The 115,343-nt window shown below is 36.2% G+C and carries 106 protein-coding genes, 10 pseudogenes and 1 other annotated feature (2 of these 117 running past the window's edge); of the genes and pseudogenes, 29 read left to right on the top strand and 87 right to left on the bottom strand.

Annotated features, from left to right (window positions below; all coding sequences use genetic code 11):
- From argS to D9780_RS20535, 7 genes are all read right to left on the bottom strand, one after another.
- A protein-coding gene (argS, locus tag D9780_RS20565) for an arginine--tRNA ligase (protein ID WP_116277352.1) crosses the window boundary here: on the bottom strand, positions 1 to 941 show its 5' portion. The gene continues 724 nt to the left of window position 1, outside the view; 941 of the gene's 1,665 nt are visible here — the first part of the coding sequence; the start codon lies at positions 939 to 941; its stop codon lies off the left edge, out of view.
- Positions 938 to 1,384 (bottom strand): YwiB family protein, encoded by a 447-nt coding sequence (locus D9780_RS20560; RefSeq protein ID WP_116277353.1) that lies wholly within the window; start codon positions 1,382 to 1,384, stop codon positions 938 to 940. Before D9780_RS20560 ends, argS begins: the two co-directional genes overlap by 4 nt.
- A gap of 222 nt (positions 1,385 to 1,606) precedes the next feature.
- Entirely contained in the window at positions 1,607 to 2,218 is a 612-nt protein-coding gene (locus D9780_RS20555; RefSeq protein WP_121641352.1) for a YesL family protein, read from the bottom strand.
- A 29-nt stretch (positions 2,219 to 2,247) separates the two neighbouring features.
- Positions 2,248 to 3,141 (bottom strand): carbohydrate ABC transporter permease, encoded by an 894-nt coding sequence (locus D9780_RS20550; RefSeq protein ID WP_101932874.1) that lies wholly within the window; start codon positions 3,139 to 3,141, stop codon positions 2,248 to 2,250.
- A gap of 12 nt (positions 3,142 to 3,153) precedes the next feature.
- Positions 3,154 to 4,101 carry an ABC transporter permease gene (locus D9780_RS20545; protein WP_121641351.1) on the bottom strand — a complete coding sequence of 316 codons (948 nt, stop codon included), beginning with the start codon at positions 4,099 to 4,101 and terminating at the stop codon, positions 3,154 to 3,156.
- 441 nt (positions 4,102 to 4,542) lie between these two features.
- Positions 4,543 to 6,165, bottom strand: coding sequence for an extracellular solute-binding protein (locus D9780_RS20540; protein ID WP_240458745.1), 1,623 nt, complete (start codon positions 6,163 to 6,165; stop codon positions 4,543 to 4,545).
- 53 nt (positions 6,166 to 6,218) lie between these two features.
- Positions 6,219 to 7,817 (bottom strand): extracellular solute-binding protein, encoded by a 1,599-nt coding sequence (locus tag D9780_RS20535; protein WP_162985957.1) that lies wholly within the window; start codon positions 7,815 to 7,817, stop codon positions 6,219 to 6,221.
- Positions 7,818 to 8,622: 805 nt separating this feature from the next.
- Between D9780_RS20535 and D9780_RS20530 the strand changes: the two genes are divergently transcribed.
- Together D9780_RS20530 and D9780_RS20525 are read left to right on the top strand one after the other, a co-directional pair.
- On the top strand, positions 8,623 to 9,555 hold the full coding sequence (locus D9780_RS20530) for an L-lactate dehydrogenase (RefSeq protein ID WP_073009136.1): 933 nt from the start codon (positions 8,623 to 8,625) through the stop codon (positions 9,553 to 9,555).
- Positions 9,556 to 9,664: 109 nt separating this feature from the next.
- Positions 9,665 to 11,719, top strand: coding sequence for a transglycosylase domain-containing protein (locus D9780_RS20525; protein ID WP_121641348.1), 2,055 nt, complete (start codon positions 9,665 to 9,667; stop codon positions 11,717 to 11,719).
- A 502-nt stretch (positions 11,720 to 12,221) separates the two neighbouring features.
- Here the strand turns inward: D9780_RS20525 and D9780_RS20520 are convergent.
- The 3 genes from D9780_RS20520 to D9780_RS20510 form a co-directional block, all read right to left on the bottom strand.
- Positions 12,222 to 12,734 carry a YwhD family protein gene (locus D9780_RS20520; RefSeq protein ID WP_116277359.1) on the bottom strand — a complete coding sequence of 171 codons (513 nt, stop codon included), beginning with the start codon at positions 12,732 to 12,734 and terminating at the stop codon, positions 12,222 to 12,224.
- 88 nt (positions 12,735 to 12,822) lie between these two features.
- Positions 12,823 to 13,317, bottom strand: coding sequence for a YwgA family protein (locus tag D9780_RS20515; protein ID WP_073009127.1), 495 nt, complete (start codon positions 13,315 to 13,317; stop codon positions 12,823 to 12,825).
- The gene (locus tag D9780_RS20510) at positions 13,307 to 14,626 is read right to left on the bottom strand and encodes an HD domain-containing protein (protein ID WP_121641347.1); all 1,320 of its coding nucleotides are present in this window, start codon (positions 14,624 to 14,626) and stop codon (positions 13,307 to 13,309) included. Before D9780_RS20510 ends, D9780_RS20515 begins: the two co-directional genes overlap by 11 nt.
- Positions 14,627 to 14,908: 282 nt before the next feature.
- On the opposite strand from D9780_RS20510, the gene D9780_RS20505 reads away from it, so the two are divergent.
- Positions 14,909 to 15,754, top strand: coding sequence for a lipoate--protein ligase family protein (locus tag D9780_RS20505; RefSeq protein WP_121641346.1), 846 nt, complete (start codon positions 14,909 to 14,911; stop codon positions 15,752 to 15,754).
- A 383-nt stretch (positions 15,755 to 16,137) separates the two neighbouring features.
- On the opposite strand, the gene pta is transcribed toward D9780_RS20505, so the two are convergent.
- Positions 16,138 to 17,088 carry a phosphate acetyltransferase gene (gene pta, locus D9780_RS20500; RefSeq protein WP_121641563.1) on the bottom strand — a complete coding sequence of 317 codons (951 nt, stop codon included), beginning with the start codon at positions 17,086 to 17,088 and terminating at the stop codon, positions 16,138 to 16,140.
- A gap of 375 nt (positions 17,089 to 17,463) precedes the next feature.
- On the opposite strand from pta, the gene hemQ reads away from it, so the two are divergent.
- The 4 genes from hemQ to D9780_RS20480 all read left to right on the top strand — a co-directional run bounded on the left by hemQ (position 17,464) and on the right by D9780_RS20480 (position 19,852).
- Complete coding sequence (gene hemQ, locus D9780_RS20495; protein ID WP_116277362.1) at positions 17,464 to 18,210, top strand: hydrogen peroxide-dependent heme synthase; 747 nt, start codon at positions 17,464 to 17,466, stop codon at positions 18,208 to 18,210.
- A 200-nt stretch (positions 18,211 to 18,410) separates the two neighbouring features.
- Complete coding sequence (locus tag D9780_RS20490) at positions 18,411 to 18,836, top strand: cell wall hydrolase (protein WP_073009112.1); 426 nt, start codon at positions 18,411 to 18,413, stop codon at positions 18,834 to 18,836.
- A 107-nt stretch (positions 18,837 to 18,943) separates the two neighbouring features.
- Positions 18,944 to 19,408, top strand: a complete 465-nt coding sequence (gene gerQ, locus D9780_RS20485; protein WP_073009109.1) for a spore coat protein GerQ — start codon at positions 18,944 to 18,946, stop codon at positions 19,406 to 19,408.
- Between the two features lie 186 nt (positions 19,409 to 19,594).
- Positions 19,595 to 19,852 carry a hypothetical protein gene (locus D9780_RS20480; RefSeq protein WP_073009106.1) on the top strand — a complete coding sequence of 86 codons (258 nt, stop codon included), beginning with the start codon at positions 19,595 to 19,597 and terminating at the stop codon, positions 19,850 to 19,852.
- Positions 19,853 to 19,867: 15 nt separating this feature from the next.
- Here the strand turns inward: D9780_RS20480 and D9780_RS20475 are convergent, their stop codons facing one another.
- From D9780_RS20475 to D9780_RS20445, 8 genes are all read right to left on the bottom strand, one after another.
- A complete protein-coding gene (locus tag D9780_RS20475; RefSeq protein ID WP_073009103.1) occupies positions 19,868 to 20,236 on the bottom strand; it encodes a DUF423 domain-containing protein in 369 nt (122 codons plus the stop codon).
- A gap of 44 nt (positions 20,237 to 20,280) precedes the next feature.
- Positions 20,281 to 20,589 (bottom strand): YwdI family protein, encoded by a 309-nt coding sequence (locus D9780_RS20470; RefSeq protein ID WP_121641345.1) that lies wholly within the window; start codon positions 20,587 to 20,589, stop codon positions 20,281 to 20,283.
- A gap of 378 nt (positions 20,590 to 20,967) precedes the next feature.
- Positions 20,968 to 21,105, bottom strand: a complete 138-nt coding sequence (locus tag D9780_RS21275; RefSeq protein ID WP_162985956.1) for a hypothetical protein — start codon at positions 21,103 to 21,105, stop codon at positions 20,968 to 20,970.
- Positions 21,106 to 21,253: 148 nt separating this feature from the next.
- Positions 21,254 to 21,829 (bottom strand): cytochrome c oxidase subunit 3, encoded by a 576-nt coding sequence (locus D9780_RS20465; protein ID WP_121641344.1) that lies wholly within the window; start codon positions 21,827 to 21,829, stop codon positions 21,254 to 21,256.
- Positions 21,822 to 23,603: a cytochrome c oxidase subunit I gene (locus tag D9780_RS20460; RefSeq protein WP_240458843.1), complete on the bottom strand. Its 1,782-nt coding sequence runs from the start codon at positions 23,601 to 23,603 to the stop codon at positions 21,822 to 21,824. Before D9780_RS20460 ends, D9780_RS20465 begins: the two co-directional genes overlap by 8 nt.
- A 165-nt stretch (positions 23,604 to 23,768) precedes the next feature.
- Positions 23,769 to 24,452 carry a cytochrome c oxidase subunit II gene (coxB, locus tag D9780_RS20455; RefSeq protein ID WP_116277366.1) on the bottom strand — a complete coding sequence of 228 codons (684 nt, stop codon included), beginning with the start codon at positions 24,450 to 24,452 and terminating at the stop codon, positions 23,769 to 23,771.
- A gap of 580 nt (positions 24,453 to 25,032) precedes the next feature.
- The gene (locus tag D9780_RS20450; RefSeq protein WP_116277367.1) at positions 25,033 to 25,332 is read right to left on the bottom strand and encodes a phasin family protein; all 300 of its coding nucleotides are present in this window, start codon (positions 25,330 to 25,332) and stop codon (positions 25,033 to 25,035) included.
- 14 nt (positions 25,333 to 25,346) lie between these two features.
- On the bottom strand, positions 25,347 to 26,993 hold the full coding sequence (locus tag D9780_RS20445; RefSeq protein WP_073009084.1) for an ABC1 kinase family protein: 1,647 nt from the start codon (positions 26,991 to 26,993) through the stop codon (positions 25,347 to 25,349).
- A gap of 262 nt (positions 26,994 to 27,255) precedes the next feature.
- Between D9780_RS20445 and D9780_RS20440 the strand changes: the two genes are divergently transcribed.
- Positions 27,256 to 28,605, top strand: a complete 1,350-nt coding sequence (locus tag D9780_RS20440; protein ID WP_121641342.1) for a YjiH family protein — start codon at positions 27,256 to 27,258, stop codon at positions 28,603 to 28,605.
- A gap of 500 nt (positions 28,606 to 29,105) precedes the next feature.
- Here the strand turns inward: D9780_RS20440 and D9780_RS20435 are convergent, their stop codons facing one another.
- From D9780_RS20435 to bglX, 3 genes are all read right to left on the bottom strand, one after another.
- Positions 29,106 to 30,107 (bottom strand): acyltransferase family protein, encoded by a 1,002-nt coding sequence (locus tag D9780_RS20435; RefSeq protein WP_073009079.1) that lies wholly within the window; start codon positions 30,105 to 30,107, stop codon positions 29,106 to 29,108.
- A gap of 756 nt (positions 30,108 to 30,863) precedes the next feature.
- Complete coding sequence (locus tag D9780_RS20430; protein WP_371413679.1) at positions 30,864 to 34,199, bottom strand: GH36-type glycosyl hydrolase domain-containing protein; 3,336 nt, start codon at positions 34,197 to 34,199, stop codon at positions 30,864 to 30,866.
- Between the two features lie 3 nt (positions 34,200 to 34,202).
- Entirely contained in the window at positions 34,203 to 36,383 is a 2,181-nt protein-coding gene (bglX, locus tag D9780_RS20425; RefSeq protein ID WP_121641341.1) for a beta-glucosidase BglX, read from the bottom strand.
- 353 nt (positions 36,384 to 36,736) lie between these two features.
- On the opposite strand from bglX, the gene D9780_RS20420 reads away from it, so the two are divergent.
- The 6 genes and pseudogenes from D9780_RS20420 to D9780_RS20395 all read left to right on the top strand — a co-directional run bounded on the left by D9780_RS20420 (position 36,737) and on the right by D9780_RS20395 (position 42,586).
- Entirely contained in the window at positions 36,737 to 37,975 is a 1,239-nt protein-coding gene (locus tag D9780_RS20420; RefSeq protein ID WP_121641340.1) for a sugar ABC transporter substrate-binding protein, read from the top strand.
- A 193-nt stretch (positions 37,976 to 38,168) separates the two neighbouring features.
- Positions 38,169 to 39,059 (top strand): carbohydrate ABC transporter permease, encoded by an 891-nt coding sequence (locus tag D9780_RS20415; RefSeq protein ID WP_240458744.1) that lies wholly within the window; start codon positions 38,169 to 38,171, stop codon positions 39,057 to 39,059.
- An 80-nt stretch (positions 39,060 to 39,139) separates the two neighbouring features.
- Complete coding sequence (locus D9780_RS20410) at positions 39,140 to 39,916, top strand: carbohydrate ABC transporter permease (RefSeq protein WP_121641560.1); 777 nt, start codon at positions 39,140 to 39,142, stop codon at positions 39,914 to 39,916.
- A gap of 216 nt (positions 39,917 to 40,132) precedes the next feature.
- Positions 40,133 to 41,164 carry a LacI family DNA-binding transcriptional regulator gene (locus D9780_RS20405; RefSeq protein ID WP_073009044.1) on the top strand — a complete coding sequence of 344 codons (1,032 nt, stop codon included), beginning with the start codon at positions 40,133 to 40,135 and terminating at the stop codon, positions 41,162 to 41,164.
- A gap of 533 nt (positions 41,165 to 41,697) precedes the next feature.
- Positions 41,698 to 42,129 carry a PaaI family thioesterase gene (locus tag D9780_RS20400; protein ID WP_240458743.1) on the top strand — a complete coding sequence of 144 codons (432 nt, stop codon included), beginning with the start codon at positions 41,698 to 41,700 and terminating at the stop codon, positions 42,127 to 42,129.
- A gap of 30 nt (positions 42,130 to 42,159) precedes the next feature.
- A pseudogene (locus D9780_RS20395) lies at positions 42,160 to 42,586 on the top strand (GNAT family N-acetyltransferase).
- A 223-nt stretch (positions 42,587 to 42,809) separates the two neighbouring features.
- Here D9780_RS20395 and D9780_RS20390 read toward each other — a convergent pair.
- The 3 genes from D9780_RS20390 to D9780_RS20380 all read right to left on the bottom strand — a co-directional run bounded on the left by D9780_RS20390 (position 42,810) and on the right by D9780_RS20380 (position 45,302).
- Positions 42,810 to 43,466, bottom strand: a complete 657-nt coding sequence (locus tag D9780_RS20390; RefSeq protein WP_121641339.1) for a TetR/AcrR family transcriptional regulator — start codon at positions 43,464 to 43,466, stop codon at positions 42,810 to 42,812.
- 62 nt (positions 43,467 to 43,528) lie between these two features.
- Positions 43,529 to 44,581: an ABC transporter permease gene (locus D9780_RS20385; protein WP_121641338.1), complete on the bottom strand. Its 1,053-nt coding sequence runs from the start codon at positions 44,579 to 44,581 to the stop codon at positions 43,529 to 43,531.
- A 1-nt stretch (position 44,582) separates the two neighbouring features.
- Complete coding sequence (locus tag D9780_RS20380) at positions 44,583 to 45,302, bottom strand: ABC transporter ATP-binding protein (RefSeq protein WP_073009031.1); 720 nt, start codon at positions 45,300 to 45,302, stop codon at positions 44,583 to 44,585.
- Positions 45,303 to 45,747: 445 nt separating this feature from the next.
- On the opposite strand from D9780_RS20380, the gene D9780_RS20375 reads away from it, so the two are divergent.
- A complete protein-coding gene (locus D9780_RS20375; RefSeq protein ID WP_073009028.1) occupies positions 45,748 to 46,521 on the top strand; it encodes an acetoin reductase in 774 nt (257 codons plus the stop codon).
- 117 nt (positions 46,522 to 46,638) lie between these two features.
- Here D9780_RS20375 and D9780_RS20370 read toward each other — a convergent pair whose 3' ends face one another.
- The 3 genes from D9780_RS20370 to D9780_RS20360 form a co-directional block, all read right to left on the bottom strand.
- Positions 46,639 to 47,637, bottom strand: a complete 999-nt coding sequence (locus tag D9780_RS20370) for a zinc-dependent alcohol dehydrogenase family protein (protein ID WP_121641337.1) — start codon at positions 47,635 to 47,637, stop codon at positions 46,639 to 46,641.
- A gap of 86 nt (positions 47,638 to 47,723) precedes the next feature.
- Complete coding sequence (gene rlmD / locus D9780_RS20365) at positions 47,724 to 49,112, bottom strand: 23S rRNA (uracil(1939)-C(5))-methyltransferase RlmD (RefSeq protein WP_121641336.1); 1,389 nt, start codon at positions 49,110 to 49,112, stop codon at positions 47,724 to 47,726.
- Positions 49,113 to 49,594: 482 nt separating this feature from the next.
- Positions 49,595 to 50,227, bottom strand: a complete 633-nt coding sequence (locus tag D9780_RS20360; RefSeq protein WP_121641335.1) for a LysE family transporter — start codon at positions 50,225 to 50,227, stop codon at positions 49,595 to 49,597.
- Positions 50,228 to 50,507: 280 nt separating this feature from the next.
- Between D9780_RS20360 and D9780_RS20355 the strand changes: the two are divergent.
- The 5 genes and pseudogenes from D9780_RS20355 to D9780_RS20335 form a co-directional block, all read left to right on the top strand.
- Positions 50,508 to 50,663: pseudogene (locus D9780_RS20355) on the top strand (GNAT family N-acetyltransferase); the annotation flags it as partial.
- Between the two features lie 54 nt (positions 50,664 to 50,717).
- The gene (locus tag D9780_RS20350) at positions 50,718 to 51,281 is read left to right on the top strand and encodes a helix-turn-helix domain-containing protein (RefSeq protein ID WP_077701823.1); all 564 of its coding nucleotides are present in this window, start codon (positions 50,718 to 50,720) and stop codon (positions 51,279 to 51,281) included.
- Positions 51,242 to 51,892, top strand: a pseudogene (locus tag D9780_RS20345) (IS3 family transposase); the annotation flags it as partial. The gene D9780_RS20350 and the pseudogene D9780_RS20345, both read left to right, overlap by 40 nt.
- A gap of 28 nt (positions 51,893 to 51,920) precedes the next feature.
- Positions 51,921 to 52,106, top strand: a complete 186-nt coding sequence (locus D9780_RS20340) for an IS3 family transposase (protein WP_240458742.1) — start codon at positions 51,921 to 51,923, stop codon at positions 52,104 to 52,106.
- 65 nt (positions 52,107 to 52,171) lie between these two features.
- A complete protein-coding gene (locus D9780_RS20335) occupies positions 52,172 to 52,453 on the top strand; it encodes a GNAT family N-acetyltransferase (RefSeq protein WP_371413678.1) in 282 nt (93 codons plus the stop codon).
- Between the two features lie 250 nt (positions 52,454 to 52,703).
- On the opposite strand, the gene D9780_RS20330 is transcribed toward D9780_RS20335, so the two are convergent.
- From D9780_RS20330 to D9780_RS20300, 7 genes and pseudogenes are all read right to left on the bottom strand, one after another.
- Positions 52,704 to 52,919: a hypothetical protein gene (locus tag D9780_RS20330; protein ID WP_121641332.1), complete on the bottom strand. Its 216-nt coding sequence runs from the start codon at positions 52,917 to 52,919 to the stop codon at positions 52,704 to 52,706.
- Positions 52,920 to 52,939: 20 nt separating this feature from the next.
- A complete protein-coding gene (locus D9780_RS20325; protein WP_162985954.1) occupies positions 52,940 to 53,383 on the bottom strand; it encodes an HD domain-containing protein in 444 nt (147 codons plus the stop codon).
- Positions 53,384 to 53,441: 58 nt separating this feature from the next.
- On the bottom strand, positions 53,442 to 53,855 hold the full coding sequence (locus D9780_RS20320) for a GNAT family N-acetyltransferase (RefSeq protein WP_121641330.1): 414 nt from the start codon (positions 53,853 to 53,855) through the stop codon (positions 53,442 to 53,444).
- Positions 53,856 to 54,109: 254 nt separating this feature from the next.
- Positions 54,110 to 54,619: pseudogene (locus D9780_RS20315) on the bottom strand (GNAT family N-acetyltransferase).
- A gap of 49 nt (positions 54,620 to 54,668) precedes the next feature.
- Positions 54,669 to 55,646, bottom strand: coding sequence for a phosphotransferase enzyme family protein (locus D9780_RS20310; protein WP_121641329.1), 978 nt, complete (start codon positions 55,644 to 55,646; stop codon positions 54,669 to 54,671).
- Between the two features lie 593 nt (positions 55,647 to 56,239).
- Positions 56,240 to 56,785 (bottom strand): SUKH-4 family immunity protein, encoded by a 546-nt coding sequence (locus D9780_RS20305; protein WP_121641328.1) that lies wholly within the window; start codon positions 56,783 to 56,785, stop codon positions 56,240 to 56,242.
- A gap of 4 nt (positions 56,786 to 56,789) precedes the next feature.
- Positions 56,790 to 57,038, bottom strand: coding sequence for a hypothetical protein (locus D9780_RS20300; protein WP_240458842.1), 249 nt, complete (start codon positions 57,036 to 57,038; stop codon positions 56,790 to 56,792).
- A gap of 202 nt (positions 57,039 to 57,240) precedes the next feature.
- Here D9780_RS20300 and D9780_RS20295 point away from each other — a divergent pair, with 202 nt between their 5' ends.
- Complete coding sequence (locus D9780_RS20295) at positions 57,241 to 58,716, top strand: CapA family protein (RefSeq protein WP_121641327.1); 1,476 nt, start codon at positions 57,241 to 57,243, stop codon at positions 58,714 to 58,716.
- A gap of 320 nt (positions 58,717 to 59,036) precedes the next feature.
- Here D9780_RS20295 and bioD read toward each other — a convergent pair whose 3' ends face one another.
- The 7 genes from bioD to D9780_RS20255 all read right to left on the bottom strand — a co-directional run bounded on the left by bioD (position 59,037) and on the right by D9780_RS20255 (position 67,031).
- Positions 59,037 to 59,744: a dethiobiotin synthase gene (gene bioD, locus D9780_RS20285; protein ID WP_121641325.1), complete on the bottom strand. Its 708-nt coding sequence runs from the start codon at positions 59,742 to 59,744 to the stop codon at positions 59,037 to 59,039.
- Positions 59,741 to 60,913, bottom strand: coding sequence for an 8-amino-7-oxononanoate synthase (gene bioF, locus D9780_RS20280; RefSeq protein ID WP_371413755.1), 1,173 nt, complete (start codon positions 60,911 to 60,913; stop codon positions 59,741 to 59,743). The genes bioD and bioF overlap by 4 nt, the downstream gene beginning before the upstream one ends.
- Positions 60,903 to 62,249 (bottom strand): adenosylmethionine--8-amino-7-oxononanoate transaminase, encoded by a 1,347-nt coding sequence (bioA, locus tag D9780_RS20275; protein ID WP_121641324.1) that lies wholly within the window; start codon positions 62,247 to 62,249, stop codon positions 60,903 to 60,905. The genes bioF and bioA overlap by 11 nt, the downstream gene beginning before the upstream one ends.
- Positions 62,250 to 62,252: 3 nt before the next feature.
- Entirely contained in the window at positions 62,253 to 63,038 is a 786-nt protein-coding gene (bioW, locus tag D9780_RS20270) for a 6-carboxyhexanoate--CoA ligase (protein WP_121641323.1), read from the bottom strand.
- 281 nt (positions 63,039 to 63,319) lie between these two features.
- Positions 63,320 to 64,189, bottom strand: a complete 870-nt coding sequence (locus tag D9780_RS20265; RefSeq protein WP_121641322.1) for a hypothetical protein — start codon at positions 64,187 to 64,189, stop codon at positions 63,320 to 63,322.
- A gap of 13 nt (positions 64,190 to 64,202) precedes the next feature.
- Positions 64,203 to 65,558 carry a carboxypeptidase-like regulatory domain-containing protein gene (locus D9780_RS20260; RefSeq protein WP_121641321.1) on the bottom strand — a complete coding sequence of 452 codons (1,356 nt, stop codon included), beginning with the start codon at positions 65,556 to 65,558 and terminating at the stop codon, positions 64,203 to 64,205.
- Positions 65,559 to 66,122: 564 nt separating this feature from the next.
- A complete protein-coding gene (locus D9780_RS20255; protein WP_121641320.1) occupies positions 66,123 to 67,031 on the bottom strand; it encodes a DNA-3-methyladenine glycosylase family protein in 909 nt (302 codons plus the stop codon).
- 139 nt (positions 67,032 to 67,170) lie between these two features.
- On the opposite strand from D9780_RS20255, the gene D9780_RS20250 reads away from it, so the two are divergent.
- Positions 67,171 to 67,737: a bifunctional transcriptional activator/DNA repair enzyme AdaA gene (locus D9780_RS20250; protein WP_121641319.1), complete on the top strand. Its 567-nt coding sequence runs from the start codon at positions 67,171 to 67,173 to the stop codon at positions 67,735 to 67,737.
- A 64-nt stretch (positions 67,738 to 67,801) separates the two neighbouring features.
- Entirely contained in the window at positions 67,802 to 68,308 is a 507-nt protein-coding gene (locus D9780_RS20245) for a methylated-DNA--[protein]-cysteine S-methyltransferase (RefSeq protein WP_073013319.1), read from the top strand.
- 168 nt (positions 68,309 to 68,476) lie between these two features.
- On the opposite strand, the pseudogene D9780_RS20240 reads toward D9780_RS20245, so the two are convergent.
- From D9780_RS20240 to D9780_RS20220, 8 genes and pseudogenes are all read right to left on the bottom strand, one after another.
- A pseudogene (locus tag D9780_RS20240) lies at positions 68,477 to 68,893 on the bottom strand (class I SAM-dependent methyltransferase); the annotation flags it as partial.
- Positions 68,894 to 69,332: 439 nt separating this feature from the next.
- Positions 69,333 to 69,602, bottom strand: coding sequence for a class I SAM-dependent methyltransferase (locus tag D9780_RS20235; RefSeq protein WP_240458740.1), 270 nt, complete (start codon positions 69,600 to 69,602; stop codon positions 69,333 to 69,335).
- 168 nt (positions 69,603 to 69,770) lie between these two features.
- Positions 69,771 to 70,613, bottom strand: a complete 843-nt coding sequence (locus D9780_RS20230; protein ID WP_121641318.1) for a PP2C family serine/threonine-protein phosphatase — start codon at positions 70,611 to 70,613, stop codon at positions 69,771 to 69,773.
- A gap of 313 nt (positions 70,614 to 70,926) precedes the next feature.
- The gene (locus D9780_RS20225; RefSeq protein ID WP_240458739.1) at positions 70,927 to 71,493 is read right to left on the bottom strand and encodes a histidine phosphatase family protein; all 567 of its coding nucleotides are present in this window, start codon (positions 71,491 to 71,493) and stop codon (positions 70,927 to 70,929) included.
- A 119-nt stretch (positions 71,494 to 71,612) separates the two neighbouring features.
- Positions 71,613 to 71,768, bottom strand: a complete 156-nt coding sequence (locus D9780_RS21270; RefSeq protein ID WP_162985953.1) for a hypothetical protein — start codon at positions 71,766 to 71,768, stop codon at positions 71,613 to 71,615.
- Between the two features lie 86 nt (positions 71,769 to 71,854).
- Positions 71,855 to 72,029: pseudogene (locus tag D9780_RS21490) on the bottom strand (amino acid permease); the annotation flags it as partial.
- Between the two features lie 256 nt (positions 72,030 to 72,285).
- Complete coding sequence (locus D9780_RS21755; protein WP_296361995.1) at positions 72,286 to 72,369, bottom strand: putative holin-like toxin; 84 nt, start codon at positions 72,367 to 72,369, stop codon at positions 72,286 to 72,288.
- Between the two features lie 444 nt (positions 72,370 to 72,813).
- Positions 72,814 to 73,683 carry a LysR family transcriptional regulator gene (locus D9780_RS20220; RefSeq protein WP_121641317.1) on the bottom strand — a complete coding sequence of 290 codons (870 nt, stop codon included), beginning with the start codon at positions 73,681 to 73,683 and terminating at the stop codon, positions 72,814 to 72,816.
- 132 nt (positions 73,684 to 73,815) lie between these two features.
- Here D9780_RS20220 and D9780_RS20215 point away from each other — a divergent pair, with 132 nt between their 5' ends.
- Entirely contained in the window at positions 73,816 to 74,259 is a 444-nt protein-coding gene (locus D9780_RS20215) for a hypothetical protein (protein WP_121641316.1), read from the top strand.
- Positions 74,260 to 74,570: 311 nt separating this feature from the next.
- Here the strand turns inward: D9780_RS20215 and D9780_RS20210 are convergent, their stop codons facing one another.
- The 11 genes and pseudogenes from D9780_RS20210 to D9780_RS20165 form a co-directional block, all read right to left on the bottom strand.
- Positions 74,571 to 75,152, bottom strand: coding sequence for a DUF4256 domain-containing protein (locus D9780_RS20210; protein WP_121641315.1), 582 nt, complete (start codon positions 75,150 to 75,152; stop codon positions 74,571 to 74,573).
- Between the two features lie 23 nt (positions 75,153 to 75,175).
- Positions 75,176 to 76,216 (bottom strand): DUF1835 domain-containing protein, encoded by a 1,041-nt coding sequence (locus D9780_RS20205; RefSeq protein ID WP_121641314.1) that lies wholly within the window; start codon positions 76,214 to 76,216, stop codon positions 75,176 to 75,178.
- Between the two features lie 206 nt (positions 76,217 to 76,422).
- The gene (locus tag D9780_RS20200) at positions 76,423 to 77,211 is read right to left on the bottom strand and encodes a DUF817 domain-containing protein (protein WP_205601141.1); all 789 of its coding nucleotides are present in this window, start codon (positions 77,209 to 77,211) and stop codon (positions 76,423 to 76,425) included.
- A 136-nt stretch (positions 77,212 to 77,347) separates the two neighbouring features.
- Positions 77,348 to 77,572, bottom strand: coding sequence for a helix-turn-helix domain-containing protein (locus tag D9780_RS20195; RefSeq protein ID WP_116278956.1), 225 nt, complete (start codon positions 77,570 to 77,572; stop codon positions 77,348 to 77,350).
- Between the two features lie 65 nt (positions 77,573 to 77,637).
- Positions 77,638 to 77,751, bottom strand: a pseudogene (locus D9780_RS20190) (DUF2975 domain-containing protein); the annotation flags it as partial.
- 311 nt (positions 77,752 to 78,062) lie between these two features.
- A pseudogene (locus D9780_RS21750) lies at positions 78,063 to 78,125 on the bottom strand (hypothetical protein); the annotation flags it as partial.
- 37 nt (positions 78,126 to 78,162) lie between these two features.
- The gene (locus D9780_RS20185; RefSeq protein ID WP_121641312.1) at positions 78,163 to 78,651 is read right to left on the bottom strand and encodes a DinB family protein; all 489 of its coding nucleotides are present in this window, start codon (positions 78,649 to 78,651) and stop codon (positions 78,163 to 78,165) included.
- Between the two features lie 459 nt (positions 78,652 to 79,110).
- Positions 79,111 to 79,284, bottom strand: coding sequence for a hypothetical protein (locus tag D9780_RS20180; protein WP_205601105.1), 174 nt, complete (start codon positions 79,282 to 79,284; stop codon positions 79,111 to 79,113).
- A 299-nt stretch (positions 79,285 to 79,583) separates the two neighbouring features.
- Positions 79,584 to 79,937 carry a DUF6176 family protein gene (locus tag D9780_RS20175; RefSeq protein ID WP_121641311.1) on the bottom strand — a complete coding sequence of 118 codons (354 nt, stop codon included), beginning with the start codon at positions 79,935 to 79,937 and terminating at the stop codon, positions 79,584 to 79,586.
- Positions 79,938 to 79,949: 12 nt separating this feature from the next.
- The gene (locus D9780_RS20170) at positions 79,950 to 80,717 is read right to left on the bottom strand and encodes a DUF2087 domain-containing protein (protein WP_121641310.1); all 768 of its coding nucleotides are present in this window, start codon (positions 80,715 to 80,717) and stop codon (positions 79,950 to 79,952) included.
- A 135-nt stretch (positions 80,718 to 80,852) separates the two neighbouring features.
- Complete coding sequence (locus D9780_RS20165) at positions 80,853 to 81,065, bottom strand: hypothetical protein (RefSeq protein WP_121641309.1); 213 nt, start codon at positions 81,063 to 81,065, stop codon at positions 80,853 to 80,855.
- Between the two features lie 44 nt (positions 81,066 to 81,109).
- Here D9780_RS20165 and D9780_RS20160 point away from each other — a divergent pair, with 44 nt between their 5' ends.
- Both D9780_RS20160 and D9780_RS20155 read left to right on the top strand, forming a co-directional pair.
- Positions 81,110 to 81,709, top strand: coding sequence for a TetR/AcrR family transcriptional regulator (locus D9780_RS20160; RefSeq protein WP_121641308.1), 600 nt, complete (start codon positions 81,110 to 81,112; stop codon positions 81,707 to 81,709).
- A complete protein-coding gene (locus D9780_RS20155) occupies positions 81,702 to 82,571 on the top strand; it encodes a serine hydrolase domain-containing protein (RefSeq protein ID WP_240458738.1) in 870 nt (289 codons plus the stop codon). The genes D9780_RS20160 and D9780_RS20155 overlap by 8 nt, the downstream gene beginning before the upstream one ends.
- Before the next feature lie 1,129 nt (positions 82,572 to 83,700).
- Here D9780_RS20155 and D9780_RS20150 read toward each other — a convergent pair.
- Complete coding sequence (locus D9780_RS20150; RefSeq protein ID WP_121641307.1) at positions 83,701 to 84,000, bottom strand: hypothetical protein; 300 nt, start codon at positions 83,998 to 84,000, stop codon at positions 83,701 to 83,703.
- A 13-nt stretch (positions 84,001 to 84,013) separates the two neighbouring features.
- The gene (locus D9780_RS20145) at positions 84,014 to 85,426 is read right to left on the bottom strand and encodes an alpha/beta fold hydrolase (protein WP_121641306.1); all 1,413 of its coding nucleotides are present in this window, start codon (positions 85,424 to 85,426) and stop codon (positions 84,014 to 84,016) included.
- A 93-nt stretch (positions 85,427 to 85,519) separates the two neighbouring features.
- Here D9780_RS20145 and D9780_RS20140 point away from each other — a divergent pair, with 93 nt between their 5' ends.
- Entirely contained in the window at positions 85,520 to 85,816 is a 297-nt protein-coding gene (locus D9780_RS20140) for a DUF1433 domain-containing protein (RefSeq protein ID WP_162985952.1), read from the top strand.
- 736 nt (positions 85,817 to 86,552) lie between these two features.
- Here the strand turns inward: D9780_RS20140 and D9780_RS20130 are convergent.
- A protein-coding gene (locus tag D9780_RS20130) for an IS3 family transposase (RefSeq protein WP_256359883.1) occupies positions 86,553 to 87,655 on the bottom strand; the annotation gives its coding sequence in 2 pieces (ribosomal slippage) (positions 86,553 to 87,397 and positions 87,397 to 87,655; 1,104 coding nt in all).
- Between the two features lie 448 nt (positions 87,656 to 88,103).
- On the opposite strand from D9780_RS20130, the pseudogene D9780_RS20125 reads away from it, so the two are divergent.
- Positions 88,104 to 89,251 (top strand): annotated as a pseudogene (locus D9780_RS20125) (IS3 family transposase).
- Between the two features lie 204 nt (positions 89,252 to 89,455).
- Here D9780_RS20125 and D9780_RS20120 read toward each other — a convergent pair.
- The 7 genes from D9780_RS20120 to D9780_RS20090 form a co-directional block, all read right to left on the bottom strand.
- Positions 89,456 to 92,101, bottom strand: a complete 2,646-nt coding sequence (locus D9780_RS20120) for a LamG-like jellyroll fold domain-containing protein (RefSeq protein WP_162985951.1) — start codon at positions 92,099 to 92,101, stop codon at positions 89,456 to 89,458.
- Positions 92,102 to 93,136: 1,035 nt separating this feature from the next.
- Positions 93,137 to 93,952 carry a phosphonoacetaldehyde hydrolase gene (gene phnX, locus D9780_RS20115; RefSeq protein ID WP_121641303.1) on the bottom strand — a complete coding sequence of 272 codons (816 nt, stop codon included), beginning with the start codon at positions 93,950 to 93,952 and terminating at the stop codon, positions 93,137 to 93,139.
- 76 nt (positions 93,953 to 94,028) lie between these two features.
- Complete coding sequence (locus D9780_RS20110; RefSeq protein ID WP_121641302.1) at positions 94,029 to 94,874, bottom strand: ABC transporter permease subunit; 846 nt, start codon at positions 94,872 to 94,874, stop codon at positions 94,029 to 94,031.
- Entirely contained in the window at positions 94,874 to 95,659 is a 786-nt protein-coding gene (locus tag D9780_RS20105) for a PhnE/PtxC family ABC transporter permease (protein ID WP_121641301.1), read from the bottom strand. Before D9780_RS20105 ends, D9780_RS20110 begins: the two co-directional genes overlap by 1 nt.
- A gap of 12 nt (positions 95,660 to 95,671) precedes the next feature.
- Complete coding sequence (phnC, locus tag D9780_RS20100) at positions 95,672 to 96,436, bottom strand: phosphonate ABC transporter ATP-binding protein (RefSeq protein WP_121641300.1); 765 nt, start codon at positions 96,434 to 96,436, stop codon at positions 95,672 to 95,674.
- A gap of 298 nt (positions 96,437 to 96,734) precedes the next feature.
- A complete protein-coding gene (locus D9780_RS20095) occupies positions 96,735 to 97,772 on the bottom strand; it encodes a PhnD/SsuA/transferrin family substrate-binding protein (protein ID WP_121641299.1) in 1,038 nt (345 codons plus the stop codon).
- 19 nt (positions 97,773 to 97,791) lie between these two features.
- Positions 97,792 to 98,925, bottom strand: a complete 1,134-nt coding sequence (locus tag D9780_RS20090) for a phosphonoacetaldehyde reductase (protein ID WP_121641298.1) — start codon at positions 98,923 to 98,925, stop codon at positions 97,792 to 97,794.
- A 493-nt stretch (positions 98,926 to 99,418) separates the two neighbouring features.
- Between D9780_RS20090 and D9780_RS20085 the strand changes: the two genes are divergently transcribed.
- The gene (locus tag D9780_RS20085) at positions 99,419 to 100,204 is read left to right on the top strand and encodes a DeoR/GlpR family DNA-binding transcription regulator (RefSeq protein WP_121641297.1); all 786 of its coding nucleotides are present in this window, start codon (positions 99,419 to 99,421) and stop codon (positions 100,202 to 100,204) included.
- 95 nt (positions 100,205 to 100,299) lie between these two features.
- Here the strand turns inward: D9780_RS20085 and D9780_RS20080 are convergent, their stop codons facing one another.
- From D9780_RS20080 to D9780_RS20005, 16 genes and pseudogenes are all read right to left on the bottom strand, one after another.
- Positions 100,300 to 100,785 carry a DUF7878 domain-containing protein gene (locus D9780_RS20080; protein ID WP_121641296.1) on the bottom strand — a complete coding sequence of 162 codons (486 nt, stop codon included), beginning with the start codon at positions 100,783 to 100,785 and terminating at the stop codon, positions 100,300 to 100,302.
- 133 nt (positions 100,786 to 100,918) lie between these two features.
- A complete protein-coding gene (locus D9780_RS20075; protein WP_121641295.1) occupies positions 100,919 to 101,236 on the bottom strand; it encodes an RNHCP domain-containing protein in 318 nt (105 codons plus the stop codon).
- 81 nt (positions 101,237 to 101,317) lie between these two features.
- Positions 101,318 to 101,492, bottom strand: a sequence feature (16S ribosomal RNA rRNA prediction is too short).
- 246 nt (positions 101,493 to 101,738) lie between these two features.
- On the bottom strand, positions 101,739 to 102,320 hold the full coding sequence (locus D9780_RS20070; protein ID WP_121641294.1) for a hypothetical protein: 582 nt from the start codon (positions 102,318 to 102,320) through the stop codon (positions 101,739 to 101,741).
- Positions 102,321 to 102,397: 77 nt separating this feature from the next.
- Positions 102,398 to 103,228: a GNAT family N-acetyltransferase gene (locus tag D9780_RS20065; protein WP_121641293.1), complete on the bottom strand. Its 831-nt coding sequence runs from the start codon at positions 103,226 to 103,228 to the stop codon at positions 102,398 to 102,400.
- 49 nt (positions 103,229 to 103,277) lie between these two features.
- Positions 103,278 to 105,293 carry a S9 family peptidase gene (locus D9780_RS20060; RefSeq protein ID WP_121641292.1) on the bottom strand — a complete coding sequence of 672 codons (2,016 nt, stop codon included), beginning with the start codon at positions 105,291 to 105,293 and terminating at the stop codon, positions 103,278 to 103,280.
- A gap of 235 nt (positions 105,294 to 105,528) precedes the next feature.
- Positions 105,529 to 105,897 (bottom strand): hypothetical protein, encoded by a 369-nt coding sequence (locus D9780_RS20055; protein ID WP_121641291.1) that lies wholly within the window; start codon positions 105,895 to 105,897, stop codon positions 105,529 to 105,531.
- A gap of 114 nt (positions 105,898 to 106,011) precedes the next feature.
- Positions 106,012 to 106,257 (bottom strand): annotated as a pseudogene (locus tag D9780_RS20050) (GNAT family N-acetyltransferase); the annotation flags it as partial.
- Positions 106,258 to 106,282: 25 nt separating this feature from the next.
- The gene (locus tag D9780_RS20045) at positions 106,283 to 107,428 is read right to left on the bottom strand and encodes an ABC transporter permease (RefSeq protein WP_162985950.1); all 1,146 of its coding nucleotides are present in this window, start codon (positions 107,426 to 107,428) and stop codon (positions 106,283 to 106,285) included.
- Positions 107,429 to 107,436: 8 nt separating this feature from the next.
- A complete protein-coding gene (locus tag D9780_RS20040; RefSeq protein ID WP_121641288.1) occupies positions 107,437 to 108,309 on the bottom strand; it encodes an ABC transporter ATP-binding protein in 873 nt (290 codons plus the stop codon).
- 20 nt (positions 108,310 to 108,329) lie between these two features.
- Complete coding sequence (locus D9780_RS20035; protein WP_121641287.1) at positions 108,330 to 109,016, bottom strand: zf-HC2 domain-containing protein; 687 nt, start codon at positions 109,014 to 109,016, stop codon at positions 108,330 to 108,332.
- Entirely contained in the window at positions 109,006 to 109,503 is a 498-nt protein-coding gene (locus tag D9780_RS20030; protein WP_121641286.1) for an RNA polymerase sigma factor, read from the bottom strand. The genes D9780_RS20035 and D9780_RS20030 overlap by 11 nt, the downstream gene beginning before the upstream one ends.
- Before the next feature lie 211 nt (positions 109,504 to 109,714).
- Complete coding sequence (locus D9780_RS20025) at positions 109,715 to 109,987, bottom strand: ATP-binding cassette domain-containing protein (RefSeq protein ID WP_121641285.1); 273 nt, start codon at positions 109,985 to 109,987, stop codon at positions 109,715 to 109,717.
- 495 nt (positions 109,988 to 110,482) lie between these two features.
- Positions 110,483 to 112,285 (bottom strand): glutamine--fructose-6-phosphate transaminase (isomerizing), encoded by a 1,803-nt coding sequence (gene glmS, locus D9780_RS20020; protein WP_121641284.1) that lies wholly within the window; start codon positions 112,283 to 112,285, stop codon positions 110,483 to 110,485.
- Between the two features lie 607 nt (positions 112,286 to 112,892).
- Complete coding sequence (locus tag D9780_RS20015; RefSeq protein ID WP_162985949.1) at positions 112,893 to 113,438, bottom strand: DUF2812 domain-containing protein; 546 nt, start codon at positions 113,436 to 113,438, stop codon at positions 112,893 to 112,895.
- A 448-nt stretch (positions 113,439 to 113,886) separates the two neighbouring features.
- The gene (locus D9780_RS20010; protein WP_121641282.1) at positions 113,887 to 115,020 is read right to left on the bottom strand and encodes a DUF2812 domain-containing protein; all 1,134 of its coding nucleotides are present in this window, start codon (positions 115,018 to 115,020) and stop codon (positions 113,887 to 113,889) included.
- On the bottom strand, positions 115,017 to 115,343 hold the 3' portion of the coding sequence (locus D9780_RS20005) for a PadR family transcriptional regulator (protein WP_240458737.1). The gene runs 3 nt beyond the window's last position; only the last 327 of its 330 coding nucleotides appear in the window; its start codon lies beyond the right edge, outside the window; its stop codon occupies positions 115,017 to 115,019. Before D9780_RS20005 ends, D9780_RS20010 begins: the two co-directional genes overlap by 4 nt.

The following is a 115,343-nucleotide window of genomic DNA, read 5'->3' as shown; positions in this document are numbered from 1 at the left end:
TAAGTATAAGTACCATCTTGTTTAATTAAAACGCGATCTTTATCATCGCCAAATTCCGTACTACGGAACCATGTAGCACCATCTTTTTCGTATGTGTAGGTGGCTATTTTTTCTAGTGTCTCTCCAATTTTATTTTCCTTATAAAGGGAGCGCTCAGAAAACCACGAGTCAAAATGAACTTTGAATGCTTGTAAATCTTCTTTAATTTTACCCAGTTCATAACTTAACCCATATTCTTTAAAGAAAGCTAAACGTTCTTCCCTATCTTTTTGTACCCACTGTTCTCCATATTCTTCCCTTAGTTGTTTACCAATTTCCGTAATATCTTCACCAAAATAGCCATCTTCAGGCATGGGTACGTCTTGACCTAATGCCTGCAAATAGCGCGCTTCTATAGACAAGGCTAAATTATCGATTTGATTCCCAGCATCATTAATATAGTATTCTCGTTCAACCCGATAACCAGCAGCATCGAATACGTTACATAAGACATCTCCGAAAGCCGCGCCTCTTGCATGACCTAAATGCAAATCACCCGTTGGATTCACAGAGACAAACTCCACTTGTACACGCTCATTATTACCAGCTCTTGATCTTCCATAGGCTTCTCCCTCTTGTAAAATATTTGGAACAATCGAGCCTAGAAAATCCTCTTTCATAAAAAAGTTAATAAAGCCTGGCCCTGCAATTTCTACCTTTTCAACAGATGCCTTCACTCTATCAAACACGTTTACTAATTCTTCCGCAATTTGACGTGGCGCTTTTTTTGCAACACGTGCTAGTTGCATAGCAATATTTGTCGCAAAATCCCCATGCCTTTTATCTTTTGGTTTTTCAAGCACCATTTCCGGTATTTCTTCTTCACTTGCAAGACCAGCTCGCAAGACGGCATCCCTAATTTGTTGTTTCAATGTCTCTTCTGTTTGCTCTAATACATTCATGCCATGTCCTCCTCTTTTATAACTAAGTCGAGCGTTTGCTGTCTCGCATCTTGTCCATTTAGTTTGAGATCATAAACAATTTGCAGGTTGCCATTCTTTGTTGACGATAACGGTTCATAGACAATAGCTGTCGTATAAGTTTCCATATGTATATTACCATAAGGATGCTTTAGTACATTCTCTGTCGTTTGATTCATATGAAATTGCTGATTCATGGTAACATTACCCGAACGTTTCAAGTTTACCTTTTCACGTTGAATTGTAATCATATTTTTTACAACAGACGCATCCTCTACCACTTCTTCAAACGTCAGTACGTCTATATTTTCTTTTTGATAAAGCGTACCAGCCTGTTTGCTTTCGTGGAATTCTTTTTGTCCATTGTCATTAATCGTCGTATAAAGTTCAATCCATACAGCTGTTTGTTGTTTATTATTCGACATACCTAACTCCTCCATTCATACCGTTCCAGATGGAGATTTACTTCATAAATGATGATAAAATAGTGTATTCTTGTGTATTCTATTATAACAAAGATTATTTATCAAGCGGTGAAAGAAGGAATAAAAGACATGACAATCTTATGAAATAACAACTATACAAGAAGTTTGAATTTCTATATGACGATTAATTAGCTAGTTGTATAACGTCTCTTACAAAGAATGTCATGCTTGCTCATACTTTGAAAACGTTTGCTGCGCTCCCCATGTTACAATATAAGCAAACACACTCCCACCAAAGAAAAATAGTAAAGCTGGAATGGTTAGGTAAATAAAATAAAACAAACCGCTAGTAACCCCCATTAAGAATACAGTTAAGAGCGGATGGCCTATGCCAATAACAAAAGCCCACTTTATGTACTCCAACGATCTCAACTTAAAATGTGCAAAAATCGGAAAAATATAAAGGAGTATAATCATATACAATAAAAACAAACCAACAACGCCAAAACTAGCAAAAAGATAGGCAATATGCTCTTGTGAACGAAGGATTTGAAACTCGATCGTCATCAAATAGCCAATTCCTAAAATAACGTATCCTAATACATTTATTTTGCTAAACTCTTTTCGATATGACCTCCAAAAGGTTGAAAATATTGGTATATCTGTTTCTTTATTTATCCACTTTCTAACAACCGAAAACATAGCAGCAGTAGCAGGTAAAATTCCGAATACAAGTAATCCAGCAACTGAAAATATGATCCATAAAAAATTTAAATAGGCGAACCTAGTAACCCACACCGAGAAATGATAATAGCTAGCTATAAACCCACTCATTGTAGTCCCCCTCATTTGTTCAAATAAATTTATTCTTTAATTGATCCAATTAAAACTCCTTGCACAAAATATCTTTGAATAAAAGGATACACAAGTAATAAAGGGAGCGAGGAAACGATGATGACGGCATACTTAATTAAACCTGCTGTTTTCACCTGATCTACGAGAGATTCTGCCCCTCCACCTGCTGTAGGATCGTTTAACTGCATCTGATTTACAACTAAAATTTCCCTTAAAATTAATTGCAATGGAAATTTATCTCTATCAGATAAATAAATTAAGGCGTTAAAATATTGATTCCATAAACCTACTGCATGGAATAAAGCCATAACTGCAATAATAGGAAGAGAAAGAGGTAAAACCACCCTTATAAAAATATAAAAATCAGAAGCACCGTCAATTTTTGAAGCTTCAACTAACTGGTCAGGAATGCTTTGTTGAAAAAAAGTACGTGCTACTAAAATCGACCAAGCACCTACAACGTTCGGAATAACAATTGCCCACATGGTATCTAACATACCTAAAGACTTAACTATAAGATAAGTCGGAATGAGTCCACCATTAAATAGCATTGTAAACAGAAAAAACCATAATATAGCTTTTTTTGCCATCAGTTCTTTCCTTGATAAAGCATAGGCACATGGCAAAAGAACAAACAAATGAATGGCTGTACCTACTAACGTATATAAAATCGTGTTCCCATATCCTCTCCAAATTGACGCTTCAGCAAAAACCCGTTGATAACCTTCAAACGTAATATCTACAGGCCACAACCACATCTCACCAGAGCTTACTGCAGTAGGATCACTAATAGAAGCACTTAAAACAAAAACTAGTGGATAGACGATTAATACCAATATAATAAGTAAAAATAGTGTATTTAATAGATCGAATGACTTGTCTGATAGGCTAACTCTTTTCATTCCTATACCTCCTCACCATAAGCTAGAGTCTGTTGTTTTTCTCGCTAAATAATTAAATATCACGAGTAATGTAATATTTATAGCTGAATCAAATAACCCAATAGCTGCCGCAAAACTATATTGCCCCTCTAATAACCCCGTTTGATAAACAAACGTTTGAATGACATCGGAAGTGGACATATTCAGATTGTTTTGCATTAATAAAACCTTTTCAAAACCTACCGTCATGAAAGATCCAATATTTAATATAAATAAAACAACAATGGTCGGCAGAATGCTGGGGATGTTAATATGAGTGATTCGTTGCAAGCGTGTTGCACCGTCTACCTTTGCAGCTTCATGTAATTCGGGACTAACAGCAGAAAGTGCAGCTAAATAGATAATCGAACTCCATCCCAACGTTTGCCAAACTCCTGACCAAGTAAAGACATGTCGAAACCAATCCGGACTCGTTAAAAACGGGATGGACTCGCCGCCTAAAGCAACAATGATTCTATTCACCAACCCAGTAGTTGGATCTAAGAAGATAACAATCATTCCTACGACGACAACAACAGAGATAAAATGAGGTGCATAGGTTAAGGTTTGTGACCATTTTTTAAAAGCGCCTGCTCTTAGCTCATTTAATGAAAGTGCCAATATAATAGGTAAAGGAAATAAAATTAATTGATAAGCACTTAATAGCAATGTGTTTTTCAGCAGTCTCCAAAAATAATAGGAATCAAAGAATCGAGTAAAATGATCAAATCCTGTCCATGGGCTCCCCCAAATTCCTTCTGTAGCAATAAAGTTTTTAAATGCAATTTGCACACCATACATTGGCACATAGTGTAAAATAATAAAATAAGCAAGTGCTGGGAGCAAAAACACATACAATTGCCAGTTTCTCAACAATTTTTTCTTTATGGTATAAGTTCTAGATTGATTAGGAAGAGAAGCTTCTGATTTGGTTGCTCTCATTTATAAACCTCCTCACAAATTATTTAGCCGTTACTATTCCGCCATTTTTTCTAACAGGTTTCCCGAAATTGTATCTGCACGTGAACCCATCGCTTTTCACTACAGACGGAAGCTGCTTGAGCTCCTCCCTTGCTAAAACGCTTGGTGTGTTGGCGGGATACGGATGCTTTTTTTACAGGAGTCGCACCTTTCGTTCCAAGCGAAAGATTGCTTTACTACGTCAGATGTAATTACGGTGCAGCAGTGCTCTAATAAGTATGTAAAAGCTTCCTCTACATTTCGTGTCATAAACTCGTTTCACACTTCACACCGATGAAAAGGAAGCTATTATATCCCCTTACTTTTTAAAGGTTATTCAAAAAATTTATACGAGACAAGGATGACGTTGACTCACTATAATACATCACGCCAAAATGTTTAAATATTTAAATAATTTAAGGGTTAATTTTCTTTATAACGTTCATAAGCCTGCTTCTGTATTTCCATATACTTATCTAGGTTCATATTTTCTACTGTTTCCACATAACTTTCCCATTCTGAAAAATCTTTTTCACCCGTAATAAATGCGGCTTGCATTTCATTAACATATTTTTCTAAGTCTGTTCGCAGAATGGATAATTCCTCGTTCTCTTCAGCAGTATAAGTGAAGCTTGGCCATATTTCTTCTATTAGATGGGGCTCTAAATTTTTAGCAGCTTCTTTATCTGATGGTGCATTTTCAGATCCTGTAAAATAATCATCCGTCACCATAACTGGATGATTACCACCAGGATTGATAATATATTGCGCTAAAGCTTGTGTTAACGTTAACCCATCAGGATGATTGGTGATTTCTTCTACTAATTGCGGACCATCATCCGTTTCTTCATAAGTGACGCCTTCCATTCCCATAAAAAACATTTTTGCTCCTTCATCACTCCAAAAATAATCAAGCCACTTCAGTGTTGCTTCTGGATTTTCATTCTCACTTGTAATAATAAAATTACCTAAAGAACGTAATGGAGAAGTTATTCCTGTATACATTTTATCCCCGTTTGGACCTTCAAGTGCATTTCCTGGTATGAACTGACTGCCAACATCATTACCATATAATTCAATAGGATTAAAGAACTGTACAGCACCATATAAATTATCTGCAGCATTTCCTAAATGCTGATCTACTTCAAGTGTATAAATATTTTGCTCAATCAACCCCTCTTCAAATAACCGATTTAAATAGACGAGCATTTCTTTATAAGACGCAGATACAGGGAAAAAACGAATATTTCCCGTTGCTGGATCCTCATCAACAAGCGTATGCAATTGACCTTTGTTTTGAACACCAAATGCGCCAGAAATCCAATGTATAATACGTGACATTTCTGCTACGCTACTAAGTGGAATTTCATCATTTTTTCCATTTCCATTCAGATCTGTTTCTTTTACAGCCTTTAAATACGCATAAAATTCTTCTGTTGTTTCTGGGTTTTCCATCTCTAATTGCTCTAACCAATCTCCATTAATCCAACCTTTTGCACCGATTAACAATGATAAGAAATCTGGAGAATATACCGTTGGGACAGAATAAATATTACCATCTGGGAATGTAAGACCTTTTCTAATGTCAGGATTTTCATCAAGCACCTTTGAAATATTTGGAGCATACTCTTCCATTAAATCATTTAGCGGAATAAAAGTTCCTTGTGCTCCGTATGTTTGAATATCTGAAATAGAAACATTTGCAGCATAGAATGCATCTGGCAAATCTCCACTCGCTAAGGCAAGATTCCTCTTCTCATCAAGCCCATCAGCAGGTACTTGATTCCACGTAATATTCACATTCGTCATTGCTTCATATTCATTTAACAATAAAACGTCATTCCAATCATCTGCAGTAGTAGCAGCCTTCCCAGCAAAAATATCTAATTCAATTGGCTCTTTGACAATTGGCAGTTCTTCTTCTGTTACATTTTCTACCGCTTCTTTGCTACCACCAATTTCTTCCTCTTTATCCTTACTGCAAGCGGATAAAGAAAAAGTAAACAATAACGCGCCAACAATAACCACTAAAACTCTTTTAACCATTATTCATTCCCCCCTTAACTCACATATTTTATTGCAAGATAACGTTCACTCCTTTAGTTTCCAAGATACCTATCTAATGCCTTTTGCTGTATCTCCATATATTCATTGAGACCCATCTCTTTCATCGTTTGGACATAATTATCCCATTCAGCAAAACTTGTCTCTCCGGTTACAAATTGAGCCTCCATTTCGCCTACGTACTTACTTAAATCTGTTGTTAATGCATCTAGTCGGCTCTGTTCATCATCTTCATAGAAAAACATGGGCCAAGGTTCATCTATTAAATAAGGCTCATTTTGTTCCGCATTTTCAATATCTTCTGGTCTAAACTCTGGTGCAGTAGAATATCGAGGATCATCTAGTACAGGGTGCCCACCACCTGGATTGATAATATAATTTGCCAGCGCTTCTTGAATAGTCAAACCATTAGGGTTATTTGTAATTTCTTCTAAAAGCTTTGGACCTTCTGCCGTCTCTTTATAAGTCTCTCCTTCGAGCCCCATAAAAAACATTTTCTTCCCTTCCTCACTCCAGAAGTAATCCAACCAACGTAATGTTGCCTCTGGATTCTCATTCACATTTGTTATGGAGAAATGTCCTAAACTATTTACAGGAGATAAAACTGCAGTAAACATTTTGTCTCCATTCGGGCCTTCAAGCGCATTGCCTGGAATATATCTACTACCAACTTCTTCTCCAAAATAATCAATAGGATTAAAGAAGTTCATAGCTGCATATCTCCCTTCCATTCCGTTTGCAAGAAATTGGTCTACTTCTATGGAGTAGATATTTTGTTCAATGAGGCCTTCTGTATATAATTTGTTCATGTATTCAAGCATTTGTTTATATTCATCAGCAATTCGGTAAAATCGCATTTCGCCCGTTTCAGGATCTTCGTCAATTAAGCGATGCATAATTCCTTTATTAGATACGCCAAATGCGCCAGATATTAAATGATAAAGGCGATCCATCGACACACTACTAAACGGAATAACGTCTTTTCCTTTCACAGATAACTCCTTGGCAGCTTTTAAATACGCATAAAATTCTTCCGTCGTTTCCGGATTATCCATGCCCACTTCTTCCAAAATGTCTTTGTTGATCCACGGTTTATCATCCATAAGTGAAGTAGGAGAGTTTGGATCTCTTAGTCTAGGAATAGCGTACATATTCCCATCAGGAAAAGTAATCCCTTGCTTTATCTCCGGATATGCATCTAAATAGTTCTTAATATTTGGAGCATATTCATCAATGAGATCATTTAAAGGAATGAGCACACCCTGCTTTCCATATTTATACAGATCCGCATTGGGGAGATATGTACCGTAAAATAAATCTGGCAAATCTCCACTCGCTAATGTTAAGTTTCTTTTTTCAGCTAAGCCGTCAATGGCTACTTGTTCCCACTGCATATCTATATTGGTCATTTTTTCATATTCATTTAGCATGGGAACATCATTCCAATCTTCTGCAGTAGTTGCAGCTTGACCTGAAAAGACGTCAATAGTAATCTTTTCATCTACTATTGGCATTCCTTCTTCATTTAAATTGGCTATTGCTTCTTCCCTTTTCTTCCCATCTGCTTCCTTATTATTTTCACTACAAGCAGATAAAAACATGACGATAACTATGACAATAAATTTCCATTTCACTACCCTTCCCCCTCGCATATTATATTTAGGTATCGTTTTTGCCTAGCTGAATGAATACATTTACGAATGATACAATTTGTTATAACTTCATTACTTTTCACTACAGCCGACGCTTTCCTCAGGGTTGCTTAAGCCTCTTCTCTCTCAAAAACCGTTCGCTATCCGTTCTCAAGACTCCTATTATTTCCGCTGGAGTCGCAGCCTTACGTTCAAGGTAAATCAGTTAGTACATGCCTTCATAAAAACATGAATCTCCTGCGTCACGTCTTTGTCCTGTTTTTACTAATCCTTACAAGTTCCCCCATCTATTGCTTTTAACGATATACGACCACCTCCTCCAATTCAATTCCGCGGAAGCTAACCTGCATAGAAACGACTTAATCCATCACTTTCACATAGCACAAGACAAGCAACTATTAAAAAATAATGACTTTTCACACCTTTTATTACTCTAATTCACGCATATGATAACGGTTTCTTTTTCGTTTTTAAAAAAATATAAATCATTTTAATTTTTAGTATTTTATAATATACAACATATATTACCATACCAAGACAAAAAATAGAACTAAATTTTATATTTTTTCATTTTTTTTGAACTTTAATTTCATGCTTTACTACCCCCCTTTTACTTAAGACTGTTCGTTGTCGCCAACCTCTTGGCGCGTTATGAATTTATTTTAAAAAAGCGTTTTCGAATGGTTTCTTTTTGAACAAACGAGGAAATATATAATGAGAGGCAATTTTTATGTTACATAACTGCCTATAACTAAACTAGGAACACAACCTACATAGGAGGATAATCATGGAAATTACGCCAGGAAATAAAATTGTTCTAGTAGGAACTGGAGCTGTAGGAACTAGTTATGCTTATGCGTTAATGAATCAAGGCTTAAGCAATGAACTTGTTCTAGTGGATATAAATGAGGATAAAGCAAAAGGTGAAGTTATGGACTTAAGTCATGGCATCGTATATGCCCCTAGTGCTATGAATATTACCCAAGGAACTTATGCCGATTGTAAAGATGCAGCCATTGTAGTAATTTGTGCTGGTGTAGCGCAAAAAGAAGGAGAAACGAGATTAGACCTTGTTAATAAAAATGTGGCGATCTTCAAATCTATGGTTAAATCCATTATGGATGCAGGATTTAATGGTATTTTTATTGTAGCAACAAACCCTGTTGATATTCTTTCCTATGCAACATGGAAATTTTCGCAGTTGCCAAAAGAACGAGTAATTGGCTCTGGTACGGTATTGGATTCCGCTAGATTCCGTTTCCTTTTAGGACAAAAATTTGCTACCGCACCAGCTAGCGTGCATGGATATATTATTGGAGAGCATGGTGACTCGCAACTTCCAGTATGGAGCACCGCTAACATTTCTGGCACATCCATCGCTGAAAAAATATCGGCCGAAGAAAAAGCGCAAATTGCTGAGCAAGTACGTAATGCTGCTTATGAGATTATTTCCTTGAAAGGAGCAACCTACTATGCTATTGGCATGGGGTTAGCCAGAATAACAAAAGCGATCTTAAATAACGAGCATATTATCCTGCCGGTAGGAACGCTATTAACTGGCGAGCACGGACATAAAGATGTTTATGTTGGTGTCCCATCCATTATTCACCGTACTGGTGTAAAAGGAGTAGCAGATTTCCCTTTGGATGAAACAGAGCAAAGAAAATTTGCTAGCTCGATTGCCATTTTAAAAGATATTCAAAACCAAGCTTTATTATAAGCTCTAGCATTTAGGACTTTGCATGGAAGATTCATGTTCAGATGTTTATTTCTCCATTTGTTTTCCCATAATGATAATAACGGAATTTATTTGAAGAGGGAAAACATATATGAGAAGCAAACAAAAACACAGCGCAGTTCGCAAACGATTCTTTAAAATAACCGGCATTTTGGTAGGAATATGTTTATCCTTTGTGATCTTCGTTTACATCGCCAGCTACCTTTTAGGCCCCCCACCAATATCAATGAACCAACAAACAACGTTATACACCAAGTCTGGGGAGCCTTTTGCTAAAGTCGGTGAGCATCAAACAGAAGATTGGATCTCGCTAGAATATATTGCTGATGAAGCAATTCAAGCTACACTGGCTGTTGAAGATCGCAATTTCTACAACCACCATGGGTTTGATGTAAAACGAATTTTAGGAGCCATTGTTGAAAATATAAAAACATTGTCGCTTAAAGAAGGTGCAAGTACTTTAACACAGCAATATGCAAGAAATCTGTATTTAAGCCATGAAAAAACATGGGGCAGAAAAATTAAAGAAGCATTTTATACAATAAGATTGGAAATGTTCTACTCCAAATCGGAATTACTAGAAGGCTACTTAAACACCATCTATTATGGGCATGGCGCTTACGGAATTGAAGCTGCAAGTAAACAGTTCTTCCAAAAATCTGCTAGTGAGCTTTCGCTAGCAGAATCTGCCATGCTTGCGGGTATACCAAAGGGTCCAACATATTATTCCCCTTTGAATGACCCAACAAAGGCAGAGCAACGCCAGCAACATATATTGAAGATCATGGAAAATGAAGCGATGATTTCAAGTCGCGCCTATGAAGAAGCCAAAAACGAAGCGTTACAGTACCATAATGAAGCTAAACGGAATAACCAAGAGCAAATAGGTCCCTATTTCCAGCATGCCGCTATCAAAGAAGCAGCAGCCGTTTTGGAGTTAGACGCTGAGGAAGTTCGTGGTGGTGGGTATCAAATTTACACCACGATGCAAGAAAAAGCGCAAACAGATTTAGAAGAACAGTTTCAACAAACAATGTCGAAGCAAAGTGACATACAAGGTAGTGGATTAGTAATGAATCCAAAAACGGGAGGCATCCTTGCGATAGTAGGTGGACGCAGTTATGTGGACAGTCCGTTTAATCGCGCTACGCAAGCAAAGCGAATGCCAGGCTCTACCTTTAAACCTTTTCTATACTATGCAGCGTTAGAGCGGGGCTACAATGCTTCTACCATGTTAATGAGTCAACCTACTACATTTAAGTTAGAAAACGGAAATGTCTATAAACCGAGTAATTTCAATGGCTATTACGCAAATGAGCCTATTTCACTAGCACAAGCATTGGCGCTGTCCGATAATATTTATGCTGTGAAAACAAATATGTTTATAGGTCCTGAAACGTTAGTAAATACAGCCAAACAGTTTGGTTTCACAAGTGATTTATCAGCTGTACCTTCCTTAGCGCTCGGTTCAGAAGTAGTGTCCATGCAAGAGATGGTTCGTGGATATAGCATGTTAGCAAATGGAGGAAAGAAAGTGGACGGGCATACTGTTACTAAAATTGTTAACCGCTATGGAGATACAGTCTACACTAAATCTAATGATTCTAACGAACAAGTGCTTGATCCGAAAAAGACGTTTATTCTTTCCCAATTAATGACAGGTATGTTTGATCGAGAACTGAATGGATATATGCAAGTAACAGGGTCTACCATTATCGACCAACTTGATCGAAAATACGCGGGAAAATCAGGTTCTACAGATTCTGACAGCTGGATGATTGGTTTTAGCCCTTCCGTAGTTGCAGGAATTTGGGTCGGCTACGATGACAATCGTACGATTGAAGCTGTTGATGAAATGGCATATGCAAAGGATATATGGGCTAATTTCATGACTTCTGTACATCAAAATAAGCCCATTAAAAGCTTGCCCATCCCATCAGGAATTGTTGGCATTCCTGTGGACCCTGCCACTGGTAAACGGGCAACGCCTTATTGTTCTGCTAGTAAAGTCATGTTTTTCGAAAAAGGTAGTGAGCCAACAACCTACTGCAATGCACACTTACCAGAGGATGATAAAACTGATAAAGCACCTATAGAAAAACAAGAAAAATCATTTATTGAAAGGCTATTTGACTTGTTTGAGTGAAAAACGCAATAGCAAAAATTCAAGGTGATCAGAGATGGCTATAATTGATTTAGAAAAACTTGGCTTGTCGCCAAGTTGAATGACGAAAGCTAGTATAAACCCTTACATTTTTTAATTCCTACCGTAAAAAAGAGGTCAAACCCAGTATAAATGGATTCGACCTCTTTTTTGTCCTAGTAATACATGAATAGCCCATGTAGACTATATTTTACAAACTTCCATCCTAAAGTACAAGTCAAAATCGCAATGTTCATAACAAAGTCACAAATTGTTCACATTTATAATATCGGATATGACGTGTTGTAAACCATCGATTTTAGAAAAACTTGGCTTGTCACTAAGTCTTATTGAAAAAGCCTTTGTTTTTCTTATACTATGAACTTAAAAATGTTAAACTTTGTATAGCGCAAGAAAATGCACTAACCGGACAAATCTAAATAGAAAACAGCACTACATCCCCATATTCGTCCTACCTAACAATCTAGGAGATCCCCCTATTACTTTATACAGACAAAGCTGTTTTTAATTCCTCTGTTGAGTTTTCCCACATCTCTTGGTCAAAGTCTTCGAGAAAATCTTTTAACAGTTGCTTCGATTTCTCATCCATATGATCAACAACGATTTTACCTTTCAGAGATTGCTCCATATGTTTTACATGCTCAGGCATCGATTTGTAAGCACGCTTATTAGGTCGATCCACAACCAATTCGCTTCCTGCCACACCCGCAAAATATGTCCCTTTTTCATTCCGTCCAACATTTACCCAAACAATCCAGTACAATTTGCCATTTGGAACTTCGCTTTTATCTGATAAATATTTCACACGCCGCTCAATATCACTTCTAGCGTGCATTGCCGCCATATCAACATAAGCTTTATTTTCATTCGGATCTACAATGACAGAAGACATATTTTCCAAGCTGATGGAACCATAACCATATCCACCATGGCCATCTGTCGAGTCGTCTTTAATAATTGTAAATTTATTTTTGTTTGAAGACTGATCGAAACTCATTCGAAAGACCCTCCTTCTTTTTCATTATTATTTTGATTGTATCATAGTGAGATTCTAACGTCTAAAGCATGATTTCCCACAAATAATTTTAATGGCGAATTGCATGAATAAAGGAAATGGCTTCTTGAATTTCCTCGTCTGTATATTTTTGTTTTGGCTTCACCGTATGCACTTTTGCAATCGACTCTTCTAAAGACAAGTCATCAAAATATAATATCGTTGCGACTAATTCCAAAAATCGGGAGCTTTTCTCCTTCATGGCATACACTTGCTGTGAAAAATCAGGCATATCTTTCTTGAACTGTTCTAAAAAAGCTTGTCCATCTTCTGTAATTGTATAATGGTATTGATGGTAATTGCTTCTATCTTCTTTTTCTTCTTTAATAAAACCTAAATTACATAGCTCTTCCACCCGTAACGTTAACTCCTCAGAATATGGCCCATAAAAATGAAACGCAAATTTCTCCTCAAAGGGCATGTGACATTTTTGCAAAATAAAAATCATTTTTTGCAGCTTTTTCCTTCCCGTTACTTCGTTTGCTACTGCAAAAAACTGCATTAGTTTCGCATGATTAGTTAACATGTTTTTCCTCTCCCTGACCAATTAATATTTCTTTCATCCGCTTTTTCTTCCTTGGATCGGATACGTTTTCTAGTAAATCATGTGGATAATACAACTTATGATCGGTTCGTTTCTTCCCGGAAATAGCTTCAACGATATCAGACTGCCGTGATAATTCACGCAGTTCACCATTTGGCATTAATAAATGAATCGGTAAACGCTCCTCCTCTTCCCCAGGCCGGTAAAAATCATATGGTAAATCAGAGGAAGAATCAACGACCAAATAATAATCCGGATTAATATGTACATCCGTAAACAGTTTGTGTAGTTCCATCCATTCATTCATCTGTGAATTAGGATTAAATTCGACATACTTAAACAGCCTGCGATTCATAAACCGCTCGCAGAGATCACGAAGAATCGTATCTTCTTCTTCCTGCCAAAGTTGAAAATAATACGTAACAATTCCCTCATCTAATTTTAAATAATCCTCTAGCTTTACATTTCCTGCAAAAAAAGATTTAAAGTGCGTTGGCTTCAATGTAAACGTATATGTAGAATCGTGATATAACACTTTGGCTCGTTGCAATATTTTACAAAGAATGACTTCTGCACTTCTCGTAACTGGATGGAAATATACTTGCCAGTACATTTGATAGCGACTCATAATATAATCTTCCACAGCATGCATTCCTGTTTCCTTAATCACCACTTGATCTTCCATTGGACGCATAACACGAAGAATTCGCTCCATATCAAAATGACCATAACTTACACCCGTAAAATACGCATCCCGTTGCAAATAATCCATTCGATCAGCATCAATTTGGCTTGAAATTAAGCTGACCACTAATTGGTCTTGATATGTTTTAGCTATCACGTCAGCAACTTTTTGAGCAAACCCCTTTTCTGCTCGTTCTAAAATGGCATTCACTTTGGTGTTACCTAAAATAATTTGCTGTGTATAATGTTCATGATCCAGCTTAAATACCTTCTCAAAAGAATGGGAGAACGGCCCGTGCCCTAGATCATGTAATAACGCTGCACATAAACAAAGAAGACGCTCCTCTTTATTCCAATGTGGACGTCCTTCAAAATTTGTTAGTATTCTTCGTACGATTTCATATACCCCAAGCGAGTGATTAAATCGGCTATGCTCCGCTCCGTGAAATGTTAAATATGTAGTGCCTAACTGTTTAATTCTTCGCAGTCTCTGAAACTCAGGTGTCGCAATCAAATCCCAAATTACCCGATCTCTCACATGGACATATCGGTGCACGGGATCTTTGAACACCTTTTCTTCATGAAGTTGTTCGTTTTTATATGGCATGCTTTTTCATCCGTTTCTTTTCGACGATTTCTTTTTATTATATAATAGAAAGGCTGAAGAAAAAAGAGGAAAGATAAAGTAGAGAACTTAGAGAAACATCGCTGTTTATTAGAAATCGTGCGTTGTCGCTTGTCTTGAGCACAATCTGTCGGTTTCATATCCGATGAGAAAACGAAAGCTTTCGAATATCAGGCGAACAAACGCCGTCCAATAAACAAATAACTTTTTTTCATGACGAACTGTCAGTAAAATTAACAATGATAAATAGAAAGTGAGTTGCTTATGAAAAACTGGAAAAATATGATGGCACATACAACCTTTCGATATATGGACCATTCAACAACGAACCTGTTTGATCAGGAACGATTCACTGCCCTTCACTCCTTTGCCATCGATGATGCACTTGCCCTGTCCGTGAGCGAGAAATTATCTCCACCGACAATGAGGCTATGGGTGCATGAACAAACGATTGTACTTGGAATTCCTGATGCAAAACTTCCTTATATCCATGAAGGAGTAGAACAATTAAAACAAGCTGGTTACCACGTTGTCGTACGTAATTCAGGTGGACTAGCCGTAGCTTTAGACAGTGGTGTACTCAATATTTCGCTCATTTTTCCTGATGTTAAAAATATATCTATTCAAGAAGGATATGAAGCGATGGTCAGCTTTGTTCAATACATGCTAAGTGATTTGACAGACCGTATTGAAGCATACGAAATTATCCATTCTTATTGTCCGGGAGATTATGATTTAAGTATTAACGGAAAAAAATTTGCGGGAATTTCACAACGTCGGGTAAAAGATGGCGCAGCTGTGCAAATATATTTAGATGTCGAAGGAGATAGTTTTAAAAGAGCGAGTGTCATTAGAGATTTTTATACAGTTAGTAAACGCGGAGAATCGACGAAGTTTAGCTACCCCACTGTAGACCCCCATGTGATGCGCTCTTTATCAGAGTTATTACAAACGCCACTAACTGTAAATGACATGAAGCAACGAGCAATGAATGCATTATTAAAAGTTAGTGAACATGTTGTTGAGACTGATTTCACATCAACAGAGTATGCACATTATCGCAAAAGATTAGTACAGATGAAGAAACGTAATACAGTAATTACAGGATGAATAGCATCTAAGGCAAAACAATAAGCAAACCAAAAAGTCTTTCCAAGCTTGTAGGCGCAATAAATGTCCACTCACCACTCACATTCTAAACTAAAAGAAAACGGTCTTTAGTAATATAAGGTTGTACAAGTACTCTAGTCCCCCTATTGCTTTTGTGAGGGTGTCAGTTAAAGGAGCTGGTTGCGTCTGATTCTGCTTTTAAAAAATATATAATACTTTGCTCGTGGATATAGAAATTACCGTGTCTGGCTCCACCGCCTTATAATAAGCAATCATGGATAAAAATTCGCTTTACCATAGAAATAAACTACCCCATATAGCGAAACTCGTGAAACAGTTCACTATATGGGGCATGAATGACATATATTTCGTAATATCAGCTTCTATAATGCTTGAGCTGCTGTAATTACCGCCAAGTTATAAACATCCTCTGCGTTACACCCACGAGAAAGGTCGTTAACAGGTTTGTTCAAACCTTGTAATACTGGGCCTACCGCTTCAAATTCGCCTAAACGTTGCGCAATTTTATATCCGATATTACCTGCTTCTAAGCTAGGGAAAACAAACACATTTGCATCTCCTTGCAATACTGCGCCAGGCGCTTTTTTCGCAGCAACACTCGGAACAAATGCAGCATCAAATTGGAATTCGCCGTCAATTACTAATGATGGATTCTTTTCTTTGGCAATTTGTAATGCATCCACTACACGTTCTGTTTCATCTGATTTTGCTGAACCTTTTGTTGAAAAGCTTAACATAGCAACACGTGGGTCAATACCAAATAGTTGCGCCGTATTTGCACTCTCCACTGCAATTTCTGCCAAATCTTGGCTGTCAGGTGCGATATTAATAGCACAATCGGCAAACACATATTTTTCATTACCACGAACCATAACGAATGCGCCCGATGTCTTTTTCACACCTTCTTTCGTTTTTATAATTTGTAGAGCAGGTCTAACTGTATCAGCGGTTGAATGAACAGCGCCACTAACAAGACCATCCGCTTGATTCATATAAACAAGCATGGTGCCAAAATAGTTTTCATCTAAAAGTATTTTTTCAGCGTCTTCTTTCGTTGCTTTTCCTTTACGACGTTCCACAAAAGTTGCAACCATTAAATCAAATTCGGCAAAATCTTTTGGATCAATTATTTTACATTGTGATACATCTACTCCTGCTTTTTGCGCCTGTTGCTTGATCTCTACTTTGTCACCAAGCAAAATCGGCATTAACACCTTTGTTGCAGCTAGCTGGCTAGCAGCTGTCAATATACGTTCATCCGTCCCCTCTGGGAAGACAATAGATTTAGATTGACTAGAAACTTTTTCTTGCATTTGTTTAAATAATTCACTCACTTTTGATAAACCTCCTATATGGTTATACTTAAATAGTAGATGATTTTTACGATAAATGAAAGCATTTCTCTTCTATGCCCCTTATGTTTTTTGACATTCTCATGACAATTAAACATATCCCTCCTTATTAGAAGTCTATTTCATGCTTAGCATACCCTATTTATGCTATAGTAAAGGCAGATTTGCCATGTCTATTTCATATTAGAAAAGCTTGGCTTGTCGCCAAGTCTTTGGCGAAAAATATTCTTATGAAAAAACCGCCTGCAAGTCTCATCATAGATGGTGGTTATCTAATTTAAATGCATGGCGGTTTCTTGTACTTTAACTTATCGTATCAATAAAGGGGAGATTACAATGGTAGAAGCAGTAGAAACAATGGATGGATGGTATAGTTTGCACGATTTTCGCACTATCGATTGGACTTCATGGAAGCTTGCAAGTGAAGAAGAGAGGCAAGAAGCAATTCATAGTTTACAGCAAATGCTTACTAAATGGGAAGAGGTAGAAGCAGCTAAAAACGGGAGCCATGCCCTTTACAATATTGTTGGTCAAAAAGCGGATTTGATGTTCATGTTTCTGCGCCCAACTACGAACGAGTTAGCAGCTATTGAAAATGAATTGAATAAATCAAAGATGGGAGAATTTTTAATCCCTGCTCATTCTTATTTTTCCATCGTAGAGTTATCTAAATACCGCCCTTATAAAGAGGAGCATCCAGAGTTAATTCCAGAAATAGCTCAGCGGTTAAAACCAATCCTTCCAAAATGGGAGCATGTTTGCTTTTATCCTATGGATCGCCGCCGTCACGGAGATGAAAACTGGTATACATTAGAAAAAGATGTACGCGGTAAATTATTATATGAACACAGTATGACAGGTCGTAAATATGCCGGCAAAGTATCACAAATCATCACTGGTTCCATTGGACTTGATGATTGGGAATGGGGCGTAACCTTATTCGCTCACGATCCATTACAATTCAAAAAAATTGTTTATGAAATGCGATTTGATGAAGTTAGCTCGCGATATGGAGAGTTTGGCGAATTCTTTGTAGGTAACTATTTAGCGAAAGAACAGCTTTCTGCCTTCTTTAAAATATAAAACAACTTGATGCCTTTACACGTTGGCTTCGTCCCATGTGTAAAGGCTTTTTTTACTTTAAAATCTCGTATAAGTAAAACTCGCGTTTTCGCCTTTAGAGTTTGACGACAGGGGAAGTTTTTCTAAAACAAATCATAACTATGTTCCTTGTAGCATACATATGATAATGCACCGAGATTGGACAGAAATGGGGATTGCTCATGTCACTAGTGGCTCATACCGATAAAGATATTGAATTATTAGCAAGATTAATGCGAGCAGAGGCAGAAGGTGATGGTGAGTTAGGAATGTTAATGGTAGGAAACACGGGCATCAACAGAGTCATCGCCGATTGCTTGGACTTTACAAATATACGTACCATTCGAAACATGGTATACCAAAGCCCCGGAGGTTTTGAAGCTACACAAAGAGGATATTTTTACCAAAGAGCAAGAGAATCAGAAAAACGTCTAGCACGTAGAGTTATCCAAGGAGAACGACAGCATCCAGCTTCTAATTCCCTATGGTTTTTTCGACCAGAAGGGAGTTGCCCAGCACAATGGTTTGGACAGTGGAACGTTGGACGGTACAAATCGCATTGTTTTTTCGCCCCAACCGCTTCAGAATGTCCGACTGTTTATCGTTAATCTGCTAGTAAAGGAGGAGGAATGAAAAATAGCAACTGCTATTATTTGAGAAGATATTTCTTCATGCTTTAAACTTCAACTCTATTCCGTTTTAAGGAGGATTTTTCATGAGTGAAAACCAAACAAACCCACAAATGAATACGTATCCGTACTATCCGTATTATTACCCAGCAACGTCACAAGCCTATTATCCAATGTATCCAATGCGGCAACCTTCTCATCAGTCCTATGCACCGTCTCAACAGCCCTATCCAACAACAAGTGGTTTTAACCAAAACCAAGGCATGCTACCAGAACAACAATCCTATATTGAAAATATTTTGCGATTAAACCGTGGTAAAGAGGCAACGGTATATATGACATTTGAGAATAACGATCAATGGAATGCCAAAGTATTCCGTGGCATTATTGAAGCAGCCGGTCGTGATCATATTGTTATAAGTGACCCACAATCTGGGAAACGCTACTTATTATTAATGGTATATTTAGATTACGTTACATTTGATGAAGAACTGAATTATGCTTATCCATTTGGCGAAACTTCGGGCAATGTTTCCTATCCACCCCGGTAGCACTACTGGAACATTGAAATTAAATAAGGGATGGCACATAATTAATTCCTCTATGCCATCCCTTAACGTATATACAACATCAGAATAAGTAATAAAAGTCATAACGACAAAAACGCGGTAATTATTCTAGTTTACTATGCTGTGAAATTTTATACTTTCTATAGCACAAAAAGAGAGGCGAGCACCATGAAACAACCTTACGAAAAATTCATGATAGTAGAGCTGTTAGCTTTAGGTGCTGCCAGTCTTTTTACTTTTATTGCTTTAATCAAAGGCTACACGATTATGATTATATTAGGTTTGCTCTTGGTTGTAGGAAGTCTTATTGCTGACAGCCTCGTGCAATGGCATTTATACCGCTCCATCCCGTCCCACGCAATAAAACAAGCCGTACGTGCATTACTTGTGTTTATCTTCACGTTGCTTTTCCTACTACGTCTGTAAACAGAGAAGGCCATTTTATACATACTTAGCAATACATGTACCTAGTAGAATCCAACCAATTAAAAATGCTACGCCACCTATAGGAGTAATCATCGCAAAAGTTTTAATACCCGTTGTAGAGTAAATATACAGACTACCTGAAAATAATAAAATGCCAATAAAAAACAGCCAACCAGCCCATGTCACTCCGACACTATGTACTTTCATCATGAATATGCCTGTTACAAATAATGCCATCGTATGGAACATCTGATAATTTACCGCTTTTTCCCATGTAGCTATCGCATTTTTAGATATTTTCCCTTCTAACCCATGGGCGCCAAATGCTCCTAAGGCAACAGCTAAAAACCCATTAATAGCGCCTAAAACTAAAAATAATTTCATGTTCTCCCTCTTTTCTTATGAAGTTAGACAGCATGTACTATGACTTAAAAATCAAACAATGAATCCCCATTTGCTTCTCCGTGATCTATCTTTGATTGTGGATTTACACCTTTTGGTTGGTTCATTTTTTCTGCCCCCTTTTCTCCAAGCATCATTTTTATTTCTGCTGCAGAAAATTGCGTTGTATCTTGTGCTTGTGTCATCGATTTTTCTTGCTCATCTAGCAACAATTCGCATAATAAACGAATATGACGAACATGTTGTCGTAAAACATGCTCGTTATCCACGTTATTTTTTGCAACATATATTTCCTCTAACATTTTATTGATAATAGTCGTATTGGTTACAGCCATACCAAGTTCTCCTAACTTTTATTTTGTACCTTCATTATAAATTGAGTTCATACTAAAAACAATTAGGCTGTCTGCACATTTATCAAGTTCTTCTTGACATAGTTATATAACGCCTCTACCTTTCAGCACATATGGATAAGCTTTTTCCCAATCATTATGGCAGAAAAAACCGTCGTTTTGCTGATGTTAGAATAACTTGGCTTGTCGCTAAATCTAATGGCGAATCTTATAATCTTTCTTATACCATAAACCTATAGACTAACGTTTTCTCTTGTTTTCTTCCAATAAAAACAAAAAGTCCTGATCATGGCAGGACCTCGCTTCTTTTTCTAATCTATTTTTACCCTATCAACTCGGAAATCTCTACACCTTCTATCATCATGCATTTAACGTCTTTTTTGGTTTTTCCTCCAAATAACGATTATACATCCACTGCAAAAACAATAATTCATTTTCAAGCAGTCTCCTGCCTAATCTGCTCTCCGTAGTTTTACACAATTGCAAAAAGGTTTCCATGCGTATCGAGAATCCTCCTATCGAGTTGATATTTCTTCCATTGTAACGTGCTTTTCATAGAAGCGCAATAACTTTTTAGTTAATAGGCAGAATTTACAGATAAATGCCTGATTTGACAAATTAGATTCTCGTTTTACCGACACGATTCTTAAGTAATATATGGCAAATAGACAAGAAGGATAATAAACACCCATATACCGTCTACAAAATGCCAATAATATGAGAAAATTGTTTGTTTTTCTTCATACAATGATGCAGATACTTTAGTACGTCTAAATTGGATGAATAATACAATCATCCACCCAATACCAAAAGCGACGTGAGCAGCATGTAAGCCTACAAGTACGTAAAAAGATGATAAGAAAACACTTGTACTTAAGCCGTAACCTTCTTGAACAAAGCTATAAAATTCATAGACTTCTACCCCTAAGAAAACGATAGCAAGTACCAATGTTAATCCTAGACCTAATAACGTTTTCTTTTTCTTTCTTTCGCGCACACCTCTTTCTGCAACCATTAATGTGCCACTGCTTGATAAAAGGAAAAAGGAAGAAAGCATGACCATTTTTGCTTGAAATACTTCTGAAGGATATGGCCCATTAGCTGCAGGCGTAAAGATCATATATGTCGCAAATAATACTGCAAACATAATTGCTTCCACGCCTAAATAGATAAAGAATCCCACTTTTTTATCCTGAAATAATGCTGCTTCTTGTTTATGCATGTTCATCCCCCTTTCCGTAGAAATCTTCTCGTTCATCGGTAAACGAACGTAACACAAGCATTGCAAATAACGCAACGCCACCGGTGATAGCCAACCAATACCAACGAAACGTTAATCCTGTACTAACAATCAATAAGCTCATTGCTATACAAAATGGTTGGATAGAATCGCGTTCTAGTGGCTTTATACGTACATCTGTCGTAGTAGGTAACACATGCCCAGCTAGTTTTGCGTACCAGTAAGCGTCTATACTTTGAATTACCGGCATCGGCTCGAAAGTATGCACAGGAGCTGGTGAGGGAACAGTCCACTCTAGCGTTCTCCCATTCCAAGGATCATGGGAAACTTTTACTTTCATTTTATGTGTTTTATATACATTCCAAATCACAAACAACATACTAATCCCCATTAGAAATGCCCCGACCGTACTTAACGCATTCAACAAGAAAATGCCGTCAGCTTCACTATAGGTATAGACACGTCGAGGCATGCCTTCTAATCCCGTAATATGCATAGGGAAAAATGTAACATGATAACCGATTAAAAACGTCCAAAAATGCCATTTACCTAATTTTTCGTCAAGCATATAACCAGTTATTTTAGGATACCAATAATACAAACCAGCAAACACACCAAGTATGGTAGAAGCAATAATAACGTAATGAAAATGCGCAACAACGAAATGTGTATCGTGAAACTGAAAATCAGCTGCAGACAAGGAGAGCATAACTCCTGTAACACCACCAATAACGAACGAAGGAATAAATCCTAACGCAAATAGCATCGGTGTTGTAAAGTGAATAACCCCTCCGCGCATTGTAAATAACCAATTAAAAACTTTAATGCCCGTTGGAACCGCAATTGCCATCGTAGTAATAGCAAAAAATGTGTTCACTACTGGGCCAAGCCCTACGGTAAACATATGATGTACCCAAACCATAAAGCCTAGAAACCCAATTAGCCCTATGGAAGCAACCATTGTTCCATAGCCAAAAACACGTTTTTTAGAAAAAGTAGAAATAATATCAGAAAAAATCCCGAACGCTGGCAATGCTAATATATACACTTCTGGATGTCCAAATATCCAAAATAAATGTTGCCAAAACACAGGGTCACCTTCATCCCCCGAGAAAAATCCAGTACCAAACAGCCGATCAAACATGAGTAAGTATAAAGCTATTGCCAACACCGTAAATGCGATTAAAATAAGGAAAGATGTAATTAATGATGCCCATGCAAACAATGGCATCCGTGTATACAGCATACCTGGAGCACGATGACGCACGATTGTTACAATTAAATTTAACGCTGTGAAAATCGTTCCTAAACCAGATACTTGTAAACCAAACACATAAAACTCTGTGCCTGCTCCAGGAGTGAAGGCAGCTCTTGATAATGGCGCATAGCCTGTCCACCCAACTTCTGGTGTCATATCAATAAAGAAAGCAAGGTTAAAAAAGACAGAACCAGCAAAAAACAACCAAAAACCTAAAGCATTTAAAAATGGAAAAGCTAAGTCTCTAGCACCTATTTGTAAAGGTACTGCTATGTTCATTAAACCAAGCAATAGAGGCATAGCTACGAAAAAAATCATTAATGTCCCGTGTGTTGTGAACAATTCATTATATTTCTCACCTTGAAATACCCAAAAATCGTTATTAGGAATAGCAAGTTGTGTACGAATAAGTAATGCATCAATTCCAGCTCGAAAGAAATACAAAATCCCAAAAAGTAAATACAGAATCCCTATTTTTCGATGATTGGTCGTTTTCATATAATCCCAAATAACATATAACTTACGCTTTTTAACAACGAAATATGTAGCAACCAAACCAATAACGATGACAGATACCCAAGCTGCTACAATATCTGTTGGTATGGAATATTCACTTCCAAACATAGATAATTTCATGATGATATCACCTTTCATTTTCTCCAATTATTTTTGAAGATATTGCTCATACGCTTGTTTAGATACTACTTTAACTTCAAATGTCATATCCGTGTGTCCAAGCCCGCAATATTCTGCGCATTTACCTTGATAGGTACCTTTTTTCGGGTTGTTAATTTCATACGTTAATTCTTTTCCTGGTATTACATCTACTTTTCCACCTAGCTGAGGGACCCAAAAGGAATGAATAACATCCGCCGATTTTAAATTTAAAACAATTGATTCCCCTTCAGGAATTACTAATTTATCCATTTCTTCTGTTCCATTAGCATGCGTAAATGTCCAATTAAACTGTTTCCCTACGACATCAATCACAACTCCTGATTGGTCACTTTCTTCCGTCCATTGGGGCGACTGATCATATGTAATTGCTAAAGTAGGCACTGCTAAAACAATTAACAAAAGAACTGGAATCGTAATCCAGGTAATTTCCAATTTAATATTGCCTTTCACATCTTGCGGTAAATCATGCTTCCTTGTTTCTGTATAGCGATACTTTATGACAAAATAAGTAAATAAAATAAACACGGTTACCACAACAAACATCATGATCCAAAAGCTAAACTCTATTAAAAAGGCTTGTTCACTTGCAGTATCACTTTTTGGATCAAGAACAGTGATGTTACAACCCGTTAAAAACAATAATAGCGGTAACAGAAATATTTTTTTCATTGCCCCCACCTTCTTACCTTTGTTAAGATACTATGTGATAACTGCTTTATCACAAATCTTCGCTAAACACATAGTTTTGCTCAAAATTATATGCTGCCCTACCTTTTTAGAAATGACGATAGCGAATAATTGCTCACCAAATATTTTCCAGCTATCTACCTTATATAATTTGTTTCCCTAATTAGGAAAAACGTTAAACATTTTAGTACAAATAAACCTTAAATATTTCCATAACAAGACACCTTAATTCCTCCATGAATGCTTTACTAGCAAGAACAAAGGCTCGGGGCACCCGCTTAGCAACGTAGCGACTGGAACGAACCAACGGAAGTTTTAGAAATCATGCTCTTGCAATTAGTATGGCGGCGCCATCCGGCAAACCCGTCGTTAGTCAGCCTTCCTATTTAGAACGAACCGTTGATGACTAGCTTAGGGCAATGGAGTGAAGTCGCAGTTGCTGGACGCTGGAGCCAGACGCGACTAAATAACTTAGTTAGTTTATCAACAGCTGCAAAATTTTGTAATTTCCTTAGACAACAAAAAAAGAGAGCAAACCACAATTGGTTTACTCCCTCTCGGATTATTGATTTTCTATTTTGTTTTCAAGCACTGCTACACGATTACGAAGTTCTTCTACTTCTTCTTTTGTCGCTATGCCAATGTCATTCGCAAGCTTTTGAGTTTGCTCATTTTGCCGTGCTTGCCATTCACCTTTTTTAGCTTCTCCTTTATCCACAAACTGCTTTAACAATGTTTTCGCTTGTTCCTGTGTAAGTTCATTTTTTTCTACTAATTGTTTCATTCTCGATTCAAATTTTTCCTTACTAGTCACTGCTGCACCTAACCCAAGTAAAAACCCTTTTTTTAATAAGTCATTCATGAAGTCCACCTCCTTTATTTTGACGATTGAATCATCTTATAATGCTTCCTTAATATGGTTAGCAATAAAATAGTTAAAACAGCTGTACTACATAGTGTAATGATTGCAGTGAGCTGATATTGCAAATAAAAAGCACCTATCGAACCGCCCAAACTAAGCAGCAAAAACATAACAATTAATACTTCTATCCAAATAAAGTACTGATGCTTTAAACGACGCTGATGTTTTCGTTTATCCCACTGCCTATTCTTTGTTCCGCTTTCCAACCATTCCAAAACGGCTTGCGGATAAGAAAGAATTGGTTTGATCGTGTCTTTGGCATACTGCTTATATAATGTTTCGGCAACTTTTTTGCCACCAAGCCATTCTTTCACTGCAGGCTCTGCCCATTTCTGAAAGTTAATTTCCGGGTAGATGGCTATTAATATTCCAATAATAATGGAGATAGCTCTACCTAAGTAGGCATATTCTGCAGATAACTGAATAGGTTGATCGTGAATAACAAGACGAATATCTTTTTTAATTTGCTCCATAATATGAGCATCTTGTATATCTATTGTACCACTTTGATACATTTCTATCGTCTCTTGAATTGCTCGTTTTAATTTATTGTGATCAGCATTTGGTAAAATAAAACCCATTTCATCTAGCGTTTCAATAACGCGATCGTAATTATCCATTACAATGCTTTGGATGAGCTGTTTAAAATGTTGGCTGTCCTGTTGTCTTACTTCCCCTACCATACCAAAATCAATAATGACAATCCTTCCGTCTGGCTGCACTAATATGTTTCCTGCGTGCGGATCGGCATGGAATTTACCTGTCGTCAAAAATTGTTCCAAATAAAAATCAAATAAAACGCTTGCTACATGTTTTGTATCAATTTGGTGCCGCTGCATATATTCAATATCTGTAACTTTCGCCCCTTCAACCCATTCCATAACAAGGACTCGCTTGGTGCATAATTCATCTACATAAAATGGAATATGTAACGACGTGTTTCCCTTAAACTTTTCTTTAAAATAGTGCGCATTTGCTAATTCAAGGTTAAAATGCAGTTCTCGATTCATAACGGTTACAAGCTCTCGGTATAACGATGGCAAGTCTGTTTTTTTTCCAAAAGAGGTTAGCGTAGATATGAGCCAAAATACGATTCGCAGTGCTTTAAAATCCTTATGAAACACCTCTTTAATCCGATAGCGCTGCACCTTAATGGCAACCTCTGTATCACTACCTTTTAACTTCGCTCGATATACTTCTCCAATGGATGCTGACGCAATAGATGGTGTTTGAATCTCTTCTATATGCGTTTCAATTGCTGCTCCCCACTCTTCTTCCATAATCTCTTTAGCATAAGAGTAAGGCATCGCAGGTACTCGATCGACAAGCCCACTCAGCTCCTTAATAAAAGCATCAGGCATAAAATCCGTTCTGGTACTTAGAAACTGTCCGACTTTAATTAATACACCACCAAGCAAGATCGCCTTCTCCCGGTATTCTTGTGCCAATTTTGTAATAAGAAGATTCCACTTATCAAACGTTTCGTCATCCCATATGCGGTGTTTAAAATGAAACATATAAATTTTTGCAATAAATTTTAACGTCATCAACACCATTACTGTACAACGATATCCCAAATTATACTTTAACCGTTTATGCATTTAAACACCTCATTCCTATGTACCCTTTTTCATCCTTTGAAAAACCTGACTTCTGCCCAATTTCCAAAACGTAAGTTAACACTTAAAAATTTCCTATAGTATAAATAAAAACGATATGTACATGTTTCATTATATCTAAACTAATAATAAAACGTACATTTTTGCAAATAAAACAGAAATATTCATTTGTTTTGCATTTTATCATTGGATAATCATACATTTTATCTTATAATAATAAGAAACAAGAACCGTGGAGGATTTTATGAAAAACAATAGCTATTCTATATTTGATCATATTAAATTTATTATACCATCCCTTATTGGTGTTTTTTTATTTATGTCACCTATAAAAACAGAAGATGGATTAACTATTCCAATTGCTATCCTAGCTGGGAAAGTTCAGTCCTTATTAGCCGATCAGTTATCTGGCATTATGATGGTTATTATCGTGTTTACAGCAATTATGACTATCATCGTTCGCCTGTTAGGCAAAGAAAAGCTTGATAGAACACCATTTTTCCAGCAACTCTTTTACGTAAATATGTTCTGGACAATGACAAGGGTAGTAGCTGCTATTTTTGCTGTTATGGTATTTTTCCAATTAGGACCTGAATTTATCCATAGTGCGAATACAGGGCAAATGTTATTAGGTGATTTATTACATGTATTATTTGCTGTCTTTTTATTTGCTGGCTTGTTTTTACCGTTACTGATGAATTTTGGTTTACTTGAGTTGTTTGGAACACTTATGACAAAGATCATGCGCCCGTTATTCCGACTACCTGGTCGTGCGTCCATTGATTCCCTCGCTTCTTGGGTAGGCGATGGTACAATCGGTGTATTAATTACAAGTAAACAGTATGAAAACGGCTATTACACCAAACGAGAGGCTGCTGTTATCGGAACAACATTTTCCGTTGTCTCCATTACTTTTTCTTTAGTTATCATTGCTGAAGTAGGACTTGAGCATATGTTTTTACCGTTTTACGGTACCGTTTTAGCTGCGGGAGTTGTAGCTGCATTAATTATGCCACGCATTCCTCCGCTTTCTAGAAAACCGGATACGTATATAAATAAAGATGCAGAAGGAATATCTGAAGAAATTCCAGCAGGAGACCATCTTTTTTCATTTAGCTATAAAAAAGCGTTAGAACGCGCCAAGCAAGAAAAAAGTGTGTTTAAAGTCTTCAAAGAAGGCGGGCAAAATATTTTAGACATGTGGATGGGAGTCGCCCCAGTTGTGATGGCATTTGGATTAATTGCTCTCATTATCGCGGAAACAACACCTATTTTTCAATGGCTAGGTATGCCGTTTGTACCTTTCATGGAACTGATGCAAATTCCGCATGCTAAAGAAGCGTCAGAAACAGTCTTAATTGGCTTTGCAGATATGTTTTTACCATCCATTTTAGCTTCTACTATCGAAGCAGAGATCACCCGGTTCATCATTGCCGCCCTTTCTGTCACCCAGTTAATTTATATGTCAGAGGTAGGCGGATTATTAATTGGATCTAAAGTACCCGTATCCTTTAAAGATTTAGTCATTATCTTTTTACTGCGTACAATCATTACCTTGCCTGTCATCACTATCATAGCTCATCTTATATTTTAAAAAATCTTTCATGAAGGACAAAGGCGCAAGCGCCCGGTTAGCAACGTAGCGAGTGGAACGAATCAACTGAGATAAAGGAATCACGGTGAGGAACGAACCGATGATGACTTATCGTAAGGCGATTTCGTGAAGTCGCCTAGTTGCTGGGCTCTGGAGCCGGACGGGGCTAAATAACTTAGTTAGATTATCCACAGCTACAAAATTTTGTAATTTCTTAGAAAAGGAGCAAAGGCTAGGGGCGCCCGGTTAGCAACGTTTTTTATAATTTCCTAAACTTAACAAAACAGCCAAGCTATCGGATAGTTTGGCTGTTTCTTATTACTATAAACTTTTAAACGCTTGTACTTCCCTAATCGTATCATAAAAAATTTACTGCTTTGACTTTTCGTAGCAAACCCTGTTCTTACAGTAGCTTATATAGATGACACTTTTTGAGTTAAATTCGCTTTCCATCTATTCGCTTAAGGAATGGACTTTGACGTTCAGCAAAATTGGCTACTTTATTTCTCTTGTACCGTTTTATGATACATTTTTTTCATTATCGAAGCCTTCCCTTCAACAAGCGGTTGCCATAATCCAAGTATTGGTCGACTAGATAATAAGAGTACAAGCAGCATAGATAAAGCAGCAAGTCCTAGAAAATCAAATACTCCATCTACCTTAAACAACTCCGCCTGACGAAAGTATTGGATAAAAAAGCCGTGTAGTAAATATACATAAAGTGTGCGTGTTCCGAGAATGGTCCATGTAAAATGCTGGACTGGCACCCATGATAGCACGCTTATAACCATGAAAGCTGCAGATACATAAACTAAGAGTCTTGCCAGCCCACCGTATTCTACAAGCCCCAAATCACCATATGATTTAGAAGCAAGTAACCAACCAGAATTAAAGTCTGGTAAGTAGTAGATAGCTACCGCAATGCCAACCATGACCACGAGCGAAACAGCTTGCACCGCTTTTTGCTTAACGAGCATCACTTGCTTTTCCGTTAATAAATAGCCGACTAAGAAAAACGGAAAGAAAACAAAAGTTCGAGATAGACTGAACATATGCCCAATTTCACTAAAATAACCGACGACTAGGCCGAGAAAGATCGCAATCGAAACACTTAAAAATGGCGGTAACTTTTTAAACCAATATAATAACATATGCCAGCAAAATAGGCTGAATAAAAACCACAACGCCCAATGTGGACTAAATAAGTCCGTTTGCCAGCCTGATTTATCGATGACATAATAGTAACCCGTATATAGTAGTTGAAAAATGAGATATGGCAACAATAATTTTTTCATCAATTGCACGATATAACTGAATGATCCTGAACCTTTTGCAAAATAGCCTGCCAATAATATAAATGCAGGCATGTGAAATGTATACACCCACATATAAAGTGTATGAACGTATGGAGAATCACCTGTAAAAGGCTGTATCATATGTCCAAAAACAACTAAAAAAATCAAGATAACTTTTGCATTATCAAAAAAAGCGTTCCTTTCCATGGATCTCCATCCTTTTCGGTAAATTTATTTTATATTTCGTAAGTAGAAAATGTAAGGTGACGATAGCTTTCATATATGTCCATGCTTTAAAATGTCGCTATTTTATTTCCTATCTTTTTACATTCTATTTAGATCCTGCTTGTATAGGATGCACTATTTACTTTACCCGTTTTGAAAGCCGTTTTCATATAAAAACACTTGATTTCATACACTTGTTAGCCTTTTGTAAACGGTTTGAAAAATATTCATTTAAATGTAATAGAAACGTTAAAAGAAGTAACCCTATAGATTACTTCTTTCTACTATTTTTATGTATGACTTTCTATTAAATAGCTGACTTCACTAACTACGAGAGAAGACGGTTTCTTATATTTCCTAAATAAAAGCCAAACTATGGTATCGCTTTCGTGGCGAAATCCTCCGTTTTAATTAAACTATAAACCACTAAGCTTTTACTTCCTATAGCGAAACAAAGGCTCGGGCGCCCGGTTAGCAATGTGGCGACTGGAACGAAACAACGAAAGTTTTAGGACTCATGCCACTAAAGCAGGGGGATGCCGACGCACGAAGACATACCCGTTTTTAGTCGGCCCTCTTCTTAGGATACGAACAAAAGATGACTTAGCGTAGAGCGATCTCGTAAAGTCGCCTCGTTGCTGGGCTGAACGTGGTTTATTCGGTTATGTTGTTATACTCAAGCCACTACATTTATACTTTCTTATCTGGCAAAAAAAAGGCAAGGCATGCGCCTCGTCTTTACAAATAAACTTCAATATGATTTTCTCCAGCTTGTAAATATTTTTCCAACTGTGCCGTTTTTAGCACCATACCACCTTCGCGATAAGGATTATCTGTTAATTGCGTAAAATGAACGTTTTTACCATTTACAACGACCTGCTTTTTCCCTTCTTTAAGATGATAATGATATGTTATTGGCTTGCCATCATATTGAAATGCAAATTCTAATTGATCCAACTCATCGGGTATTACCGGATCAATCACAAGATCTCCTTGCTGATAGCGGATGCCTAAAGCATTAGAAATTAATTGATTCATATATATTCCTGGGCCGCTCGAATAAATGCGCCAACCCGCTTTCACTGGAACATCACCAGTACGTAGCTGATCAAAGTTTTCCTGTGCTTCATAGCGTGTAGCAAATTTGCCATCCGAGCTGCTAAAATACGCATTACTTTGGCGTATCTCTGCATGAGGGACTTCGTTTTGAATTAAAATTGGATTAATGACGGACAAGCCTTTCCACACTTCATTTTCATATCCAAGCTTAGCCATTGCTTCAACAAACCGAATATGCGCATGTACATATTGTAAGCCTATTTCTCGACCAAAATTAGCCGATTGCTCAGCTCGTTTAAAATGTGTACTAACGCCACCTTTATAGTGAGCAGGGCGATTCATTAACCGAACGCCATCTGGGAAATATAACTTGTCTTTTATTAACCGATAATGCTTTTCCGCCTGCTCTTTGGTAAACAGCTCGCTAATAATACTGCGCTGCATTGGTAATAATCGATACTGAATACCAGTTTTTTCATCAGATGGGTGAAGCATATATTCGATCTGATCCGGATTCTCCATATACACAAATCCTGGAACAACTGTTGCTGACAAAATATATTGATTAAAATCAGCTTTCACCCCCGCAGCAAGCTCTTGCATCTGTAATGCTTCCTGTTCATCATAGCTAACTAACACTTGAGCCAACTTCTGTAACACCTGATACGTTAATGCAACGGTCCAGCTGGAAGACATATATTTCTTCAAATTCTCATTCGCAGGTTGCAACGTATCATCCCAGTCTCCATCATCATATAGAGATAAATACGTGTCTTGAGCAAAATGATTTTTCATATAATTAATTTCTTTTTGTACATGTTCCATAATCGTAGCTTTCCTTGCTGTCAACTTGAAAGTAGTACGATCTGTATAAGGAACAACTTCCTCTAAAATGCCATAATCTCCAGTAGCCTCCAAATAATCGGCAACTACTTTTAACGGCCACACAATAATATCACCATGGCTGTCTTCCTGCTGAATATGTTGATACTTATCAAACATAAACCATTGTGGCCAGTTGCCTTGATCTTCGTACTGATGAGAGAAAACGATTTTAATGATGTCACGTACCACTTGATAATTTTGTGTTGCCATAAAATATTCCGTTGGTCCTTGACACACATCACGAGTACCCCAAGCAGCTCCGCCAAATTGTTCCAACCCATGCGGCGATGAAAAATGTACGAGCATATTGTGCGTATACCACCAAGCTAACGCATTAATTTTCTCCAAATCCCTCGTAGATGAACCGGAAGAGGTAAGTTTAAATCCTTTGTTCACTTGACGGTAATACGCACGATAACGCTCGATTTCTCCTGGAATATCTACCAACTGAACAAGCTGTTCTTGTTTGTATAACGAACCTTTTATGTTTAATGTCCATTCTGCTGTAGGACTCATAGACAAGACTAAAAGGGATGCAGATAGTGGGGAAATATTTGTTGCTAGTTGTCGCTCATCCCCCACCGTCAACTCTGTACCTGTAACGTGCATAAAATAATTTAAATCAGGATAAATAGTCGCGCTATCCGATTTAGAATCAGCCGTACAAACAACGGTATTTCCTTTATGTTTGATATGAAAAGGAACTTCATATTCATTATTATTCATAGTTAATTGATTGGTAACTATAAATCTATACACTTTCCCTTTTTCTGACCTCACATGTAGCTGAAGCACTGCATCATCTACCTTAGTAAGATTGGTAATGACAATTACATCATCCAAAAATTTATAATACCATCTAGCATAGTTAAAACCGATCTCAAATAGAGAAGGCATGGTTAATAAGTGATACGTTTCATCAATTTGAATATAAATTCTCTGCCCTGAAGTTTTCAGAATATTTAACGGGTTTCGTGCATTTGTCAGCATTTTGTTCATAGAAGAATTACCAATAACAAGCTGTGAATTAAAAATGCCATACATATATGACGTCGTTGCCATCGTATCGTCTCTCACCCGGTCATTATGTCCACTCATAATAATATGTCCATGTGGTCGTTCGATCAGCTCTTCTTTTTGCTTGAGAACTATATGCTCATACGTATCCGTAAAAAAGGAAAGCAGTGTAGATCCATTATATTCCTCCAACTGCCGATTTGGAAAATAAGTGTTTAATTCTGCTATTGTCATTTCTAACGCGGTAAGTGGCGCACCTATACTAGGCATCATACGTACCCTCTTTACGGGGGCATGATCCCTTTTACTTTCGCTTAATTCTTTCCACGCTTTTTGAATCTCTTGCTTAAATTCCAACTCCCGAACAGCAGTGGAATGATTTTCTTTAAACAAACCGTAAAATACGAACCGCTGCTTTCCATTTAAAGCAAGCTTCTCTGATTGTAATGCAGTATAGGCGAATTCATATTGATAGTTTTCATTTGCCAAGCTAGGTTTCGTTAAAACCTCGGCTTGATTTGTCGTTTTATAAGATAAACCAAAAAATTGAAAACCATCTGTAGAGTAGCCAATAACTTTACCTAAAGCACCTTGTTGAATATATGGGAATCCACTTGCTTGCGGTTGATTTTGCCTAGAGCAAACGGCATACCCGTTTTCATTATCTTGGAAAATAGCATGATCCATATATTGCGACATATAAGCTTCATTAGACCGCACCGCTCCTTTATCAGCCAAACCTAAGTCTTGCCCATAAATAAGATCGACCTCGACATCTTCCCCATCTAACAAAACATCCCAAAACCAAACTCCTGCTCCTGTTAGATAGAAAGTAACTTCATAGTTTACTTCTTCAAAGGTACCTTGCCACTTCACTTGATCCTCTGCAACGAAAATCTCGCTGTTCGATTGAACACCCAATAACGGCGCTACTACGATGTCTCCATGGCGATAAATTCGTAAATAAATATTATTTAACGCTCCATCGATCGGGTTCGACAACAGCTGATTAATCATTGTATCCTTATGAGCAATTTCATAAATGTCACCGCTTTGGAGAAATGTAAACGTAATATTTTGCGCTTTTATCTGAAAATTCCCTCTTGTTGTCAAACCTCATTCTCCTTTCGTCTTATGCAAATTGAACGATATCGTCATGACATCTTGGCTATTTGCTCCAACATACAAATCAAATCTTCCTTCATCACTATGATAGGAAAGATCGGCATGGTGATAACGAAGCTGTTCTTCTGTTAACGTAAACATAACAACTCTTTCTTCACCAGGCTGTAAAGAAATCTTTTGAAATCCTTTTAATTCTTTAAGCGGACGCACCACTTCGCCGACTAAATCACGAATATAGAGTTGAACCACTTCTTGCCCTGCTACATCACCTGCATTTGTTACCTTGACTTTAACCGTTATTGGTTTATCTGGTGTCATCAAATCGGAAGAAAGCTCTAGATCACTATATTTAAAGTAGGTATAGCTTAACCCATAGCCAAATGGAAACAAAGCCTCATTCGGACAATCCAAATATTGTGATACATATCGTTCTTGAGCATTGATAGCACCTTGAGGGCGCCCTGTATTATAGCTGTTATAGTATACAGGAATTTGTCCTACATTATACGGGAACGACATCGTAAGCTTTCCAGACGGATTGACATTGCCAAAGAGAATATCTGCAATTGCTGTACCGCCCTCTGTTCCTGGATACCATGCTTCAAGCACTGCGTCTACTTGGTCAACTACCCCATGTAAATCGAGCGGTCTGCCATTAAATAACACAGCGACAGTTGGTTTACCCAACTTAACTATCGCTGCTACTAAATCTAGTTGCGCTTGTGGCAATTGTATATTTGTTCTTGATCCGGCCTCACCGCTCATTTCAGAGCTTTCTCCTAAAGCTAGAACAACCACATCCGATTGCTTAGCAAGTTCTATTGCTTTAGAAAGATCCTGTTCACAATGTTTATTCACTCCACAACCGTTCGCTACATATAACTGAGAAGCAGGTAGCTGATTGCGCATCCCTACATCTAATGGTATTGCTTCATTCTTATCACCTAACCATGACCAAGGGCCAAGAATATCGTTGCTATTAGCAAACGGGCCAAGAAGTGCCATTTTTTGCGTTGTAGCAAGCGGCAACACATCTTGCTCATTTTTTAACAGCACACAAGATTTAGCGGCAATGTCACGTGCTGCCTGTCGATGCGCAGAGCACATAACAACTTCTGCTTCTCTTTTTTCATCTGCACCTCGATATGGATCATCGAACAATCCTAATTCGTCTTTTAACTGTAAAATTCGTATCACAGCTTCATTTAGAAGTTCCACATCCATTGCATTTGTTTCTATGAGCTGTTGCAGGTGATTAGCATAACATCCAGTCATCATCTCTATATCTACACCTGCTGTAATGGCCTTCATAGCTGCCTCTTTTTCATCTGAAGCCACACCATGCGGAATTAATTCTTTCACGGCGCCCCAATCAGATATAACGACACCGTCAAAATTCCATTCCTCACGTAAAAGATCACGCATTAATAATTTATTTGCACTTGCTGGAATTCCATCAACCGTATTAAAGGCTGTCATCACTAATTTGCTACCTGCCTCAAGGGCTGCTTTAAAAGCTGGGAGATACGATTCGCGTAATTCTCTTTCTGACATGTTTACCGTATTATAATCCCTGCCTCCTTCAGCTGCACCATAACCAGCAAAATGCTTCACACAGGAAGCAACGCTTTCGTGGTCATGTTTTAAATCAGAACCTTGAAACCCACGAACTTGCGCTTTAGCAAACGCACTATTTAAATAAGAATCTTCACCTGTAGACTCCATGACTCTTCCCCAGCGTGGGTCACGGACTAAATCAACCATTGGTGCAAAGGTTACATGCACACCGCTCACAGCAGCTTCTTTAGCAGCAATTGTTGCGCTTTTTTCAGCAAGTTCTAAATCCCAAGAAGAACCGATGGCTAATGGAACTGGAAAAATGGTCTTATAACCATGAATAATATCGGACATAATAAGCAAGGGAATGCGTAATCTGCTGTCCTGTAAATATTGCTCTTGGATCGACCTCGTTTCCTTGGCGCCCGATGCACCTAAAACGGACCCTATATGTTGCAGCATGTGATCAGGTATATGCATTTCTTTCATTGGCCCAGTTATTTGCCCCTCATCAGAAGCCCCTTTAAAAAACGGGGTGGCTAATTGGATAACTTGTCCGATTTTTTCATCTAAAGTCATTTTGCTTACTAAATCTTTTATTTGATTTACTTTCATTGTTACCCCTCCTCATTAGAAAAACTTGGCTTTTTGGCAAGTCTTATGGCGAATGGCATAGTTTTTCTTATACTATAAACCTTTAACTTTTATACTTTCCTAAAGTGTAAACAAAAAACCGCTTTAATCGAAACGTTTCAATGATGTTTATATTTTGGATTATAATTGTTTTATTACCTATAGTCAAACAACATTAAGGTAAAATAAAGAACAAAACATTGATTTGTTAACATTTATTGAATATAAAACAAAAAAAGTAAGCAAATATGAAAAAAACAGTTGAAAGCGACTTCAAATTTTATTATAATCAGTTTATCGAAACGTTTCAATAAAACTAAAGGAGTGTTTCTATTATGAGAAAATGGTTGGTATTAACTTTTATCGTAGCTTTACTAGCATTAAGCGCTTGCGGAAATGAGGAAGCTGCTAAAAAAGATAGTGGAAATAAAGACGATGAAATTACCGTGTGGGCAATGGGTGAGGAAGGGAAGCTGTTAAAGCAACTAACAGATAAATTTGAAAAAGACAACAAAGGATTGAAAGTAGATGTACAAGCTATCCCTTGGGATAGTGCCCACGATAAACTATTAACTGCAGTAGCTTCTGGAAATGGCCCAGATATCCTGCAATTAGGTACTACTTGGGTGCCAGAATTCGCTGAGGCAGGAGCGTTATTAGATTTAACGGAATATATGGAAGAGCATCCAGAATTCGCAGCCGAAAATTATTTTGATGGTGCCGCAGAAATCATGCAGTATGATGACCAAATCGTTGGTATTCCATGGTATGTAGACACTCGCGTACTATATTACCGCACCGATATATTAGAAGAAGCAGGTTATGATAAAGCTCCGGAAACTTGGGAAGAATTACAAGACGCAGCAAAGAAACTAGCAGACCGTGGTGAAGGTCAATATGGAATAGATATTGACCAAAATGATCAAATTATGCCATTTATCTTCGCTTGGCAAAATGGTTATGAGGCAAATTTGGAAGAAAGCAAATTAAATTTTGACACACCAGAATTTTTAGGTGCTATGGAGTATTATACAAGCTTCTTTAAAGAAGGGGCCAGCCAAGTAGAGCAAGGCGAGGATATTATCCAAGCATTTGCAAATGGGAAAAAACCAATGTTCTTCAGTGGCCCTTGGATGGTAAATATTATTAACGAACAAGCTCCAGATATAGAAGGAAAATGGGCACCAGCTGTTATGCCAGGTAACGAAACAAATGCTTCTAGTATGGGTGGAGCAACATTATCAATCTTCCATAATTCAGAAAATGTAGAAAATGCCTTGAAATTCCTTTCCTATATGAATGAAACAGAAACACAACTTGAATGGTTAGATATATCTAATACACTACCATCTAAGCTAGAAAGCTGGGAAGATCCAATATTACAAGATGATCCAATGTATAGCGTGTTTGGTGAGCAATTGAAAGAAGCAAAAGCAGGACTTCAAACAGAACAGTTTGAACGCATCGCCCAAGAATTACTTAGTGCGTTAGAACGCGTCAATGCCGGCGGGGCGGATTTAGAGAAAGAAATAGAGCAATTTAACAAAACGGCGCAAGATCTATTAGAAGAATAATTTCTTCCAATATAAGGTGCTGTAAGACCCACTCAAAAATTGATAGATGAAAGTTGAAAAAGTATAACTGGGGAATGAAATAATCCCCACTACTTAAAGATTCACTTTATGATAAAGAAGCATATAAGGCGATACCCAGCGACCTTATATGCTTCCACCAAAATACGTTTCATGACGATAGGTGGTTTAAGAAATGTTTAAACAAAAATTCCGTAATCGACATCCCTACATGTTCATTGCACCTGCAGTTATTTTATTAATTATTTTCAGTATTATTCCGATTACGATCGCTTTTTTTATTAGCTTTACAGACCTCGATTTAAAAGGACTAGCAAATTGGTCAAACATCAGTTGGATCGGCTTTGATAACTATCAAAACCTATTTGCTGATGATACTTTTATCAAATCTATTTTCAACACGTTATTTTATGTTGTCGTTGGCGTTCCGCTCGTCATTATTTGTTCATTAGGTATTGCACTCATGCTGAACTACGGAAGCAATAAGTTGTTTTCCATGTTCCGATCGGTATACTATATGCCATCTATAACGAATATTATTGCCGTCGCGGTCATTTGGGGTTATTTATACAACACAGAGTATGGGTTATTTAATTATATTCTATCTTTACTTTCTGTAGAAAATATACCTTGGCTTCAAGAGCCTACCATTGCTAAAATTTCGCTTATTATCCTCGCAGTTTGGAAAGGTATTGGCATTAATATGATTATTTTTCTCGCTGCCCTGCAAGGAATACCTAGAGCTTATTATGAAGCAGCGAAAATCGATGGGGCCAACCGCATTCAGACATTCTTTAATGTGACGTTACCTTTATTGAGATATGCAACCTTTTTCGTAACTGTAACGACGTTAATTGGTTGGATGCAGTTTTTCGAAGAGCCTTACGTGATGACACAAGGCGGACCACTAGACGGAACACTATCTATTGCATTGTTTATTTATCAAGAGGGCTTTCAATTTAGTGAGTTTGGTTATGCTGCTGCGGGTTCTTTCGTATTGTTTATCATGATTATTATCATTACTTTAATTCAATTTAAACTTCGAAAATCCGATACAGAATATTAACCTTATGAAATGAGGGATTTATCTTGGCTTCTATACATTCAACAAAAGGGAAAACAGAAAAAACCCTTATCACCGTGCTGATGATTATTGGCGGAATTTTAGTATCCATTCCATTCATTTGGATGATAACAAGTGCCTTTAAACCTGAGAGTGAAGCATTGCGCATTCCACCAACTATATTACCGGAAAATCCAACGCTGGATAATTTTAAACACCTATTTACAGAATTAAATTTCTTAGTCTATTTACGAAATACATTAATTATCGTCGCTTTTTCGTTTGTCGGCTTATTGTTTAACGGCATGGCAGGATACGGTTTTGCTAAGTTTGCATTTAAAGGCAGAGAAAAAATATTCTATCTTGTTCTAGCAACTATGATGATCCCAGGCCAAGTAACGATGATACCTGTTTACTTATTACTTAATGGAATGGGCCTCACCAACACGTTACCGGGTATTATTTTGCCAGGTCTAGTCGCAGCATTTAGCATTTTCTTATTCCGACAGTTTATGGGCACGATACCAACGGATTTAATTGAAGCTGCACGTTTAGACGGAGCGGGAGAATTTTATATTTTTTTCCGGCTTATTATTCCTATTGCTAAACCTATTTTTGCCGTACAAGGAATTCTTGCATTTATCGGCGCATGGAATAGTTTCTTATGGCCTTTAATTATCGCAAATGATGAGAGCCTCTATACGCTTTCTGTAGGTTTATCTTTATTACAAGGCCAGTATGGCAATAATTTTGCTTTACAAATGGCAGGAGCAGCCTTTATGGTTATACCAATTATTATTATCTTTGCTTTTTTCCAAAAGTACATTGTGGAAGGTTTTACCATGTCCGGTATTAAATAATAAAACACTAGTGATGTTCAAGTGTAGCATATAACTTGAAACTCTTTACTATTATAAGATGATACACTGTCATTCCTCTTCACATGAACTGTCTAAACGCCGAAATTAACTACAGACGACCACATTTTTAAATAGGTAGTGCTAACGACATCAATCTAAGATACAATAATAGAAGCATGGAATCGTTTTTATGTTTTTTATGGAGGAAGTGTGTGCATGGCAACAATAAAAGATGTAGCAAAGCTTGCTGGAGTTGCAGTATCTACTGCTTCTTATGCGTTAAACAATAGCGATAAAGTAAGCCAAACTACAAAAGAAAAAGTAGCAGCAGCGGCAAAGTCATTAAACTATAGAAAGAATGGCTTAGCTTCTGATTTAAAAAGGACAAATACAAATACGATCGCGTTAATTTTGAGCGATTTGTCAGGTCCTTATTACTCAGAGTTAATTCAAGGCGTGCAAGATGTAACTACTGCAAACGGCTTTGACTTAATTGCCTGCAGCTCTATTGGTGGAGCAGATTCTACAGCGGTAAAATTTTTACAAGAAAAACGGGTTGATGGGGCGATTATACTTGCACATAATATTAGCGACGAGGTAACCGTACAATCCGCTCGTAAAGGATTTCCGCTTGTTGTATTGGATAGAAATTTAGATAGTAGCTTTATTTATAATATTGAAGTTGATAATATCCATGGCGGATATTTAGCAACAGAGCATTTAATCCAACATGGCCATAGCGAAATTGCATATGTGAGCGGTCCTTACAACTCACACGATAATCAACTTCGCTTCCAAGGGTACTTGAATGCTTTAAAAGATTACAACATCCCTTATAAGTCCAAATGGAAAATCATCGGTGACTTCACTCGAGAAAGCGGGTATCGCGCAACCAAGATGCTCATTGCACAGCGCCAATTACCGCATGCTATTTTTTATGCCAATGACGAAATGGCAATAGGTGGATTAGAAGCGTTAAGAGAAAATGATATTTCTGTCCCTAATGACTTATCCGTTATTGGATTTGACGACATTCAACTCGCCGAATATGTCTCTCCTCCGCTTTCAACAATAAAACAACCAAAATATGAAGCAGGCTCATTAGCCGTTCATGTTATTTTTCAAGTATTAGCAGGAGAAAAAGTCGACCATCAATACACATTATCAACCGAATTAGTAAAGCGGCAATCTGTAATGCAGAGACTATCTCCTGAAAATTCTACCAAACAGCATACGAATGAAACGTAACTACAGGCAATTAATTTGATGCGGGGGGCGGGCTCTCCCCCACTCTTCTATTACGCTTTGTTTGATTTAAACTAGCATAGTTACATCCATTCAAATACACACAGACGGCGCACCGCACTATATTCAACTTTATAACCTAAACGAGTGATCCAAATTGATGAAAACCCCTGACTCATTAACATAAAAATGATTGCTGTTACGGCTGGATGATTCCAATTTTTTCTTCGCTAGCAGTTTCCCGTATTCCCCACAAAATGAATACAATGGTTCATAAAAACAGCATAAACATAATCCGAATCAAGAGATCTTGCTATTCTAGCATGATCATTTCTCCCAACATCGATCCCATCATACTTTCCATATATGTTCATTGTTTCTAATCATTCATTTCATGATGAAAAAAGCGCAAATTCCTCCTTATAATAATTATCCGTATTTTCTTGACTTATTTGAACCTCACCATTACGATTAGTTTAATCTTTATTTTCTAAATATTTAACAAAAAAATAGATGTTTTTTAGGAGGAGAAATAGTTGAAAAATCACGATGAATACCTTTACATAGGAAGACAATTACTAGATGCGCAACCATTTAGCAAGCTTGTAGGCGCCAAACTAACTACATTTAATGAAGGGGAAGCTGTGCTAGAAATACCAATAAAAGAAAATCTACTACAGCAAAATGGCTTTGTTCACGGTGGTGTTTTAAGCTATGCTGCTGATAATGCATTAACTTTTACAGGAGGATCTGTTTTAGGCCCACATGTATTAACGTCCGAATACAAAATTAATTATGTACGTCCAGCTATTGGAGAAAGTTTAATTGCTACCGGCTTGGTAGTGTATGCCGGAAAACGTCAAGCCGTCTGTCGTTGTGATGTGGAAGTAATCGAGAACGGCGAAAAGAAACTCTGCGCCACTGCACAAGGTACCATTGTAACCTTTGACCCTTCATTAAAAATGTAACTACCATATAATGGGATTGGAGAAAAGATAATGAGCATTACCCAACCAACCATCAAAGAATTAAAGAGCAAACAAGAGTGGATAGAAGCTTTTCCAATTATGAAACAATTAAGAACACATTTAAATACGCATTCCTTTATAGAACTAGTCTCACAAGTGGTGGAAGAGAATGATTACCAACTTTTTGCTTTATATGATGAAAATCGTATCGTGGCTGTTTGTGGGTTTATGCCAATGATTACGTTATACAACGGTAGATACATATGGGTCTGTGACTCCAGCTTACGTTCAAAAGGATATGGGAAAAACCTCTTACACTATGTTGAACATTGGGCAAAAAAGCAAAACTATGACGCTGTTTCTCTTTCTTCTGGATTAACGTGCGTCAGCACAACAATTTTACGAAGAAAAATTGGAGTATGGTAAAACGAGTTATGTCTTCGTTAAAAAATTATAAACTATAGAAAAACTTGTGTTCTCACCATGACTTATGGCAGAAGCCTATGTTTTTCTTATACTATAAACCAAATAAATCTTATAATTTCCTATAGTACAAATAAACTCGGCAATGTCTATACTAAAGGTTGCCGAGTTTTACATGCTACTGTTCGAATAAAAGTGCATTTCTAACCTATAACAAAAAAGGATATTATGTGTTCACCTAAGACCGCAGCAACAGTCTAATGATCATTTTGACGTATGCCATCCATAATAAATTGGATTAGTTGCTCCACTTCGTATTCATGAATCCTATCTACATCTACAATAACAAAACGCGAGATAATAAATCCCCCTAAAACAGAAAGCAGTATATTGACGACATCATCTGTTGGAATATTTTTCAGTTCCTGCTTTGTTTTAAACGTTTCAATCGCCTTTCTAAAACGATAACGAATTTCATTAGCCAAATAAGGTAACAACTCTTTCTTTAAGGATTCATTGTATATGATCTCTTTCATAACCACTTGTAAAATTTGTTTATTCTCAGAAAAGAACTGAATTCTATTATAAAGAAACGCACGTAAAAATTCTTCAAACGTCGTTGTTTCTGCTGGCAGGACTTCAGCAAATACTTCTTCTGCCATGCCTGGAAGGGATGATTTGAAGAATGGCAAGATGACAGAACGCAATACATTCTCTTTCGTTCCATAATGCTTAAAAATAAGACCTTCTGCAACCCCTGCTTGCTTGGCAATTTCATTTGTAGACGTATTCGCATACCCTTTTTCAGCAAATAATTGAATTGCTGCCTCTATTATCTTTTGTTGCTTTTCTGTCTGTTTTTTAGAACGTTTCGCCTCTGCAATCATGGAATCCAATAAGTTGTTGTACGTCAAATCACTTCCGTCCTCTCTATACAAAATACGTCCCTAATATTTACTTCATAGAAAATACATGGTTACAATTTTCGGTATTTCTTTAATCCGAATAAATTCAAGATAATGAGTATGCATGCAAATAACAGCAACACATACAAATCCCCAATTATGTCAGCTAGCCCTAAGCCTTCATACATTACGCTCTGTAACGCATCTCCAGCGTAATAAAGCGGCATTATTTTTGCTAATACTTGTAGCCAATCTGCCATGCCTTCTAGTGGAATAATCCCTGAAAAGAAAATCTGTGGAATCACAACGATTGGTATAAACTGCATCATTTGAAACTCCGATTCAGCAAAGGCAGATAGTAAAATGCCTAAAGATAAGGCAACTAAAGCTAACAACAAATTGATGAGAAGCACATTCCAAATCGAGCCGATTAAAATCATTTGAAGTACATTTACAGCAAAGAAAACGACAATAATCGTTTGCAACAAAGCAAATATGCCAAAACCGATTAAATATGCAGCAACAATTTCTCCTCTTTTAACAGGAGAAGCCATTAATCGTTCTAATGTTCCAGTCGTTCGTTCCTTCAATAAACCAATACCCGAAATAAGAAACACGAAGAAAAATACAAAAAAGCCAATTAATAACGGACCTAACCGATCAAAAAATGCGGTATCTTCATCTCCATAAACATATGAAATGGCAACTGTACTATCCTCTTGGTTTAAACTTTTTTGCATCTGATCAGGAATTTGCATCTTACTTGTTATTTGCTTTATGTTCATTTCAAGCGTTCGCGAAACCGTTGGATCACTATTTAATAGCGTAAGTTGCTGTTTTTCATCATCCATTTTTAAAAATCCGTCCAATTCATCGTCAACTACTGTATCATGGGCATTTTTAACATTGGTATATGTCTGCACCTCTATATTTTTTGCTTCTAACTTATTAATAAAACTGTCATCCGCACCCTCTATACCTAAAAGCGGATCTACTTGTTCGCTGTTAAATAACAAATGCATGAGGGTCAATATGAATAGAGGGGCAACCAATAATAATGCTAACGTTCGTTTATCTCGAAACATCTGCTTAAAAATACGTCGCACAATTGCCTTTATCCTCATACTACATTCGCCCCGCTTTCAAAAACACGTCATCTAAATTATTTGCACTATAATTCTTTTTTAATGCGGATGGAGAACCTGTTGTAATAATGGCTCCCTCCCTAATCATTGCAATACAATCGCATTTTTCCGCTTCATCCATGACATGTGTTGTCACGATAATGGTCTTCCCTTCTTCGTTTTTTAGGCGTAACAATTCATTCCAAATGCTAAGCCGTAATGCGGGATCAATGCCAACAGTTGGTTCATCTAAAATAAGAACATCAGGATTTTGAATGAAGGCAATAGCAAGCGATAGTCGACGTTTCATCCCACCAGAATAGGTAGAGACTTTTTTGGACAAATCTTTTTCTAGATTCACCAAATCCGCCACATACTTCATCCTTTCTTTCAGCTGTTGGCTTTTCAATTGATAAAGCGAACCAAAAAATTGCAAGTTTTCTCTCCCTGTTAACTCAAAGTACAAGGCATCCGATTGCGCCATATAACCAATTCTTTGCATTAAAGACAAATTCGGCATAGATTGTCCGAGCACATGAATCTCCCCTTGATCGGGAACTTCCATTCCAACCACCATTTTGACTAAGGTTGTCTTTCCAGCTCCTGAAGGTCCAATTAAACCATAGACACTACCTGCACCTATCATCAAATCTACCTGTCGTAGCACATTATTTTTCCGATAACGCTTACTAACATTTTTGACTGACACCGCATGTTGCAATGGTATCTCCACCTTTTTATAAAGTGATTACTTACTCACTATCATTTAATCAAAATTCACATAAAATGTCAATGCAATTCCTATCTGCTTTCCTTCCTCTTAGAAAGACTTGGCTTGTCGCTAAGTCTTATGGCAAAAACCTTTGTTTTTATTATACTATAAACCAAAACATCTTATACACCTTCCCTCTATATACTACTATAGTGATAAAAAGCTACTACTAATAACGCAATAATTAAAGAAAAGCTACTAGCATACCTTTTTTCATCTCCAACGAAGACCACTTTCTTCCTTGTTTTATTTACACATGCTTAAAAATCCCCTAGCCAAAACTGCTATATGTTTAGAGTTTTGTCACATTTTGTCGTTTTTTATTAATACGAGGCTATAACTGAGTGGTATAATAGGAATTGGATATAAAAGTTAATTTTTGGGAGGCTTTATAATGGAAAAAGTAGCCGTAGTTACAGGATCCGCAGAAGGATTAGGAAAAGGTATTGCTCATCGTTTATGTAAAGATGGGTTCAAAGTAGTCGTTCATGACATTAATGAGCCAATGCTAAACCAAACAGTAAAAGAGTTTAAAGAAGAAGGTTTTGACGTCCATGGCGTTGTTGGTAATGTTGCCAAACGAGAAGACCAGTTTCATGTAGTGAAAGAAACAGTAGCACATTTCGGTCGTTTAGATGTATTTATAAATAACGCTGGCGTTGACGCTATTACACCTTTCTTAGAAGTTGAAGAAGAAGAGCTAAATCGCTCCTTCCAAATCAATGTAAATGGTACTGTATTCGGTACACAAGCTGCTGCCGAACAATTTATAAAACAGGAAACAAAAGGGAAAGTAATTAACGCATGTAGCATTGCTGGCCATGAATCATATGAAATGCTAAGTACTTATTCCGCTACAAAACATGCTGTAAGATCTTTTACCCATTCATCAGCCAAAGAGTTAGCTAAACACCAAATTACAGTAAATGCATACTGCCCTGGTATAGCAAAAACAAGAATGTGGGATAGAATTGATGAAGAAATGGTAAAACATAGCGATAACTTAAAACCAGGTGAAGCTTTTGAACAATATTCTTCTGCTATCGCTTTACAACGTTATCAAACTCCAGAAGATGTTGCTAACTTAGTTTCATTCCTAGCTTCCGATGATGCAGATTACATTACAGGTCAAACGATTCTAACAGATGGTGGCCTTGTTTATAGATAAACAAATGAACAGTATAGCTAACACCCCCAATTGTTCATTTTAGCTAGATCGATATTGTTTTCTCATTCATGTTGCTTTCATAATAATCTGCCGGAAAATGACCGGCAGATTTTGTTTTTAATTGTTCGTTAAAATAACCTTCCCCATATTGGATTGAGCTGTTTCAGCACATTGCACAGCTTCTTTAACCTCAAATAAAGGATAAGTTGCCGCATGCTTCATCAAAGTTACTTTTCCCTCGACGATGAATTGAATTATTTGTTTGAAGGCTTTTTGCCAATCATGTGTAGAAACTTGCTTATTCCAATGTCTTAAATGAAATAAACGCGCATTAACTTTTGCTTGTTTCGAAATCAACTTCCAATCAACAGGAACTCCTGATAACAAACCAAGTGTTAAAAAATTACCATCAGGTTGTACACACAAAGCTAGCTCTGTTCCAGAAAAGCCTCCTACAGCATCAATTGCAGCTGCTACACCATTCCCATTGGTGATCTCCATCACATTATGATAGATGGATTTCGTTGTATTTGTCGAATGAATTACATGCGCAACGCCTAATCGTTGTAGCTCCTTTTTATGATGATCATTTCGTAATACTGCAATCATCTCAAAGCCGATTAACCTAGATAATTGTGCCATAATCCTACCAATAGAAGAACCAGCTGCATTAACAAGTAGCACGTCCCCTTCTTTTAAGCGTAATACTTCTGTACAAATCACCCACGCTGTTATCGGATTTATATATAACTGACAGGCTATATAATTAGGAATAGCATCAGGAATTGGAACCACATACTCCTTTTTTGTTTGCACAAATTCCTGCCAAGTTCCTTCTCCACGTAAAGGAAGGACTCGCATGCCGACAAGCTGTTTAGAAACCGCTTCACCAACTTCTTCAATGATGCCAACACCTTCATATCCAGGAATATTAGGCAAAGAAATACGATGTGCATAAGATCCTCTAATAGGAATAAGATCAGAAGGATTGATTGGACGTGCTAGCATTCGAACAAGCACTTCGTCGGCTGCTGGTGGCGATAAATATCGGTTTCCAACTTGCAACACTCTAGTTGGTGCTCCAAACTCACAGAATTTCACACATGTAGCTTGCAAACTTAACCTCCTCGCTTATCTATTACCATTCTGTTCAGTGAATCGAAAATGCAGAAGAAAAAACCTATTAACACCCTATTGGAAATCTATTCTTGTTTCAACTCTAGCAACGCCACACACTCCACGTGATACGTTTGTGGAAACAAATCAACCGGTTGAACCACTTCTAGTTGATAGCCAAATGGGACAAGTTCTTTTATATCTGAAGCAAGTGTTTTTGGATTACAAGATACATAGACAATGCGCTTTGGCTTTGAACGCGCAATCCGACGCATGACTTTTCCACCCGCTCCTGACCGAGGGGGATCGAGTAGCAATACATCAGGATTACCAAATGTTTCAAGCATCTTTCTAAGACCGTGGCGAGCATCCTGAGCTAAGAATAATGTATTATGAACACCATTGTCTGAGGCATTCCGTTTTGCCGATGCAATGGAGGATTCTACGATTTCTATTCCAGCAAGTTGTGAAACACGACTTGCAAACGGTAAAGAAAAGGTACCAACACCACAGAACAAGTCAATCATTTTATCTGTTGCTTGAGGTTGAGCCATTTCTAGTGCTAATTCTACTAATTTTTCCGCTTGTTTCGGATTTGTTTGAAAGAATGTATCATACCACAATCGATAGCGATAACCAGCCAATTCATCGTAAATAAAATCTCGCCCTGCAAGAACATGGACTTGCTGCGCTTGTACTTTATCAGCAATATCCCGATTTTCCAACCAAAGCAAGCTTGTTACAGACGGAAATTTATCCTTTATGCGTTCCTTAAGATCCGACAAAGCAGAGGATTCAACTGGTCTTTCTGTTGCGAATAGAGCGAGCATCATTTCGCCAGTCGCTTGGGAATGACGCACCATTAAATGACGAAGCAGCCCTTCTTTCGTTTCTTTATCATAGCCTGACAACCTGTGTGTTTGAGCCCACTTAGCTACTTCCATCGTTGCATTCACCATTTCCTGATTGGCAATGAAGCATGTTTCTAAAGGAATAATATTTTGATAATTACCCTTTTCATGTAAACCAAGATCACCGGCTTTATTAAATGTAAATTCCATTTTATTTCGGTAATACCAAGCTTCATCTGCACCAATTGTTGATTGTACGACATTGGAATCAAAGTGTTGCTCTTCTAATAATTGTTTTACTTGGGAAGTTTTTTCCTTTAATTGAGTTGCATATGATATATGCTGCCAAGAACAGCCACCGCATTTACCAAAATGAGGACATGCTGGCTCGATGCGTTCTGGATGGGCTTCGATAATTTGATCTGGCTTGGCAACTCTATTTCGATACGGAGGCACAAGTGTCGCTTGCACCCTTTCTCCAGGAAGTGTGTAGGGAATGGTGATGTGTTGTTTTTTCTGTTTACCTTGTTTGTTTTCACGTTGAATAACCGCTCTTCCAGAACCTTTTGCATCAAACTGCGTTATTTCCATTATAAAAGTATTGTCATTATATTTGTACGCCATTTATTTCCTCCTTGTATGCTCGAAATCTATTGTTTTTTTATATAATTCTGATAAATACCCTCAACTTAATAGTTTCATACGTATATCCATTCACTATTTTTTTGCTAGTCATCTATCCCTTTAAGCATCTAAGGTAAATCTTATCTTTATTACATACTATCCCTTATAAAACGAGCCATTTAGATGTAACCAATGCATATTTGCAATCCTTGAAATAAGGATCTTACAACGCCTTCTATTTAGAATAAATGGCGTCATCTTTTCCAGAAGCAAATATGCTAAGCATTATCATATAATCATTTATTCATGAACGCAACTATTACGTTAACCATGAAAAATTAAGCAATTAGATCTTTTCTGGTGAAAGTTATTTTCTTTTTTAAAAAAGCAAATTAACCAAAACAAAAAACTGATCGCCATTGATCAGTTTTTTTGCAAACACCCTATATGTTGAACACTTTCTATATAGACTATAACCTTGGTTACAATACATTTTGTACATTCACATAAAACTCATAGAGAAAATAACAACCAAAACCGAATAACATTACGCCTGCAACCACGGATGTCCATTTAATCATCGCTCTGCTCATCACTTTACGGGTAATGGAAACCACAGATAACAAGCCAACATCATGCAAAAGAATCCCTGTTAATATACCTAAAGCAGAAATAATAAAGCTAGTCTGTCCCGATTGAGAGTAAGAATCCGCTAAAACGACTCCGAATATGGAAACCCAGAAAACTAGATTTCCTGGCGAAACAGCCACTAGCAATCCATTCCGATACGTTTTTGCTAAGGAGCGATTCACCTTCCCTCCTGCCATTGTAATATCCTTATCCGCATTTTTAATGGAGTCGTAAGCAAGCATAAATAAAAACACTGCGCCAATCACCCATAAAGGTAGTTGTACATAAGGTAATGATAATATTTGCGCAAAACCAAAGTATAACGCCAGAATCAGCAACGCATCAATTGTCATTCCACCAAAGCCAACAGCCCACCCATGAAAGAAGCCATTCTTCAAGCCTTGTTTCGTCATTTCTACAGTAATCGCCCCAACAGGCAAGGCAATGGAAAACCCCACTAAAATAAATTTTAAATACCATTCCATGAGTCTAATCCCCCTCTTGCATACGCTTGATAGAATTAAATGAAAAATCTAGCTCTCTATGAATTGTTATGTTCTAGTTTATCATAACTTTTCGAAAGATTCTGTTTGTAAATGATTCATTTTTTTCCTTTAAATTTATATATTACATATAAATGGAATTTACAAAACTGCTATCATTCTTCTTATCCTCAAAAAAAACAGTTCCGAATAGCTTTGAAGCCTATGATACAATATGGGAAAAATATAAAGTAAAAGGGGTAAGGAAATCATGCATGCAAGCATACATATTCGTTTTGTTAACGGTTCCGACTTCTATTCACTAGCACCACTCATTAATGAATGGTGGGGAGGAAGGGATATGGCAGCTATGTTACCGAAGCTATTTTTCGATCACTTTACAAATACAAGCTTTGTTGCAAAAATAGAGGGGGAGATTGGGTGCCGCACCCCAAAAGTTAGAGTGAAAATCTGACTTTTGGGGTGTTTTTATATGGCTAAATATAGTTATGAATTTAAATTGATGATTGTAAAAGAATATCTTGAAAATTCCTTGGGCTATGGATTGCTAGCGAAAAAACATGGTATTCCAAGCCAATCACCAATTGAGAGGTGGGTTCGTGCTTATAAAGAATTTGGTGAGGACGGGCTACGCAGGAAGCATTCTAAACAAGTTTATCCTGTTCAATTTAAGTTAGATGTATTAAACTTTATGAAAAGGACAGGCGCTTCTTATCAAGATACCGCGATTGTTTTTAAGATGAACAATCCCACATTAATTGCGAACTGGTACAGAATTTTCTGGAATGAAGGTATAGAGGGCCTGCAAGATAAATCGAAAGGACGGCCTCCTATGTCTAAAAATCATAAAGCGAAACCAGCGAAACAAGAAAAAGAGTTATCTCGTGAAGAACTGTTAGAACGCGAAAATGAACTTCTGCGCTTAGAGAATGCCTATTTAAAAAAGTTAAAAGCTTTTCAGGAGAATCCGAACGCCTTCCTCGAAAAGCACAAGCAGCGTTGGCGTTCGAACTCAAAGAAGAAGGATTCAAATTAAAAGATGTGTTAGAAATTGTGGGTATTCCAGAGGCGACTTATCATTACCATATGAAGCAATTACAGAAAGAAGATCCAGATAAAGAGTGGAAAGAAATCATCCTTGAGCTTTTTCAAAAGCACGAGGGTAAATACGGATATCGTCGTATTTATTTAGAGTTAAAAAGCCAAGGTTATGTAATAAATCATAAAAAAGTCCAGCGAATTATGAATGAAATGGGTTTAAGGTGCGTGAAATTCACACGTAAATCTCGCTATAAATCGTATAAAGGTAAGGTTGGAAAAGTGGCTAAAAATCGCTTGAACCGTAGATTTAATACATCCATTCGCCTTCAAAAACTAGTGACAGACGTGACTGAGTTTAAATGTACCGAAGATCAAAAACTGTATTTAAGTCCAATAATGGATTTATATAATGGTGAAATTATATCCTATGGTATTTCTAACAGTCCAACATTAGATTTCGTTATAGCACCGTTAAATCAAGCACTAAAAATTATTAAAAATGAAGCTGAATATCGAACAACGATTCATTCTGATCAAGGTTGGCACTATCAACATAACAAGGATGAAAACATTAAAGAAAAACAAAATCTTTCAAAGTATGTCTAGAAAAGCAACATGTGCGGATAATGCGGCAATGGAAAATTTTTTTGGCGTTCTAAAGCAAGAAATGTATTATGGGGAAAAAATAGTGTCTTATGAAGAGCTAAAGCGAAAAATTGAGGATTACATTGATTACTACAATAATGAACGTATAAAGTTAAAATTGGCTGGTTTAAGTCCAGTACAATACCGAACTCAAACCAGCCAAACAGCTGCATAATAAAAACTCTAACTTTGTGGGGTCACCACCTTGTGTAGGCTATTGGATTCCTCTCTCCGTCTAAAGTGAATGAAGCATACATTCATTTCATCGGTGTTCATCCTCCATATAGAAATCAACAAATTGGGACATTATTATATAAGCGCTTTTTTACGGTGGCTAAACAGCATAACCGTCAAATTGTCTGCTGTGTAACTTCGCCTGTCAATAAAACTTCGATTGCTTACCATAAGAAAATGGGTTTTGACATCGAGGAAGGAAATAAACAGATCGACGGTGTTGACGTTACGACTAATTATGATGGAAAAGGTCAAGATAGAGTTTGCTTTGTAAAACAGTTGCGCTAATATCTGTCAAGAAGATGGTAATAAGGGCAGAGGGTAGCTAAGTTTAAGTTTCTTTGAAGAAAAGCGCTTTTTGCTTAAGATGTCGCTGTTATCGTTTTCTGCCCTGCATAAACTTAGTTAACATCTCTGGCAAGCGGTAAGGATTCATTGACCTCTCCCACCACTTTTCTAGCTAAACTATTTCATACAAACGTTTGTTTAATTAGACCCATTGTCACTTTTTTTAATACTCCTCCCCACCTCGTCAAGCTCATAAAGGAATACTTACCTCGTATTCTTTTTTTAATTGTTCCAAACGGTTTAGTATTGCTTTTCCTTCTACGGTTTCAGCTAAAGCCCTTCCGTTTGCAATAGGGCTTTTTTGATACACTTTTCTAACGCCACAACGGATACCTTGTTCTGATGTGGCTTGATGTACATGAATTTGCTCAGGATGGTATAAAATAGTATGGATAATAGCTCGCACTTTCGGATTTTGCGAGGACTTTAATATAGCAATGACAAAACCTCCCTTGTCCCTGTTAAAGGAGAAGGTTGACGAAGATATTGCACAACATATTCAGGCTGTAAATTAGCACTATGGAGAATGGAAGCAATTTCCCCATCTTGTATGTATGCTTCTGTTAGAGCATGATGATTGTAATCTAATGGTTTTTCGACGGCATGGGAAAATGGTAAATGACCAATATCATGTAAAATGGCTGCTGCCCTTAAGACATCATGATTTGGAAAATAAAGTGCCGCCAACTTCCACACTCCTACAGTATGTTCATACCTACTATGCACAACAGGAGACACAAAGGCACCACCACCGAAGTGTGCAAGATACTTCAACCTTCTAACATAACTCGTTTGAAAAAGTTGCTTTTCCCAAGCATAGAACTCCACTTCCTTATATAATGGTTCTGATAAGACAGAATCATATTCCACCTTCATTCCTCCTGTTTCTTTAAAAATTTAACGCATTTCATTGGTATTGTAATGCGAACTATGCATGCAATTTGGCAAAGGCTACTAAACTGCCATTATCACACGATTTGAATCCATGTTTTTCATAAAAAGCTCTTACACCAGGTTCATCTATTGTCAGAAGGACTTTTTGGCGCACATCTCGATATTTATCCAACACCCGCTGCATTAATGCAGATCCGACCCCTTGATCTTGGTACGCTTCGTTTACTAAAATATCCTGAATATAAATAATCGTATAGCCATCCCCAACGACGCGAATAAGACCTATTAAATGATTATTGTCCCATGCTGTTATCACAGTTAATGAATGTGCTATCGCTTTCATTAAGTTAGGAACATCGTCTGTATATGCTGTCCATTTTACATTGTCATACAAAGCCGTAATTTGCTCTTGATCATTACAGTTACTTTCTAAATATTGAATTGCCATTATAAATCCCCACCTATTCTTTGAAAATGAAGTCTGCCCTTCGCTGAAAACATAAAAAAAGCAATCCACTTGTATTAGCAATATAAAAGTAGATTGCTTTTACTATTTACATACCTTGACTTACTATACCATTCTTTCAAACGAGCAGATTAAATTTGTATGATTTTACCAACATTATATACTAAATTTGTAAATTTGTAAATTGAAAGTTTTTTAAATTATACGAACTTAAGAAAGAGTACGCAAAACCTCATTTAGCTTTCTTGAGCTGGCATATATTCTTGTTGCAGTATGGCCATATGGATCATATCATGCCAATTCCCATTTCGAAACAGCGCTTGTCTACTTACTCCTTCTTGTTTGAATCCTAATTTACGATATAATTGAATTGCTCTTTCATTAAACGAAAATACGCGCAACGATACACGATGAAAATTTAATTCTAAGAATGTATAATCAAGCAATAATTTCAGTGCTTCTTTACCAACACCTCTTCCCCAATAATCTTTTTCACCAATATCAATAATACATTCTGCGTTTCAGTTTTTTTGATCTATATTAATCAATGATGTAATACCTATCGCTTTATCCGTTTCTTTATCTTCAATAATATAGCTTTTAGAACTGGTTGAATGTAGAATAACGCCTTCAACAAAAGCTTTTGTTTCGGATAACGCATACGTGTCTAGGGCTGGATTGGTAAAAAACATAACATCCATATCATTTCTCCAAGCGTGATATAACTCCACATCTTCTATATGCATTTTTCTTAATTTAACTTGCTTGGAAACGAACAAAAGAATTCCTCCTTTTTTATGGGATTGGTAAGCGAAAATCGATGACGGGGATATCCTTTTCTATTTTCGATTGTAAGCGGTTCAAATATTGCTGTATTTTAACATCGCTTTGTTGTTCGTTTGTCAGATAGGTTGATAGATACAGATAGGAATAGAGCTGCCTATAGTGCAAAAAGAAAGGAATTCTTAACAGCCAATCAAATTGAAGTTGATTTTCCGTTTCATATCCCCTTAAGAATGAGCGAATAAATGTAGACACAAAATCCTTTTTTCTCCTGTCACCCACGACTTGCATAGCATGATAGAAGACAACCGCAATATCATATACAAACCAATGATATGTGGAATCGCCAAAATCGAATAAAACCAGCTCATTTTGATACAAGTAAAAGTTTTTATGATGTAAATCATGATGGATCATCCCGTACCCATTTATATTCTTAGGCAGCTTGTTCAGTTCACAAATGAAATTTTCCCATTTCTGCTTTATCAACTCGTTATTATGAATGACATCTGTAAAAAGTGTATCTTTATCCCAAGCTTTCCTTATTATGTTTGGGTCTTTTGGTTGATAGAATTTGGATAGACGATGTATGTCCCCCAACGTCTTTCCCCAGGTATAGAAAAGGCTTGCATTCCATTCTTTATGATTAGAAACATTCACAAATGCCCCTTTTGCCTTTTCAAAACCGACTACATAACATGCTTCGTCCTTATTAAATACTACTTCCATAAGCTTATTATTTATGGAAACAATAGGAACCGTTACATTCATTCCAGATTCAGATAGATAGATGATCCAGTCTAACTCTGATGCAATCGAATCCCTTTTATACATGGAACTGGGATAATACTTTATAATCAATGACACTTTATCGCTATTTGCTGCAAAAACATTGTTCGAGAACCCACCAATTAAGTTTAAGTCTGATTCGTTTACCCCAAATAAGCTTGCCCCTTTGCGTAAGTGTCTCCGATTAATAATATAATTCACCCCCTTTTATAATTTAACGGATTATAAGAGAAGAAGTTTCATAATTGTTTTACTGATGAACAATAAATAAAACCTTGCAGAATGTACTAGAATATAAAAAAGCCTATGGATTGTTGCTAGAGTCGAGTCTTTGAAGTAATTACGTAATAAAAATATGCAATAGAAAGTGTGAATAAGCTATCGAAAGCGAAAGCATTTAGCTAAATATGTAACACCTAAAATGTAGTAGCAACGAAGCCTTGATATTTCCTCTAGAAGTCTATTACCAGCGCTAATAGACTCATCATCATCTTGCGTCTTGGATTAGACCATAATTTTACTTAACATTCCTTTTTCTATAGAATTGATGTGTTATCATCAGGTGTAACTCTCGAGCTAAGCCTGTAGTAGCGAGAAGCAAATTGTATTTGCCCCCTTATTACATAAGCGTTTGTTAGTTATCAAGTTATCTCTTGAATAATTTAAGTAAATTCATAAATTTAACAGTAAAAAACACCTACAAGTCAAAAACAAGAAAAGTAATACCTATTCTTAGTTAGCAGGTGTTTTTTGTCCATTTTATTTTATTGTAACAAATTCATCATTATTAATCGTTATTCAAATAGATTTTCCCACTCAACATACCAAAAAAATCCTGGTTGCATACATTTAATATCTACTCTCTCTAATTCGTTTTTTAACCAATTAATTACTACTTCTGGTATATCGTTATCAATAAAGGCATCCTCACCGTTAACCTCTATTGCTTTATCAATCATGTTTACATAAGTTAATAGACACTCAGCAAATTGATTTAGAGAAGTATTAACAAATATTTCTTTATAATTATCTCCATTATTGAGTAACACTATATCTTCTTCTTTCTCAGTTATACATATTAAATCCCCTGCACTAGTTGTCCCCAAGAGCCAATACTTCTTAAACTCTTCTGGCATATTGAATATATTGGTAATAGGTATGAATTGTGGTGAAGTAAACTCCAAATATGGAGGTGGAGTTTCAGGTAAACCTCCTATAGACAAAAATCTTTTTACTTCATCCGAAAATCCTGAATTCATTAAATCTTGGTTATTAAATTTAATTAACGGACCATTACTAATAACATCCCATTTATCACTAAATTCTTCTGGTGTTATCATTTTATCACCTTCCCGAATCTTTTATAAAGGTATCTAATCTACTAGCGATTTCATCATCTACCCCAGTAACACCCCACTCCTTTTCCACATTATGGATACCACCATATCCCGGATGCAAACTTTTTGGAAGGGCTACTGCTTGCCCACCTTCTCCAATATGATGGTGCCGCATTGGTTCTTGTAGGTATTCCTTATATTGTGGAAAGTGATTTAAAAACTGCTCATCTACCTTGGGTACACGCCCCCTCTTTATCAGAGCCGTATTTTCTACACTCCAAAACCAAGATGTGATTGTGCATCATGACGAAGAATAAGGTAAAATAGCACTAGGAATAACGGCCTCCTTTACATAGGTAATATTTTATTTGATAAAATTCAATCATCTACGTTTAAAACTAGTAATCTAGTTTTATATAAAAAACATACTAAATATTCTAGTTAGTTGGAGGTAAAAGATGAATAGAAAAAGAAGGCGAAGAAAATTAAAGAAGAGAGCATGGGTGCTCCTTGCCGTCATACTGCTTGGTATAGGCACTATCATTTTCTCCATTACAGGAGGAGATAGTTCGCCATTAGAGGCAAAAAAAGAAGCAGAACAGAATCCACCCATGCTAACAAAAGACTCCGTGAAAGAACTAACCGAGCAGGCAGAGGACGTTTTAAAGCACGTAGCATCATCTGGCGCTTCCCCGGAAGCAACAGAAGAACTAACTCAGTTTATTACGCAATCCGAGCAAACCAAAGTGAATGATGAAGTGTTAGAAGATTATTGGCAACAACTAACAATCTGCTTGAAAGCGATTTCTTCCTATCAAGAACCAAAAACAGAAGAAAAAGCATTAGGAAAAGTATATCCGGCATACTTAACTGCATTAGAAAACCTAAAAGAAGCCCATCCGTCCTTAGACATGGAAGAAATTGATCCATACCATTGGTTTTATGCTGCAGCTGCCAATTATGAACAAGGACAACAGAAAGAAGGGCAAATAACGCTGAGCATGGTAGGGGATACTTCTTTCGGTACTTATCCTGAGGCTCTATTTGATACGGTTTTTAAAAAGAATAACGGCGACAACCAATACGTTTTTAAAAACAGCCTGCCTTGGTTTCACTCTGATGATTATACCGTGATTAATGCGGAAAGTGCTTTTACGACAGAAACGGAGGCACAAGATAAAAAATGGCGTATAAAAAGTCATCCTACCTATGCAGCTTTTTTGCCAGCTAGCGGCGTTGAAGCAGCGAATCTAGCAAACAACCATACAATGGATTATTTTGAAGCTGGATATAAAGATACGTTGGAAGCTTTTAAGAAGCATGATGTTGCTGTATTTAATGAAGATATGCCACTTACTAAAAACATCAACGGTATGGAAACAGTATTCCTAGGCTACGATTATCGATATAGAAAGTCCACGGACTCATACTTACAACATATTATTCAAGACGTGCAAACATATAAAAAAGAAGATAATCTAGTCATTGTTAATATGCATTGGGGAATAGAATATATGGAAACACCTGCTACGTATCAAACAAAATTTGGACATGCCATCATTGATGCAGGAGCAGATATTATTATTGGTCACCACCCCCATCGTTTACAAAGCGTTGAAAAATACAATGGCAAATATATCATTTACAGCATGGGAGATTATGCTTTTGGTGCTGATCCAATATTAAAATCTCGACAAACAGCGATTTTCCGGCTTACGTTTGCCAAAGAAAATAATGCTGTTATCACAAAAGGACTTCGCATTGTTCCAACGTTAGAAAATTCCAATGATAGCGAAACAGAAAATAATTACCAACCACTTCCGGTATTTGGAAAAGATGCAAAGGACATTGTTGACGAGTTGGTTAGAATTAGCAGCATTATTCCAAATGGTGTTACGGAATATGATTATTTTGATCCATTTCTGGACATGTAAATAGCAACATACAGCGATAAAGCGTTTAGGACATATGATTGGGGTTACGCTAGTTCAAGCAAAGTCAAATTATAAGACTCCTTCGAGAACCACGAAGACAAAGAAGGCGATCTTTGCTTTCTGAGGAAGCTGATATAGCTAGCAAGAAAGCAACATATTTTGAGGCAGCAATTTTTCCAACGAAGGATGATCACCAAACTTTTGTGGTGGCATCCTTCGTTTTAAGACTTAAATTTCAGGTTTTCCTATTGTGTGTAAATAAGCCAAACAAGTATATTTTATTGAACTCTTATATCGCACCTTTTTCTATGGAGCATAGATTACACAGGACTAATTTCCATTAAACGGCGTAGCAATACTTCGATATCTAAAGATGTATCAACCATATGTTGCACACCACGTTCTGTAATTTTTTTCAACTTAGGAGTCACTCCTAGAACAGGAACCCCACACATATCTTCCATAAGCTTTGGATTGGTTATCTCATCTATATTAGGCTGATTACTCTTCCCATTTATCACAATTCCTACAATTGGTATCCCTACCTGTTTTGCATAGTAAACCGTTAAATAAGTATGATTTACCGTTCCAAGATTTGGTCTAGCCACAATAAGAATGGGGAGCTTTAAAGCAATTGCTAAATCACTAACTAAAAAGTCCTTTCCTAAAGGTACGGAAATACCTCCTGCCCCTTCCACGATAAAAAAATCGTGTCTATCTTTTATTTTTTCCCAATGGTCTAACACAGCTTGCATACAAATTTCTTTATCTTCCAGTTGTGCTGCCACAGATGGTGCGAGAGGTTGACTAAATTCATATGGCGTAATTTCCGCATGAGTTAAAGATGTTTGCGACATATGTTTTAACAAACTCGTATCACTATTTGCATGATTACGTGAAATCCCACTTAATAACGGCTTAAATACCCCCACATCCATATTCTTTTCCTTTAAAGTTGCTGCAATTCCACTAGCTATAACTGTTTTGCCAACATCGGTATCAGTTCCGGTTATAAATATCCCTTTCATCTAAGGACGCCCCACTTTTTTCCAATTATATAAAAAGCATGTAATACATCATCTATCTCTTTCATAGAATGACTTGCGGTTACAGTAAGTCGAATACGGCTTTCTCCATTAGGCACTGTTGGCGGACGAATTGCCGGCGCATAGATTCCTTTTTCCTCTAACTCTTTCGCGAATTCAAGCGCTAATTGTTGCTCACCTATAATAACAGGAATAATTGCTGTATGATCTCCTTTTACAGCGTATCCCATATCATTTAATCCTTCCTTCACCTTTCTAATATTGTAGTGAAGATGCTCACGCCTGCTTGCATCCTGCTCTATCAGCTCTATTGCTGTATATGTAGCTGCACAAATGGCAGGAGAAAGTGCAGTTTGAAAAATAAACGTCCTAGCATAGTTCATTAAGAAATCCACCAATGTACTAGAGCCAGCAACAAATCCACCTTCTGTCCCAATTGCTTTACTACATGTGCCAATTACTACATCTGGCATGATACCAAAATACGCACTTGTCCCTCTTCCGCTTTGCCCTAGCACCCCAGTTGCATGGGCGTCATCGACAATAACATATGCGTGATAATGACCTGCAAGCTCCATCATGCGATCAAGGGGTGCAATCGAACCATCCATGCTAAAAACGCCGTCCGTTACAATAAATCGCTGTTTGTATTTTGTGGTAGCAGCTAATTTTCTTTCCAAATCTTCCATGTCCACATGGCGGTAAATACACGTTTTTGCTTTGGATAAACGACAACCATCTATGATACTAGCATGATTATATTGATCACTTAAGATAACGTCCTCTGCTTCAGCTAAGGCAGATAAAACACCTATATTCGCTAAATAACCGCTAGAAAATAATCGTGCAGCCTCTGTTTGCTTAAATGTTGCTATCTTTTTTTCCAACTTCTCATGCCAATACGTATTACCTGTCGTTAGTCTTGAACCACTACTCCCAACACCAAACTGTTGCAATGCCTCTATCGTTGCATGAATTAACCGCTTATCATTTGCCAGCCCTAAATAATCATTAGAGGAGAAGATTATTTTCTTTTCCCCATCTACTATCCTTGCCGATTGCGATGCCGCTTCCATCGTTCGAAGCGTACGATACAACGAATTTTCTTGCATTTCTTTCACTCTGTTATGCAACTTGTCGTCAAACGACAACATGACTCACCTCATGAATCGCAGCTTTCATAATGCCAACCATTGCTTCTATTTCTTCTACGGTAGTAGCGAGCGGTGGCATAAAAACGATGGTATTTCCAATTGGTCTTGTCAACATACCCAGATCCCTCATTTTTAAAGATACGAGGTAACCGACTCTTTTTTCAGGAGGAAATGGCTCCCTTGTCTCCTGATTAGCCACGAGTTCTATCCCGCACATAAAGCCAAGCTGCCTCACATCGCCTACCGTTGGAAGTGCATACAATTTCTGAAGGATTTTCCCCATTTCTTTTGCTTTAGTGGCTACACTTTCAACGATTTGCTCTTCCTTAAATAATTTTACATTTTCGAGGGCAACTGCACATCCAAGCTGGTTTCCTGTATACGAATGCCCATGGAAAAAAGTCTTCATTTGGTTATAATCATCATAAAAAGCTTGATAAATATCCTCTGTCGTTAGCGTTGCAGCAATTGGTAAATAACCTCCTGTTATACCTTTTCCAACCGCCATAAAATCTGGTTGAACTTGTTCGTGTTCACAGGCAAACATTTTCCCTGTCCGCCCAAAACCTGTTGCAACTTCATCTACAATCATGAGGATATTATATTGATCACAAAGCTCTCGTACGCCTGCTAAAAATCCATCTGGCATCACAATCATTCCAGAAGCTCCTTGAACCATAGACTCGATAGAAAGCGCCGCAATTTCTGCATGTTTTTCCATAAGTAACTGTTCTAACTCATACAAACATGCATCACGGCATTGTATAGGGTCACCACTTGAAGAACGATACACATAGGGGATTGGCGCTTTATAGCTTTCAAACATTAACGGCCCATAAATATGATGAAAAAGGTCGATTGAACCAACGCTCACAGCGCCAATAGTATCGCCATGGTAACCATTTTGCATGGCAATAAACTTCTGCTTTTCTGGTCTGCCGATATTTATCCAATATTGAAAAGCCATTTTAAGTGCGATTTCCATCGCCGTAGCGCCGCTGTCTGAATAAAAAACTCTCGTTAGATTTTCAGGGCTGACTTTAACCAGCTCTTCTGCTAATTCTGTTGCAGGCACATTGGTCATTCCTAAAAGGGTAGAATGAGCAATTTTCTCAAGTTGTTGTATAATTGCCTCATCTAATTTCTGCTTGCGATGACCGTGTACATTTAACCAAACGGAAGAAAAACCATCGTAATATTCCTTGCCATAGATGTCTTTCACCTTTACTCCTTGCCCTTCCTCAATAATTAAAGGGTCAAGATCATAATCCTTCATTTGTGTAAACGGTAGCCATAAATGCTTTTTACTTTTTTCTATTAGTTCTTGTTGCAATGCTTATCCCTCCCATGTAATCAATACTGGTTGATTTTCCAAATAATTTATGTATGAGCGTATGTCCTTCTGCCCGTCCACAAAGAAAATTCTACAACCCCGTTCATCTCCGTACGTTTTTATATTTTCAATACGCTGATAGCCCATTTTTCTACTAGCAACGTAACCTGTCGTATAATCGGGATCATCTGACCAGCATAGTTCTGCAATAGTAGCAGGATGATTATTTACTTTCGCAGCTAGCGCAAGCGCTTCTCTTATTCTAGAATTAGCGGAAACATGATGATAACGTGCCCATTTTTCAAAATCATTGCCCAACCAATCTAATCTAGACACCCGAACTCCTTTTTCTCCTCGATCATCCAAGCGTTTACCTGAATGGGCATCTATTAAAACAGCTCCTCGCATAGACGAATATTGCGAGACAATTTCAACCGCGCGGTCTATCACTTTTTTAGGGATCCCTATTATTTCTAACAGTTGAAAAGCAACTGTTTTTCCTTCTTTCAAAAAGGTGTCTCCTTCTTTCACAAATCTTTCTACATTCGCCCATCTCTCTAAAGGTTGTACATATGTTACTGACTCAGGAATACTTTCTAATTGAATTTGCATAAAATCTGGTCTTCCCTTGCAATGCGTTAGTCCCTTTTCTAATAAATACATGGCAACTTGTTGAATATTAGAAAAACGAGTAATCCGCTCTCCGCCAGAAATGTGTGTACCCCCTTGTTCATGACTACCACCTTGAGCTGCCCTCATTCGCAAATTATATAGTTTATCCACTTCTATTTCACCCCCTTTTGTTAACCATTTTAATTTTAGGTTTACAATTAAATTGTATGCCCCCCTTTTCCAACTGTCAATAGGTGAAAAAAACTAGGATTTTTGACAAATTTTTATGAAAATCGATTGTTTTTCTATTCGATTTCTGTAGATTAAAACAAAAACTTTCACCAATTATTGATGGTGAAAGCAGTACATTTTTGCTTATACGATAGCCCCGAAACAGGATACTTTGCTATAATATAAAAAGAAGAAAAATCTTTTTTAAAACTTCTTGTTTATTATTTCTATATCTTCATATCAACATTATAATGTGTGTTGGAAGAAAGCCTATAGGCGCTGAACGCTTCAAATTGGTTTACAAAATTATTCCAATTTTCTTTTAACATACGAATGGTGTCATCTACCTTCATTTCGGAAAACTCATTCCACGATTCCCCAAATTGATTCTTTTGTATTTGATTATATCCCTTCATCACCTCTTCATATTTATGCTGAAAGGAGATAACGTTTGATTTTAAAAATAAATGACTATACAGATTTTGCTCGTTTTGGACAAGGTGTTTTCCCTCCTGGATGTTGTTTATAGCATTCAACATTCGATCAGCAATATTTCTATACGAACCTTTCTTTTCCTTATGCTGGTTATATATAATCTCATATGTTTCCAATGATTTATTAACCGTCTGCTCGAGCTTAGCACTTGTATAGTCTTGCACAACTGCAAGAAACTCATTTTTCACAGAGGAATGTGGTATATTCTTAGCTATAAGATTTAACTTTTCCTTAGTTTGAAGATGGTACATACTTTCTATATCACTCGTCCATCCCTTAGAAAAATAATCATCATTTTGTCGCAATGCCTCTTTTACTAAATTGGTTAAATAATCCTTTTCAACCTTAGATATCCCTTCTAGATTTTCAAAAAACGAAGAAAAGTATTTATCGAATTCTGTACTTTTGCTTTGCTCTGTTTTTATCTTATTAATGGTTAATTTTTGATTAGGTATTCTTATCGTATCTACTACATCTGAAAGTAATTGTTTTTCCAATTTAATACTTGATGCATTCTTAATAGTAGTCTCACGAGGGACAGTATTTTTGAATAAATTACTCTGAAATAAGCTTTTATGAAAAGAAACATGATTTTTCAGCATACAATACCTCCTTTTAATGCGGGCGATACGTGGAATAAGCAAAATGGTAGAGAGAATTTTCATTTGAATCTAATACATTACCATTAGATAGAAAAACTATAGGTATAATATCGAAATAGTGATGACTTGCAGGAGCAGTGTATGCATACTTTCCTGCAGCCTCTTGAATAGACGGAATTTCGATTATAAAATTACCATTACGATCTGTAGTACTAGATTCCATATAAACTTTATCGTTTCGCACAGCCACTATACGAGCTTCAACATTGGCATTTGGTACAGTAATACCATTTTCATCAAATAATTGACCCTTAACATTGATGAAATTTTTAATACGATATTTATACCCGTATCCATAATCAATATATCCCTCTACATTATCATCTGTACCTATATTTGATATCACAACTGACGTTCCCTCTTTAGCCTTTTCTCTTATATCTAGTGTGTATTTTTGATCAGCATCATGTTCAAGTGATGTAGATTGAACTCTTAACAAATATGTACCTGCTGGAAATACTATTGAATAATTTGTATTATCGCCAAGACCTGCGAGGGCATTTAGTTCGGGATCAAATATATCAAGTTGATAATTAGCTGAGGAAGGATTATTTAAATTAACAGTAAACGTTTTTTCTTCATCAACTTGAAAAATTATCCAATCCATGTCATAACCATTATCTATTGTTTGTCTCAAATAGATATTATTTAAATAAGCTGATGCTTGATAAATATTGTCATCTGGTTCGTTCTGATCATGAGATGGGGAGTGTTGTACCAATAAGGCAAACGGTGAATTTGGATCTGCACCAGAAACAGAATTAACCGCAATGTAATAAATACCTCCCTCAGTTAATTTACTCAATTGCTCATTTTTTCCACCCCCATAGCTCGAAGTAGCTACTTCTTCTAAAGTCATTGTCTCTTCATTTAATTTAAAGAGGTGTAAATCATAATCAATAGATGTAGATTGAACTGTCTGCATTACAACCGTCAACTTCCCTGCCATACTATTTTCAAAGCGATACCACTTTTGCTGGCCTTCTTCTGTTATATAATCTTTATATACACCCCCAATATCAATAGCAGCTGCATTATTAGGAGAATCATTGGTAGCTTGATCAGATACTTTAGTAGGCTTAACTTCATTCTTTTTAACTCCTACACTTTTCTCTAACACCGATCTTGTGTTACCTTGTATTTTAATCATTTCCTCCGGTGACTCAAAATTTATAATTGTATTCTTCTCTAATGAGTTCTGAAGTTGAACTTTTGAAAAGTCTAATGTTTCACTGGCATTGACATCGTTAAAGAAACCAAAAACTGGAACAAAAAATGCTATAAGTAATGAAACTATAAATTTCTTCATCCTCTCTTCCCCCTTTAAATTAGATTATATTAATTATATCGAACTTTTTTGAAATTTATTTAGTTATTTTCGCAATAATCTTTTTTTAAAATATAGTTTACTTTCTCACCCAATAAAAAAGGCACCAACTAGATGGAAAAAATTCTACAACTTTAACCCGTGCATGTCGCAAGGATCACCTCCCAGCAAGTGGTTGATTCCTTTCGACAGCGCACTCATTGTTTCGTAGCCCATGAGTGCGACCTGAAGAGCCTTTTGCGAAAGTAAATACTCTATTGCCCTCTTCGTCTTATTACATTCACATCTTCCCTTTTATCGTAAACATCGGTAATAAAATGTTGCATGATTTCTTTAAATTCCAATTGATTTTCTATATAAAGATGATGGCTGCTTTTCAACTTATGGACGATAGCATTGTTAAAACTCCATTTGGTAAGCAATAACGCTAACTATTCAGTATCTACTATTTCAACGTAATATTCAATTTCTGTCCCCTTTTCAACTTGATCGTAACAGTTATATTTGTTGTAGCAATTGCCTCTCATAACGTATTAACCCTACCCATTATTGATAAAGCGATCTCCATAAATAAAATGTAGCATAGGCTTGCCAATTTGCCCAATTAGTCCCTAACTCGCGTACATATTCTTTAGTTGGCTTTTGTTTTAATCCTACCACCTGTTTGATTGCATTTTGCAATCCTACATCAGCAATTGGAAAAGCATTAGGAACACGCAAACATCGCATTAATACATAATGGGCTGTCCAAGAACCAATCCCTCTATATGCTGTCAGCATTTTTTCTGCTTCCTCTAAACTATTTGTAGCGAGTAATTTCTCCTTAGATATTTCGTTACAAACGATAGCACGTGCCATATCAATAATGTATTCACTTTTTCGTTTAGATAGCTGTAATGAACTTAATTCGGACACAGATATATTTGCAATCACTTCCGGGGTTGGAAACAACCAAAACAAGCTCTCATTCCATTGAACAGATGTCCCATATCGTTCTACTATTCTTCTTTTTAACTTATACGCAAAGGAAAGGTTAATTTGTTGCCCGATAATTGCCCAACTTATGGCTTCAAAGAAATTCGGAATTCCTATTAGCCGCAGTCCATAATGAGTTTGGACAAGGCGCTTTAAATAAGGATCCTTCAAGGCGATTTTGTAAAAACCAGCTAGATTTGTATTTACATCGAACCATTCACTTACAAAGGTCGTAATTTTATCGCGATATGCTTCAGAAAAAGCGCAAGAGCTTTTCACAACTTTAACTAGCAATCCTCCACTCGTTGCTTCACGCAACACCATTAAAAAAAACGCATCATCTATTTTTATTGCTTTTATTACTTCATTTTTCATCACTTGATACATACATTCATGGTTTGCATTAGCTAAATAATGTAGATTTTCTTGAAATTGAAACACTTCAGGAACCGCAATACTCCATTCTTTTTCTACTGACATTACAATCACTCCCTTTACTCTAGTTGTATCATACCTTTCACTCTAAAAGTTTCACTATCTTGCCACGATGTTTCTCATCCATTCACCTATTTGCTTAAAAACGTTATAATAAAAAGCATAAGGAAACGAGGTGAAACACATGACAAGTTCACTATCAGAAGAGCAATGGCACGCTATTATAACAAACGACGCTGCTTTTGATGCTGTCTTTCTATACGGTGTTCGCTCAACGGGTATATTTTGTCGCCCCTCTTGTAAATCACCAAATCCTAAAAAAGAATTTATTCGTATCTTTCAAAATTCCCAGCAAGCGTTGACAGAAGGTTACCGTCCCTGTAAACGTTGCAAGCCATGTGACGAACATATGCCTGATGAGGAATGGGTTTTGCAAATAAAACAGTTTATTGATATGCATTACGCTGAGCCATTGACATTAGCACGATTAGCGGATCATTGTCATGGGAGCCCTTATTATTTGCAACGAACGTTTAAAAAAATGATGAAAATATCACCGACTGATTATATACAGCAACTACGCATTTCTCATGCAAAAAAGCTTTTAATACAAACAGACAATTCCATTGCTGAAATAGGTATGAAAGTTGGTTTTCCTAACACGCCTTACTTTATTACGCTATTTAAACAATACACCGAGAAAACACCCAAACAATTTCGATTAGCGTTTAAAGCAAATGGATTAAACTAAAATTTTGACTTGCTTCCCAACGGAAGACAAGTTATAACCACATCTATATTGGAGGAGAGTTGTAATGACCGTTTATTGGACAACTTGTAAACATGACACATGGGAATTTTATGCAGCTGCAACGGAAAAAGGATTGTGTTACCTAGGCCCGCGTCATTTAGCAGAGAATGAAATGGAAGTGTTTTTACAGAAGCGATTCCCTCACGAGAGGGTGGAGGAAAACGATCAGCCATTAATTTCCTATATAGCTGAACTACAAGAATATTTAAACGGGAACAGGAGGAACTTCGAACTTCAACTCGACCTTTATGGCACCTCTTTTCAGCAACAAGTTTGGCAAGCATTGCAACAGATTCCGTTTGGACAAACGGTCACGTACTCTGATATTGCCACATCTATCGAAAAACCAAAGGCTGTACGCGCTGTTGGAACAGCGATTGGAGCAAATCCGATTTTCATCATCGTTCCTTGCCATCGAGTTATTGGAAAAGATGGTGCCCTTACAGGATTTCGCGGAGGTTTAGATATGAAAGAGCGACTATTATTATTTGAAAAAGGTGTAGAAACATAATAACTGCATCATGTTATTTTTTTCTAAAAAGAACGTGGGTATGTAATTGCATAACTTGGCTTATCATTACGCTGCCGTTTTTCCTTAAGAAGATTTATATTTTTCTTTCCTGAAAGCAAACTCCCTTTTTATAGTGCCCTACTTTTTCACTAAAAAAGGGAGATGTATTTATTTTTTCAACTTAAAGACAATAAAATCAGCACAGCGAAAATCCTCTTCAAAAGAAGGATATTTTTTTAACATTTCTTGAGATGGTTTTGGTTCTATTATTTTTTCTAATTCAAAACCAATTCCAAGTAAAGTATTCATATACGTCGTCAAAGTCCGATGGAATAGCAACACTTTCTCATCATCACCCAATCTTTGCTTATATACCCCTTCGTAAAAATATTGATCGACATTCCAGTGTAATTTGTTCCCACGGTGATCCTTTTCCCATCCACTTGCTGGCGTGACAAAGCATGGATGTAAAATAGAGAAAATAAAGGTGCCTCCATCAACTAATAAGCGATACATCTCGTGAAACGCTTTTTCAATATTTGCAAGGTCTTGCATCACCATGTTTGAAACAATAATATCAAAACTAGCATTTGGTGAACTACTCCCCACTTAGCTTCGCTTGAAGTGGGAGCTTCTCATTTCCACGACGAAAGCAACCTTTCGTCTCCATGAGCGTTACTTCGGGAAGTTCCTGCCCTAGATGTCCGACGAATCGGAGTTTCTTTCGTACCTTGGATATTTTACGCATGGAAGGATTCGCTTGGTTTTCGCATTATTAGTTTCTCCATGCAACCTCATATATCCAGTTTTCAAAGAACACTTCATGCTCTTATGGTAACATGCGTTCGGTCAATTAGCACGTCTAAAGACGTACTTGACCGAAAGCCAATTCATCTCCACCTTACCGCTGGGACTTCACCCCCTTCACACGCTTGAAGATGGAGACTTCTTGGCTAAAAACGTTAAAAAATGCAAATCCTCGCAATTTCCGTGGTGATATTCAATCGGTAATTCAACCGATGTTCTATGTTTCGCCAACTCTAGCATTTTTGTGGAAATAGTCTACAGCTGTTACTTTTGCTTTTGACTTTGCTAACAGTCTGCTAAAATAGCCTTCCCCACACCCAGCATCTAAAATCTTTTTGTTATTAACTGCTCCCAATAAGGAAAATAAAGTCGGGTTTAAAAACACTTCTTTATGTAAATCACCTTGTTCAGAATGATTTTCCGCATACGATTTGGCAAAGCTATCCCATCTATTAATTGCTTCTTCGGTACCAATGTTCTTTTTCAACACGCTTCCTCCCCTCATTCATTTCACCTAAACTGGTACATCCTTTCCTGCACATTATCTCAACTAGCTTGACTTTAGAAAAACTTGGCTTGTCACCATGTCTTATGGCGAATGGCGTAGTTTTTATTATACAATAAACCTATTAGACTTTTATGCTTTCCTATAGTGTTAAAAAGTAATCCATACCCCGGTTTTATCATCTGACATTTTAAATCTTGGATATCTTACACATTCCGGGTCAGTAGCCTCAAGCTCGATTAAATCATTTGCATATGCTTGTAGTCCTTTAGAAAGGATCTTGCTAATCATTACCTCCCAATAACAATCTTGTTCAGATACGCATTCTTTTGGAAGAAAAAGCCCATCGGTAACTATCACAAGATGCTTTAATCCGTTTCTGTTTATTTTCCCAAATTCAATAAAATCGACTGCATCATTTTCGCCATTTAACACACCATAGCCAGCAAAAGTATTGCTTGTTTGTCTAATGGAGAGTAATACGTCTTCTACACTCTCCCTCAAATCTTTTTGTTTATGTATTCCTTTATCAATAAGCTCTTTCCACTTATTTATGGCAACTCCTTCTAAAAACTCTGTTTGCGCTCGTGTTAGCACTCTTACAAATCCACTATCATAAACGGCAAAAATCATACAGTCGCCTGTTTGGATAAAGTCTATCCTATTTGGAGAAATCTTTACTAAAGCTAGTGCTGTCCCCCATAATTGTTCTTTTTTTGATGTGTCAATATGATATTCTTTCATTTTAGTCTGAAGTTGCATGTTTATCTTTGCAAAATCATCCAGAAAGCTATCGCAATGTTGAAGTGATTCATAATAATTTTTCACTAGGTTAGAAGCAATATAACCGCCTGTTTCGTTCTCCTGCGTAAAAAAAGGTATGATAGAGGAAGCGCCATCCGCTACCCCATAGACTGAACTATTATCATTGATGATGACGGCATCTTCATTACATTCACTGACACCTTTACAAGTCACTGTTTCTATTTTCATTCTAAAATCTCCCTGTGAACAATATTTACAATCACTTTTTATACATTTTTTGTCGTCTATCGTTTTTTCCAACAGAACAATCTATTAAACTTTTTTGTTCATTGAACGCACTTCTTTTAAAAGTAGAGCTAAAATAACATGTAAATCAAATGCATAGTGCTCATGATTTTTCCCCATGTATTCCCGAACAAATATGAGATTACCAATTTCTATATCTGCGTTGACTTCTTCCGTACATTCTCTTTTTAATGCTAGATGAAGGTTCTCTCCATATTTTTGCCCGCCACCAAGTAAAATATAATACTATCCACCCTTATCTATTATCCCATAAACGTGTATAACGAGTAGCCTGATCTGAAATGTTTAATTCATACACATCAGGATTACTTAATTCTTTCCATTGCTCAAATCCAAAACTTTGATCATAATAATGCAGTAATAAAGAGATAATCCCGCCATGTGCAACAATAACCGTATGTGTAGCATGACTTTCCACAATATCCTCGACTACTGATATAATGCGGTTCATTGCTTCATTACTCGTTTCTCCGCCTTCATACTTTAAATCAAGTTCATCGTAGGTCGCTTTCAGTTTATCCATCCAATCTGAAAAAAAGGTAGAACTCAGTACACGTTCCGTTAAACGTTCTTCTTGTTCAATTTCTAAATTCTTAATGTCTGCAAATGGCTTTATCGATTGAATCGCTCGTAAAAATGGACTCGAAATAATTCGATCAACCTTTCGTTCTGATAGAAAGCCAGCTAATTCTTTCGCTTGCAACCACCCTCTTTCTGTAAGTGGTGCGTCAACTGCTTGCCCTTCCGCTTCACAATGCCTAATAACGTAAATTGTTTTATCCATTTTATCGTCTCTATTCATTTTAATATTTTCCACCTCATCATAACATTTATTTTCAGATATATCTTATGATGCAAAATATTAAATAATTTGGAAACGAAATACGTCCACATCAGCGATTCTATTAGCAATAATTCTTATCACTCTATAGCTAAGTGTCGTTGCTTTTGTGGATTATGGATCTCCAACCACTTCTCAGCTTCTCTTATCATCCATGAACCCATATATTCTAAAAAATCAATTACTTCATAAGGATTTTCTACTGGATGAATAGCGTAGGTAAGAGCTTGTTTCATCTGCATCTCTTTCTCGGGATAATACCTAGAAAATAATTGATAAGCTGGAAATAAATCTCTTGTATATTTGTTTTCTATCTACGGTTTTGACCTACAGCAGCCGTGACAAAATAGAACCAGCCTATTATGTTGCCACAATGATATCCAAAAGGGCGCCTCACAAATTTTTGCTGAATCACCTGCCTCTGAATATTCACGTACCAAACATGCGAAAGTATAAGCTAAAGGCAAACTGATGAAACTCCCCATTAACCAAGATAAATTTATGCAGGCGCTGTAACCGTTGTCATAACTATCAATAAATACTTGCCATTTAAAAATCCTAAACAAGGCATCAAGCTAATGGTTTGAATTTTGATTATTTATGGTATAATAAGGGTAACAACATACAATAATAAAATGACCGCCAGCGTGTCAGCGCTGACGATCTGATGCAATAGCATGATTCCCTGCAAGGGGGATTGGCTGTATAGGTTCAAAATAAGCACCCACAGGAGCCGTTAACTCAATGGGGGGCTTATTTTTTTTGGTCAAATGACAGCATAGCTACAATCAGCACTCCGAAGTTCAATGCAATCATCAGTGCTTCGAATACTGTCATTGGCACCACCTCCTTTCTATCGGAGATGAATGCCAACCCGCCCATGAGTTTATCAAACTATTGTTCTTCTATTATATCATTTCATCCAAATTCTCGCCTCCCTCAAACTAGAAACAGTATGACGGAGAATTTATTCAACCAATGTTTTTAATAATTCGCAATATGTCACCCTTTCTACACACGAATATAACGTACACTTTCTATATTTTCAAAACTTGAGGCAATATAAAAATTCATTAGTTTCCCCCTTTTTTTCTTCTCTGTTATACGTATCAATAATGTAATCCCTTTGAATTGGAGATTTATTTTTTATCCATTGATAATCATTTCTGTAATTTCCAACTTTTCTTTTTATAATAACATATTAGAAAGGATGAGTTTTCTATGTTTAACAAATTAACTGGTTTTAAATTGAAAAAATATCGGCAGCACTTCCAACAATAATTACTTACCTTCGTTTAATTGTAAGCTATCTAAAAATTTTCGATAAGCATGATTTATAAAAGTATCCTTTCTTCGTATAAACACTGTTTTTACGGTTGCATATTTATCTGGGAGCTTATGAATACGTAGCTTGCCATCTGTTTGGTGTTGGCTAACTAGTGATTCGGTGATAACAGCAATTCCTAAACCAGCTTTTACACAACCAATAATTGCCTCTAATGTCCCAAACTCCATCATTTTCATAGGAACCATTCCCTCATCACGAAACCACTGTTCTAACCGTTTTCTATGAATACAATGAGGACGGGTTAGAAGTACCCGTTTCTGCAAATTCGTTATAGAATGTAATGATTCTAGCTGACTATCTGTTATAACAACAAGTTCTTCCTCCATAACTGGTATTTGAATAAGATGAGGATGTTTAACAGATCCTACTACAAACGCTCCATCTAGTTTAAAATCAAGTACATCGTTAATAAGCTCTTCGGTTGCACCAATAGTCAAGGATAATTCTACCTGAGGATATTTTTTATTATAAGAAGCAAAAACAGATGGTAATCTAACAGATGCTGTTGTCTCATTTGCGCCTATGGAAATGGGACCACGAGGTGTTTCAGAATCTTGAATTGCCTTTTTTGTCTCCTCCATTAGACGCAAAATTTGGTCTGTATAAGATAAAAGTTGGTACCCCTTTGAAGTTAATGAAACACCACGAGGATGTCTGTAGAATAGTTCTGTTTGCAATTCTGCTTCTAATTTTTTGACTACCCTCGTAATGTTAGACTGAGCATAATTCAATTGTTCAGCCACCCTTGTGATACTGCCTTCATGAGCTAAAGTTTTGAAAATAAATAATTCCTTCACGTCCACAAAGCATGCTCCTTTAGACATCATTTTAAATGATCGATTTAATCTTATTTAATCATTTTTAATACAACTCTAAAAGGATTATGATATGTGTAAAGAACATTTTCTTCAAAATTCATTTTAGGAAAGGAATGCATGTATTTGTTACCTGTACATCGATTAAAAGCAAGAATAACAGAGGAAGAGCATGATCTATTAACTAAAGAGCAGCGTACTTTGTGGGAAATGGCTCTAGAGAACTTGGAAATGCAGTCAAAGAGGTTAAAAGAGGATGACAGTTCGAAAAGAGCTAGTGAAGCGTTATCAGCATCCATGCTTCACGAATGGGAAAAAACGAAAAATAAGTTAAACGAATTAGAGGATGTATATAAGAAATGCAATGAAGCAATAGACCTTTGGAAGCACCTAAAAAAACAAATAGATCAACTGCCTCTAGATCAATCTCAAAAGGATTATTGGCTAAAGCAGGAAAAAAAGAAAGCAGAATTATTGGGTCATACGAAGCGAGTATGCCTATGGGAGGAAATAGAAAATTTTATAAACAGTATGGAAAACCTTCACAAGCTACTAAAGTTTTAATTCAAGAACAATATCGTAATTTTATTCAATAGAAGTTCTCCCTTTTCCCTACTAAGTATTTAGCACCTCAAAAAGGAAGAACCCACTAGTCATATAACCAAACTGAGGAATTAGATATCGGGTTAACGTTTGCAAGGCTTCTTACAACCATGTATATTTGGGCTTATAGCACGATTTCGTAAGTATAATGAAATAATATGACATAGTGACTCGATCAACATTTCATACAAATTGATCTTTAATATGGAAATACTTTCTCTACATTTCATCATTCAAAATAAGTGATCCAATTTCATCTAGATGATTAATAATTAAACCTGTAACGATCCACGAAAGCCTCTAGAACTATAATAAGAAGAAGCGCCATTGTGATACACAAAAACATGCCCGAAACGAAAATCACAGAAAAGCGCTCCACCAAGGTTTCTTATATCAGGAGGGGTGGCAATCCAACTCGACGTTTTCCTATCAAAATCGCCAAGTTTCTGCAAGGCTCGATACTGGTCTTCTGTTAAAAGTTCAATGCCCATAGCGGTAGCCATATCAACGGCATTATTTTCTGGTTTATGTTTTTTTCTGGACTCCAGCGCTTCACGATCATAACAAACACTTCTGCGGCCCTTAGGACTTTCCACAGCACAATCATAGAAAGTATACGTATCTGTCTCTTTATCATACCCAACCACATCGGGTTCACCGCCTGTTTGTTCCATTTCATGAAGAGACCTTATTTTTTCAGCATTTGCTTCCAGTTTTTCTTGCACTTTAGCCCATTCAAGCTCTTTATGGCGGTTCCTATTTTTCTCAAAACGAGCTTGCAATACGTTAAGTAATTCTTCCTTTTGTTCTAATGATAAATTCTTCTTACCGTTGATTTCACTATTCTTTGTCATGTTAATTTCCACCCACTTATAAATTACTTGAGCCGAACACTATAATACCTCATTGCTTTTGGAACACCTTTTATTTCAAAAATACCTTTTAAAATCAGTTGTCGTAATCGGTATTCAAAAAAGGGATCTCCAATAGATTGATTTATATGCCCCATTACTTCCCCAATAAGTCGTGCAGAATATATGAAGTCGTTATATCCTCTCTCTTTGTGTAACCTTTTAGCTTTATTTATCATGTAGTTATCATAATACGATTCCTCTACATTTATTATTTCTTGCTTTTCCCATATCCTTAGGCATTCCTTCATAGTAGATAATGCCTGCCATTCTTCTACAAATTCTTCAAGTTGATGTTGAATTACTGGAGCTTGTTTTCTACTTTCTTCATATATCCTTACTAATTTTTCAGGTAAAATTTCTCCCGTATGTAATGGGAAACATTCATTATTTGGGACATTAAAATGATCTTTATACTTCTTGGTCGCATTTAATATAAAAATGTCATTGATTTTATCTTTTAGTAGAAAAAGAACATACCGTAAAGCGGTTTGTTCATGGGCATTTTCACCAGTCCATATCATTATTGGAGTGCTTTTTGGGATCGCCTTCATCATAGATACGGCGCGGTTAAAATTATATTTGTATTCATCTATGTATTCGTCATCAAGATTGATATGATTTTTTAACCATTCATATCTATAATTAAGCCCCTCCTCTTTATGTAATTGCCAGATGGGACCAACCTCTAACATATCCGAAAAACGAATGATTCTCTCCTCTTCTTGGTAATTCAATTCTTTTAAAGCTTGTTGTAAAGAGCCAGACGTAGAGTCACCAAAAACAATATGTACTGCACGATAACCTTTATCACTTTTTATATCCAATTGATTTTTTTTATATTCTAGAAAGGAATGATAGGTTCTTTTTAGATCCTTCACTAACTGGCTTTCTGTATATTGATCTGTTTTCTCGTGGGCTTCCATGCTCATAAACATAGATAGTAAAAGTGCATGCATTTCCTCTTCGGTCGCATTTTTAAGCAGTCTTTTTATTTCATGAGTCAAATGACCACTCCTTTATACATGTTTTTCCATAAAACCCAATTGTATTCTTTTTCCTGTTCATTTCTTCGTCTCTTAATACACATATACCCTAGATTTGAAGCTAGCTTAAACATAAACCATAAAAGTCAATTTCATTTTTTCCTGGTACTTATTTTACCATAAAATTAACGGAATCAGCTCAGTACAAAAAGCAAACGTATAGCAAATTAATAATGTTCTGTACTGATGCCTTGTTGAGTTTTTTCTTTCACTTGCTTTAATGTTGCTACGATAAGAAAGCTAACAATTACCAATAAGACCCATGAGCTTACTTTACCTAAATGAACGAGACTCCATGCATCCGTTTGATTCGGATATTCCCAAGCGCCAAATAATGTGACAATATTTTCAGCAATCCATATAAAAAATCCAATAAGAATAAAAGAAAATACGAGTGGCATACGATATTTGATTCCACCGACTTCATATGTAACCCAAGCTCGCCAAAAAACAACCATGACAAGTGCTGCTAACCACCAACGAACATCGATCCAAAAATGATGCGTGAAAAAATTTAAATAAATTGCCGTTGCAAGAGGGACAACTACTAAAAACGGGGGCCAATTAACCAATTTTATGTCCAATCTCCTCCAAGCCTGACAGAGATAACTCGCTACACTTGCATACATGAATCCACTATACAATGGAACGCCAAAAACTTTGAAATACCCTTCTTCTGGATACGTCCAAGACCCCATGTTTACTTTAAATATCTCAAGGGCTAGCCCAATGAGGTGAAAGACGGTAATCACCTTCAACTCATCTCGTGTTTCTAATCCAGAACGAACCATGATCCACTGCATGAGGAGACAGATAATAAGCAGCCAGTCATATCGTGGTAGAAATGGTAAAGTTACCATTTGTGTAAGCGCCAATGAAGCAAAAATAACGACTGGAAATAAACAAGATAAAGCTTGTTCCCAACCAAAACGAACGAGCTGTTCCAATCCGCTTATACTTTGCGCCAATATGGTTTTTTTCTGGGAATTTCTTTGACTACCGAAATTCATGATCTCTCCCCTTTTTACAAGCCTATTCATGTCAAAATTAAAAGCACATTTTTCTTCCAAACAAAGGAATGTCTTTGCTTGCTTACTTTTCTTCTAATTCTTGATCCATTTTATACTCTAGAATATCTCCGGGCTGACAATCCAACGCTTTACAAATTGCCTCTAAAGTGGAGAACCGAACTGCTTTTGCCTTGCTATTCTTTAAAATAGAAAGGTTAGCCATCGTTATTCCAACCTTTTGGGATAGTTCCGTTACGCGCATTTTCCGTTTTGCTAGCATCACATCGATGTTGACTATAATTGCCATTAGCTTCACCTCAGACGGTTAGGTCATTTTCTGATTTGATATAAAGCGCCTCTTGAAATATCCTACATTTCCGCTGCAACATGTCCAATTTCAGGTACTAGGAAAATACATAACCCAAGAATCGGAAATCCTATGAGAATAACAACTGTTTTTAGAAACACCGTCGTCGCCTTCTTCATAAAAACCACCTCATTGATTTGTTAGTTGTTGATTTTAACATATTATTTATTGTAATTCAATAAATAATAGTCTTTTTTTAATACATACTTCATGATAATCATTTTCAAGCGTAAGGGTAAAGGAGTAGTGAAGTAGGACAATTCTATAAGCTTATGAAGCAAAATTTTTAGAGAGATCAGCATTAGTGAAACTTGACTTGACATCCATGCTTGATGACGAAAAAACGCCACCGTCTTTTCTTACAAAAAACTAAGCGTCGTCATCACTGACCACGCCTCTTGCAAAATATTTTCATTTCCATAGGATGACTTCAAGTTTCGATATCACAAATACTTCCTTGCTTTTTAAAAGCAACGACTTCTAAATCATAGCTATTTTCATAATAGTCTTCGTGTAAATGATTTCATCGGCTATACATAAAGGTCGAACATATTTACCTCATAACCAAGCTGTTTCATGTAATTAAAGAATTGACCTCGATGATGGAACAGGTGGGAAACTTCTTCAACTAACCAGTGTGCTTGAACCTCAGCTTTTTCAAGATAAAAAGGCTTTGTTTTCTTTGTCAAAAAATCTTCTTCAGACAAAGAAAGCATATAATCCTTATAATCTTTAAAACCTTTATTCATTCCTTCAATCATAACATTAGCAGATTCCATATTATTGTACTTCGCTTCTAATTTTTCGATCGTTTCTTGATCCTTCTCCAACCATAGATGAAGATCAACTTCTGGTATAGAAATAATATGTTGAGCAAGCTCTTTAAGACTTCGCATATTGTCAGATGGCTTATACTCCCAATCCTCCTCTTGTACCTTTTTCAGTAAACCTTCCATGGATCTTATACCAATTGCAAGTTCAGCCAATAATTCATTTCTTAAAATATCTACAGCGTTCATTCCTCTCATCACCTTTTCATTTAATTTGTTTATTCTGTTATGGAATACTAACAGATTACGGCATCAACAATGCATTTTTGTTAACTATTCACCACATAGCTTCACTTGATGTAGACAATTTTCACTACAACACGAAAAACCTTTGTTTTCAAGAGGCTTAATGCTGACAATCCTCCCTCTAAAGACCAGATTATTCTGACTTCTTTGTCGCCTTAGCTATTCCACGCATGAAAGATTCGTTTGTGTTCCTCTGTCTTGTTTCTCCATGCAACCTTCTCATTCTTAGACGCTACATAAACATAGTAACATATGTTCGGTTAACAAGCACGTGTAAACATGCGCTTGCCAAAAAAAGAACTACTTTTTATTATCCTCCCTGTTTAAGGTCGTTTCTCCCAAGGCTCAAGTTGACCGATAGTTGTTATCCTGTTTTTATTTTTAATTGCTTTTATAACGCCATCAAGGAGCTACTTGCGAAATTGCTACAATTGTTGTATAAACACTTGATGCTGTTATCTCATGAGCTAAAAACATAAAAGCTAAACCAGAAATAACATTACCTAAATTTGAAGCAGCGGCTCCTAATAAGTAATAAATAACATTGCTATTGTTTTTCAACACTTCTAAATACATGCCAAATCACCTTTTTCTAGAGTGTAATCTCATTTCGAGGTGATTTCTTCTATGATATTGCTATCTTTTTATGCAAGATTATAGCGTCCCGCACTAGCTGGCTCGTCAGATTATCTGTCACTAATTATAAACGGAGGATGGAAATACATTCGTTAACCCGTATTGCGATGGACTGTGAACGCTTTTTCTAACACTTAGACCGTTTACTAAAATTGATCTTATAACACCATCTATGCGAGAGATAGCATTCATCTTTTTTTATTCTGTGATAGCTTCACTAAATTAGCTGAACACTTCATTTACTCCAAGTGTTTGATAGTATTGCTTATGCCTTCAGATAGCATGACAACTTCTGTAGCTAAATTAACGGGTTGATATGTAGGATCAATACATTCTTTCCAGTATTTTAAATGCACTTTATCCACCCAATGCGCCGATGCTTCCACGTCTTGACCACCATCTCCTTGAACAGAATACCAATATAAAAACTCCTGCCCATCTATCGTCTCTCTAAAAATCGTTTCTATATACATTCTTTCATCTTCTAGCGTTAAAAGAACATCGCGCATATTAGCGTTTAAAAATGCCATCCATTCATCTACGAAACTAGATTTACCTGCTTTCACTTTAAATCTCGTTAATTCAACATGCATCATTTTTCCACCTTATTTTTTCACCCAATATTGTAAACAATCCTTACTTCGCTCCATAAATCCATATTCAATGAGATATCTTCTAATTGTCACATAGTCACTGTATACCGATTTTAGTATGTCATTTACTTCCTTTTCCATGTATGTTTTGTTCAGCTCAAAGCGCCGCATTATATTTTGAAGTACAATCAATTTTCGTTTTTCCTTACTTGGAAATGTATCTAATTTACCATCTATGCCTTCTTTGAAATACGTTGATAAAACCTTATCCTTCTCCGCTTCTGTAATCGCATATCTGTCATCCACCATTTTTGCCCCCTTATGAAAAGAAACAAATTGCTGTTCCTTTTTTTGATTGGAACTTTCATGTAATAAAGTCATTATCGCAAGAAAAACCTTTGCCTGCTTTTCCTTTTCTTTTAGTTTAAATCGGTGATTCCTAACCGTAGAGGCACTACCGCCATTTTGTTTCTGTACAATTTCCTTATCACTTAATCCCTCTTTAAAATGTAGTAGCAGTTCTTTTTGGTGATCCGTCAACCCAGTGTATTTTTTATCTAAATCAATGTAATAATCAAATACAGATCTATGCGCATGCTGGATGTGACAAACAACAGCTTTTTTTGCTTCGTACAAGGTTCCGTCTATAGGATAGATGATTCCATCTTCAAAGCTTTCACTACAAAGCAAGCAAACATATTTTTCGTCCATTCCATCATAAACATACCCTTTAATTAACTCTTCCATCGTTGCATTCCAAAACCGTTCTTCATTATTCATTTATAAACAAAACTCCATTTCGTTTATTTATATAAGGGTATTTTACAATAATGTTTATGTTTAATCAATGCAAATTGTGAATTTATTTTTTCAATACTTGGATTAATTTATTAGATGGGGTTTTCCACTGCTGCTTTAAAGTTTGTAGGTTGTCCCTTCATTTACTTGATAATTTAATAACTTAATTCCATTCAGATCATTATTCATGAAATACATTTTAATATGATCCATTTTCTTTTGATAAGCTTGCAGGTCGGGATCGACTGAAGAAATTTTCGGATGATTGACAAGAATATTGAAAAAATGAGGACAAAATGGTCTGCTAAGCATTATAATGATATGTAACATACGTTATATATCACCTGTTTTCTATAGGGAAAGGAGACGTAACAATGGCGCCACCGAAAAAATTTACACGGGAAAAAATTATTGAAACGGCATTCGAGATAGCTAAAGCTGAAGGAATTGACGCCATTACAATTCGGAAAGTAGCGAAAAAGATGGGCAGTTCGATTGCTCCAATTTATGTTAATTTCACGGATGTCGAACAATTGATTCAAGAGGTCGTAGCCAAAACCTTGGAAGTATCAAGGCATTTTCTAAACGAACAACAATCAGGAGAGCCGTTCTTGGACATAGGAATCGCAAGTATTCGTTTCGCAAAGCAATATAGTGTACTGTTCAGAGATTTAGTTATGAAAAACAACGGTCATATGGTGCACAATGAAGATCACGTAAACATCTTGATTCAGCAAATGAAGAAAGACACGCTTCTTCAAGACTTTCCCTATGAGGAGCTAAAGCAAATTTTACTCAAAATGCAGATTTTTCAAACCGGTTTGTCGGTGATGGTAACGAATGACTTGCTGCCTGACGACTTTAACGAGGAGAAAATGATAGAAATGCTCGACAGCACTGCAAAAGATGTCATTACCGCAGCGCGTTTGCGCCAAAGCAACCAAATGTCAGAGGGGGAAATTTACGATGAATAATAAGTTGACACAATCGATTCTTGATGCGTACATGTCCAAAGCCATTACTAGAAAAAACATCCACGGTATCGTGTTTTGCGTAGAAAATGGAAGTGGTACAATGTCTTTCACCAGTAGTGCTGGAAACATCCAGCCTTCTGATTTCTATTTTCTTGCAAGCGTTACGAAATTGTATGTTACTGCGATCATGCTGATATTAAGATCACAAAAACATTTTCAGCTAGAAGATAACATAAGCAAGTACCTCCCCGCTGATATAACAAGCGAGCTACATGTTTATAAAGGAATCGATTACACGCAAACCATTACGATTAAACATCTCATGTCCAATACAAGTGGATTGCCCGATTACTTCTCGAATGATGTTTTTAATGAATTTCTTAGCGGTAAAGATCAAGCATGGTCATTAGAGAAGACACTTACTATGATTAAACAAAAGAAGCCAGCATTTATACCGGGACAAAAAAGAAAAGCACAATACTCCGACACCAATTACCAGTTATTAGGCATCATCATCGAAACAGTAACAGGAAAAAGCGTCAACGATGTGTTTAAACAGCTTATCTTTGACGAATTAGGGTTAAAGGAAACGTATGTATTCGAAGATGTGAACGACTCGCGTCCAATTCCGCTCTACTATAAATCGAAATCACTCCATCTGCCCTACTATATGGCATCAATTGCTTCGGAAGGAGGAATCGTCACCACAGCGAAAGACACAATGATTTTTTTAAAAGCTTTTTTCAACGAGCAATTTTTCTCAAGACAGGAGTTATCCGAGCTACAAAAAACTGGAATCTTCTCTTTTTACCCGGCATCTTTTACTATGGAACCGGAATATCCCGGCAACCATTGTCATTAAAAGGGCTAAAAAAGGGATTGCTGGGACATTGGGGGCAATCGGGAGCTTTTGCATTCCATGATCCCGAAAAAGATCTTTATTTTACAGGCACGGTTAATCAAGTTACGGGACATAGTGTAGCTGCGCGGTTAATGAGCAAAATTAAAAAGTTAGCCTAGAGGACAATCGTGTATGTGCCCTAACAGGATGCACTGACACTATTGCGATAGACGCCGATAAATAAAAAATCGCCCTCAAGATCCAGCCGTTTACCTGCAAATTCTTTGGGGAGCACCGTTCTGATTTGGCTGATTTCTTAAGCGCTCCTTTCCATACTGACTCTTATTTAACTTTACTATAGTTACAGTACTTATGATTTAAAAGACAAATGGTTTGTGGTTTAAGCTAAACAATATTTTAGTCAGTTTCTTCATAATGTATATATTTAACAATTACTTCTTTGTGTTCTACTTAAAGTATCTGCTTCAACATTATTAAATAGACGATGATTGTTCCGACGAAAGTGCCTATGTACACAAAAGTTTATGGTATCCATTGCGAATTTGATGTAGTCAATTTAATAATAAATGAAGCGCATTTATATTAATTCTTTCGGAAAAATATTCTTTCAAAAGGAAGCAGCCCAATTGTATTCAAAGAAAACCCCATTAAATCTTTATGAAATAAGGCATTTTCAAACGTAGAATATAAAGGTACGATAATACCTTGTTTAATCCATTCTTTTATTATCTTTTGGAGAAAGAAGCAAATATAATTTCACCAATACCAATAAAAAAACATATAATTCTTAATATCATTCTTTTTCAAGACATCCACCTTGCTTAGCACTTTTTGAAAAATTTCACGATGCGACTTTTTCGCCCCTTCCCATTAAGAAACAGCAATGGTATGAAAATAGTCTCCAATTCCTTACGATCTCATGTTATCCATTTGCAATTTCCCCATCCTCACTTGTAAACATCCCTAACTAAATGGAGTTACTTTTAAAAATTTCTAACGCTTTTATTACATTTGGAAAAAGAATACAACTATTGATGAAACTCTGATATATAATTCTATAGCAAACGCTAGATGACCTCGCCCTTTTTAATTTATATGCCCCTAGTCCTTTGGCAAGCTAGAAAAATCATTACAACTGAATACTTTCATAAGCAATATTACGTTTAACGTTCATGCTTGATATCCTTAAAGCATTCATTTCAAGGCGTTCTACTAGACCTCTGTTTGCCTTACCTTCAAATTGTTGAGCCAAGGCATCTTTCATTTGGGAATGCTTTTCATAAAGTGACTCATCATAAAAGCATTCATCAAAGGATGTTCTAAATTCCTTTGTCTTTTTTTGCAAAACATCTCTTATGTGTGTTCTCAATGCTTCCTTTTGCTTTCGTCTAATTAAGTAATTTTCCCACCACTCTTCCCATTCTTTCAAGCTGCTCACTCCTTTAGTTTTTAATCCCAAACCATTGGGCAAGAATTTCGTCTATACGTTCAAAATCTCGAGCCATCTTTTCCATATGATGGGCTATTTCCCCTGTGTCCTTTTGCAGGTCTTTTAAAGTAGCCAATAAATCTTCAAATTCATCCAAATCAAGCAACATCGGAATGCCGTCTTCCATCTTTACTACTTCGTGAAACGCATCCTCTACATCTGCAATGGTCAATTTATCATAAGCCCCTATTCCTGCTGTTCCTATAAATGTATTTTTTATTTCGCTCATATCTGCAAAATAATGATCTAAAAATTTTATGAGTGCTTTTCTTGTTATAGCTAGATGTTCTTCACTATTTTTCAGATCCGTAGCTAGTGCATTCATTAGTGCAGATTGTATGACAATCGAAAAATTTCCGACACCGTTATTTTTTAATTCAAGTGGAGATTTGGTTATACCACCCATAGAAAGCGATCCCTGTATGATTTCATCGAATAAATAATCGGAATTAAAATACCCGTCTTCATTGTATAAATCTTTTTCCAAATAATTCTTTATCCCATGAGTAGCAAGTCCAACGCCCTTTGTTTCGACAGGGTCCTTCATATAATATACAGAACCAACGGAATGCTTATAAAAAGTGCCGACGACGTCGTTAGGATACGTATAGGAGATAATATTATCTTTAAACTCCCCATTTAAAGCACGTTCCTGGTCTTCTTTGGATAATAAATGAAACACATCTGCTGCGGCAAAAGTAACCGCATTGGCATCATGTTTCACAGCATAATATTGAGCCAGACCTCCGCCAAGAGAATGGCCTGTAAAAACGATGTTGTCCGATCCGTGCTTCTTCACGTATTTTTCTACCACTTGTTCAGCTACTGTAAATTGATTTTTGGTGTCATATGTGAGGGTTTTATCTTTGGAGTCAAACTTCGCTTTACCAGTTAATAAAGCAGCATCTTGAGAAGGTGTTCCTAAATAAGGTGTTTTTCTATAATCTTTTTTGGTATAATCGGAATCACCAAGGACAATTCCTTGGATGTCTTCTTCCACATCTTTTAGGGTTTCAGAATAGTCTACATCTTTTTGGTTATAAACAATATACCCATTTTTCAATTCTGCTCCACCCCCGGCACCAGCCAACCTAGCATCTTGGGAGGGTGTCCCTAAGTATTTTTCTTTCACTTTGGTGACAGCTGTTTTAGGAAGTTCCGTTCCCCTAAAACTGATAACGATTTCATCTGTATCATCGTTTTGGAGCACATATCCATGTAAACCTGTATCGGAGTCTTTAATAGTTTCGATGTTTTCCCAAACTTGCACCCCATTAAAGGTTTCAACCTCCACTTCTTGTATTTTCTCATATGTTTGCTCTGAAATTTTAGAAGCTACCTTATCTGTAACAGAGGTGCTATCCATAGTATCAATTCCTTTAAAATTATATTGAGGTGAAATATGAAAAAAATAAATATTTTAATTATATTTATAATTATACTATTAGGAGGTTGTAATGTGAACTCAAACGAGGAGGATTTTAATAACGAAACAATACGTAAAGCAAAAGAAACAGCAGAAAGCTATCTTAAAAACAACTTTAACAATATAGAACAAATAGAGTTCAGTGATGATTATAAGAGTGGTATGGGTGGGATAATGATAAGAGGAATAGTTAATAACAACAAAGAAGCGAATTTCTCAATTGATATTGATGTATATGATAATGGTGTTTTAGAGGTTGGAAGTATTGGTAAAGGAAAAGAATTTCCTAAAAGAAAAGATGAATGTAGAGAAAAAACATGCGACTATTAGTTTGGATGTCCATATATCTCTGGATTTGTCGTTAAAGCTTTTTTGCAGTTATATAAAATTATAAAAATAAAACGATTACAACAACATAAACAAGAAGAAAACAATTTAAGCATTATGAAAACACATTTAAAATGGAAGCAACAATTATAATTCTAACAAAACGCAGTCCACCAAAAACTTACTTTCTAGCAAGGGATAAATTAGACGAAGTTAAGCTAAACAAAAGCAAAAGCGCAAAATATAAAAGTGCTGAAAAGTCCCATTTCGTCGTATCTAAATAATATTATATATTATAAATATTTTTGCAATTTTTCTTTTAAAGAAAACATAAATAAAACAAGAATCTTGTCATATGTATTTTTATATAATCCATAATTTGTTAGAATTATTTAAAAGTTTCTTTAAAAATATAAAAATATCAGAAATTAAAGAGAGGGGAGAAAAAATGAAATGTAAAGCTTGTAATGGAAGTGAGTTTGTTAAAGTTCCGGAGTTTGAGAAACAATATACGGTTTGTTTTTCTTGTGGGGAAGTATACTCTATAAAATACGTTGACTTATATAAATTAAAGAAGTATAAAAAGTAGAATAATCCCTATAGGGTATTATCCATAATTGCTCATTCATCATTACCTTTGATTTTCAATCTCATAAAGTGGACCCCATTGTCAAGACACCCTTGGTTGTTAGGGAGGGGATTCACAACAAAGTTCCTATGGATGAGAGGGGATATTGTTTTATGAATAATAGACTAACTCAGGTGTCTGGTAATTTAGCAATTGATGTAGTCGCTTTTGGTTATAAAATACAAAACAGTTTCGAATTTCTTGTCTAGCCTCTCTGGGGCTGTTGTATTCTTTGAGATAAATTTCTTCGTATTTGATGGTGCGCCAAAGTCGTTCCGTAATGATGTTGTCTAGAGCACGTCCTTTGCCGTCCATACTAATGTTAACTTCATTCTGTTTTAATAGATTAATATATTTAGGGCTAGTAAAATGACTGCCCTGATCACTATTTAATATGACTGGTTTCCCTTGGGAAAGCGCACGTTGGACGGCATCTATAACAAAGTCCATTTCCAATGTTTGATCCAGCTCCCAACTGATCACATAGCGAGAACACCAATCAATAAGGGCAACCAAATAAAGCCAGCTGCGTTTAAGACGCACGTAGGTAATATCTATTCCCCATACGTGGTTGGAATGTTGGATGGTTAATCCTCTTAATAGATAAAGATAAATTCTGTGCTGCTGATTCCGTTTACTAAGATTTGGGCCGGGGGATATCCCTGCAATACCCATTTCTCTCATGTGCCGTTGTACAGCCTTTCTGTTAACAATGCGTCCTTCTTGTTTAAGGGTTTCTGAAATGCGTCTGGAACCATAAAAAGGACATTCTGTGTATATCTTATCGATTCTATTTTTGATACGGAGTTCCTCTGGAGAAGGCTCTACAGGCCTATAATATAGACTTGAGCGATTAAGATTCAACAGCTCTGCCTGTGTCTTTATGGAAAGCTCTGAACCATTCCAATCCAGCATGTCTAGACGCTCTGTTCTAGTCTTTGATTCCAGATTTTTTTTAGCCACGACAATTGCGTGGTAAGTCGTCCTACTTCTGCGTAGAGATTTTCTATTTGATCTTCGTACTCCTCCTTCATTTGGTCGACTTTCTTATTCTCTCTCTCAAATAGTTGTGGCATGTGTTCAAGCGCAGCTTTCCGCCATTGAAGTAACTGATTTACATGTATGCCAATCTCAGCAAGACTTCTTTCTTCCTTAAGTATTTCTAGCACGATCTTTGATTTGAATTGTGATGTATAACTTTTTCTTTTACCCATAAATCTACTTTAACATCTCCTTATTTTGTGTCTAGATTTATGGATCCATTATATCAAGACCGCACAGAAGTTACTTTTTAAGTATTAACTCTTGAATAGAGCACAATTCTGCACTGATAGAATTGTGCTCTATATATTTTAGGTTTAAATATCTTAGCTACAACTTTTTATGAAAACATGGATAGGTTACACTTGACTAGACAAAAAAATTAAGGTGAAGTAGGCTAGACAAAACATAAAATGATTCCTATAAAAAAAGTAAATTTGCTCAACAAAGTGCCTTTATGCGGAGAAGCGTGGCATGATACCCTCTTTTTAAGAGCCAAGTGTTTTTAATACCTGGCTCCTTGGCGTATCAATCATGCCCGCAGAGGCTTGGTCAAGGCCGCATGTAAGCAGTCACCATCAGGGTCTACGTCTACTCATTTAAAAAAGGAGTGTAACCATAATGACAAAAGCAAGAAGAACCTTCTCAGCCGAATTCAAATCTCAAATGGTACAACTATACCAAAACGGAAAACGTCGAAAAGACATTATTACCGAGCATGACTTAACTCCATCTGCATTGGATAAATGGATAAAACAACATAGCCAGACTGGCTCTTTTAAAGAAAAAGATAATCGTACACCAGAAGAAAATGAGATTCTGAAACTACGCAAAGAAAACCAGCAATTACGAATGGAAAATGATATTTGCACCTAAAGGTATAAATGCGACTAAGCATATAAAATGCTAAGTCTTACTAAAAAGCAAGCAACGCTGATTATCGGACGAAAGTAACTGTTATAAAGCAAAACACGCATAAATACTCGGTATCAGCGATGTGCACCATTCTGGACGTTTCTCGCCGTGGATACTACTACGAACTACAACGTAAAGAAAGCAATAGATGGAAGGAAGAAAAAGAATTAACCATCTTAATTAATGATATTTTTCATCAAAGCCGTAGAGCGTATGGATCGCGTAAAATCAAAGTAGTGCTCAAACAACAAGGCAAGCAAGTATCCAGACGCCGAATTGCACGTATTATGCGTGAGAGTGATCTCGTTTCTAAATACAATGCAAAACGAGCGTACAAGCCTTCGTCGAAGCAGAGCAATGAAGCCGAAATTGCCAATGTATTAAATCGTGATTTTAGCTCATCTGCACCACTTCGTGTGCTTGCAAGTGACTTGACGTATGTAGATGTAGCTGGAAAATGGAACTATGTCTGTCTATTTGTCGACCTTTTTAATCGAGAAATTATTGGATATAGCGCAGGAGCAAACAAAGACCATCGATTGGTGATGAAAGCTTTAGCTAGTATTCCAGCAAACCTGCAAGAGATCGCTATTTTTCATACGGATCGTGGTAAAGAATTCGATAATCAAGTCGTGGATGAAGCGTTAGCTGCCTTTCAAATCGAACGTTCTCTTAGCTCAAAAGGATGCTCTTATGATAACGCTATCGCTGAATCCACGTTTAAATCATTTAAAACAGAGTTTGTGAATGGTAGAGCCTTTAAGCATTTACAACTGGAGTTAGCTAATTATGTGCATTGGTTTAACCATTGTCGTATTCATGAAAACCTAAACTATATAACCTATTCCATTTAAAGAAAACACCTTAAAAAAATTGTCTAGTTAAGTGTTGACATACCAACTGGCTGGTGAGCCTCCTCGTGCTAGCGCACTGTGAGGTCTCACCAATGCCTTTAATCCCGCAAGAGTGTAGGTAAATATCCTCTGCTAAATACTACACTGCTCACCTTTGGAGCATGCAGTTTGAGCCCAACCTCTTCTAACCATTTATTTTCAAAATTAATCTAATAAATCACTTAAACCTACCTCATCTAGGATATCCTCAAGCGTTCTGCCACCTTGCTTTTCTCTTGGAACGGGAGCATTCTCTGCATTTTCATTTACACGTAAATAATTATCAACAATTATTTTCATATCCTTTGCATCAATACTTCCATCTTGGTTAATATCTGCTTTTTTCGGTCCCTTTCCTGGTTTATTAATATGATTCTTTAAAAAGAAAGCATCTTTCATATCAACCACGTTGTCGCCATTTACATCACCAACAAATTCTTTTGGAAGTTCATCATCATAAACATTTAGATTTAAAGTAAATTGGTTATCCTCACGAAATAACTTATCCTTCTTCACAGAGTACCAATTCACTTCCACATCATTACTACCTTCTTTAAAGGTCAACAGCATAACCATTCCTATGTCTAATGGCTGCATAAACTGAGCATCTACCAGAACTTGTTTAATAGAGTTACCATGATCACCCTGGTCTTCTCTAACAACTAAATCCTCGCTACCAATATGTCCAGCTGTTACTAAGATAATATTTTCATGCTTTCTTACAAACTTATCCCAAACTTGGTCACCGTTATTTGCATCAGAAATATATTTCCCTGGGTTATCCATATGGTCAAGGCTATGATGCTCTCCGTTATGATACAAATACGAATGGGTGTTTACAATAATTTTTTTCTCTGCATTATCTTCTGCTAATTGATTAGCCCAAGCCAGCACCTCATCTCGCGGACCGTACTCCAGATTAATCACCATATACTCCACTCCATCTATATCAAAGTAAGAGTACGTATTCTCCATCTCTCCTTCGATGAATGCTCCACCAAACGAGTTTGCTTTAGAATACGCTTCATATGGAAAATATTGATTGTAGTATGTTGTAGTACGGTTGTATTGATTGTTGTAATCATGATTACCAGGCACAAAAACGTAAGGAACAATGCCATCTAAATAAGACATACCTTCTTGCACTGTCTGCCATTCCTTTATACTTCCTGGGTTATTAACTAAATCTCCAACATGCATCACAAATTCCATGTTTAATTCGTCTGCATTTTCTTTAAACCAAGTCATATAATCCTTAAACTCATTTGGGAAACGCTGAACAAAATTCTGAGTGTCAGGAATTACAGCTATGGAATAATCCCCTTCTGCAAAATCAGGTTCAAGCCAGTTACTGGTCTCATTATCATATTTATATCCATGGTTCTTTTTCTCTGAATGATCTGGGTACACTCCATCCTTAGCATCATCCAGTTTCCAATTTCCTATTAGTCCTTCTTCATTTCCATCTAAAGCTTCGTTAAAATTCCCTTTAATTTCTTCTGGCGTTCTAGCAGTTGACCATAAACGGATATCAGCAATTTCACCATTAAAATTCAGTTCAGGCTTGCCATCCGCAGTATAACCCCTATAATCTGAAGCAATTTTTAGTTCCTCTCTAGGAGGCGTATTTGGAATAGGCGCATTTGTATATTGTTCACTAATCTTTTCGCCATTAATATATGTTGTTCCGATATGATTTGCATCATCCAACACCATCGCAACATGTACCCAATCACCAAGATTCAGATTAACATTTGCAGTATAGTCGAGGGTATGAGCTGTATGGGCCTGCCAATAGATTCTCGGATTGCCATTATTGGTAATTTCAAAGTTAAATCTGGATTTATCTTTGTAGTACTCATGATAGAAATTACCAATAATGTTCCCAACACGTTGATCTTTTGTTGTATCAGTTGGAATCTTCACCCATGCTTCAACGGTTCTAGGGGATTCAGTAATGGGTTCATCTGTTGCAATTTCCAAATCACCCTTTGTAAAATCAATACCCGTTCCTTCGAAAGTACTCTCATATGGTTCTTCAATAACAAACTCTTTGTGAAAACCAAAAGCGATACCATCATTTTTTCCAACTTTATCATAAATTACATTTAGCCCGTGATAAATAGATTCATCTAGCGTCCAAGCATGCAGTAATCCATCTTCATTCCCTGTCATCTCTACATTAGCATTTTCCTTAATCTGATCTAACGGAAGAACATTTGTCCATAATCGAACTTCTTTTATTTCAGCTCTCGGGTGATACTTATCCCTAGTGTCTTTACCAATACCATGACCATTTTCAAAAGCAAGCTGTTCGACTAAGTCAACATCATTAAACGTCGCTATGACTTCACCATCTTGCATAAAGGTGACTTTTTTATTTGCAACGTCCCTTGTTACAGCAAGATGTGTCCATTCACCTGTAGTAATGGTTGCTCCTACTGTCTTTTTATCTATCGTGCCCTTCTCATTCATTTCATAATACCTAAGTTGATTATCAGCTGTTATTTCAATATTAAATGCCGTTTTACTACCTGATTTAAAATTACCAAACAATATTTGTCGCTGATTTGGATCTGGTTCAAATTTCACCATCATTTCAAATGTGGATGGAGCATTTTGCAACATTTCCTGTAATTGCACGGAATTTTTCTTCGTATGATCAAAAACTAGTCCTTCCGTATTGTTTGTTTTAACGAGTTGCTGAGAAGTAGCTGTTCTTTCTTTAATTTGAGATTCAGCTACTACCGAGTTTTGACCTAACATCAATATTGCTAACGTAGATATTAACATTACCCTTGACTTATTCATCCATAACTCCCTTTCCTTTGATGGTGTCTTCATGATTAAATACTTACATGTTTACAAAAAAGAATACGATTCAGATAAAACAGCCTCTAATAGCCCATTACTTCAAAAGAGCTTCTTCCATTCACACAACCTGTAAGTATTTGTTTTAGTTATGAAAGAGTAAAATAAACAGAACTTGTCTCTTTCATACCGAGCTTACTTCAAGGCTTAAACGGCTGTTCTGTGCAGAATACACCTCCTTAAATACATTATTTCAGTGTGTTTATATATGTTGACACCTGAAATTCTTTTGTAAGAAAAACTCATTAGTACATGATGTTATTCAAAAAAATGAATGAATTGCGATTATATACTTGCTTTTCCACTACCTAATGCGATTATATACTGTTTTTTGCTTTTTAAAGTTGGTTTTTACTGTTTTCTTATGAAAAGTTAACTTACTTTACTTAGCTTTTACAATAACCTTGGAACAAACATGCGCTATTCATATACAAACCAAATGTGAATAGCAAAAATTCAGACTATATACGGTAGAAAAATAGGAAACAAGTATATTAGATATCACCATAGTTCTTTATGTATTTCTTATAAAAAACGAAAAATTTTATACCGTTGTATGTAAAAGCTTATCTGTAACATTATTTCCATGAAAATGTTGGCTCGCATGAAGCGAGCCAACATGGTTTTCACTGTACAAATAAAAAAATAAAGTGAATCTTTAATTAGCAGAAGTCTTTCATTCTCCATTTTTGGTTAGTCGCATAAGAGGATGACCAAAACATCTCTGAACGAATGAAGCAACTAGGTTCTGTTATTGCACTTAGACCTGTTTCGAATTATCCAACTCTTAAAAAGGTATTCTTTTTAACCTTGTATGCAGTATAAAAGCAAATCATCCATCTCAAGCAGGAGGCCTCTTAGACAAACCGTAGCTTGAAGGCAAGCCATTATACGAAAGCTTGCAGTACTATTAAATATTTAATTGGTTTATCACCATACACTATACAATTACAATTATGATTAAATCAGGCTTTCTTATTTTAAAATCGGTTTCTCACCTTTGGAAATAAGTAAATTGATTTTCTCAATTAATTGTGGAAGTTCGCTTATCCTGTTTATCGTAAAATGGGCGCCGTTTTGTTTAAAGGATTGTTCTGTTCTCCTAATGAGCGTATCTCTTTCTGACTCTGAAAGGCTATCGAATTCTTCTAAACTTAACCCCATCTCTGAACTGCCAATAATAACGCCTACAGTCCAAACTCCAGCACTAATTCCTTCCTTAATATCTGATAAAGTATCACCAATTTTTACTACCTTCCATGAGGCAGATAATTTAAGCTCTTCCATATTTCGATAAATCATATAAGGATACGGCCTACCATAAGATTTCGTATCGTCAGGAGTAACATAGTAATCCGGACTGTAGCCCTTTTTCAAAGCATTAGGCACTACTACATCCATCATTTTATTTGTATAACCAGTTGTTGCACCAACTTTCAATCCTTGACTGCGCAACGTTTCGACTGTCTCAACCACACCAGGAATTGGATCTGTATATTCTGATAGTGAGGCCATAAGAGCGGGCTCAAATTCAGCATATAAAGCTTCAACATCCATCTCATTAAATGTTCTACCGTAATTTTCTTCCCAAGCTCTAGAAATTCTAGGCATGGATAGCATCGCTCGGATATGATCAATTTTCAGCAACCCCATAGGAGCTCTTGCTTCTTCCATGGTCACATCAATCCCACTTTTGCGAAAAATTTCAACAAACACATTCACTGGTGCAAAACAACCAAAATCAACTACAGTACCAGCCCAGTCTAGAATAATTCCTTCTACTTTGTTCATAATAAAGCCCCGCTTTCTTAACATATATTTTTTTAACTGCCCTGCTTCTTACTTTATTATTTTACACTTCCACTACTTAATGGCTTTTCGTTGCTGGGAAGAAACGGTTTTTTAAACGGGTAGAAATAACCTCTAAAATTATAGCAACGATAAGAATTGCGTAGGTAATAAAACCAACTTCTCGTATATCAAAATAAAATCCCGATGCCATAAAGAGTTCAAAACCAATTCCACCTGCTCCTGCCGCTGCTCCCATAGCTACAGCTACAGCAAAATTAATTTCAAACCTCAAAAACACCCATGATAATAAGTAGGTAAATGTTGAAGGGATGACCGCTCGTGAAACAATATGCCACCACTTAGCACCTGTTGCACGTAATGCTTCGAATATACCTTTATCGACTACTTCAAATGACTCGGAAAATGCCTTCACTAAATAGGCAATCGAATGGAACAGCATCCCCAGCACGGCTGCTTCACTCCCTAATCCTGCTGAAATGGCGAAAATTAGTACCCATAATACAGTTGGAACAGCACGGATAAAGGCAACAAAGACTCGAACTAACCTAGACACCCATTCATTTGACAAGTTCGTTGCGGCTAACAATGATAAAAAGAAGGCAATAATTGCGCCGAGAATGGTTGATAAAAATGCTAGCCCAAGTGTAATGCCTACTTGATAGAATGCTTCTCCCCATGTAAAATGACTTAACGTAGGTTCTAAAAACATACTTTTCAAATTAATAGCGGTTTCTTTAAGTGCTGTACCTATTTCTAATCCAGTATAGTTAAAAAACATAAAAGCCAAGATCGTTAATATTGTAAAAAGAATGATGACCATCCTAATAACTTTTCTACCTTTGTCATCTGAGTGTATATTGATCCGTCCATCTTTCTTTCTTCTTATAACTGCACTATCCATTATTGAATCACCTTCCGTATATAGTTTGAAAAAAGTTCTATTATAATAACGGTAATGACGATACATAATGTAACAAGTGCAACAGCATTATAATTGAGTGATTTATAATATAAATCAAACGTGAAACCAATTCCCGTACCGGTTAAAATACCAATTAGGGTAGCATTTCTGATATTTGTTTCAATCATAAATAAAATCCAACTAATAATCTGTGGTAAACATTGTGGAATAACAGCTTTATACACAATGTGAAAATAAGTTTCTCCGGTTGCTGTTAACCCTTCCACAGAGCTTTGACCTGCTTCATCGATGGATTCAATAAATGCCCTAGTCAAAAACCCTAATGTCCCGACAAATAGCGCTAATAGTCCTGTAATTGAATTTTGTCCAAATGAAATGAGTAAAATCAACGCCCATGCAACTACTGGAATGTTCCTTGAAATGGATGCAATAAAGCGGGCCAAAACACTTAATGGGCCATTTACTTTTGTCGTGTTTGATCCGAATAATGCCAAAAAGATGGAAATCACTGCAGCAATTGTTGTTGCAGCTATAGACATAAAGATCGTTTCAAGTAATGATGCTAGTATAGTCGGTAGTTTTTCCAATGGTTCTTGCGTAATCATTAGGTTTGATAAGATCCATCTCAACGCTTCTGGTAATGTTGCAATACCTTCTATAATATTAAATTGGGTTATAGCTGCTGATAGATATGTCAGTACGATAATCACAAATAGACTCATTGTCGTTAGCAATCTATGTTTTTTCATCGTTTTTTCCGTCACGATTCATACCCCTTATGCTGTAATCAGGTCTTTAGATTTTAAACCATAGATGTTTTGAATTTGTTCTTGCGTTAGTAAATCACTCCTACCATTAAAAACAACTTCTCCATTTCGTAAACCAACAATTCGGTCAGAGTAATTTTGTGCAACTTCAACCTGATGCAAATTTACTAAACATGTAATACCCATCTCAGAACTAATTGATTTTAAATAGTCCATAATAATTCTAGAAGAATTCGGATCTAACGATGCAATAGGCTCATCACAAAGAACTAATGCGGGTTCTTGAATAAGCGCCCGGCAAATACCCACACGTTGCTGCTGTCCTCCACTCAATTGATCGCAACGTTTATATGCATGCTCAGCAATACCTAGCTTCTCTAGTAAGCTAAAGGCAAACTCTTTTTCTTCTTCTGAATATCTACCTAAAACTCCTTGTAATGTGGTTTTATAACCAAACCTACCATGCAATACATTTTCAATCACCGTCAACCTTGGTACGAGATTATAGTGTTGAAATATCATTGCAATGTTTGTGCGTAATTTTCGTAACTTCTTTTTAGTCAAATTCCCTACATGTTGATTATCAAAAATTATTTGTCCTTCATTAAAATCAACCATGCGATTAATACATCGTAATAATGTAGATTTACCTGCACCAGACGGTCCTATGATGGAAACAAATTCACCCGTCCCAACTTCAAAATGAATGTCTTTTAATACTTTCGTCTCTGGGTTATATGATTTACCAAGACCTTCAACTCGTAACAATGACATTTTTGTAGACTCCTTTACTCTATTTACTTACGAAAACATGAAGGCTGTTTTTTTAATAACTCTATACTATATAAAATGGAATGGTGTACAAATCTCACTCCGGAAATATACTTTACCTTCAGCAGCTGGCTGGTAAGCACTTGCGAGTCAATGAACCGCGCATACTCACCATTACTTTGTCTTCCGCTTTAGTCTCGTATATTTCTGGAGTTAAATTTATGCATCATGCAACTTTACATTCCATCTTTTAGTTATGTTTCAGCCTCCTATTACTCTTGTTTAACGTTTAGATTTCCCTTTATTGATTGGAAATCTCACGAATAGGATCGAACCAAGAATCTTCTACTTCTATAAATCTTTCTTTATCGGTTTTGTAGAATAGAGCTGACTCACCTGATTCCTCTGAACCAAAAATCTTCTCGTTGTTTGCAACATCATCGGTAGTAAATAATTTTTGTATCTTTTCGAAGTCTTCTTCTCCCATTGTTTCTACATTAGCAACAAATGGTTCGTTTAATACTGGCGTTGCATTCATGAGGGTAAATTCACTACCACTAACTGTATTAAAAGGTTCCTCTGCATTTTCTTTCACTTTATAAACAGCACCAATAGTATTTGCCTCTCCTTCTGCAATTTCCACATAATTTTCAACGCAAGTATCACAGAACGCCGCAACATCTACACTACCACTTAATAAATTCACCGCAGACCCTTGGTGAGAGTTTCCAAACATTACTTGGGAGAATAGTTTTCCGCCTTCCATTAAATCTTCTGCAGCTAGATCAGCATATTTTTCTTGTTGGTTAAAATGACCGAGTATAGTCGCTGATGGAATTTTAAATCCAGATGTTGAACTGTTTGATACGAATGACATTTTTTTATCCACCAATTTATCCAGCGAAAATTCATTATTTTCCTTGAACTTCTCTTGTTCATCTACATGTACAGCTAACCAACTATGATAGACGGCATCATCTAATGTTCCCGATGCTCCAGAATGTACAAACAATGGTTGAATCATTTTATTTTTATTCTTCGCTTCGATATAACTTTGTGCCCCCATAAATCCCATATCCGCTTTTCCGTTGGCTATTGTTTCAATTGCAATAGCATAGTCCGTTGTTAAATGGTGTTTTACTTCCTTATCTGTCGCTTCTTCAATCAGTCTAGCAATTTCATCGCGTGAAGCCTTTAAATCTGAACCAGATTCATTTGGATACCAAACGATATCAATGACGTCATTTACCTCTGCTTTCCCTTTCTCATCATCCGAACAAGCCGCTAAAAATACCGTTAATATTAAAAATACCGTAAGCATCAAATTCTTTTTCATCATTTTTATTTCACCCCTTATATTAATAAATGGACATAAGAATATTTGTAACATCGTGCTTAGTAAAAGCAATTGGATTGTTATCCATTCGCCCTTTAGTAAAGGCATTACTTGCAATAACATCTATTATTTCTAAGTTTGCATTATAATCTTTTAGTCGACTGGAGAAACCCGATATACGATGAATATGTTCAATAAACGTCTGTACTTCTTGACAATTCTTAACACCGAATGCATGCAATAGTTTATCTTTTTCCGTGATTGCTTCGAAATTTAACTCCATTACTTTCGCTAAAGTTAAACTTGCTGCTATCCCATGATCAATACCCAACTCTAACGTGAGCGGATAGGATATCGAATGACTTGCAGTTGTCCTTGTGTTGCTAAATGCTAACCCTGCATATAAGCTCCCTAAAGCTATTTCTTTTCTTACTGTAATATCATTTGGTTGATTCACTACTTTTTCAATATTAAGAACAATGCGTTTGATCGCTTCTAATGCATAAACTCTGGAAATTTCATTCGAATTTTTTGACCAATAGGACTCAGTAGCATGACATAAAGCGTCTAAAGCTGTTGAAGCTGTTAATCTTGTTGGCAATGATCTAGTTAAACTGGGGTCAATGATAGCCGTATTTGCGTATATACTTTCACTATCAATTGACAATTTAACGCTATTAGCTCGGTCCCAAATGGTGGCCCAGCAAGTAACTTCCGAGCCAGTACCAGAAGTTGTAGGTATTCCAACCCAAGGTATGATGTTTTGATTTGTTTTATATACCTTTTCTTCAATAACAGTACGTAAATCTGCAATGGAATCTATTTCCATCCCCTTTAATGCAGCTAATGACTTTGCAAGATCAAGTACACTGCCTCCTCCGATGCCTACTATACATTGGTAATTAAAAGCTTTAACCTGTTGAAAATAAGAATATAAGTCTTCCACATCTGGATTGGAGATTTCTAACTCTAGTTTTTCAACTTCAAAACCTCCCAAACATTTTGAAAGTATATGCATGGCTTGTGATTTTGAAAAGTCTCCTCCGCGAGTTAATAACAGAACCTTGCTTGGCTTCGGTTCTAAATCATTTAAGATATTCTCTACTACTTCTATAGAACCTATATTAACCTTCACTGCATTGTAGTAGCTTCCCATAGTTTCGCCCTTTCTGTTTCATTTATTTTAATCAAACATTCAATCCTTGTTTGGTTGCCCTCTATTTTTTCTTCTACCTTCAAATGCAAGATTATACTGTTTTTTGCGGTTTTTCAATGCATTTTACACTTTTTAAACTTTAAATTTACATAATTTACACAACGTTAATAAACTTATTAGCTTACTTCATGTTCTTCATTGCATGTTATTATTCAGCAAATGTTCCATTTCTTGTTTTATTCTAAAAGATGGGCGATAGCTTTCGCATAAAGAAAATCTTTAAGCCATGAACAATAAGGGGATTTAGCGTTGCTGTTATCTTCTACTTAGACTTGTTTTAAATTGAATTCCAACTTTTAAAGCTTTCGTCTTACAGCACTTATATGTGGGATAAAGAATTGAGGACAAGCTTCGTTTTTTTAATGCTTTATTTCATAATGTGTTATTATTTAGGTATCATTTCCTGATGAATAGATATTAAAGGAGACTACTAATGTTACAAGAGCAAAGGCATCATATGATTGAATCTTTTTTAAAACAGCAAAAAGCTGTAAAAGCGTCCGAACTTGCTACCTTATTAGATGTGTCCATTGATACCATACGCAGAGATTTTGAAGTACTTGAGAAGAACGGAATTATTAAAAAAGTCCATGGCGGGGCTATATTACAACAAAAAAAAGATATTGCTCTTAATCAACTTTATAACGATAGAGAAATTAAAAATTTGGAGAAAAAGCAAGAGATTGCTTTAGGAGCGGTTGAATTAATTGAAGAAGGCCAAGCCATCGCTTTAAATGGAGGGACAACTACAGTAGAGATTGCAAAAATATTGGTAGAAAAATTTCATAGATTAACTATTTTCACAAATGACCTTCAAATTTTAAATATTCTAGGGACTAATAAGGATTTCAATATTATCCTGACCGGTGGTTTTTATAATCATGAAGAACGTACTCTTTACGGGAAACAGTGTGAGGAGGTCCTAGCTGCCTTTAATATTGATATTGCATTTATAACAGTAAATGCCTTATCCTATGAACACGGCTTAACGGATTTTAGAGTGCATGAAGTCGGTGTTATCAAAACCATTCTTTCGCGAACCAAATATAAAGTAGTCGTGGCAGATTCATCTAAGTTTGAAACTTCTTCTTATATTAATATTTGTTCATTAAAAGATATTGATCTCATCGTTACAGATAACTCCATACCGTCACATATAGCAGAAAAATATAATAATCATAATATACGAGTTCTTTTTCAAAATGAAGGAAATAGATAGAGATAGGGCCATCATGCATTAAAAGAATCATTTTACACAACTCTTATTAAATTTTGCAAAATAAATAAAGGTAAAGGACTCCTCTCTACCTTTATTTATTCATCTGTTTCAGTATAATCGCTAAATGGTATATGTCTCATAAAATACTTCAATTTTATATTATAATACTCCTCCATATCCTCCCTCAAACTGCTCTCCAGAGTTATAAATTTTTTAACAATGTAGTGCAAATCAAATACATTATCAATGTCTGCTTCTGCCCAAATAGTCTCTAACCTTGCTTTATTGGAGAAAGGGATCACTGAAAGTATTGCACCTTCTTCCTCATCGTGTTCAATTGTATAATAATGGAATTCAGGTATATAGTCCTTCGTTACCCTTTCTTTCCATGTATACAAAGACTTATAAAATTCTAGGATCGGAAGTTCTGCCTCAAAGTATAAAATGTGATTCATTTTTATTGAAAACATAGCATCTACTGCTAAAACAGCTGGAACATCACTTGTATCCTTATTGGAGATAATACATTTATCACTTACAAAATGGTATTCAAAATGGATTTTATTATCAATAATTTCCATTTATCCAGACCCCTTTCATTTAACCGCCTTTTGAATTGTTTACATTTTCGCTTTTGAAAACCAACGATAAATAGCCAACTTTTAAAACAAGCGTTCTAATAACAAGCATTAGAACGCTCTCTCTTTTGTAGCTTTATTTTAGTTGTAACTGATACATAAGTTGAATAATATTATCTTCTTGTACGGTATCTGTTGCTACCTTGTTCTTTTGTGTTTTCTTGCATTTTACACATTGATGTAATATCTGATGTCCTTTTTTCACAGAGTAATCTGGGGCTATTGGTTTCATTAGCCCCTTACATTCACTTAAACGATCACCAGGGGTATTATCCAAATGTTTGGAATATAAACAGTAAGGACAATGATTCCGATAACTACCATTTGTTAATCGTATAACTTCAGCACTACATTTTTCACATTGAAAAGAGGTATTGTCTCGTTTTCTAGTCATTGGCTTTCCTCCAAGATGAATTTTTTCACCTATGGAGAAACGGGTTCCGTTTGTTTTTCTGCGTGTAGCAGTTCCAGGCTTTGAATAAGAGAGACCTATTCACCGTTTTATTTTTTAAACGATTACTTCTAGTTCCAGCTTCACAAAGGCATATTCCATCCCTTGATCCGAACCTCGATTGACTTTATATATTTGTACCAACCACTGTGATGCGGCTATAACGCCACATCCCACTAGTACGTGTCATTATTCATCACTGGCATTGGCATCGTCCCCTAGAAAGCATAAAGGTTAAAAGAGAATAATAAAATATGAATCACTCCTTAAAGTTACAAAAGTTTATATTATTATATCAAAGTTCGCATAATATAACCGTCCTTCGTTCAAAAAACCTTTCCTCAAAACGATTTAACTTTTTATAAAGTGCATTTCCAATCAGTGGAGATTTTCTTCACCCCTAAGTGAACGAATCATAATTGAAGCGTACGAAAAGTCAGTATAACTATTCAACAACTTTAAAGTCTATTGTCGCTTTTATATTTACTCTTTCTTGATCCTCTAAGAAAAAATCTGTCTCACCATGGACAACATAGTATCCTGGAGGAAAACTATCCATTTCTGAAAATTTTTCCATAAAATCCAAGTAATCACTGGAACCATCTTCCATATAGTTTCCACTTTTCCTGTATTCTTCTCGGTAAGGTTTTCCTTGTTTAAGAGTCGTTGTCATGGCGATTTCGTTTACAGTAAATCCAATGTCAAACCCACGTATCTTTTCTTCCATTGGAAAAAGCATAGCAGATGATGAATGATAAATATCAACCTCACCTTTATCGCCTACATAAGTTATTTCGCCATATACTTTCACATTATCCCTTGCTTCATACTCTTGCTTTTCACTGACGAGCCGAAAAACAAAGTCACCTTGACTATTTTCGTCTACTTTCTTTTTCACGTTATATTTTTCTAAATCACTATTGCTAATCTGCATGGGTGAGCTACACCCTGAAAATAAAAGAATAAGAATTGCTGTAAAAGCTATAAAATATTTATAACTATGGATTTCTCCTCTTTTTCGCATCATTTTGGTATAACCTTCCTTTCATAGTAGCTCCCCCGTTTGTAGCTTGGTATAATATTTCTTCAACGAACCATTGCATGTTATTCAAGGGAAAAATCATACCCTACATAATTAAATATATTTCGTAAACCGATATTTTCCGCAACTGCAACAGAAGGTTTATTCACTTCCATACAATCCCAATATGGAACCAAATTATTCTCCATGCAATCTTCCACAAAATGATGGGCGATTCTTTGAGCCAACTTTTTCCCCTGATGCGCTTTTAATGTTTCAATATCTATACAGTGGATATTGCCCGCGACAAACCCCGAGAAACAAACACTTACGATTTCATTTTGATAAACCATACAATAACCCATACCATTACGCAAAAAACTTTCCACGGAACCCCAATATTCTAATATTTTCCTCTGTAAAAAAGCGGTATTTTTTATAGCGTTATTATCATTTTCAAATAGAAAATCACACATTTTGGCAACCTTATATCCTTGTTCAACCTCAGGTTTACTATTGCCCTTATAATCTCCTTGCTGTAAACTATAAACCTTCTGATTCCACTTTCCCAACTTACGATGTTCGAATGTCTTTTCAATAACTTTATTCCACTTTTCATGATTCCCAATACCTTCAAACCATTTTAATTGGACTTTCTTTGCCTCTGGTATAATGACATGGTTGATAAAATTGTTTAATTTATGATTAAATGCTTCATTTTGCTCGTTTCCGAAAAAAATGAATCCATCATTATTTCCTAACCAAATAACCCCAGATGCAGGATCATTAACATCATCTACAAAAATACGACCAGGATTTATATTTTCCACAATTGCAATTGCTTCTAATTGCCCTTGTTCATTTATCAACTTTCTACACTTTTGAAATGAAGCTTTATCCAATTCCTTTATCATAAGAAATCCCCCCAACCAACCTCTCAACTCTCAAATTTAAAAAAACGCTTTATAAAACCCTAAAGTCTTTCCTGCTCTCTCCAAGAATATAGTGTGAAAACCACATCAAATTCTGCTTCATAATAGCTACATTCATTTCTGGTTGGTCAGAACTATATGCCATTCCTTTGAATATGACTAATTCTGTATCAACTTCCATATCCTTTAATCCTTGATAAAGCTCAAATGCATTTGGAGTTGGAACTCTTGCATCCTTTTCGCCATGTTGGATTAAGGTAGGCGTACAAGCTGATTTAATATATGTCATTGGTGAGGTTTTAGCATATATCTCTGGGTCATTCCATGGATTATTTCCTAAATGCATCCTAATAAAATAAGGCATATCTGTATTTACATAGTGAGTACGCCAATTAGTAATTCCACCCCCAACTGAAATCGCTTTAAATCTACTACTAAATGTGGAACAAAAAGCTGCTATATATCCACCGTTGCTCCATCCCATAACCCCTACCCTATCTTTATCTGCAATACCTTTGTCAACTAGTTTATCCACTCCAGATATAACATCATCGTAGTAAGCAGTTCCCAATGTTTTATAGTTCGCTGTTAAAAATTCATTACCATAACCAGAACTTCCCCTGTAATTTGGTTCTAAAACGATAAAGCCTTTTTCAATAAACTGTTCAATAGGATACTTCTCATTAAAACAGTCTGAGAATATGGGAAAGGATGCCCAAGCCGGACCACCATGGATTACCACTAATAAGGGATATTTTTTATTTCTTTTAAACTCCACCGGGGTCGATAAAACACCCTCTATCTCCTGCCCGTCACTATTTTGCCATGAGATTATTTCCCTGTTACTTTTAAGCTTTTCTTTGAAAAAGCTATTTTCATTGGTTATTTTTTTATCATCTAAATAAATTTCAAAGGTTTCATTTGTTATAGCCTTATTATAGGATATATGATTTCCGTCACTTGTTATAGAAGCATCCAATATAAAGCTATCTGCCTTTTCACTTAACAATTCCATCGTTCCATCCTCAGATAGCAACCCAATAAGATAATTGGTTTTGTTCTGCCATCGAATGAAAATTCCTTTAGCTGTCCATTGTATTGGAATAACCGTACTATCAAAATCTGTTAAAGGTTGAATTAACTCCCTATGATAAATGTCATATATTTCTAATGTACTGTCTTGAATATGGGTCTTATAATAATCTCTCTCCCTAATGCTTGCTGAGTAGCATATTTTGTTACCTTCAGGAGAAAAGCAAACACTCCCTCCCAACAATTTATCTATATTCATCTTTTGCAGCTCGCCAAATTTAATGTCTAGTATGTATAGATCTCCATTAATATAATCTTCCATGTTTGGGCTTGGTGTAGCCATCATTACAGCCTTTTCTCCATCATTTGAGATATCAAATTCATGGATATGGAAATCCATTTCATCCGTTAGCTGATAAACAGCACTAGTTTCCTGTTCATCTTTATCCTCACTGGCACTATCATTTTTTTCTATACGTCCAAATTTATAGTTGTGTATCAGTTTTTCTATTTTAATGTAGTATAAACAATTATTCTGGTATTCCTTACCTATATGTTGAAAATTCCCATATAGTTTTTTACGTTTCTTTATCATCTCAGATTCTTTTGCCTGTGCGATATAATAAAAACCCTTGCTATTAGCATCCCATTTGAATTTACTTACTCCTTCTTCCTCATCCGTAATTTGAACACCACTATCATGATCTATGGACTTAATAAAGATCTGATTTTTCTTATTACCCTTGTCACCAACTGGACTAAGATATGCGATATACCTAGAATCCGGCGACCAAGATGGAGATGTACTATCTATATCTCTAGGTGTTAACGGATAACGAAGCCCCTTATCTTTTTCATATATCCATACATGATTCCTATATGTATTGTCTTGCCAGTTAGCCGTCCTCTTTACAAATGCTACATTTTTGCCATTATCACTGATGTTCGTATCCAATAAGGTTGGTAAGGAAATAATCTCTTCTATATTTAGATAGGATTTTTCATTCAATTTCAATAATACCCCCTTTTGTAAAATATGGTAATTTAATAAATTTATAATCACCTCTGCCCTATGCTGAACCCATATAAGGTGTTCAACTTCCCCTACTGTAATGCCTTGACCAACAATATTTCTTCATTTTAGTTGTTCTTTTTATTTTCGACACAAAACACCCCTTTAGAAAATCATATCCAAAGGGGGATTTCACCGCAACATTTTTCAAAAAATTTAAGTTTTTTTAATTTAAAAACTATATTCTATATGATCTTATTTCTTTTACCTTTGCAGATTTTGCAGCATTACGAAACATATATACATCACAGAAATCAATTTTTGTACCATTTGATAATGAGATTACATCATTTATTGAAGCATATTTCCTGTGAGTCATCACTTGGTGAATTTCAAGGCAATCAATGATGCTTTTATTTTTATCCTGCAAAGTGGTGATTAATGAACATTGACCTTCTATTTTTTTATTTCCTTTTAGCTGATACAATATGATAGATTCATCTGCATATTCCTTAATGATTTCAATTAGGTGCTTTAATATAGCTACTGTAAAATCAATGACTATTTGCTTCCTTGGGGCATTATCACACCCTTTGGGAATGATCATTTTCGTTTGGGTAACTGTTCACTTTTAATTCAACCTCTTAAAGATAAGACATGGACTCTTTCATAAGAGTGCCCATTAACAGCAGAAATCAAAACTACTTTTAATTGTTTGCTTCTAGCATTCATATTTCATCTTCAAAAATTCAAAACGACTACCATTTATATCTTGATTGAAAGTTTCCACAGATTCAAAGCCTGCTTTTTTGTAAACTTTTATAGCTCTCTCATTAAAAGTAGCGACCAAAAGCGTTATTACTTTGGGGTTATATTTTGATATAGCATAACTTAGTCCAGCTTTTAAAAAATCTAAACCCATACCCTTTCCAGTTAACTCAGGTTTCATTCCCAATCCAATCTTAACATTCATTGATTTTGATGTTGAGCAATTATTTTACATATGAATATTTCATTTTAAAATAAATGATTACTTCAGTAACTAACATGATAACTAGCGAAAAACAAATAGTTAAAATAACATTGGGAATAAAAGCCTTTAGAAAGAAAACAATATCTGTTTCCATCATGGTTAGCATCTCTTCCATCTGATAATGCTGTATAGGAAATAGATTCAATATTTTAACTATGGTTCCTGTCTGAAATATTTTCCCCAGCATATACGGTAAGAAAAAAGCTCCTAAAGAGATAGCTAATGAAATAGATGGAGATTTCGTCATTGAAGAAATGAGCAATGTCATACCTACAATGGAGAGTACACCTATCATCTGAACTCCAATGACTAAAAGATAAACTTCTAAGTTATTCATTTCCATAGGAAAATCGTATAACTTAAAAGAAAAATTAGTTTGAATACTAGCATCCCAACCACTAATACCATAGTAGTAATAGAAAAATAGAAATGAAATCAACTGAATAACCACAAATATCAGGATAGAAACCCCTGTTGCCGTAATTATCTTTGCCGCCGTCAATTTTCCTCTTCCATATTTTGTAGAGAGTAACAATTGATTAATATTTCTGGCAGATTCACTAGCAAAAACAGAGGAACAAATAAAAATAACAAACAAGACCGCAAGAAGAAACATACTATTTGTAACTAGAAATAAATCCCCCCAAGTGTTGTAAGCTCCTAGTTTTAAAGGGTTATCAAAACTTGCAAATCCAACATCTTGAACACTTCTAATATCAAGTTCATCAAAGGATATTTTTTCTCCACTTTCCATTGCTTCACCCATTTTTGAATAGGCATCTTTCCCTTTAGGGAAGAAGACTTCCGCGATATACCAAGAAAAAACATCAAAAGGTCGTTCCTCTACATCAATATGTTTTTGGTATCTATCCATATAATCTGATAAAACTTCTTTGACTTTTTGATCATTAAAGTCACCTGCATGCATGCTTGTAATATCTGAATAAAAATTAGGATATCCTTTGTCTGCATTCCCTTGTTCCGCATAAGAGACTTGAGAATAATAATAACCTACTAAAAAGATTCCAACTATAGCTACTAGCGAAATAACACTTGTTATAAGAAAAGTTTTGTTCCTGATTAATTTCTCCAATTCATATTTCATAAGTGTCATCATTTTACCACTTCCTCTTGTAAATAATATAAATATAAATCTTCTAATGTAGGTTGAACCTTTTTCGCATTTTCTGTAGGCTGTTCATTGGAGACGATTCGTAAAATCATTCCTTCGGCTTCATGTTTCTCATTACTCACCACATATTTTGTTCTCATTTCCCTAGCAGACGCTGGTTGCACGACACATTCCCAAACCTGTCCTTCAATTTCTTTCACAAGCTCTATCGCGCTCCCTCTGTTTTCAATTTTTCTGTTATTCAGAATTAATATTTCATCAGCAATGTATTCAACATCAGAAACAATATGGGTGGATAAAATGATAATTTTTTCTTTTGAAAAGGAGCTTATTAGGTTCCTAAATCGAACCCTTTCTTTTGGGTCTAAACCAACTGTTGGCTCATCTAAAATCAATACTTTTGGATCATTTATCATTGCTTGTGCAATTCCTAAACGCTGTTTCATGCCTCCTGAATATTTCTTGATTTTTTTATTTTTAACATCTTCTAAACCAACCAAATGTACTAAATCATTACATTTCTCTTTAGCCATTTTGTTATCTAATCCTTTTAATGCTGCCATGTATAATAAAAATTTGAGTCCAGTAAAGTCAGGGTAATATCGGAAATCTTGGGGTAAGAACCCTAATATAGATCGAAATGAATCAGGCTTTTCATTCATATTTTCACCATTATAAATAATGGAACCCACATTTGCCTTTATTACGCCACAAATAATACGCATTAACGTCGTTTTACCTGAGCCGTTTGCCCCAAGCAAGCCATAAACACCTGATTCAAGTACAATGGAAATATCATGTAACACCATTGTATTGTCATAACTTTTTGTTATATTTTTTATTTCTAAAGTCATTTGAAAGCATCCTCCTCTAATTAATGATTATTTTCTGCCCTGTATAGATCTTTTAAGCGCATTTCTTCCGTGTGATCTTTATATTGAATTTCTATTTTGTCTTCATCCGTTAGTTTCTTTTCTTCTCCATTGTCCAACAGTAAAGTATTTTCATCTAAAAAATTATACGTAATGTCAACTCCATCTTTACTAGCAGCTGCCAATTCTGAAAAAGGATTAAGTTTTGTACTCGACAAAATATTCCAACTTTCGTAAATAATAATCCAATCGGTATAATCCTGACTTTTTTGTTTTTTCATATCTGCTAAAAGATAACGATTATCCTTTTTTGACTGAAAGGTCAGTGTTACGGAAGAACCTTGCTGTTGAACAGTTTTTTTCACATTATTTCCATCTGCTATCCACATATTAATAAAGAGAAAGTGGTAACTAATTGATAGGACAAGAAAAAGGGATAGCAGTGCCCCTACAATTTTAAAAATCTTTTTTCTGTTCTTTGAGCGCACCTTTTTTAAATAGTCGATATTCCTCTTCTCATCTTTTTGTTTATGCATTCGTTCTATGTTTAAGTCTTCCTGCATGTCTTTTACATACTTCCGGCAATCTTCACATTGCTCCATGTGTTTTTCCATTTGTCTATTAGTCTCTTCACTTGTTAAGTTTTCAATATAGTTTGGTGCTAAATCTCTAAAAACACTATGATTCATCCACTTTGTCACCCCTTCTTATTAGTTGCTTTGCCCGATAAAATGTTACTCTTGCCCAGTTCTCTGATTCTCCAAAAATAGAGCCAATTTCTTTAAAAGATAAATCTCCTAATAGCCTAAGATAAAGTATTTCCCGTTTTTTCTCACTGAGTTGGTGCGCTTTTTTAAAAAAGCCAATTTTATCTTCATTTCTTATGTATTCTTCTTCCAAACTATAAGATAACGCTTTTTCATCACTTAATGATTCCGCTAATTGATGTCTCTTCTTTTCACGATGCAGTTCCTGTAGCCAGACATTTTTTGCAATCGAACAGAGCCATGTAGAAAATTTTGCTTTCCCATTTTCGTGAAAGTTATTGATGGACTTAATCGCCTGGTAAAATGTCTCTTGCGTCAATTCTTCAGCAGATTGTTCGTCATTCGTCAGTGTTAATAGATATTTAAATATAAAACTTCCATATTGCTGGTAGATGTCTTCTGTATTCACCCTCTACCCCCTTTTCATATATTGAGCAAGCATCTAAAAAGTTTTCTCATCTATATATCAAAGAATGTGTTGGTTCGTTACAATATTTGTTTATCTTTCACTTATTATAAGTTTAAATAATAGTGTACATATATCTGAATATACATTTACTATGTTTATCACTTATCTAACTTACTCAAAAAGTTCACTCATTTATATATCAGAAAATATGTCAATTCGTTACAATAGTATTTTTTTCTGCATCAACTATTTTTATCTCTTCATTTTCTATTAATAAATATTTCAAAGTGCTTTTATCGTGAGAAATGGATATAACTGTCACTCCTTCCAAAGAGTATATATAAGAAAAGATTTCAGGCTTACTTTTTTCATCAATATTGCTTGTTGCTTCATCTAAAAGTAGCATTTTAGGTTTATTTATAAGCGCTCTTGCCAAACCAATTTTTTGCTTCTGTCCTCCCGATAAATTACTACCATTTTTCATCTAAAAACATTTATAAATCATTTATAAATGTTTAGCCCTAACATCTTGAAAAAGACATTTATATACAAGCAATGGAACTAAGTTCTTTCCATACTAGGAGAAAGAATAAGGAGAAAAGCCTGGGAAAATCATAAAAAGCTATTGAAAAACACATGAAAGGTCATTAAAAACCCTTAGAATTGATTGATATAGTTGAGTTAACAACTGGAATGCGATTGGTCACTGCCTGAAGCCACTAGGATTGAAGAAATATTGTAGACAAAGAAAAAGACTGGACCTAATATTTATCCAGCCTTGATTTGTATTGATTTTGCATGTAAATCCTTATTGGATGATGATTGAGAAATACCTGAGTACATAGTGTTCCCCGTTCTTCTCTCCGTCTCCTTCCGACTCGGACACCAACTTAGTTCCATCAGGGAAGAACAAAGTTCCATGGGAACCAAGGGAGTTAGAGTAACAGGGAGATAATCACTTCAAACCTACAACTTCGCTCTACTCCACAGTCACACTTTTCGCCAAGTTACGCGGCTTATCAACATCGCAATCACGATGTAATGCAGCGTAATAAGACAATAGTTGTAATGGCACAACACTAACAAGTGGTGTGAGCAATTCATGAACATGCGGGATGACAAATGCATCCGTATCTCGCTCTAGCCCCTTCATACTAATAACCATATCATTCGCTCCACGTGCTACTACTTCCTGCACATTGCCACGAATGGAGTAATTCACATTTTCCTGAGTGGCCAATGCAATAACTGGAGTTCCTTCTTCAATTAAAGCAATCGTTCCATGCTTTAATTCTCCACCAGCAAAGCCTTCAGCCTGGATATAGGAGATTTCTTTTAGCTTAAGAGCTGCTTCTAAGCACACGTGGTAATCTACGCTACGACCGATAAAAAATGCGTTGCGAGATGTATGCAAATACTTCCGTGCCAAATCTTCTATCGCTTCTTTTTGATCGGTTAGCACTTCCATCGCATTAGCAACGATCGCTAGCTCCTGCATTGGATCAAAATCCAACGGTAATCCCTTTGTTTTTGCAGTGTCGACTGCTAATATAGCTAATACAGCAATTTGCGCTGTATATGCTTTGGTAGAAGCAACCGCAATTTCTGGGCCTGCATATAAGTTTAACGTATAATCTGCTTCACGAGAAAGGGTGGATCCAGGCACATTCGTAATCGTTAATGCTGGATGTCCCATTTCTTTAATTTTTACTAATACAGCACGACTGTCTGCTGTTTCTCCACTTTGGGAGATAAAAATAAACAACGGTTTTTCTGACAATAATGGCATGTTATATGAAAATTCACTGGCGATATGAACTTCGACTGGAACGTTGGCAAGTTTTTCGATAAATTCCTTTCCAACTAACCCAGCATGATAACTTGTTCCTGCTGCAATAATATAAATACGATCACAGCTGTTCATAGCTTGGCGAATGTTCTGATCTAGTTTAAGTTCATTATTTTCTGTTTGATATTCGCGAATAATTTTACGCATAACAAACGGCTGCTCATCGATTTCCTTTAACATGAAGTGAGGGTACGTCCCTTTTTCAATATCATTGGCATCGATTTGAGCTGTATATGGTTCACGCATAATGGAATTTCCATCAAGATCATGAATTTCAATATATTCACGGTGAACGAGCACTACTTCCTGATCATGAATTTCGACATACTGATCCGTTGCTTTTAATGTTGCCATGGCGTCACTTGCAACAACATTAAATCCGTTACCTAATCCAACTAGTAAAGGACTTTTATTTTTAGCAACATACAGCGTATCTTTGTTTTCATGATCGATCATACCGATCGCATAGGACCCCTTTAATAGACGCATTGCTTTACGAAAAGCTGCTGCTGTATTGCTTGTTTCTGCGAACAGCTTTTCAATCAGTTGCACAATGACTTCTGTATCTGTTTCACTAACAAAATGCACGTTCCCAAGATAGTTCTCTTTTAATTCTTGGTAATTTTCAATAACGCCATTATGAACAAGGGTAAATCTGCCAGACGCGCTTTGATGCGGGTGTGCATTCTCTTCGCTTGGCACACCATGAGTCGCCCAGCGCGTATGACCGATTCCCATCGTTGCACGTAATGAGCTATCTATGCTTTCTCTTAATTTTGCAATTCGACCTTTTACTTTCACAACTTGAACACCTGTGTCATTTAAAGTTGCAATACCTGCTGAATCATAACCTCTGTATTCAAGCTTTTCAAGACCATTTAGTAAAACTTCTTTCGTATCATCCTGTCCGATATATCCTACAATTCCACACATCGTTGTAGTCCTCCTTGTAAAAAAGGGGCAGGACAAACGATCCAAATAAAATATACTTTATAGGGGCCGTTGTACTGCCCCTTTCTCGTGATTGTTTTTGTAACACCTTGCCATTTCCCTTTGGCCAACAAGTTACCTCGTTGTTTTAAGGAAGAGCGTAACAATTGAGATGTACAATCGGGAGGCACCCGCCGAACATTCGATAACCTCCAACCTCGTCAACTATGCTTTCTCCCGTTCGATTGCATAGTCCTGGCGCTTTAGAAAAACGGTTTTACTTTAATGCTCCTTTCTATGTTTGAATCAACTAAGAAAACCTAGCTTATCGCTAAACCTTTAAACTTTTATACTTTTCTAGTACAAAAAAGGGTTCACCACATTTTAACCTTGATTTATATTTTTAGTCAATCATTTTTTTATTAAAGCTGTATAGAGGAGCATGGTCTCTGGCATGACACTAGATAAAACAATGATTTGATTATAAATATAGTATGAAAAAAATCTTCAAACGTGAAAAAACAGGAGTAAATTGAAAAAAACGAGACAAACATTATTTTGTCATCGTTATCAATATTTCATCCATCATAATGTATACTATAATGTTGGCTTACCAAAAATGTTTATTGGATTGATAGAGGCATATAGTGGAAAATATGCCAATAATAGTTAAACCAATACTAATTGCAAGGAGTGTGTGCCATACAAAAACAGGGCAAAAAGTAAGTGTGTTCCCATGGTGAAATACAATAATTCCACTCATAATAACAAACAGTAGCAAGGTAAGAAGCACGTATATGGTTAATGCAGTAAAAAAATAGAATAAATTGCGATTGCGCTTAATAATTTCTCGACGGACAGGATAATTATAGATATCTTTTGTTTTCTGTTGATTGGTAAAAATGTACCACCGCCCTCGTTGACAACATTCTCTCCATCCATTTTGCTGTAATATTAGAGGCAGCTTATGGTGTTGCAGTTTGTGATAAGCAATATGATATTGAATCGCTTGAGGTTGGTTGCCTGCTTCGAAGATAAACAAGCGGTAAAGAGGCTTTATTCCCACCAATTGCTCTCCTTGCAAAGCTTTTGCCTGAAGCCATTTTTCTGTCTTTTTTACATTATAACTCCAAAATGGCTTCCACACTGTTTTCACTCTCCATGACCTCCTTGCATATTGTACGGCAATTAACTACCTTCGTTTAATCATATGTTTTCATCTTAGAAATATGATGTTACTTTCACTTCACAAACACGGTTTTCATTGTAAAAACAGGAGGAAAAATAGTGCTACCTTATGCTAGATCTACCATTTTCTTATCCTTTAAAGTGAATTTTAAATCAGTTAAATTTAAGTGGAAATTTAAGTACTGTTATCTCCTCTTAAACTTGCCAGCTTGTATCTTACAACAACTTATTTACGTGATACACGTTTTGTGTCAAAAATTACCCTTGTAGATAAGATGCATTTCCCTAATTAACCGCGGCTAGTAAAATTCCATCCATACTGCTTTTAAAATGCAAAAAATATCAGCCAATTTCCTGACTGATATTTCACCATCTAAGGAACACATCTTTGTTTCTATCTAAACACGCGCTTCTTTTTAATATCTTTCCACTTTTTTCTTCATTCGTTTGTAATACAAGCTAGATTGTATAAAAAAAGCCGCAAACTGAATAATGATAATTCCAAAAACTAGTAATTTACATGTAACCCCATTATATAAAGCAAAATCCCTAAATATATAGACGTATACCAAAATAGCAGGTATTAAAAATGCTACATGTGTAATTGTAACTCTTCTTGCGTGTTTTAATTTATGACCTTCATCGTCATACAATTGCGGAACAGCTTCCCCTTGTTCGTATACTTTTGCCCAGATGGACCATTTATCCAAAAACCCTGTTTGAGAATATAACAACGCCCACCCTGCCTGGCGATGTAAATCAAAATAAGCATCATCTAAATGATTTTGATAATCAACACAATAGCGAATATGTTTCGGCTTGGTTCGTCGAAAGTAAAACCTTGCCCCAAATCTACTTACAGCAATAAGCTCGTTTCCGGCTAACGCCATATTTTCTAACCACGCTTCTAATCTATCAGGCGCATACTTCCACGCCAATTTTCCTCTGGAGAAGTTTGCTTGCTTTTTATATGATTTCCGTCTCCATTTATAAATGCATTTCTCTTTTCCAAACAGTAATTGCTTATTTGCTTTATTTAACTTAACGAGGGAATAACAAGCGTATACCGAAAGTAATACAGGCACCATCATACCGATTATCACTGCAAATGGATTTCCTACTATCGAAACATTCAATTCACCCGAAGCGATAAATAGTATAAACATAAAAACAAGCGGTAACAAAGCAAAACTAAAATAGATTAGTAGTGTAGTAAACAGATACATCAACCGTTTATTTCGTCGTATTACACCTTCTCGCTCAGGATATGTGGCAATTTCATTACTTTGTTCATGTTGTAAAATATGCCATTTTCCTTTGTGGACTACCTTTTGCCAACCATCTTTTATTAAGGCAGGTGGCAGGACGTTTTGTTTAGCGTAAGAAATGCGATAAATAGAGGGTTGGCTATGAAATGCTTTTACAAAATAAAACCGTCGTGTTCGTGGGTTGAAATCGGCGAGCTGAAACCCTTGTTCACTCATGGACTTTAACCAGCTTTCCGTTGCCAGTATATTGTAGCTCCAAAACGGACGAAAAAATCCTATCATAGCAAATCACCTCCATACTTCATCGCATTACTATGCAGTTCGCTCAACCGATGCATTTCTATTTTTAGAATGTGCTGACCATCCACTGTAATTTGGTACATCTTTTTTCGCTCTTTCGTCGAATATACATGAATTAACCCATCTCGCTGCATTTTTGTCAGCGTACCGTAGACCGTACCAGAACCGAGTTGAATTCTTCCCTTTGTCAGTTCCTCCACATGCTTCATAATTCCATACCCATGCCTCGGCTCAAGCAATGATAACAGCATATAAAAAGCGGTTTCTGTCATCGGAACATAAGCTTTTCTTAATTTATCACGTTT

Origin of the sequence: Virgibacillus sp. Bac330 (assembly GCF_003667845.1) — a bacterium.
GTDB classification, from domain to species: Bacteria; Bacillota; Bacilli; order Bacillales; family Amphibacillaceae; genus Virgibacillus; species Virgibacillus chiguensis.
This window is presented reverse-complemented; position numbering and strand designations above follow the sequence as displayed.

Excerpts from the sequence above, each read along its gene's own strand:
- D9780_RS20145 (WP_121641306.1), bottom strand. The coding sequence starts at position 85,426 with ATGGATAGCACCTCTGTTACAGATAAGGTAGCTTCTAAAATTTCAGAG.
- D9780_RS20120 (WP_162985951.1), bottom strand. The coding sequence starts at position 92,101 with ATGAATAAGTCAAGGGTAATGTTAATATCTACGTTAGCAATATTGATG.
- D9780_RS20520 (WP_116277359.1), bottom strand. The coding sequence starts at position 12,734 with ATGAGTTTCGATCAGTCTTCAAACAAAAATAAATTTACAATTATTAAA.
- D9780_RS20010 (WP_121641282.1), bottom strand. The coding sequence starts at position 115,020 with ATGATAGGATTTTTTCGTCCGTTTTGGAGCTACAATATACTGGCAACG.
- D9780_RS20175 (WP_121641311.1), bottom strand. The coding sequence starts at position 79,937 with ATGCATGTTGAATTAACGAGATTTAAAGTGAAAGCAGGTAAATCTAGT.
- D9780_RS20295 (WP_121641327.1), top strand. The coding sequence starts at position 57,241 with ATGAATAGAAAAAGAAGGCGAAGAAAATTAAAGAAGAGAGCATGGGTG.
- D9780_RS20385 (WP_121641338.1), bottom strand. The coding sequence starts at position 44,581 with ATGAGGATAAAGGCAATTGTGCGACGTATTTTTAAGCAGATGTTTCGA.
- D9780_RS20065 (WP_121641293.1), bottom strand. The coding sequence starts at position 103,228 with ATGATAAAGGAATTGGATAAAGCTTCATTTCAAAAGTGTAGAAAGTTG.
- D9780_RS20160 (WP_121641308.1), top strand. The coding sequence starts at position 81,110 with ATGGCGCCACCGAAAAAATTTACACGGGAAAAAATTATTGAAACGGCA.
- D9780_RS20260 (WP_121641321.1), bottom strand. The coding sequence starts at position 65,558 with ATGAAGAAATTTATAGTTTCATTACTTATAGCATTTTTTGTTCCAGTT.
- D9780_RS20515 (WP_073009127.1), bottom strand. The coding sequence starts at position 13,317 with ATGTTAACTAATCATGCGAAACTAATGCAGTTTTTTGCAGTAGCAAAC.
- D9780_RS20510 (WP_121641347.1), bottom strand. The coding sequence starts at position 14,626 with ATGCCATATAAAAACGAACAACTTCATGAAGAAAAGGTGTTCAAAGAT.
- D9780_RS20405 (WP_073009044.1), top strand. The coding sequence starts at position 40,133 with ATGGCAACAATAAAAGATGTAGCAAAGCTTGCTGGAGTTGCAGTATCT.
- D9780_RS20530 (WP_073009136.1), top strand. The coding sequence starts at position 8,623 with ATGGAAATTACGCCAGGAAATAAAATTGTTCTAGTAGGAACTGGAGCT.
- D9780_RS20195 (WP_116278956.1), bottom strand. The coding sequence starts at position 77,572 with ATGGCAATTATAGTCAACATCGATGTGATGCTAGCAAAACGGAAAATG.
- D9780_RS20490 (WP_073009112.1), top strand. The coding sequence starts at position 18,411 with ATGTCACTAGTGGCTCATACCGATAAAGATATTGAATTATTAGCAAGA.
- D9780_RS20180 (WP_205601105.1), bottom strand. The coding sequence starts at position 79,284 with ATGTATTTAGAAGTGTTGAAAAACAATAGCAATGTTATTTATTACTTA.
- D9780_RS20505 (WP_121641346.1), top strand. The coding sequence starts at position 14,909 with ATGAAAAACTGGAAAAATATGATGGCACATACAACCTTTCGATATATG.
- phnX (WP_121641303.1), bottom strand. The coding sequence starts at position 93,952 with ATGAACAAAGTAGAAGGAATTATTCTAGACTGGGCTGGTACTGTAGTT.
- phnC (WP_121641300.1), bottom strand. The coding sequence starts at position 96,436 with ATGTCATTGTTACGAGTTGAAGGTCTTGGTAAATCATATAACCCAGAG.
- D9780_RS20245 (WP_073013319.1), top strand. The coding sequence starts at position 67,802 with ATGACCGTTTATTGGACAACTTGTAAACATGACACATGGGAATTTTAT.
- D9780_RS20450 (WP_116277367.1), bottom strand. The coding sequence starts at position 25,332 with ATGAATGACTTATTAAAAAAAGGGTTTTTACTTGGGTTAGGTGCAGCA.
- D9780_RS20155 (WP_240458738.1), top strand. The coding sequence starts at position 81,702 with ATGAATAATAAGTTGACACAATCGATTCTTGATGCGTACATGTCCAAA.
- D9780_RS21755 (WP_296361995.1), bottom strand. The coding sequence starts at position 72,369 with ATGACAGTATTCGAAGCACTGATGATTGCATTGAACTTCGGAGTGCTG.
- D9780_RS20090 (WP_121641298.1), bottom strand. The coding sequence starts at position 98,925 with ATGGGAAGCTACTACAATGCAGTGAAGGTTAATATAGGTTCTATAGAA.
- D9780_RS20215 (WP_121641316.1), top strand. The coding sequence starts at position 73,816 with ATGTATTTGTTACCTGTACATCGATTAAAAGCAAGAATAACAGAGGAA.
- D9780_RS20305 (WP_121641328.1), bottom strand. The coding sequence starts at position 56,785 with ATGATAACACCAGAAGAATTTAGTGATAAATGGGATGTTATTAGTAAT.
- D9780_RS20070 (WP_121641294.1), bottom strand. The coding sequence starts at position 102,320 with ATGATGCGAAAAAGAGGAGAAATCCATAGTTATAAATATTTTATAGCT.
- D9780_RS20475 (WP_073009103.1), bottom strand. The coding sequence starts at position 20,236 with ATGAAATTATTTTTAGTTTTAGGCGCTATTAATGGGTTTTTAGCTGTT.
- D9780_RS20440 (WP_121641342.1), top strand. The coding sequence starts at position 27,256 with ATGAAAAACAATAGCTATTCTATATTTGATCATATTAAATTTATTATA.
- D9780_RS21270 (WP_162985953.1), bottom strand. The coding sequence starts at position 71,768 with ATGAAACAAGCTCTTACCTACGCTATTCATCCAGTAGAAAATCCTTAT.
- hemQ (WP_116277362.1), top strand. The coding sequence starts at position 17,464 with ATGGTAGAAGCAGTAGAAACAATGGATGGATGGTATAGTTTGCACGAT.
- D9780_RS20095 (WP_121641299.1), bottom strand. The coding sequence starts at position 97,772 with ATGATGAAAAAGAATTTGATGCTTACGGTATTTTTAATATTAACGGTA.
- D9780_RS20555 (WP_121641352.1), bottom strand. The coding sequence starts at position 2,218 with ATGAGTGGGTTTATAGCTAGCTATTATCATTTCTCGGTGTGGGTTACT.
- D9780_RS20210 (WP_121641315.1), bottom strand. The coding sequence starts at position 75,152 with ATGACAAAGAATAGTGAAATCAACGGTAAGAAGAATTTATCATTAGAA.
- D9780_RS20075 (WP_121641295.1), bottom strand. The coding sequence starts at position 101,236 with ATGACTAGAAAACGAGACAATACCTCTTTTCAATGTGAAAAATGTAGT.
- D9780_RS20415 (WP_240458744.1), top strand. The coding sequence starts at position 38,169 with ATGTTTAAACAAAAATTCCGTAATCGACATCCCTACATGTTCATTGCA.
- D9780_RS20340 (WP_240458742.1), top strand. The coding sequence starts at position 51,921 with ATGGAAAATTTTTTTGGCGTTCTAAAGCAAGAAATGTATTATGGGGAA.
- gerQ (WP_073009109.1), top strand. The coding sequence starts at position 18,944 with ATGAGTGAAAACCAAACAAACCCACAAATGAATACGTATCCGTACTAT.
- D9780_RS20185 (WP_121641312.1), bottom strand. The coding sequence starts at position 78,651 with ATGAACGCTGTAGATATTTTAAGAAATGAATTATTGGCTGAACTTGCA.
- D9780_RS21275 (WP_162985956.1), bottom strand. The coding sequence starts at position 21,105 with ATGGAAACCTTTTTGCAATTGTGTAAAACTACGGAGAGCAGATTAGGC.
- glmS (WP_121641284.1), bottom strand. The coding sequence starts at position 112,285 with ATGTGTGGAATTGTAGGATATATCGGACAGGATGATACGAAAGAAGTT.
- D9780_RS20460 (WP_240458843.1), bottom strand. The coding sequence starts at position 23,603 with ATGAAAACGACCAATCATCGAAAAATAGGGATTCTGTATTTACTTTTT.
- D9780_RS20080 (WP_121641296.1), bottom strand. The coding sequence starts at position 100,785 with ATGGAAATTATTGATAATAAAATCCATTTTGAATACCATTTTGTAAGT.
- bioD (WP_121641325.1), bottom strand. The coding sequence starts at position 59,744 with ATGAAAGGGATATTTATAACCGGAACTGATACCGATGTTGGCAAAACA.
- D9780_RS20085 (WP_121641297.1), top strand. The coding sequence starts at position 99,419 with ATGTTACAAGAGCAAAGGCATCATATGATTGAATCTTTTTTAAAACAG.
- D9780_RS20170 (WP_121641310.1), bottom strand. The coding sequence starts at position 80,717 with ATGAATAATGAAGAACGGTTTTGGAATGCAACGATGGAAGAGTTAATT.
- D9780_RS20250 (WP_121641319.1), top strand. The coding sequence starts at position 67,171 with ATGACAAGTTCACTATCAGAAGAGCAATGGCACGCTATTATAACAAAC.
- D9780_RS20445 (WP_073009084.1), bottom strand. The coding sequence starts at position 26,993 with ATGCATAAACGGTTAAAGTATAATTTGGGATATCGTTGTACAGTAATG.
- coxB (WP_116277366.1), bottom strand. The coding sequence starts at position 24,452 with ATGAAAAAAATATTTCTGTTACCGCTATTATTGTTTTTAACGGGTTGT.
- D9780_RS20165 (WP_121641309.1), bottom strand. The coding sequence starts at position 81,065 with ATGTTACATATCATTATAATGCTTAGCAGACCATTTTGTCCTCATTTT.
- D9780_RS20375 (WP_073009028.1), top strand. The coding sequence starts at position 45,748 with ATGGAAAAAGTAGCCGTAGTTACAGGATCCGCAGAAGGATTAGGAAAA.
- D9780_RS20265 (WP_121641322.1), bottom strand. The coding sequence starts at position 64,189 with ATGCTGAAAAATCATGTTTCTTTTCATAAAAGCTTATTTCAGAGTAAT.
- D9780_RS20550 (WP_101932874.1), bottom strand. The coding sequence starts at position 3,141 with ATGAAAAGAGTTAGCCTATCAGACAAGTCATTCGATCTATTAAATACA.
- D9780_RS20480 (WP_073009106.1), top strand. The coding sequence starts at position 19,595 with ATGAAACAACCTTACGAAAAATTCATGATAGTAGAGCTGTTAGCTTTA.
- D9780_RS20055 (WP_121641291.1), bottom strand. The coding sequence starts at position 105,897 with ATGATCATTCCCAAAGGGTGTGATAATGCCCCAAGGAAGCAAATAGTC.
- rlmD (WP_121641336.1), bottom strand. The coding sequence starts at position 49,112 with ATGGCGTACAAATATAATGACAATACTTTTATAATGGAAATAACGCAG.
- D9780_RS20410 (WP_121641560.1), top strand. The coding sequence starts at position 39,140 with ATGATTATTGGCGGAATTTTAGTATCCATTCCATTCATTTGGATGATA.
- D9780_RS20465 (WP_121641344.1), bottom strand. The coding sequence starts at position 21,829 with ATGCATAAACAAGAAGCAGCATTATTTCAGGATAAAAAAGTGGGATTC.
- D9780_RS20255 (WP_121641320.1), bottom strand. The coding sequence starts at position 67,031 with ATGTCAGTAGAAAAAGAATGGAGTATTGCGGTTCCTGAAGTGTTTCAA.
- D9780_RS20540 (WP_240458745.1), bottom strand. The coding sequence starts at position 6,165 with ATGGTTAAAAGAGTTTTAGTGGTTATTGTTGGCGCGTTATTGTTTACT.
- D9780_RS20470 (WP_121641345.1), bottom strand. The coding sequence starts at position 20,589 with ATGGCTGTAACCAATACGACTATTATCAATAAAATGTTAGAGGAAATA.
- D9780_RS20035 (WP_121641287.1), bottom strand. The coding sequence starts at position 109,016 with ATGAATCATAGTGTTTTTAGAGATTTAGCACCAAACTATATTGAAAAC.
- D9780_RS20350 (WP_077701823.1), top strand. The coding sequence starts at position 50,718 with ATGGCTAAATATAGTTATGAATTTAAATTGATGATTGTAAAAGAATAT.
- pta (WP_121641563.1), bottom strand. The coding sequence starts at position 17,088 with ATGCAAGAAAAAGTTTCTAGTCAATCTAAATCTATTGTCTTCCCAGAG.
- D9780_RS20045 (WP_162985950.1), bottom strand. The coding sequence starts at position 107,428 with ATGAAATATGAATTGGAGAAATTAATCAGGAACAAAACTTTTCTTATA.
- D9780_RS20025 (WP_121641285.1), bottom strand. The coding sequence starts at position 109,987 with ATGAAAAATGGTAGTAATTTATCGGGAGGACAGAAGCAAAAAATTGGT.
- D9780_RS20525 (WP_121641348.1), top strand. The coding sequence starts at position 9,665 with ATGAGAAGCAAACAAAAACACAGCGCAGTTCGCAAACGATTCTTTAAA.
- D9780_RS20435 (WP_073009079.1), bottom strand. The coding sequence starts at position 30,107 with ATGGAAAGGAACGCTTTTTTTGATAATGCAAAAGTTATCTTGATTTTT.
- D9780_RS20360 (WP_121641335.1), bottom strand. The coding sequence starts at position 50,227 with ATGGAATGGTATTTAAAATTTATTTTAGTGGGGTTTTCCATTGCCTTG.
- bglX (WP_121641341.1), bottom strand. The coding sequence starts at position 36,383 with ATGAAAGTAAATCAAATAAAAGATTTAGTAAGCAAAATGACTTTAGAT.
- D9780_RS20420 (WP_121641340.1), top strand. The coding sequence starts at position 36,737 with ATGAGAAAATGGTTGGTATTAACTTTTATCGTAGCTTTACTAGCATTA.
- D9780_RS20560 (WP_116277353.1), bottom strand. The coding sequence starts at position 1,384 with ATGTCGAATAATAAACAACAAACAGCTGTATGGATTGAACTTTATACG.
- D9780_RS20230 (WP_121641318.1), bottom strand. The coding sequence starts at position 70,613 with ATGAAAATAGAAACAGTGACTTGTAAAGGTGTCAGTGAATGTAATGAA.
- D9780_RS20225 (WP_240458739.1), bottom strand. The coding sequence starts at position 71,493 with ATGAATAGAGACGATAAAATGGATAAAACAATTTACGTTATTAGGCAT.
- D9780_RS20040 (WP_121641288.1), bottom strand. The coding sequence starts at position 108,309 with ATGACTTTAGAAATAAAAAATATAACAAAAAGTTATGACAATACAATG.
- D9780_RS20110 (WP_121641302.1), bottom strand. The coding sequence starts at position 94,874 with ATGGATAGTGCAGTTATAAGAAGAAAGAAAGATGGACGGATCAATATA.
- D9780_RS20545 (WP_121641351.1), bottom strand. The coding sequence starts at position 4,101 with ATGAGAGCAACCAAATCAGAAGCTTCTCTTCCTAATCAATCTAGAACT.
- D9780_RS20320 (WP_121641330.1), bottom strand. The coding sequence starts at position 53,855 with ATGGCAATTCAATATTTAGAAAGTAACTGTAATGATCAAGAGCAAATT.